Here is a 114,073-nt window from a genome sequence, read left to right on the forward strand (position 1 = left end):
GAACTCAGAAGTGAAACGCGGTAGCGCCGATGGTAGTGTGGCATTCGCCATGCGAGAGTAGGACACTGCCAGGCACCTAATTAAACAGCGATGTGAAGAATCACGACGCTGGCTGCGAGGATGACACCTCATAGAAGCGGCACATGATTTAGCGAAAGCTAACCGAATGCGGAGCGGTAGTTCAGTCGGTTAGAATACCGGCCTGTCACGCCGGGGGTCGCGGGTTCGAGTCCCGTCCGCTCCGCCACTAATTTGAAGGCCTTCCCGATTGGGAAGGCCTTTTTGCTATGGGCGGTTTGCTCATAAGAGCCACAGATTTGCACACCAGAGCCAACACAAGCCCAGTCTGACGACAGGGCTTTGGTGTTTTTAGCCTGCTGGTGAGCTGCCGACATCCCACTGCGATGACACTACCTTCCCCTGTTGACGTTCTTGTTACTGTTTCCACTTCTTTATCGCGGCACATCCATCTTGGCCATAGAGCTTGATGATTAAATCAGGCCATCTTGCAACGGTACGTCATCGCTTCCACTTGTTTGTCTAATCCCTTTGTTTGTTTATGGATTTACTCCATTAAAACAGTTTCTTATCAAGAGTGAGCTGTTCTGCGGCAGGAATATTACATGAATCAAATGATAATGATTATTGTTTGAATGATCGTGGCAGGGTCGTTACAATGCGGGCTGATTAATAAAGTGCTTTTCAAATGAGCCTTTTCTAATGCTGCGCCTGGCCGGATGCCGAGCGTTGTAATGCGTGAAGTAAGGGAATACGTCACCTTCCTACAAAAAATGTTCAGGCTAAAACATGATAACAGTGAAACCAAACAAGCTTGCCTTGCTGATCTGCTCCCTTCTTGCGACTCAAGCCTATGCTGCCGAGCAGGAGGTGATGGTCGTCACCGCCTCTGGCTTTCAGCAGAAGATCGAAGATTCTGCAGCCTCCATCTCTGTGATTACCCGCGAGCAGCTGGAGAAGCGGGCATATCGGGATGTAACCGATGCCTTGAAGGATGTGCCAGGTGTGGTAGTGACTGGCGGTGGCAGCAGCAGCGATATCAGTATTCGCGGTATGGGCTCGAAATACACCCTTATGCTGGTTGATGGTAAAAAGGTGGATAGCCGTGGTACCCGGCCCAATAGCGATGGACCCGGTATCGAGCAAGGCTGGTTGCCACCGCTACAGGCGATCGAGCGGATTGAGGTCGTCCGTGGGCCCATGTCATCCCGTTATGGCTCAGATGCCATGGGTGGGGTGATCAACGTGATTACCCGCAAGACCACCGGTCTGGCCTGGCAGGGCTCGGTTCATGCTGATTCGACCTTCCAGGAAAACAAGGATGCCGGCAACAGCTTCCAGACTGATGCCTATACCGCAGGCTCACTGATCGATGGTGTGTTGGGGCTGCGCTTCAATGGACAGCTCGCTCATCGTGGTGAAGACAAATTTACCCAGGGCTTTGCCGAGCAGGAGACTCGCAGTGGCACGGCCGTGCTCAGTTTCAAGCCTGATGACCATAACCGCTTCGATCTGGAAGTCAGTCGCAGCCTGCAGGATCGGGATCGTACTGCCGGCAATTCGCTGGATGCCAAGGCGAAAGATAGCCTCAACCGCTACGAGCGCACCAACTACGCGCTAACCCATGACGGTCAATATGAGTTCGGCTCTTCCAGCAGCTATCTGCAGCAGGAGACCAACACCAACCCAGGCCGCAGGATGGAGCTCACCAACACCATCGCCGATACTCACACCCAGTTCATATTGGGGGATCACTACCTGAGTGTCGGTGGTCAGTATCGCTATGAGGATCTACACGATCAGGGCAATACCCTGAAAGTGGCCAATCCTGCCGAGCAGCTGACCCGCTGGAGCTGGGCGATGTTTGTCGAGGATGAGTGGTCACTTACTGACAGCTTTGCCCTGACCGGTGGCGCCCGCATGGATCGGGATCAGAACTACGGCACTCACTGGAGCCCGCGCCTCTATGGCGTCTGGCATCTGGATCAGAGCTGGACCCTGAAAGGGGGCGTCTCGACCGGTTATCGCTCCCCTGACTTGCGGATGTCAGCGGCCAACTGGGGTCAGGTCACCGGTGGTGGCAGCCTGGATGGCATGCTGGTTGGCAACCCGGATCTCAAACCCGAGACCAGCGTGAGTGAAGAGATCGGTCTGCTGTGGAACGGTCATCAGGGCTTCAATGCCGGGATTACCCTGTTCAACACCGACTTCAAGAACAAGATCTCAGAAGTGCGCCGCTGTACTGACAAGAAGCAGCCTGCCTGTACGCTCAATGGTCACAGCTATGATTTCATCAGCGATCGGGTCAACGTCGACAAGGCGAACATGCGTGGGGTCGAGGGGATGATGGATTGGGCCATCAATGAGGATTGGTCGGTCAGCTCTAGCTACACATTCACTCAATCCGAGCAGAAGAGCGGCCCGCTGGCAGGCCATGCCCTCAACCAGATGCCCCGCCATATGTTCAACGGCAGTGTCGATTGGCAGACCACCGAGGATCTCAACCTCTGGTCACGGGTCAACTTCCGTGGCGAGACCTCCGAATACCTGAGCCGTGTGAAGATGGCGGATGGGACTCCTTCCTACACCTTCTTTGACATGGGGCTGGTCTACAAGGCCAACAAGCATCTGGATCTGACCGCCGGGGTCTATAACCTGTTCGACAAGACGGTGGATTACAGCAGTTATGGCACAGTGCTGGATGGTCGCCGCTACAACCTGGGTGTGACCTACAACTTCTGATAGGCATAACATTACACGGCCGCCATCATCCGATGGCGGCCGTTTTTATTGCGCTTCCGTCAGGGGGCTATGCCTGATAGGGGGCTGCTTGCCAGGTATTGCGCCCCAGTCCCTTGGCCTGATACATGAGGGCGTCAGCCTGCCGTAGTAGCTGCTCGGCATCGACCTCTCTCTTTGCCGCAACCCAGACTGCCCCGGTGCTGATGGAGAGGGTCACCTCGCCGCTGCTGGTGTGCAGGGTTTGCCGGTTGCTCTCCAGGCAAATGCGCTCGGCCCACTCTTCTGTCTCTGCCAATGTGGCCAGCGGCAGCAGCAGGCAAAACTCCTCGCCCCCGATGCGGGCCAGCAGAGCCTCTTCGGGCAACAGATTCGTCACAGTAGTGGCCAGCTTTTCCAGCAACAGATCTCCGATGCCATGACCAAAGCGGTCATTGGTCTCCTTGAAGTGATCCACATCGAATAGCAGCAGGGCACTGGCCATGCCGCTTGCCAGCCGTTGCTCCATGGCGGGCATGAATACCCGTCGATTAAGTAGCCCAGTCAGAGGATCGGTACTGGCCAGTTTCTCCAGTCTTGCGTTTGCACGGCTCAGCTCGGCGGTACGGCTCGCGACTGCGCGCCTCAGCTGTATTATGTAAGCTGCCAGAATCCCCCCTCCTGCCAGCAACAGCCAGGGACCAAGGTGGATGGGGTAGACGGTCTCGACATGCATCCATTTGCGGATGATCCGCTCCCGATCGCTCTCTTTGATCTTGGCGAATCCCTCTTCCAGCCGGTTTAACAGGGCAAGGTCGCCCTTTTTCACCGCAAAGCGGATCTGGTCGGTATAGAGGTGGCGAACCGGAATAAAGCGGGTGGGATCGTCGGAGGTATAGATGTAGAAGTTGGCGACCTGCAGATCGGCGATAAAGGCCTTTATGTCGCCCCGAAAGGCCGCCGCCAGCAGGGTATCATTGTCATCAAAGGTCTGCAGTCTGGTTCCGGGAAAGTAGCGTCTGGCGTAATACTCTTCGTAGCCACCGGCTACCACACCGACTGTTTCATGGAGCAGGTAGTAATGGACATCGGTGCCGCGCAGTTCGCTCGAGAAGAAGAGCTGTGAGTCGAGCTGGGCGAGAGGCAGGCCATAGTCGAACTGCTTGTCCCGCTCCGGTGACCAGAGCAGCCCGGCGTGAACGTCGGTTTTCCCCTTCTGGAGCAAGTCGAGAGAACCCTGCCAGTCGACCAGCCGGAACTCGATCTTCTGGCCGGTGACCCTGGCATATTCACGCCACAAATCGATCAGCAAACCATCCGGCTGACCCGACTCATTGATATAGGAGAAGGGCTGCCAGGCTTTGGAGTTGGTAATGATGATCGGCTCTTCCTGTGCGTTGGCACAGGCTTGAGGGGCAAGTGCGAGCAGCAGGAGCCCCCATCCGATACTGATCAAGACTCCTGTCCTGGAATAAGCCATCCTTGCTCCACTCCGTTGCCAAATACCGTGCGTGGTCATCAATTATCTCCGCCTTCATCATAGAAGAACAGGGGTCAGGATGATGAAGTTTGCACACAGAGAGGCCAGGCGCAGCAGGGCAAACAAATAGAGTAATGACTTACAAAGGCAGGCTTATTCGTGCCTCCAGCCCACCTTGTGGCCGATTGAGCAGGGTCAGTTCGCCGCCGTGCTGATGGACCAGGGTACGGGCAATGGAGAGCCCGAGCCCCACGCTGCCGGACTCGGTGTTGCGGGCTTCGTCTAGCCGTACGAAGGGTTTGAACACATCTTCCAGCCGCGCAGGATCGATTCCCGGCCCGTTGTCACAGACCCGGATCAACAGCTCTTCCTTGCAGCGCTCCAGCGACACTTCGGCGCTGCCGGCATATTTGATGGCGTTGCCGATCAGGTTCTGCAATACCCGGCGCAAGGTGTTGGCTCTGCATGCGTAAACCTCTTTGCCCTCCGCCAGACAGGTGACCGGCTGACCCGTGTCGGCATAGTCATCGCAGAGGCTGACCAGCAGACTGACCAGATCAAGTTCGCGGGTGGCCTCCTGCAGCCCCTCCTCGCGGGCAAAGCTGAGGGTTGCCGCCAGCATTTGTTCCATCTGTTGCAGGGTCTGCTGGATGCGGAGCTTGTCCTCGCCATCGGCCAGAAATTCGGTACGCAGCCGCAGGCTGGTGATGGGGGTGCGCAGGTCGTGTGAGATAGCCGCCAGCATCCGGGTTCTGTCCTGCACGAAGCGGTCGAGCCGGGTGTGCATCCGGTTGAAGGCCTGGATCGACTCGCGTATCTCAATCGGCCCCACCTCCTGAAGTGGCTCTATATCCTCGCCCCGGCCCAGTCGCTCGGCATTGCCTGCCAACTGTTTGAGCGGTCGGGTGGCGCGGCGGAACAGCAACACCATCAGCCCGATAACCAGACTGGCAACCAGCATCAGGTTGAGGGTGGTTTGCCACGACCAGCTGCCCACCTCCTTGTCGACCAGTGAGCTGAACTGTAGCCAGCCACCCTGCGGTAGTTCGATGGAACCATAGAGTCGCATGTCGCGTGAAGGTGGTGGTGGCCCCTTGCGATCCCGCATCATTCTTGCGTGATGTTCCCACGCCTTGCTGCGTTGGGCATCTTCTTTCAGCTCGGCGCTGATCTCGATGGTAAGGCCTTGCGGGTAGCCGAGCCGTGAGCGTACCAGCTGTTCGAAACGGGGGCTGCGGTTGTCCGGTTGCAACGGTTCGTCGGAGAGGCGCAGTAGCAGGGTTTCGCTGCGGCTCGCCTTGAGGATCTCGTCATAGAGGGAGGGAGGGGAGAGGGAGAGCAGCCTGACCACCGAGATGATCCGCTGCATGGCGTTGCGGCTGTTGACGAAACCGAGCGCCTCCTCCCGATCAGAACGGTAGATCTGGATGCTGAGCAGCTGGATCAGGATCAGCCCCGCCAGCGCCACCAGAATGATCTGGCCTGTCAGCCCTTTGGGCCACATTTGTGCCCACAGTCGTTTCAAAAAGGCCACCGCTTATGCCTGCGTCACGTCGGCGGAGAACATATAGCCGCCGCCCCAGATGGTCTTGATCAGCTCCGGATTCTTGGGATCTCGTTCCAGCTTGCGGCGCAGGCGGCTCACCAGGGTATCGATGGCGCGATCGAAGGCCACCGCCTCGCGGCCACGGGCCAGGTCCAGCAGTTGATCCCGGCTCAATACCCGCTGCGGGCGTTCGAGAAACACCTTGAGCAGATCAAACTCGGCGGTGGAGAGGCTGAGTCCCACCCCATCCTCATCCACCAGCTCCCGGCGATTGACGTCGAGTAGCCAGCGATCGAAGCGCAGATCCCGGGTCAGGGTTTCGGCGGCAGGCTGGGTTTCGGCCTGGGTGCGGCGCATCACCGCCTTGATCCGCGCCAGTAACTCGCGCGGATTGAAAGGCTTGGCCAGATAGTCGTCGGCTCCCATCTCCAGTCCTATGATGCGATCGGTCTCTTCCCCCATGGCGGTGAGCATGATGATGGGCAGGTTCGATTTGACTCTCAGCTCGCGGCAGAGAGTCAGGCCATCTTCACCCGGCATCATCAGATCCAGCACCAGCAGGTCGAACTCCCGCTCCTCCAGCAGTCGCTTCATCTCCTTGCCATCCCGGGCGCAGCTGACCCGCAGGCCGTGCTGTTCCAGAAAGCGCTTCAAGAGATCGCGGATCTCGCTGTGGTCGTCGACCACCAGAATGTGGGTGTTGCCCTGGTTCATGGATACCTCCCCTGCTTGGCGTTGGCCCGAGTATACGAAAATCCGGCCGATGGTTTGTGTCAAAGTGTGCCAGATCCGCACGATGCCACACTCTGCTACAAAAAAGGGCGATGCTGGCAAAGTTCAGACACCGATAGGGTGTTTACTTGAGGGCAAGGCAAGAGCGCCGAACCAGAATCATCCCTACAGGAGATAGACCATGAAAAAGCTGACCAAAACCCTGCTGACTGCCACCCTGATCCTTGGCCTGCCGCTGGGCGCCTATGCAGCCAGTGAAGCTGCCCCCACCGGCCAGCCCGGAGCCATGGTGGACTGCCCGATGGACGGTAGTGGTATGATGGGTGGCAAGCACCATGGTGGTCGCCATGACAAGATGGCCCGCATGCAGAACATGACCCCGGAACAGATCCAGGCCAACCTGCAGCAACGTTATGATCGCATGGAGGATCCTGCCAAGAAGGCGGAGTTCATCAAGAACCTCAACGAGCGTGCCGCCGGCATGACCAAGCACGCCGAAGCGATGAAGCAGTTCGCCGAAGCGAACCAGTAACGCTGCTGCAGTAGCAGACCACATGACAAACCCAAAGGGTGGCCAGGGCCACCCTTTTTGCTCTTGTTGTGTTGAGCGACAGAGCTTGTCTGAATGCAGACAATTGCCAATAAAAGAGGGGGAGCCTGATGCTCCCCCTCTTGCCATCTGTACCGGTGCGGGGTGTCGCCCTACCCACCGGACGAGTGAACTTAGCCCTGAGCCTTGTCGGTCAGGTCTACTTTCTTGACGGTTTCCCCTTCGAACTTGATGACCACGTTTTTCTTGGCGGCGTCGGTATCTTTCAGCAGGGTCTTGGTGGTCTCGGCCAGCATGGGAGACGCCTTGTTCAGGGCATCCAGGTCATAGGTCCACACTTCCAGACCGGCTTCGGTCTTGGTAGAGGCCGGCGCACCCAGCTTATCCTTGACCGCCTGCTTGTTGGAACCACCTTCCTTGATATCCAGTGCCTTCTTGATGGCTTCGTTGGATGCGCTATCCATGGCTCCGGATACGGCGGTGCTGGCCGCATCCTTGACGCTGCTGGTGACGCTGTCGGTCAGCGAGTCCATCAGGCCGGCATTGGCAAACAGGGGCAGGGTGGTGAGGGCAACCAGCAAACTCTTTTTCATTTTCTACAGCTTCCATGGGTTCAATGAGGCGGCTATGAAATCAGCAAAGATATTGGGCGTCAAGTGAGGCATGCAATTAACATTTCTGTTAACTGTCTCTCATTTTTCGCCAGCCATAAACAGTTTTGGTATCTCCCGCACCAACCAGCTTTTGGCCTTACCCATGGTGTCTCGCCGCCAGGCCAGCACTACTTGCAACTGATGGCGATATTCGGGGCTGATCACCTTGAGCCGCCCGGCCCTGATATCTTCGTCAATCCAGCTCTTCGGCATGGTGCCGACCCCGATCCCCGCCAGCAGGGCATCCCGTTTCTCTGCCATGGAACTGACGGTGAGGCGTGGTTGTTTGTCCAGCAGGCGATAGGTGAGCACCGGTTTGCGCAGGGCGGTATCAGCGACCGCAATGGCGCGGTAGCGACGCAGGGTCTCATCTGCCAGCGGTTCCGGCTCCTGGTGGAGGGGATGATCAGGGTGGGCGACATAGAGCATCACCTCCTCTTTCAGCACCTGATGCTTGATGCCGGTCATCATGATGTCCGGGTTGATGGTGGAGATCAGCAGATCGGCACGGCCATCTTCCAGACACTCCCAGCTCCCTGCCAGCACCTCGGCCCGTAGCCGCAGGCGGGTATCGGTCTGTTCGGCCAGTCGCTCAACCAGAGGGAAAAGTGTTTGCAACGGAGTCAGTGCATCAACGGCGACAGTGATGTCGGTCTCCCAGCCACGGGCCAGCGCCCGGGTTTCGCCCACCAGATGTTCGGCTGCTTCCAGCAGCACCCTGCCTCGCTCCAGCAGCATGCGTCCGGCCGGGGTGAACTTGGTGCGGTGCCCGCTGCGGTCAAACAGCATGGCATCCAGTTCGTCCTCCAACTTCTGCACTGTATAGCTGAGCGCTGATGGCACCTTGCCCAGCTCGTCGGCGGCCGCCGCGAAGCTGCCGCGGCGGTCGATGGCGTCCAGTACCCGGATGGCTTCCAGGGTCAGCGCCCGCTCCTTGTTCGATTCCTTGGCCATTATCACCTTCAATTTTTTTGAATATGTTTGCCAGATTATCTCGCTAACAAGTTAGGTCAAGCACGTTTAATATTCAATTATCGCTTGGGCAGGAACGCCGAGCGGCCAAATATGCGGGAAGTTCCGCACTGTGACACACCAATTCGGTCTGTCTGATGTCGGTGAAAGAACAACACACTATTTGAATAACCTCTTGCATGGATGCATTGATTCTGGCCGAAACGGCCTTGGCAATGACATAAAACCAAGAGAGTGAATGAACATGAAAAACGTAATCAAGATGTTGGCCGCTGCAGGCCTGATGACCGCTGGTTTCGCGCAGGCTGCCGTACCGGCAGACTTCAACGCCACTCCGGGCGTGCTGTTTGTGAAGTGGAACGCCACTGCTGCGATGTATGGCAAAAGCAATCCGATGCTGGAAGTGCGTGACGAGTCTGGCGATCTGCTGGCATCAGTCCACGCCAACCTGACCGGTACCCAGCAGGTGCATATCCCGAGCCGTACCCAGGGCAACCTGACTGTCAGCCTGGCTGACCAGAGCAGCGAATACCGTATTCCGTTCGGTATCGGTAGCGGCAAACAGCGTTAATCAACCGTCCCGGTAGATGAGGAGCAGACCATGATGCAATTGAGAGCCGCAGAAGCGCGGGGCAAGGCCAACTTTGGCTGGCTGGACGCGCGCCACAGTTTCTCCTTCGGTCACTACTATGACCCGGAGTGGATGGGGCACTCGGTACTGCGGGTGATCAATCAGGATCTGGTTGCGCCGGGTGGCGGATTTGCCACCCACCCTCACGCCAATATGGAGATCCTCACCTGCGTGCTGCAAGGCACCATAGAGCACAAGGACAGCCTCGGCCATGCCGAGCAGATCCCGGCAGGGGATTTCCAGCTGATGAGCGCAGGCAGCGGGATCCGCCACAGCGAGTACAACCCCTCGCAGACGGATCCTCTCTCCCTGTTGCAGATCTGGATCGAGCCGAACGAGTTTGGCACGCCACCCGGATATCAGCAGAAGAAGATAGAGTCCAGACCGGGCATGACGCTGGTGGCGTCACCGGATGGCGAGGATGGATCGCTGCGGATCCGCCAACAGGCCCGCGTATGGCGGCTGGAACTGGCCCCGGGCGAGACGCTCGAATGGGCTCTGGCTGGCCGACACGGTTACCTGCAGATGATTTCAGGGGAGCTGACCGCCAACGGTCTGGCTGCCCGACCCGGCGACGGGGTGCTCAGTCGTGATGAATACCGGTGGGAGCTGGTTGCGACCAGTGCCACCCAAGCCCTGTTATTTGACCTACCCTGAAGCAGTCAGCGGTGATGTGACACAAACGAGGAAGATGAAATGGACAAGATGAAAGATGTAGCGCTGCTGGCGGGTCGTGTACTGCTGGCGCTGATGTTCGTAATGGCGGGCTGGAGCAAGATCGGCGGCTACGCCGGTACTCAGGGCTATATGGAAGCGATGGGCGTACCGGGCTTTATGTTGCCGCTGGTGATCCTGCTTGAGCTGGGTGGTGGCCTTGCCGTCGTGCTGGGTCTCTTTACCCGCAGCCTCTCCGTGCTGCTGGCCGGTTTCACCCTGATGGCTGCCTTTATTTTCCACTATCAGCCTGCCGAACAGATGCAGATGCTGATGTTTATGAAGAACGTCTCAGTGGCCGGAGGTTTCCTGGCGCTGGCGGCGGCCGGAGCAGGGGCTTTCAGTCTGGATGCCCGTCTCGGCAAAAACTGGTAACAGCCACTCAGTTTGAGTTTTCCAAGCCTTTTGGCCGGTGCAACTGCACCGGCTTTTTTCTGTCTGCGAGATAGTACTGCACAAATCTGCGGCGTCCCTCATGGTTCAGCGGTTTACCCGCCTGCTGGCCACAAGTGCCTTTTGCATCTTATCCCCCGATCCCCGACAATTCTCTCTCTTGTGAAGTGACGGAAATGGCTCGCCTTTTCCCTCGCCCCCTCTCATCCACAGGCGGGAATTGCTCATGTTTACCCTCTACCACTCCAATCAGCTGGATCTGCTCAAGGAGCTGCTGGTGAGCCGCATCCGGCAGGCCCCTCTCTCTAACCCCTTCGATCGGGAGCAGATCCTGGTACAGAGTCCGGGCATGGCCCAGTGGCTCAAGCTGGAGCTGGCCAAAGCCTTCGGCATCGCCGCCAATATCGACTTTCCGTTGCCCGCCAGCTTTATCTGGGAGATGTTCACCCGGGTGCTGGCGGATGTACCGCGCCAGAGTCCCTACAACAAGGGATCCATGAGCTGGCAGCTGATGACCATTCTGCCTGCCTTGCTGGACAGGCCCGCCTTTGCCCCGCTCGCCGCCTATCTGGGCGGTGGAGAGAACGAAGATCCCGTCAAGGATCCCGAGCAAGTGCGGTTGTGGCAGCTCTGCCAGAAGGTGGCGGATCTCTTTGACCAGTATCTGGTCTACCGGCCGGACTGGATCGCCCGTTGGGAAGAGGGGGAAGGATTGAGTCAGGAGCTGGCCGGAGTGAGCGGTCAGGACTGGCAGCCGGAGCTGTGGCGTGAGCTGGTGGCCCGCACGTTGGCGCTCTCTCCGAGTGGCTACCACCGCGCCAACCTCTACGAGGAGTTTATCCACGAGCTGGAGCGTACTGCCGATCTGCCGGGCAAGCTGCCGCAGCGGGTGTTCGTATTCGGCATCTCGGCGCTGCCGCCGCGCTATGTGGAGGCGCTGCTGGCCCTCGGCAGCCGGCCGGAGGTGGAGGTGCACCTGTTCGTCACCAACCCCTGCCGCTACTACTGGGGGGATCTGCTGGATCGCAAGACCCTGGCGCGCCTCGAAAACAAGCTCAAACCCGGCACCGATATCGAGACATTGCAGGGCCCCGCCAACCCGCTGCTCGCCTCCATGGGCAAGCTGGGGCGCGACTACCTGCATCAGCTGATGGAGCTGGAGGTGCCGCAAATCGAGGCTTTCGTCGATATCGACGAAGTTGATGGCAAAGGCAATGTCAGCCTGCTGCGCGCCATCCAGAAGGATGTGCTGGAGCTGGCCGAGCGAGGCGCCGGTCAGTTCGATCTCGACAGCAGCCACCACAAGAGCCCGATCGATCCGGCGGATGGATCCTTGCAGATCCACGCCTGCCACGGCCCGATGCGCGAACTCGAGGTGCTGCACGACCGGCTGCTGGCGCTGTTCGAGCAGGACCCGACCCTCACCCCGAAAGATGTGGTGGTGATGATGCCGGATGTGAACAGCTACGGCCCCTACATTCAGGCGGTGTTTGGCGCGCGGGGTCAGATCCCGTTTGCGGTCTCGGATCGGGCGGCGAGTCAGGAGAGCCCGCTGCTGCAAAGCTTCCTCGCCCTGCTCAGGCTGCCCAATGCCCGCTTCGGGGCAGGGGAGCTGCTCGCCATTCTCGAGGTGCCCGCCGTGCTGCGCCGTTTCGAGCTGGATGACGACGAGTTCAACCAGCTGCGGGTCTGGGTGCAGGAGACCGGCATCCGCTGGGGGCTGGACGACGGCTACCCCGTCCGTTTCGATCTGCCGCCCATGTCCGGCAACAGCTGGCTGTTCGGCCTGCGCCGCATGCTGCTCGGCTTTGCCATGGGGGATGGCGAGCCGGTGGCGGGCATTCTTCCTTACGCCGATATCGAGGGGCAGCAGGGGTTGGCGCTCGGCAAGCTCGCCTGGTTCGTCGACTCGCTGGCCGAATTCCTGCCCCGGCTGCAACAGGCGCAGCCGCTGGCGGAGTGGAACGCCTGCCTGCTGGCGCTGCTGGAGCGCTTCTATCTGGCCGACGAAGATGAAGAGCGTCAGCTCCAGCTGATTCGCAGCCAACTGGCCGAGTGGCAGACCCGGCTTGGTGAAGCCCGTTTCGAGCAGCCCATTACCGCTGACCTGTTGCAGGATTACCTCGGCAGCGTGCTGGGGGAGTCCCGCTCCAGCCAGCGCTTCCTCGCCGGTCAGGTCAACTTCTGTACCCTGATGCCGATGCGCTCCATCCCCTTCAAGCAGGTCTGCCTGCTCGGCATGAACGACGGTGTCTACCCGCGCACCCTGGCTCCCATGGGGTTCGATCTGATGGCGGTGGCGTCGCGGCGCGGGGATCGCTCCCGTCGTGATGATGACCGCTACCTCTTCCTCGAGGCACTGTTGAGCGCCCAGCAGGGGCTCTATATCAGCTATCAGGGCTTCAGCGCGCAGGACAACAGCGACAAGGTGCCATCCGTGCTGCTGGCCGAACTCATCGACTATGTGCGGCAGGGCTTTGTGCTGGCGGGGGATGAGGAGCTGGACGACGAAACCTCCGGCAAGCGGCTGCTCAACCACCTGATGGTGGCGCACCCGCTCACCCCCTACAGCCGCAACTACTTCTACCCGGAGGCGGGTTCACGCCTCTTTACCTATGCCGCCGACTGGTTGCCCGCCCTCAATCCGGTGCGCGGCGCGGCCAACTTCCAGAGCGGCGAGCTGCCTTTGCCCCCCGAATGGGGCAAGGAGCAGGGGCTGGAGCTGGCGGAGCTGCTGCGCTTCTATCGCCAGCCCACCAAATATTTCCTCAACCGTCGCCTCAAGGTGTGGTTTGAGCTGAACGAAGCCAACATCGAGGACAGCGAGCCGTTCGAGCTGGATGGCCTGCAACATTATCAGCTGAAAGATCTGCTGCTCGATGCCCATCTGGCGGAAGGTGAAAGTACCGAGCGTCGCGAGCGGTTGCAGCTCACCGGCCTGCTGCCGCAAGGGTGGTTCGGCAGCCTGCTGCTGGACGATCTGGATGCCGAGATGGGCAAGCTGGCGGATCGGCTGCGGCCATGGGTTGCGGCCAATGAGTCAGAAAAACAGGCGGTGGAGATCGATATCTCCCTCACTCAGGGCCAGCTGCAAGGGTGGATCGACACCCAGAAGGGGCGCTTGCTGGTGGTCAAACCCGGCAGCTTCAACGGCAAGGATCTGCTGCTGGGCTGGATCCAGCACCTCTGCCTCTCATTGAGTGGCGCCCCCGGCGACACCCTGCTGTTCGATGCCAAACAGAGTCTGCGACTGCCCAAGCTCTCTGCCGACGAGGCGCGGCCCAAGCTGGCGGCGCTGGTGGCGTGCTGGGCGCAGGGGATGAAGCGGCCGCTGCCCTTCTTCCCCAACACTGCCTGGGATTGGCTCAAGGCGATCGAGAAGGATCCGGACAAACCGGAGGCGGCCGACAAGGCGGCTCTCACCCGTTTCAACGGCGGCTGGATGATCAATGGGGAGGGGCAAGACGTTTACGTCGCCCGCTGCTTCCCCGAACTCGATGACGAGGTGCTGGGGCAGTTGCAGGCGCTGGCCCGCGAACACCTGACCCCGCTGCTCAAGACCCTGGAGGAGCTGAAATAATGGCTAACCCGCTCAATACCCTGCGTTTTCCCCTCCATGGTGAACGACTGATCGAAGCCTCCGCCGGTACCGGCAAGACATACACCATCGCCGGCCTCTACCTGCGCCTGCTGCTGGGCCACGGCCCGCTCATTGAAGAGGGGGCTGATGCCGGTCAGCCGAGCGCCCACGAGCGGCCGCTCTCGGTGACCGAAATTCTGGTGGTGACCTTTACCGAAGCGGCCACTGCCGAGCTGCGCGGGCGGATCCGCGGCCGCATTCACGAGGCGCGGCTCGCCTTTATGCGCGGCCATAGCAATGATGCCTTGCTGGCCCAACTGCTGGACGAGTTGGAGGATCACGAACTGGCGGCCCGCCGCCTGCTGGCTGCCGAGCGGCAGATGGACGAGGCGGCGGTCTTTACCATCCACGGCTTCTGCCAGCGGATGCTGAAACAGAACGCTTTCGAGTCGGGCGCCCTCTTTGAAACCGAATTTCTTACCGACGACAGCCAGCTCAGGCTGCAGGCGGTGAGCGACTACTGGCGCGCCGAGTTCTATCCGGTGGATAAAACCCTCGCCAGCGCGGTGCGTGCGCTCTGGCCGAGCCCCGCCGCCCTGCTGCGGGAGATGGGCAGCTGGCTCGACAACAGCGAGCTGGAGATCCACCCCGCACTGGGGGACGAGACCCTCGCCGCCCGCCATCAGGCGGCCATGAGTCGCATTGCGGCGGTGAAGAGCGAGTGGCTGGCGCAGACGGACGAGATCCGCCGCCAGACCGACGGCCAGATCAGTCGCTACACCGGCAAGAACTACGAAGGGTGGCTTGCCAAGATAGCCGACTGGGCACAGGACGAGAGCAGTGGCTACGCCATCCCGAAGGAGCTGGAGCGCTTTGGCCAGACGGTGCTGGAGGAGAACCTCAAGAAGGGGGGCGCTGTGCCGACCCTGCCGCTGTTCAGCCAAATCGATGAACTGCTGGCGAGCCGCCCCGGTATTCGGGATCTCATCCTGCAACGGGCGGCCAAAGTAGTGCGCAGCCGGATGCAGGCGAGCAAGCGCCAAGCCCATCAGCTCTCGTTCGATGACCTGCTCAAAGATCTCGACGGGGCGCTCGGCTCAAGTCTTGGCGAGCGGCTCTGCGAGCGCATTCGCGCCACCTACCGGGTGGCGATGATCGATGAATTTCAGGATACCGATCCCCAGCAGTACCGCATCTTCCATCGGCTTTACGGTGGCCACACCGACACGGCGCTGCTGATGATCGGTGACCCCAAGCAGGCCATCTACGGCTTTCGCGGCGCCGACATCTTTACCTACATTCAGGCGCGGCGAAATGTGAGCGCCCACTACACCCTCGGGCGCAACTGGCGCTCCAGCAGTGCGCTGGTGGGGGCGGTCAACGGCTTGTTCGAGCGAGCCAAGGATCCCTTTATCTACGAAGCGGATATCCCCTTCCTGCCGGTGGAGGCGCAGGGCAAGAGCAAGGCGCTGCTGCTCGATGGTGCCACCGCCCCCGTGCTCCACTGCTGGCAGTTGACCGGCCAGCCCACCTTCAATCGGGGGGATTACCAGAGCAAGATGGCCCGCGCCACCGCCGCCGAGATCCACCGGTTGCTTAGCTTGTCCCAAGAGGGCAAAGCCCGGTTTTTCGGAGAGAAAAAGAAAGAAAATGGCGAAATAGAGATTATCGACGAACCGGTGAAGGCCGGAGATATCGCCGTGCTGGTGCGCACTGGCGCCGAGGGCAAGCTGGTGCAGCAGGAGCTGGCGCGCCTCGCCATCGCCTCCGTCTATCTGTCGAACCGCGAGAGCGTGCTGGAGCAGGTGGAGGCGCGGGAGATCCTGCTAATCCTGCACGCCTGCCAGAACCCGAGCGAAGAGCGCAGCCTGCGGGCGGCGCTCGCCACCGGGTTGTTTGATCTCGACGCCAAGGCGCTCGATGGTCTGGCCAGCGACGAGCGAGCGTGGGAGAGCGCGGTGCAGGAGTTTATGGAGTACCGCAAGATCTGGCACCGCCGCGGCGTGCTGGCGATGCTGCGGGCCCTGCTGCACCGGCGCAATCTCGCCTCTTCGCTTTTGGCGAGCCCCTACGGCGAGCGGCGGCTGACCAACTTCCTCCATCTCGGCGAGTTGCTGCAACAGGTGAGCAGCGAGCTGGACGGGGAGTACGCCCTGCTGCGCTGGTTGGGGGAGGCGGTGAGCCGCCCCAACGGCCAGGATGCGGAGCAGGTACTGCGCCTCGAATCCGAGCGCAAGCTGGTGCAGATCGTCACCATCCATAAATCCAAGGGGCTGGAGTACCCGCTGGTGTTCCTGCCCTTTATCTGTAGCCACAGAACCGCCGAGACCCCGCTCTATCACGAGGCGGACGAGGCGGGCAATCGCACCATTCTCGATCTGACCGGCGCCGACTCGTCGCTCGCCGAAGCGGACAGGGAGCGCCTTGCCGAAGACCTGCGGCTGCTCTATGTGGCGCTGACCCGGGGCGTCTACGCCACCTGGCTGGGGCTGGCGCCGGTGCGGGCGGGAGCGGGCAAGTCGGAGAAGACCGACCTGCACCACACCGCCATCGGCTACCTGCTGCAAAAGGGCGAGGAGGGGGATGCCGAAACCCTGGCGACCGCGCTGACCGAGCTGGCACAGGCGCTGCCCGGGGTGGCTGTCGGTGAGCCCTCGCTCACCCGTCCGGCCCCGCTGCCGCCAGAGGAGGAGCAGTTGGGCGAGCCGCAGGTGCGCCACTTTACAGGTTCCCTTGAGCGGGACTGGTGGATCAGCTCCTACTCCGGGCTGGCGGCGCAGGGCCACGGTCACAGCAAGGGCGTACTCGCCAATCCCGGTTTCGATGACGAGGTAGTGACCGAGGCGGCTGCGCTGGCGTCCGAGCAACCGGACGAGGCGCCCCAGCCCTCCATCTTCACCTTCCCGAAAGGGGCGCGCCCCGGCACCTTGCTGCACAGCCTGTTCGAGACCATCGACTTTCAGAGCGCCGCTGGCGAGCCGTTGGCAGAGCATATCGCTACCTTGCTGGCGCAGGATGGCTTCGACGAGAGCTGGGCCCCGGTGTTGCAACAGCAGGTGGAGGCGGTGCTGGATACTCCGCTCGATACCGGCTTTGGCGAGCCGGTACGGCTGCGGGATCTGGCGCCCGAGCGCAAACAGGTGGAGCTGGAGTTCTTCCTGCCCATGGGACGGGTGACGGCACCGGCGCTGACTGCGCTCTGCCAGCAGCACGACCCGCTGTCGCGGGGCAACAAGCCGCTGAGCTTTGCCACCGTGCAGGGGATGCTCAAGGGCTTTATCGACTTGGTGTTCGAGTGGCAGGGGCGCTGGTATCTGCTCGACTACAAATCGAACCACCTCGGCATGAGCCCCGCCGATTACAGCCGTCCGGCGCTGGAGCGGGCGATGGCCGAGCACCGCTACGACCTGCAATACCAGCTCTACTCGCTGGCGCTGCACCGGCTGCTCACCCTGCGCCTGCCGGGCTACGACTTCGAGCAGCATTTTGGCGGGGTCTTCTATCTGTTCCTGCGCGGCATGCCGCAGGGGGGCATTTTCCATATCCGCCCGAGCCGTGAACTGGTGCTGGGGCTGGATGAGTTGTTTAGAAACGGTGATCGCTCAGGCGGTGTTTCATCAACAGAATTAAACGAGGTAGAGGCATGAGCGGCACCATGATCAGCACCGCAGCCAGCGCAATGATGGTTGAACGGTTGAAAACACTGGCGCTGGCTGGCCGCATCCGCCAGCTGGATCTGCAATTTGCCAGGCTGGTGGCCGACCTTGGCGGCAGCCCCGAGCTGGTGCTGGGGGCGGCGCTCACCTGTTTCGAGCTGGGGCGCGGCCATGTCTGTCTGCCCCTTGAGATGTTGGCGAGTGGAGCTTTACGGCCGTTCGGGCTGGATCCCCAGCAGAGCCGGGATCTGTTGCTGGATCTGGCGGATCCTGCCCGCTGGCCCGCTCTGTTTGCGGCTAGTCCCTTGGTTGGAACCGAGCAGGATGAGGGGCTTGCCCCGCGCTGGCCGCTGCGGCTGTGGCACGGTCGGCTCTACCTCACCCGCTACCACGATCATGAGCAGGGGGTGGCCCGCCATCTGCGCGCGTTGAGCGAGCGCGCCGAATGGCCGGAGATAGCCCCCGCCCTGTCGCGGCTGTTTGCCCGCGACTATGGGCTGGTGTTCGCGGCGCTGCTGAAAGCCCGCCTCGCCCCTGACTTCTCCGCCCGCCACTTTACCGAAAAGTATCTGGATCTGGTGTTCCCCAATGAAGTGGATTGGCCCGCCATCGAGGCACTGCTGGCCAGCGCCCAGGCGGCGAGTGACCTGAGCAAACTGGATACGCTGGTGCCCGAGGCGCTCTGCTGCAACGGCCAGAAGCTGGCGGCGGCCACCGCGGCGGCGCGCCCCTTTGCGGTGATCTCCGGCGGCCCCGGCACCGGCAAGACCACCACGGTTGCCAAACTGCTCGCCATTCTGGTGGAGACTGGCCTGCAGGCTGGCAAGGCCCCGGCGATCCGGCTGGTGGCCCCCACCGGCAAGGCGGCGGCGCGTCTCACCGAGAGTATCGGCTCTGCCTTGCAGGCCCTCGATCTGCCCCCTGAGTGGGTCGAGGCGATCCCCACCGAAGCGGGCACCTTGCACCGGCTGCTCGGGGTTATTCCGGGGCGCAGCCAGTTCCGCCACCACGCGGGCAACCCACTGCACCTCGACTTGCTGGTGGTAGATGAGGCCTCCATGGTCGATCTGCCGATGATGGCGCGCCTGCTCGATGCGTTGCCGAGCCACGCCCGCCTGATCCTGCTCGGCGACAAGGATCAGCTCGCCTCGGTGGAGGCTGGGGCCGTGCTCGGCGATATCTGCAGCTTTATCGAACAGGGCATCAGCCCGGCGCAGGCGGATTGGCTCTCCCGCCAGACCGGCTACCGCTTGCAGGGCACGCCCGCAGGGGCTCCGGTGCGCGACAGCCTCTGTTTGCTGGCCAAGAGCTGGCGTTTTGATCAGCATTCGGGCATCGGCCAGCTGGCGCGCGCCTGCAACAGCGGCGATGCCACGGCGGTGGAGGCGGTCTGGGGCATGGGCTTTGCCGATATCAGCCTGCACCCCTGGGCGGGGGAGGCCTACGATGCCCTGATTGCCCAAGGGGTGGCCGGTTACGGCAGCTATCTGAAGGCGGCCCGCGCGGGGGAAGCGCCCGCCGCCGTGTTCAAGGCATTCAACAGCTTCCAGATCCTCTGCGCCCTGCGAGACGGCCCGTTCGGGGTGCTGGGGCTAAACGAGCGGCTTGAACTGGCCCTGTCACGGGCCGGCCTGATTGCCCGCGATGGCGACTGGTATGCTGGTCGCCCTGTGATGGTAGTGCGCAACGACCACGGGGTCGGCCTCTACAACGGCGATATGGGGCTCTGCCTGCCCGATGAAAGTGGGCGGCTCAAGGTATGGTTTGAGCAGCCGGATGGCACTCTGCGCGCCCTGTTGCCCAGCCGCTTGCCGCCCCACGAGACGGTCTACGCCATGACCATTCACAAATCCCAGGGCTCGGAATTTGCCCATACCGTGCTGGTGCTGCCCGACAGCCCCAGCCCGCTGCTGACCCGCGAGCTGGTCTATACCGGCATCACCCGCGCCAAGGCCCGCCTCGCTCTCTACGGCGATCGCGCCCTGCTGGCCCAAGCTGTGCGGAAAAAGACCGAGCGTTATTCCGGATTGGCGGAGAGGTTGGGGTACTCCATAGAGCAGTAATTTGAGCCTAGTGACCGTGGATATATTTTTAGCCTTCGAAAAGTGGCTCAACTTCAAGGCCCCGCAGATGTTGGGGGTTTAAACAATCTCAGGTGATATTTGACGAGTTACTCAAGGCCGCCTGATTTTTAAGCGGGCGTTGCACTACAGAGGTGAATCCGCCAATTCTGAGTATCTTTGGAGCCTTTTGATGGGAATATTATTCGAGCCGTACCAAGTAGAAAGTTGTTGCCTGTGCGGGTCTGGTGAATCGCTCACCGGAGAACACAAAATAAAAGCTTCTGCTTTGCGAAAAATTTTCGGGAAGGATGCCATGTTCATCGGCAATTTCGATGGCGAAAGCATACCTCGTTTGGCACAAGGCCCGAAATCCCGAGCCTTCCACTTCTCAGCTCGGATGTGTTCCTTGTGTAATGGAACTCGTACACAGGCTGCTGACCATGAATTCGACCGGTTTCATGCGTTGGTCTTTTCGTTTTTGTCAGAGGGTCGAGATCCTTCGTTAGCATTCAGCTTGCCACAATATACCTCTGGCTCAGAGGATTACCTCAATGTATTTAGATACTTTGCCAAACTATTATGTTGCCATGTGGCTGAATCATGCTGCCCCCGTCCATTAGAAGCTTGCGAGTTTGCTATAGGACAGACGAAGCGAAACATTATCTTTCTACACATTGATGTAGATCCGACCTATGAAGCTTATCGCCATAAGCTCGGAGAACATAGATTCGCAGCGCATGGAGGACTTATTGTTCCCTTCGACTCAAAAACACAAAACCCCACAAGCTTTCGAAGTTCAATAAGCCTTGGTCCGGTACGATATATATTTTGGGTTCGCTTTGAAGCAATTGCCGGAATTGAGCTACGTGCATGTCATTATGAGTTCTGGCGAAAATGCGAGGCGGCATACCAAGAAGCCTTAAAAAATCCACTATCGGATGAGCAGCGACATCGCCTGGGTATTTAACTGTTGAACATCTCGTAGGTTGGTGCTGAGCGTAGTGAAGCCCAACGTTTACCGCGAAATCTCTTTTTCCTTCCCCTTATCCCCGGCCCTTCTCCTCCTTTTTAAATAAACGGGAGAAGGGAGCAATGCTGTTACCGCTGTCCGATTACGCTTCTCTAATCGAACCTGTGTGGCTGGCGATCATATTTCCGGTGCCGCTTTATCCCCTCTCCCTCTGGGAGAGGGTAGGGTGAAGGTGGGTAGGGTGCAAAGAACGAAGTGAATTGCACCGCTGCTATTTATCTGCCAAAAGGTGTAATGCGCTGCGCTTATTACACCCTGCATCCAACCAACACACGACAGGATGTCATTGCTTGAGACTTGAATTTAACACCATCGATCTGGATCGGGATTACGAGTTCTGTGTGCAGGCGCGCAGGGATGCCTATTTTTGCAGCTTTCATACCCATGATGGTTTTGCCGACTTTATCGACGGCTATCGGGAGCGGATCCGCGAAAGGCTGGGGCAAGCTCAATGGCACTACCTTCATGTCTGGGCGGGTGAACAACGGGTGGGCCAGCTGGAGTTTCGCAGCTTTTCCGATGAGCCCGAGACTGGCTATGTGCAGCTGATTTATCTGTTCCCCGAATATCGTGGCACCGGTTTGGCTGCCGTGTTGCAGGCCTATATCCGCCAGCAGTTGCTGGGGGCTGGCTGCAAATGGGCGATCCTCTCCGTGAGCCGTACCAATGTGCGGGCCTTGAATCATTACCGGCGCTTTGGCTGGGTATTTCTGCGCCCCAATCCGAAACATCAGGAGACGGATTTTTATCGACTGACTCTGGCCGAGTGACCTCTGTGGTTGCTCCGGCATACCCCTCATTTTTCCCATCCCCCAAATGACTGAATCGCGAGTTAAATCCGGTAAACAGGGCGCACTTGAGCCACACTTACTGACACCCTGATTTAGCCCATGTCGTTAGCGATCGATAACCGGTAAAGCAGTGGTAGAGTAGGGATCTGGCTGACATCGTTGTTGCAGTATGCCAAGTTGGTGTTTGAGACTGGAATTAGCACGGCCCCGAACTGGCGCGGGGCAGAATAGAAGAAGGATGGCCGCAATGCAGCAGGAGAGTGAGACGATCAGGATCTCGGATGTCAGCGAAGCCGTGGTGCATGGCATTCTTGAGGTGATCAGCGATGGCATCTGGGACTGGCACGCCAATACCGGTTTAGTCTATCGCAACCCCGGTTGGTACCGGATGCTGGGCTACGAGCCCCATAGCCTCGGCAATACTGTCTTCACCTGGGAGGGGGTGATCCACCCCGATGATCTGGCCGGTGTGATGGAGAAGTTCGATGCCTGCCTGGGTGGCAAGGCGTCTGAATATTGTGCCGAGTATCGTTGCCGCTGCCGGGATGGCAGTTACCTCTGGATTGAGGATTGTGGTCGCATCATAGAGCGCAACGCTGATGGTTCTGTGGCGCGGATGATCGGTGCTCATCGCAATATCCACGCCAGCAAATTGCTGCTGGAGCAGCTGGAGCTGCGCAATCAGTCGCTGGAGCAGTTGGTGGCGGAGCGCACCGCCGAGTTGGTACGACTCAACGAGGCGCTGCAACAGAGAGTCGAGGAGAATCGCCAGCTGGCGGAGACAGATGCCCTGACCGGTGCTGCCAGTCGCTACCGGCTGGAGCGGGCGTTACAGCTGGAGTGCGAGCGTGCTCGCCGCTTCCACTTGCCTTTTACAGTGATTGCCATGGATGTAGACAACTTCAAGCAGATCAATGACAGCTATGGTCACAATATCGGGGATCAGACCCTGATTAACATAGTGTCGCTGGTGCGCGACCATATCCGCGAGATCGATCTGCTGGCTCGTTGGGGCGGTGACGAGTTTATGGTGTTGTTGCCCAATACCGGCCGTGACGATGCGCTGGTGGTGGCGAACAAGTTTCAGGCATTGATGGTGACGCACCCCATCTGTCCCCGCGGTGTCACCACCATGAGCTTCGGAGTGGCGGAGTATCATCAGGGCGAGCAGAAGGAGAGTCTGATGGTACGCGCCGATCGGGCGCTCTATCAGGCAAAGCAGCAGGGCAAGAACCAGATCTGCTGACGACACATCAGCCAATAGAAGGGCCGCAGGCGTGAAACCTGCGGCCCTTTTGCATTCAGGCACAACAGCATGGTTGGGGGAGGTGCGACTTAGAAGTGGTAGCGCACACCCAGCTTGAAGGTATCCAGTGAGTAGTGCTCGTCACCCAGGCTCAGGGCGTTGAACTGGCGCTCGTAACCGATACCGGCAGAGAAGTGATCGTTGAAGGCGTAGTCCAGACCCACTTCCAGATTGGGGTGTACCTTGCTCTTGGTTGCGCTCTCGCTTACCTGACCGCTGAGACCCAGGATGGTGGCGTTGCCGACAACGTCCACTTCGGTGCGGGTGTAGGCAATGCCCGGCTTGGCATAGGCGCTGAAGCCCCAGGCCAGCGGCTGGCTCAGCTTGGCGGCCAGGCTGATGCTGCGGGTTTCGATAGTGGTGTCGGCAAAGCCGGTCGCAATCTGGGAGGTCACCCAGGTCAGCTGATCCATCTGTTGGGCGTGCAGGCCACCTTCAACGGCCAGCCAGGGGTTGAAGCTGTAACCCACGATCAGGCTGCCGCCGTCGAGCTGGTCGTCGATCACTTTGGCGTCATACACGCGCTGGAGGTCACCGTCGAGATCCATCTTGGAGGTGGTCAGATCCAGACCTGCATACCAGCCTTCGGCATGAGCGCTGCCATTCATGGCCAGAGCAATCAGGGAGAAAGCGGCAATTTTATTAAACTTGTTCATGGATAAATAAACCTTATGTTGCGTGAACTGCGTGTGATTTATATCGCTCAATCCATGAAGCTTTTTATATTTCCGTCATCGCTCTGCTTTCACAGAGGGGCCGCAGTATAGTCAGCGTATTTATGAATAACAAGGGTGCGTTCTATCCATTAATCTAAATTATACGGGCCGCCAGCAGGACTCTCTTGTTTAATAAATGGTGTTATTAGAGTTTTAGCTTTATTGAGATTTAAATAATTAATTGGTGAGTCAATTGACTGTCTTTACTTTTACGTTTTCTTTTATGTTATTGATTTAAATGGAAATGTTGTTTTATCCCGTCACGGGTTATGTTTAAGGAGTGCAAAATTACCATTTCAGATGCCATTTATCTCGAGCTGAGCCTTGTTGTTTGTTTTTCGAACAGTAGACAAGGTGAAACTATGAGAAAAAAATCTATCTTTTTGCCTGTTTTTTGCTCTTCTTAAGGATTGGGATTGTTCCCATTGTGATTTTTGGTGGTCTTATGAGGCTTATCTGATGAGTGGTGATGACGAGTGCATGCTATCGAAAGGGGGTCTTTTGAGACGTTTATCTCTTTATTGCGGTGTGCTGACTGGATGAGTAGAGGGAGTACCAGGTTGATATTGATAGCAAAGGGTGATTAATTTTGTTCCATTATTTTCACAAAGGCAGTTTAAACATCTATTTTGGTATTTAAAGCGACGAGGTTGATATTCACTTTATATTAATTAAAAACTTTTCATGTACGCTGTAAAATATATTGGATGACAATAAATAAGCATTGATAGTTGTTCAGGATATCTTGTCAGAAAGGACTTCACAGTCGGCTCATCAGTGGGTTGCATGTGGCCGCTGGCACTGCTCCGTGCCGGGGCCCTTGACCTGACCGGCGAATTCAGGGAAAAGAAAAGGGCGGTGCTATCTGCGCCGCCCAATGCCAGGAAAGAGAAAAAACCTTACGGTTTAAAAGATAAAAATTTGGAAGCAAACAATCGATTTCTCAACCAGGAAGGGTCTTGAATTCGATACGTTTCGATTATGCGCGATGTTCTATGCAGCACTAGCAAAATGTTTGCGGGTTGAAAGATATGCACTGTCTGGTGTCACATTCTGCGACCCCACCGTTCAACTGGTCGGTCCTCACTGGGATATCGGGTGGTTTTTTCTCTAGACTGTTTTTTCGGTGTCAATATCTGAGCCTTTCAGGTAAGAACAGGTCAGAAGCTGAATTGGCATAACCATGCAATGAAAGTGCGATAACAAGGAAGAGTGGCATGACCTACAGCCAGACCCTGGCCAACAATATCCTCGATACCCTGAAGAAGACCCTGACCGACAAGGGGATCCGCTATCAGACGCTGGCGGAGGCAATGGGGGTCTCCATCGCGACCGTGAAGCGGATGATGAACAAACCATCCCTGCCGTTCGATACCTTGCTGGAGATCTGCCATCTGGTGGGGCTCTCGTTCGAGGAGCTGCTGGATCGCACTCAGGATGCCCAGAGCCGGCGCGCCGTCTTCACCCAGGAGCAGGACGAGGCGTTTCACAACGAGCCCGGTCTCTACGCCTTTCTCGCCAATATCTTCTGGCGTGACAAGACGCTGATCGATCTCAAGCGGGAGTACGGCCTGACCGATGCCTCCTGCTACCTCTATCTGCGCAAGTTGGAGAAGCTCGGTATTTTGCAACTCGGTATCGACAACAGTTACCACTTCCTGATCAGCGAGCGCATCAGCTTCGAGCAGCACAGCCGTTTCGCCCGCCAGCAGGCACGGCAGGCAATGTCAGTGCTGGGGGAGTATCTGGTGGAGAACATGCACAAGTCGAACAACTACATGGCGCTCTGTCAGCTGCACCTCAACGAGGGGGAGGCGATGGCGCTGATCGAACGTATGAAGGAGTACTGGCATCAGGAGATCAAGCTCAACCGCCCCGCCATTGGCCAGCAGGAGCACGCCAAGACCTACACCATGTCGCTGCAACTGGCCGATTGCGGCTATCAGAGCTTCGACGACATGATCCCCAATATCGACAACTGATCCCGGCGGATCCAGAGGATCCGCCTCCCCCTTCCAGGCTGGCGTTGCGTGCCGACTCACCCCTGCTCCGCGAGCCGGGTTTGCTGCGGCTTGCCTGCGAGCGGCTGCAACGCTCGCGTATCGAGGCAGATTCGGATCGCATCCGGCCGCCAGTGCTCGATATCGCAATCCACCAGAGCGCCTCGCTCGTCGTAGTTGACCCGCACCAGCCGTAGCACGGCGCTCCCCTCCGCCAGATTGAGGGCGCGGGCGATGGCGCCCCGTGCTGCCGAGGGAGTGATCTCGAGACTCGCCCCGCCCTGGCCTATGCCATAGCGCTGCTGATAGAGCTCGGTGAGGGAGCTCGCCAGCGGTGCGCTGGCAATATCGGGAAAGCGACTCGCCAGCAGGTGATGGCTGACGTGTAGCACAGGGCGGCCATCGATAAGACGCAGACGGCGGATCTCGTAGAGCGGCGTAAAAGGATCCAGCCCCATCCAGCGGCAGAGCTCGCTGCTGGCCAGCTCGCTACCGTGGGCCAGCACTCGGGTTTCGGCGGTGCGCTGCTGCTCGCCGATCCACTGGTGAAAGTGAGTGTGGATGGCTGGATCGTAGGTGAGGCGAGGCGGGGCCACGAACCAGCCGCGCCGCTCGGCCCGGTAGATAAGGCCATCCGCTTCGAGGCTGGAGAGCGCCTCCTTGATGGTGATGCGGGTGGTGGCGAAACGCTCGCTCAGGGCCCGTTCGGCGGGTAGCTGCTGCCCGGCCCCCAATTGGCCGCTGCCGATATAGCGGCGCAGGGTCTGGCAAATCTGTTCACACTTGGAGGAGGAGCGGCCATCGGCCATGCTCTGTTCGTTCACTCTCTGCTCGCTCAATCTCGGTTCAATCACGCTCATATCCCTGTCGCTAATCTTGGCTGTGCGGGCTGGCTTAGCCCTTGTTGGTTCAGCCCTTACTGGAGTAGTCCAGCCTCACTCGGGTTCAGAGTTGTAACTGCTGTGGATGACAGCGCCATGACAGGGTGATTGTCATCAAACTGCCATCAAAACGCCCCGCGACCGTCACAATTCCCCTCTAGCATCCCTCTCGAACCTTAACTGACCTAGTCCAGAGGGATGGAATGATGAAAAGCGTGATCGCAAGTGCACTGGCCCTGGTGGCCGTCAGCCAACCACTTTTTGCAGCCGAGAATATCGCGGATCTCGAAAAGGCCGCCCGCGGCGAAGGCCAGCTCCACAGCATCGGTATGCCCGACAGCTGGGCCAACTGGAAGGATACCTGGCAGCAGCTGGGCAGCATCTACGGCATCAAGCATCAGGATACCGACATGAGCTCGGCGCAGGAGATCGCCAAGTTCGCCGCCGAGAAGGCCAATGCCACCGCCGATATCGGCGATGTGGGCGGCGCCTTCGGTCCGGTTGCGGTCAAGCAGGGTGTTACCCAGCCCTACAAACCCTCCACCTGGGCCGATATTCCCAACTGGGCCAAGGATGCGGACGGTCACTGGATGCTGGCCTATACCGGCACCATCGCCTTCCTGATCAACAAGGATCTGGTCAAGGCCGCCCCCACCAGCTGGCAATCCCTGCTGGGTGGCGACTACAAGGTAACGCTGGGTGATGTGGGTGTTGCCTCGCAGGCCAACAACGGCGTGCTGGCCGCGGCCTATGCCACCGGCGGCAGCGAGAAGAATCTCAAGCCTGCGCTGGAGCTGTTCGGCAAGCTGGCCCAGCAGGGCCGTCTGTCGCTGAACGACCCCACCATAGCCAATATCGAGAAGGGCGAGGTGGAAGTGGGGGTGCTGTGGGACTTCAACGCCCTCAACTACCGCGACCAGATCGACCCCAAGAAGTTTGAGGTGGTGATCCCGAGCGACGGCTCCGTCATCGCCGGTTACACCACCATCATCAACAAGTGGGCCAAGAACCCCAACGCCGCCAAGCTGGCGCGGGAATACATCCTCTCCGATGCCGGTCAGATCAACCTGGCCCGTGGCTATGCCCGCCCGATCCGCAGCAACGTTGCGCTGCCGGATGACGTGAAGGCCAAGCTGCTGCCGGCCGAGCAGTATGCCAAGGCCAAGCCGGTGCAGGATCACGCCGCCTGGGAGCAGAGCTCCAAGGCCCTGCCGCGTCAGTGGCAAGAGAACGTCATGATCTACATGCAGTAAGGAGCGGCCAGTGCAACACAAGGTGATAGTGGTACTTGTGGATGGCCTCTCTGCCGGGGTAGCCCATGGGATGGGCTACCTCGCAGGCATGGTGGAGGCGGAGCGCGGTCTCTATACGACCTTCAGCTGTGCCCTGCCATCCCTCTCCCGGCCTCTCTACGAGTGCATCCTGACCGGTGTACCGCCGGTGGCGAGCGGCATCACCCACAACGGGGTGAGTCGCCTCAGTCTGCATGACTCCATCTTCCATCTGGCCCGCGCCGCGGGTAAACGCACCGCAGCGGCGGCCTACTACTGGGTGAGCGAGCTTTACAACAAGAGCCCCTGGCTGTCGGCCCGCGATCGCTTTACCCACGACGAGCAGCTGCCGATCCAGCACGGTTGCTTCTACTGGGATGACAACTACCCCGACAGCCATCTGCTGATGGATGGCGAGTGGCTGCGCAGCCATTACGATCCCGATTTTCTGCTGATCCACCCGATGGGGGTGGACGATGCGGGCCACAAGTTTGGCTTCGACTCCCGCCAGTACCGCAATCAGGCGCGCCGGATGGACAGCCTGCTGGCCGATCTGCTGCCCCAGTGGCTGGCGGAGGGGTATCAGGTGGTAGTCACCTCGGATCACGGCATGAACAACGACCTGAGCCACGGCGGCACCCTGCCTGAAGAGCGCACCGTGCCGCTCTGGCTGTTTGGCGATGCCTTCGTCGAACGCTGGCCGGATGGGGTGGCGATTGCCCAGACCCAGCTCTGCGCCCTGATGGCGGATCTGCTGGGTATTTCCCACGACAAGCCGGCAGCGCCACCGCTGCTCAAGGCTGCCTTTATGCGCGAGGTGCACTGATGATGCCTGCAACCACCGAGATCCTGGTGGATCAACCCGTGGCAACCAAGCAGAAGGTGCGCCGCCACTGGCTGCCCGCGCTGGTGCTGCTGCCCTTTATCCTCTTGATGATCCTGTTCCAGCTCGCCCCCATGGTGTGGGTGCTGGTGGGCAGTTTCCAGACCCCGGATGGCTGGGGCATCGACTACTACCGGGAGATTTTGAGCTCCCCCTTTTACCTGCAATCGTTCGGCAACTCACTGCGCATCGCCGGTCTCGCCAGTCTGGCGGGACTTGCCATCGGCACCCTCGGGGCGGCCGCGCTGCGCCACAGCGGCGAGCGAGTCAAGCGGGTGCTGCTGGCCTTTGTCACCATGACCGGCAACTTCAGCGGGGTGCCGCTGGCGTTCGCCTTTATCATCATTCTCGGGATCAATGGTGCGGTGACCCTGCTGCTGAAATCCTGGGGCCTCATCGACGGCTTCAACCTCTACTCGGGCAGCGGCCTCATCCTCATCTACACCTACTTCCAGATCCCGCTCGCCCTGCTGCTGCTCTACCCGGCCTTCGATGCGCTGCAGGATGAGTGGCCGCAGGCCGCCGCACTGCTCGGCGCAAGCAAGGGGCAGTATGTGTGGCACGTGGCGCTGCCGGTGCTGACGCCGGCGCTGCTCGGCACCCTGATCATCCTGTTTGCCAACGCAGTGGGAGCCTATGCCTCCGCCTACGCCCTCACCACCGGCAACTTCAATCTGGTGACCATCCGGGTGGCCAGTCTGGTCTCTGGCGACATCTTCCTCGAGCCCAACATGGCGGCGGCGCTGGCGGTGATCCTGATGGTGCTGCTGGGGGTGGTGACGGCCGCCAACCAGTGGCTGTTGAAAAAGAGCTATGTGAACAAGGGGCAATCCCATGCGTGATTTGCAACCGAGCTGGCCGCGCTGGGTGCTGGGGGGGCTGGTCGCCACCCTGCTGCTGCCGCTGCTGGCTACCTTTCTCTACTCCATCTCCACCCGCTGGGGGGCGACCCTGCTGCCGGATGGCTTCACTCTCGACTGGTATCTCAAACTGTGGGGCGACCCGCGCTTTCTGGCTGCGTTTGGCCGCAGCCTCCTGGTCTGTTTCGCCACCCTGCTGCTGGGGACGCTGGTGCTGGTGCCGACCGTGCTGGTGGTGGCCTACTACTTCCCCAAGCTGGATCCCTGGATGAACCTGTTGATCCTGCTTCCCTTTGCGGTGCCGCCGGTGGTCTCCTCAGTCGGGCTGCTGCAGATCTACGCCGACGGCATTCTGCCCATCATCGGCACGCCGTGGATCCTGATCGGCACCTGGTTCACCGTGGTGCTCCCCTTTATGTACCGGGCGCTGGCCAACAGCCTGCAAGGGGTGCCGCTGAAAGATCTGATGGATGCCGCCCACCTGCTGGGGGCGAGCAGCGCCCGCGCCTTCCTGCTGGTGGTGATCCCCTGTCTGCGCAAGGGGCTGCTGGCGGCGCTGTTTCTCTCGCTCTCCTTCCTGCTCGGCGAGTTCGTGTTTGCCAACATGCTGGTGGGCACTCGTTACGAGACCCTGCAGGTCTATCTCTACAACATGCGTTCAACCTCGGGCCACTTCACCAGCGCGCTGGTGATGAGCTACTTCCTGCTGACCCTGCTGCTCACCTGGGCGGCGAACAGATTTCATCGGTGAATCAACATGTTCCATCTAGAAGTGAATCAACTGCACAAATCCTACGGCGACACCAAGGTATTCGAGGGGATTGAATTCGGCATCCGCAAGGGGGAGCTGGTGACCCTGCTCGGCCCCTCCGGCTGCGGCAAGTCCACCCTGCTGCGGGCGCTGGCCGGGCTCACCCCGGTGGATGGCGGTCAGGTGCGGGTGGCCGGTGAAGATATCACCTGGCAGGAGCCCCAGAAGCGGGGCATCGGCATGGTATTCCAGAGCTATGCGCTGTTCCCCAACATGACGGTGCGGGACAACGTCGCTTTCGGCCTCAAAATGAAGCCCCAGCCGGGACGGGATCTGGCCGCCAGCGTGCAGGAGGCGTTGGAATTGGTGGAGCTGACCGGCTTCGAGCGCCGCTATCCGGCCGAGCTCTCCGGCGGCCAGCGCCAGCGAGTGGCGCTGGCCCGGGCTCTGGTGGTGCAGCCGCGGATCCTTCTGCTGGACGAGCCGCTCTCGGCGCTGGATGCCCGAATCCGCCGCAGCCTGCGCCAGCAGATCCGCGAGATCCAGCAGCGCCTTGAGCTCACCACCATCTTCGTGACTCACGATCAGGAGGAGGCGCTTACCATGTCGGATCGGATCTTCCTGATGAACAAGGGATCCATCGTCCAGAGCGGCACGCCGGAGCAGATCTACACCCGCCCCGCCAGCGAGTTTGTGGCAAGCTTTATCGGCAACTACAACCTGCTTGGCGCAGAGCAGGGCAAGTCGCTGTTTGGCCCCCGTTTTCAGGGCAAGCTGGCGCTGCGGCCGGAGTCCATCACCCTGCTGCCCGCAGGGGCGACCAGCAGCGAACCCAGCCTGCCCGGCATCATTCGCCAGCAACAGCTGCTCGGCAACGTGATCCGCTATCAGGTGGAGTGCGAGGCGGGGCTGTTAACGGTGGATTGCCTCAACCGCTCGGCTGGCGATTTGCTGGCCACCGGCAGTGCCGTGACCCTGGTAGTGGCCCGGGATCAACTCTGTGAGGTAGCATGACGCCTCGTTTCATTTTCGTTGTTACCGCAAGGAGCCCTCATGGCACTGGCACTGTTTGATCTGGACGAGACCCTGATTGCCGGGGATTCCGCCAGCCTCTGGCTGGAGTACATGGTGGCCGAGGAGCTGGCCCCCGCCAGCATGATCGCCGAAGAGCAGGCGATGATGTCCCTCTACCATCAGGGCAAGATGGATATGCACCAGTACATGGCCTTCACCCTGCAACCGCTGGCGGGCAAGACGCGCCAGTGGCTCGACTCGCTCTGCACCCGCTTTGCCGAGCAGGTACTGCGCGATCGTATCTATCCGGAGGGGTTGGCACGTATCGAATGGCACCGCCAGCGCGGTGACGAGCTGGTGCTGATCTCCGCCTCCGGCGAGCATCTGGTGGCCCCCATGGCGAAGATGCTGGGGATGGATCACTGTGTCGCCATTTTGCTCGATGAGGAGGAGGGGATGCTGACCGGCCAGACCCGCGGCACCCTCAGCTTTCGTGAAGGCAAGGTGGCCCGCATCAACCAGCTCTTTGCCGGCAGGGACCATCTCTGGCAGGGGAGCTTTGGTTATAGCGACTCTCACAACGATCTGCCCATGCTGCGGGCGGTGAGCCATCCCCATGCGGTCAATCCGGCCCCCGCGCTGCGTCAGCAGGCCGAGGAGCTGGGCTGGCCGGTGTGGGTGTGGCAGCGCTGAGTTGTGCGCTCAAACAGGCTCAATACACGGCAAAAATAGCGATATAAACAACAGAGAGAGGCCGTTGCCTCTCTCCTGTCTTCCTTTCCTGGTTGCGTTCATTCTGTCTCCCGCCACGATGACCGCCGAGTTGGCTCAAGGTGAGGAGGCCTCTTCCATCTGACCGTTGCCACGACGCTGGGGGAAGCAGATACGATTTTTCCCCTCCCGCTTGGCCTGATAAACCCCGCTGTCGGCCAGCTCTATCAGCTCCTTGGCCGAGAGTCCGGAGTGACTCAAGGCCACCCCACCGCTGAGGGTAATGGTCAGTTCCGGCTCTCGCCACTCCAGTTGAGTGACTGCGAGTCTGAAGCTCTCCAGCAGTGAGGCAACCTCATTCATTTGCATCTCCAACCGCAAGATCAGCACCAGCTCCTCGCCACCGTAGCGGCAGAACCAACCCCACTGGTCAAACATTTTCATGCCCAGCTTGCTTACTCGCCTGAGGACTATATCCCCTGTCTGGTGGCCAAAGGTATCGTTGACTTGTTTGAAGTTATCGAGATCGAACATCACCACGAGGAAGGGGGGGCCACTGCCGAGCTGTCTTTGCAGGCACTCGTCGAAGAAACGGCGGTTGTAAAGACCGGTAAGCTTGTCCTGATTGGCTTGCTGGCGGATCTGGGCAAAATCCTGGCTGGCGGCATCCATCTCTTCATAGACCTTGGCCAGCTCCAGCATGCGGCTACCATGATAGGCTTTACCGCCAGAACGACTGGTGCGGATCAGCAGGGTAATCTCTCCCAGCATGCGACGGAAATAGCGGGACCAGAGCAGTGCCAGCAGCAGATAGAGAATGCAGGCGAGTGCAATCATCAGCTGCACGTTGATGGAGACGCTGTCGATCACCTGCTGCATGCTGGCAGTCGGCTCGACGCTGAGCAGGATCCAGCGCTGCTCGGGGATGCGGTAGTAGGAGACCATCAGGCCGCTGGCATCATCGAGGAAGAAACCCTGCGGCTGTTGCATTTGTGCCAGCCATTCAAGATGGGTGAGCGGCTTGAATACCCGTTCGCGATCCGGATGGGCCAGCACCAGCCCGTCATGGTTGAGCAGGAGCTGATAGCCATTACCCAGATGGTGACTCTGCTCATGCCGACTGTTGAGCCAGCTGGCGAGGGGGGTGAGCTGGGTATCCAGCGAGAGTACGCCAACCCGCTTGCCGTCAGGATCTTCAATCACCCTGGCCAGCGCCATGGTGAGAGTGCCCAAGGTGTAGTCGTAATAAGGATCAGTCCAGACAATCTGTCCGGGATGGCTGGCGGCCAGCAGATACCAGGGGCGGGTTCTGGGATCGAACTTCTCGTCGGCCTGCCAGGAAGGGTGGATCAGCATCTTGCGATGCTCGGTGCCCACGTAGACGTAATCGAGCTCCATCACCTTGTGATAGGCCTGCCACTGTTGCAGGTAGCGCTCGCCGTTAAGGATCTCCGAGCCGCTGAAATCCTGATAATTTACCTGCTGATAAATGAGCGTAAACTGGCGTTTGAGGGTCGCCAGATAGGGTTCGATCAGGGTATGGAAATACTGGGTGTTGCGAGCAATCAGGTTCTGTTGCTGCTCGTGGCGCAGGGTGCGCTCCATATGCAGGTAGTAGATACTGCCGAGCAGCAACACTGGGATAAAGAGCAAGAGGAGGCCCAGCCGCATGCGGGTGATCAAAGACCAAGTATTCTTGGGCTTGGCGGGGGACATGAACAGATCCTTTTCGTCTCGGGTGACACCAGCATATATGATGCTGTGCGGCTCGTCTAAAGGCAGAAAATGAGATGTTTCCGATGTTGAACCACACTCTGCTCTCAATGATTCATTATGGCAGCATAGCGGTGCTAATCCTTGCCCTCTGTGTCGAGTATCTGATCTTTCGGCGCGGCCTGAACATGCTGCGAGTGCGCCGCTTGCTGCTGGCAGATGGGGTGGCGGCGCTGGCGCTCTTCTCCATCTTTGCCACCGGGAGTCTGCTGGCCCTCGAGCATGCCAGCTCGGTGGCAGAGATCTTTGCCCATCCTGCCCACGGTCTCAAGATGGGGCTGTTTCTGCTGATTGTCGGCTCCCTCGTTTATCCCAGCCGCCTCTTCTATCGCTGGCGTCGCGCCCTGCGTCTGGGCAAGGCGCCGATGATCTCCATTCAGCAGCACTTCCGGGTGGTGTGGATCCTGCGGGGCAATCTGCTACTGATTGCCCTGTTGGCCGTGTTCACCAAGCCCTCGCTGCTGTAACACTCGCGGTGCTCAAAAGCAGTGCGATGCAGAGCGTTGAGAGCGAAGACAAAGAGTGGAGACAAGAGGATAGGGAGGCGGGTATCTTGGATCGGATAACCCGTCACGCGCCGATTTAAGGAAGAATCGCCATGCGCTCCAATCTGATGTTGCTGATGGCTGCCACCATCTGGGGTATGGGCTTTGTCGCCCAGCGCCTCGGGATGGATCACATGGGGCCCTATACTTTCAATGGCCTGCGCTTTCTGCTCGGCGCCCTCTCCCTGCTGCCGCTGCTCTGGTGGCTCAAATCCCGACAACCTGTTGCCGTCGCGGGCGACCATCGCCAACTGCTGATCGGTGGTGTGCTGGCCGGGCTGGTGCTGTTCTGTGCCGCCTCCCTGCAGCAGGTGGGGCTGCTTTATACCACTGCCGCCAAGGCCGGTTTCATCACCGGGCTCTACATCATTCTGGTGCCGGTACTGGGGCTACTGCTGCGCCACAAGAGTGGCCTCAATACCTGGATCGGCGCCATCATCGCGCTGGCCGGTCTCTATGTGTTGAGCGTCACCGACGAGTTCACCATCGGCTTTGGCGATCTGCTGCAGGTGGTCGGCGCCCTGTTCTGGGCCGTGCACCTGCTGCTGGTGGATCACTACTCCAACCGGGTTGCCCCCATCAAGCTCGCCGGGGTGCAGTTCGTGGTCTGCGGCCTGCTCAGCCTCGCCACCGCCGTTGTTATCGAAACCCCGACGTTAAGCGGCGCAGTGGCCGGTTGGCAGGCGCTGCTCTATGCCGGGCTGGTGTCGGTCGGGGTGGGTTATACCCTGCAGGTGGTAGGGCAGCGGGGTGCTCATCCGGCCCACGCCGCCATCATCCTCAGTCTGGAGACCGTCTTTGCCGCCGTGGGTGGCGTATTGTTGCTGGATGAAACGCTGGACGAGCGCGCCATTGCCGGTTGTGCCCTGATGCTGGCGGGGATGCTCATCTCCCAGATCCGGCTGCGCTGGTGGTGGAAGTCGCGCCGGGACAAAGTGCCAGCGACCAAGTAAACCGCAGCCCGCAGCATAACAAAAACGCCCCGACAGTCGGGGCGTTTTGCATGATGGCGACTCGGGTCAGGGGCGCTGATCCAGCTCGCGCTCCAGCTCCATGGCCTTCTGACGGGCCGGATGGGTATTGAGGCGCTGCCAGTAGGCTTGCAGGTGCGGGAAGTGGGCCAGCTGACCGCTTTGCGCCAGCAGATCCACCAGGAAGGAGTTCATGATGTCGGCGCCGGAGAGGCGATCCCCCACCAGATAGTGGCGACTCGCCAGTACCTCATTGAGGTAGCCCAGCACCTTGGCACACTCTGCTTTGGCGTAGTCCGGCAGGAAGCGCATCGGGCTGCCATCCTTGCGCACAAACATATCCAGCAGCAGCGGCAGGATGCCCGAGCTCTCGGCAAAGTGAAGCCACTGCAGGTATTCGGGATAGTCGGGGCTATCTGATGCCGGTGCCAGCCGATCTGGGGCGTAGCGGGCAATCAGGTACTCGGTGATGGCGCCCGATTCTGCCAGCACCCGGCCGTCGAACTCGATGACCGGCGACTTGCCGAGTGGATGGATGGCTTTTAGCTCGGGCGGTGCCAGAAAGGTGGTGGCATCGCGCTGATACGCCTTGATTTCATAGGGCTGGCCCAGCTCTTCGAGCAGCCAGATGATGCGTTGGGAGCGGGATTTGTTCAGGTGGTGCAGGACTATCATAACGACCTCGATTCGGTGGCAGGGTGGGGTATACGAGCGGGCGAGGGGTGTGGTTCACCGGCAGTAAAAAAAGAGCGGGCTTATGCCCGCGCTCTCTCATTGACTGACTTATGCCTCCAGCGCCTGATCCAGATCCGCCAGAATGTCCTCGATCGCCTCGATCCCGACCGACAGACGGATCATCTCGGGTTTGACTCCAGCCTTGGCCTGCTCCTCCTCGCTCAACTGGCGATGGGTGGTGGAGGCGGGGTGGCAGGCCAGCGACTTGGCATCGCCGATGTTGACCAGCCGCTTGAAGATCTTCAACGCATCGTAGAAACGCACGCCCGCCTCGTAGCCATCTTTCAGCCCGAACGAGAGAATCGCCGAGGGGCGACCGGCCATGTACTTCTCTGCCAGCAGATAGTGCGGGTGACCCGGCAGACCGGCGTAGCTGACCCATGCCACCTTGGGGTGATGCTTGAGGTGGTTGGCGACCCGCAGGGCGTTGTCGACGTGGCGCTCCATGCGCAGGCTCAGGGTCTCCAGCCCCTGCAGCAGCAGGAAGGCGTTCATCGGCGCCAGCGCTGCGCCGGTATTGCGCAGCGGCACGGTACGCACCCGCCCGATAAAGGCGGCCGGGCCAAAGGCCTCGGTATAGACCACCCCGTGATATGAAGGTTCCGGTTTGGTCAGCTGGGGGAAGCGCTCGGCGTGATCCGCCCAGGGGAACTTGCCCGAGTCGACGATGACGCCACCCAGCGAGTTGCCGTGGCCGCCGACATATTTGGTCAGGCTGTGGACGACGATGTCAGCGCCATGTTCGATGGGTTTGCACAAGACCGGCGTGGCGACCGTGTTGTCGACGATAAGCGGCACGCCACGGGCATGAGCTGCCTTGGCCAGTGCGGCCAGATCGACGATGTTGCCCGCCGGGTTGCCGATGCTCTCGCAGTAGACCGCCTTGGTCTTGCCGTCGATGAGGGCGGCGATGGCCTCGGCACTGTCATCCTTGGCGAAGCGCACTTCAACGCCGAAGCTCGGCAGCATGTGGGCGAACAAGGTGTAGGTGCCGCCATAGAGCTGGGGTGTGGAGACGATGTTGTCACCGGCTGCGGTCAGCGCCTGAATGGCATAGGTGATGGCGGCAGAACCTGCCGAGACCACCAGTGCGGCGATCCCCCCTTCCAGCGCGGCCATCCGCTGCTCCAGCACATCATTGGTGGGGTTCATGATGCGGGTGTAGATATTGCCCGGCACCGCCAGATTGAACAGATCCGCCCCGTGCTGGGCGCTCTCGAACTCGTAGGCCACCGTCTGGTAGATGGGTACGGCAACGGCTTTGGTGGTGGGGTCGTTGGTAAAGCCGTGGTGCAGGGCTAGGGTCGCATCTTTCATCACACACTCCTTGTTGGATGTTGCTTATGGCAGTTATAGATGGATAGACGTCCAATCTATCAGGCCCGTGGCCGTTGTAAACAGCAAGATCCGGCAAAGCAATTGCTCCCGCAGGGGATGCGCATCCCGCGTGGCTGGCACGGCTCGCACTCAGAGACGGCGGCGATACTCCTTGTCGTCGATCTGGTTCATATCCCACTGCATCAGGCGGTTGAGCTGCTGCATGGGATCCTCGATGAGTGGCAGCGGGCGTGGCAGGATCCGCTTGAAGTAACGGCGCAAGGTCTGCTGGATCCGGTTCGGTTTGAGGGGGTTGGCGTGGCTCATGATGGTGCTCCTGTGCGGTGGTTCTCACGTTCATCAGCAGTATTGAGCTAAAATGCGGAAGTAAAAACTGATGACTTATAGCAACAGGATTTCCTCTTTTATGCCGACCGGTCGCCTCTACCAGCAATTTCAACGACTCGCCCAGCTGCTTGGCAGCGACGAACGGGAGATCAGCCTCGCCGAGGTGGCGGATCTGCTCTGCTGCACCCCGCGCAACGCCCGCCTGCTGCTGCGGCGGATGCAGGATCAGGGCTGGCTCAGCTGGTCGGCGGAAGCGGGGCGGGGGCGGCGCTCCCGACTCACCCTGCTCGATAGTCAGGAGAGCCTGACCCGGCGCCGCTTGCGGGATCTGCTCAGTCAGGGCCAGCTGGCGCAGGCGGTACGACTGGCCGAGGATCGCCTCGATCTGCTCACTCCGCTGCTGATCGAACAGCTCGGTCAGGCCACCCGCGAGGGGCGCCAGATCCTGCGGGTGCCCTACTACCGGCCGCTGCCGCAGTTGCTGCCCACCGGTCCGATGCGCCGCTCCGAAATCCACCTGAGCCGCCAGATCTTCAACGGCCTCACCCGGCGAAATGAGGAAAATGGGGAAATCGAAGGGGATCTCGCCCACCACTGGGAGTGTCTGGGCCCCTGCCACTGGCGCTTCTACCTGCGCCCGGCGGTGCGTTTTCACCATGGTCGCGAGCTGGTGGTGGAAGATGTGATGGAGAGCCTGCTGGACCTGCGGGCTCGCCCGCTGTTCGCCCATCTGGATCGGCTGGAGAGCCCCTGGCCGCGCACGCTGGATCTCTATCTCGACAGCCCGGATCCCTGGCTGCCCCACCTGCTGGCCGAGCCGGTGGCGACCATTTTGCCGCGGGAGCTCAAGGGGGAGGCAGGCTTTGCCCTGCAACCGGTGGGCACCGGCCCCTACCGGGTGGCCGCCAACGATCCCTTGCATCTTTGCCTTGCGGCGTTTGACGACTACTTCGGCCTGCGCGCCCTGCTCGACGAGATCGACATCTGGATGTTGCCGGAGCTGGCGGAGCGACTGGAGACCCACCTGCAGCTGGGACGCGACAGCCCTGAGCTCGGCACCATGCGCGGCGAATCAGAGCTGGAATCGGGCTGCTACTTCCTGCTGCAGGACGATCGCTCCGGATCCTTGCGGGATCCCGCCCTGCGCCAGTGGCTCGGCCAGCTGCTCAATCCGGTTGCCCTGATGGGGCGAGTCGCCCCCGAGTTGCAACGGGGCTGGACCAGCGCCCTCGGCCTGCTGCCCCACTGGCGCGAAGCGCTGTCTGCGCCCTTGCCCACACCGGCGCAGTTGCCGGGAAGACTGGTGCTTGCCTGCTTCAACCAGCATCTGGAGTTCAACGAGTGCGCCAACGCCATGAGCAGCCTGCTGGCCGAACAGGGGATCCGGCTCGAGGTGCGCACCCTAGATTACAGTCGTTGGGTGAGTGGCGAGGATGAAGATGTGGATCTCTGGCTTGGCACCCTTAACCTCGAACATGCCGGCCCATTTGCCCCCTACGTCTGGTTGCAGGGCACACCGCTGCTGCGCAAGGTATGGGGCAGCCAGTACACCTTGTGGCAGGGATTGACGCAGTGGCGCGCCAGCGGTGAGGAGCCTGGGCCGCGAACCCTGCTGGCAACAGTGCAGCAGCAGGGCTGGTTTGTGCCGCTGTTTCACCACTGGCTGGAGCTGGAGAGCCGGGTCGGTGTGCACGGGGTTCGCATGACGGCGCTCGGCTGGTTCGATTTTCGCAGCGCCTGGTTGCGGCCGGAACTGGCTGTCAGCACTCGGGATAAGACGGGGGAGCTTGAGTCCTGATGCGGGGCGCGCTAGCCTGAGCGCGGTCCCATGACAAGGAGTCACCCGCCATGCTGGAAATGCAGATCCAACCCCGCTTTCAGGAGACAGATGCACTCGGCCATATCAATAATACGGTGCCGGCAGTCTGGTTCGAGTCGGCGCGGGATCCCCTGTTCCGGATCTTCTCGCCCGATCTGGATGTGCACAACTGGCATCTGATCATTGCGGGCTATACGGTGCAGTTCAAACGGGAGCTGTTCTACGGCCAGTCGGTCACCATCAAGACCGGTGTACGCCGCATTGGCAGCAGTTCCTTCACCATCTGGCAGGAAGCCTGGCAGCAGGGGGAGCTGGCCGTCACTGGCGAGACGACCCTGATCCATTTTGACTATCGGGCACGGCAATCCATCCCTCTGAGCGAGACTCACCGGGAGGGGCTGCGGGCCTGGTTGATAGAGAGTTAACCCGGGCCTTTCGGCCAACACACAGGACATATATGCGCAATACCGTGATCGCTCTGAGCCTCGGCTTGGGGCTGGGGCTCTGCTCCCTGCCGTCTCTGGCGGCAACGCTCGCCGAACAGTTCTCCCTGATGGAAAAGGGGGCCGCGAGTGCCCTCGATACCCGTCTCTTCAGCCACGACGGCGTCGACATCAAGGCCTGGGTTGATGGTGCCCCCGTCATCATCGCAGTGCCCATCATGAACGAGTTGGGCAAGCTGGAGGGGGAGAGCCGCTATTACTTCAAGGGGGGCAAGCTGTTCGGAGTCAAAGAGCCTGCCGCCCAGTTCGCCTTTGACGACAGCGGCAAGCTGACCCAATGGCTGGACGAAAAGGGTCAGCCCGCCGAGTTCGTCAGCAAGATGAGCATGCAGCAACGTCAGGAGTGGCTCACCAAGCGGGCCGCCGAGCTGAGCAAGCTCTTTGCTCCCGGCGCTGCCGAACAGAAGGCGGCCAAGGGCAGCGTCAAGCTCAAGGGGGGTGAGCTCGCCCACTGGCTCTGCAACGGCAAGCTGATGGAGCTGGCTGGTGGTGACAAGGTGATCTTCGAGCAGGAGAAGCTGAAGATTGGCGAGCAGGGGATCGAAGGGGAGGTCTCCCTGCGTCAGGATAAGGGGTGGCAGGAGCTGAGCCTCAAGTGCGAGGTGCAGGGCAATCAGGTGACTCGCCTCACCTGGCAGCCGCTGCCGGCGACTAACAAGCCGCAATAAGCGCACCACAACAAGGGGCCCATCGCGGGCCCCTTATCATTGGCTCATTGTTCCCCCTGCTTCATCCGGGCGAGCGCCTCGACCCGGCGCCACTGTCCGGGTTCGAACCAGCGAGCCAGCAGCTCCTGCTGCTGTTCGGTTCTGGCGGTGGCAGGCAACTGCTCCAGCTCGGCCAGATAGCCATTGAGCTGCTCCTTGAATCCCTGCCGGCTCTGCTCAAGCTGATGCATCCGATCCACCGCTTCCGGCCCTGCCTTCTCCAGCAGCTCGGCATCCCGTCTGGCTGGCTCCATCTTTTCCAGCGCCTGCAGTTCGCCCAGCAGGCGGCTGTTGGCTTCGGCCTCCTGAAACCACCGGGGCTGCGCCGCCAGCCAGAGCTCCAGTTCGCTGGCCAGCTCCTTCTTGTCAGCATCGCTTGCTTCGGCCAGTGCCTTGCGGCGCAGGGTCAACTGCTCCATCAGACGATCTTCGGCGAACAATTGTTCCTGCTCGGCCGGTGTGAAGCTCTGTTGGCGCAGTAGCTCCCGTTCGTCGAAGAGGATCTGCAGGCTGGCGAGGGTGATATCGGTGGGCACCGTCAGGCTGCTCTGGGCGGAGACAAAGGTGCGATAGCGCGCCTGCAGGGCATCGGCGGCCTCCTGCTCGGGATCGTGCGGGTGGCTCTGTGCATGCTGGCTGGCTTGAGCGGTTGATGAGTCTGCCGTCGGTGCCGTGGGCAAGAGCAACACCCCGCCAAGCAGCAGGGTGATGGCGCAGGGCACGACGAGCAGGGTGGCAATCTTCATAGTCCCAGCTCCTTAAGACGGTTGGCATGCTGGCGATAGAGGGTGACCGGATCAGTCTCGAACAGATGGTGGATGCCGAAGGACTGGTTCACTTCGTCCAGATGGTTCATCCGGTAGCTGGTGCCGATCACCTTGCCGAGGTGGCTGCTGCAGACCCCGACCAGCCCGTCATTGGGCTCCTTGAAGAAGGCGCCGGTCAGAGCCAGCGCAGGATCCACCGGATCCAGCAGATTGGTCAGGTTGCCGCGCCCACTCCAGGAGAAGTAGTAGACGCCGTTGTTGGCCTGCATCGGCCCCTCGCCGCAATACTGGCTGGGCAGTCCCTCCGGGTAGCGCTGGTTGAATTGGCTGGCCCCCTTGCTGGTGAGGGCATCGAGCGCGGCGACCGGATCTTGCGGTAGCTGGCTCCCGCCGGAGAGCAGTGAAATCATGCCGGAGAGAGCGTGGGCCGCGGCGGCAGCCAGCTTCTCGGCGGCGCTGCCTGGGGTGGCGTTGGCCCGTACCAGATCGGCAATCTCGGAGCCATAGTTGACTCCGCCGACGCTGGTGGCGGAGGCGACCAGTTCGGGGGCGACCGAGGCAACATAGCGGATGGTGGGGCCGCCGTGGGAGTGGCCGATCAGGTTGACCTTCTCGGCACCGGTGGCAGCCAGCAGCAGCTCAACCTGGGCGAGCAGTTGCTCCCCCCGTTGCTCCGAACTGGCGGTGGCCGATACCTGGGCCACGTAGACTTTGGCTCCATCCCGGCTCAGGGCCTGGGGAATGCCGTAGAAGTAATCGACCCCGAGCAGCTTGTCGAAGCCGAACAGGCCATGCACCAGCACTATGGGGTAGCGGGTCTGGGTGTATCCGCTGGCGTGTGCCAGCATGGGCAGGGTACAGAGCAGCACCAGAAGCCATCTCTTCATCATCAGCATCCTTGTTGATTCGTGAGGAACAGATTGTGTGGCGTACTCCATGTTCGCCGGTGCCAGTATGGTGGCTGCTGACGGGAGAGGCTGTGAGGGGGATCGCAACTCGGGATTCAAAAGGGATTCAGGGTGCGGGCGGGGAGGCTGTGCTCCCCGCCCCGCGGCTTATTGCCACTCCACCAGGTAGTACTGCTTCTTGCCCCGGCGCAGCAACAGGTAGCGACCAAACAGCCGATCCGCAGTACTCAGCAGCTCATCCTGCTTGAGCACCCCGTTGAGGCTGATGGCGCCCGCCGCCAGCAGTTCACGGGCGATGCGCCTGGAGTTAGCCAGACCGCAGCTGACCAGCAGACTGACCAGATCGGTCTCGCCGCTGATGATGCTGCTCGGCATGCCATCCTGCGCCAGCTGGGCCAGATCGCTCTCGCCGAGGCGGGTCACGTCGCCGCTAAACAGCAGTTCGCTGATGCGCTGCACCGCCGCCAGCGCCGCTTTGCCGTGCACCAGCTCGGTCAGTTCGTTCGCCAACACCTGCTGGGCCAGCTTGCGCCCTTGCCGCGTGGCATCCTCTGCCTCCAGCGCCTCAATCTCGGTCAGCGGCATAAAGCTGTAGTAGCGCAGGAAGCGGTAAACATCCTCGTCCGCCGTGCCGAGCCAGAACTGGTAGAAGGCGTAGGGGGAGGTGAGGGCCGGATCGAGCCAGACCGCACCACCCTCGGTCTTGCCGAACTTGGTGCCGTCTGCCTTGGTGATAAGTGGCAGGGTCATGCCGTGGACCTGCGCCTGATGGAGGCGACGGGTGAGATCCATGCCGCTGGTGATATTGCCCCACTGGTCGTTGCCGCCAATCTGCAGGGTGCAACTGAGCCGCTGGTACAACACCGCAAAGTCGTAGGATTGCAGCAGGGCGTAGGAGAACTCGGTGAACGAGATGCCCTGGTCCGGGCGAGCCAGTCGCTGGCGCACAGACTCCCGCGCCAGCATGGCGTTGACCGAGAAATGCTTGCCGATATCCCGCAGAAAATCGAGGGCGGACATCTGTCCCATCCAGTCGACATTGTTGACCAGTTGCGGGGCCGCCAGGCCTTCATCGGCGGGCAGCAGCGCCCTGATTTGGGCCGACAGACTGGCGACCCAACCCTGCACGGTATCGGCACTGTTGAGGCTGCGCTCGGTCGCCTTGAAGCTGGGATCACCGATAAGGCCGGTTGCCCCGCCCACCAGCGCCACCGGCGTGTGTCCCGCCAGCTGGAAGCGGCGCAGCATCAAGAGCGGAACCAGATGACCGATATGCAGGCTGCCAGCGGTGGGATCAAACCCGCAGTAGACGGTGCGCGGGGTAGCAAGATGATCGGCCAGGGCCGCTGGGTCGGAATTCTGGGCCACCAGGCCGCGTCGGGTCAGCTCATCAAGCAGGTGGGGGGTGATCATGGGTTCTCCAACAGCAAGGGGAAAAAACCACATCCTCGCCCCTCTGGCTCGCGCCGAATATGTCCCCCAGGGGACAGTTTTGTCACTCTCGTGCTAGCATCCGGCCATCGTCTGATCATCACACGACCATCGCGGGGAGCTAACCCGCCATCCGGAACTTATCGCCATGAACCAGCGCCCATGATCCAGCCTCTCGCCACAGATGCCATGACCCGCAGTATGACCGAGGTGGTCGATGCCCTGCACAGCAGCGCTTTTCCGGCGGCGCTGGTGCGGCTGATCCAGCAGCAGGTGGCGTTTGATTGCGCCCTGTTGCTCGGGGTTGGGCAGCGGCCCGTCTATCTCTACGACAACCTCAATCATCAGCGGGCCCTGCTGTTTGATCGCTACCTCACCAGCCACTTCAGTCAGGATCCCTTTATGCAGGCGCTGGAGCAGGGCTTGCCTGCCGGCGTCTGGACCCTGGCGCAGGTCTCCCAGGGGCGGCTCGATCCCGAATATCGCCACCACTTCTATCAGGCCACCGGCTGGCAGGAGGAGGTGGGGATGATCCTGCCGGTGCGGGACGGACTGACGCTGATGCTGTTTCTTGGACGACTCGACAAGCGCAGTACTCTCAGCCGTGACGAGCTGGCACGGTTGGAGCAGCTGTTCCCGCTGGTACATTCGCTCTGTCGTCAGCAGTGGCGGCAGAGCCAGCCGCTGCTGGCCCTGAGCCCGGTACAGCCAGATGGCACTGATCTCAAGGGGGCTGTGGAGCAGGCTATCGCCAGTGTGGGGGGAGATCGGCTAACCCGGCGTGAGCGCCAGGTGGCGGGATTGCTGTTACAGGGGCTGGATACAGAGGGTATTGCCGCAACTCTGGGCATTGGCTGCGGCACGGTGAAGAACCATCGCAAGCACCTCTATAGCAAGCTGCACTTGCGTTCACGGGCCGAGCTGTTTCATTTCTTCCTCAACCACCTGATCACCACAGAGGGAGGAAGATGAACCGGGGTTATTCGATCCGCGGTAACGGCTTATCGCTTTGGGGCAGGTTACTGAGTCGCTGGTAGCGCTCCATCAACTGTCGGTATTGGTTGCCGAGACGTACTTGGTCGAGGGCTTGCTGCAACCGGGCGATCTGCTGCCGATCCGCCCGCGGGTTGAAGGCAAAGCAGTTATCCTGCTCTTCCAGCACAGCGACAGAGGTGAAATCTTCCGGCGCGAATCCCAGCGCTTTCAGTTGATGGAATAACATCACTTCGTTGCCTGCCACCAGATCGGTGCGTGCCATGATGAGCTGGCGTACCACCTGATCCATGCGCTCCACTGCCATCATGTTGCCCGGGCTGATGCCGCGGTTGAGCAGTAGCTGCTCCCCCACGTCAGCCTGCATTACCCCGACCTGCAGTTTAGCCAGATCTGCCTTGTCGGTGACTCTGGGAGCATCCTGCTTGCGTCCGACCAGCGTCACTCGCGAGTGGCTGATGGGGCAAACCCAGAGGAAGTGGGGATCACGCTCTTTGGTGCGGGCGGTGGTAAAGAGAACTGCTTCCGGTTGCTGGGTCAGCAGATACCAACCGCGGGCCCATGGCATAAATTGGATAGGTTGCTCCGGCTCCCCCAGCTCACGCCAGATCAGCCGCAGTAACTCTACTGCCAGCCCGATGGGCTTGCCCTCCTTGTCGAGCCCGTTGAGGGGCATGTTCTGCTCCGAGTAATAGATAAAGGCGGCCCGTGCGGGGAAGCTGGTCAGCAGAATCAGGGCGATAAGGACCACGAGCAGGGATCGCATGGCGCACTCCTTGTGCAGTGAATTACCTATCAGTCTATGTGTCCTTGGCCAGAAGTTCATAGTCGGGTCGCGGATAACGCAACAGGCCACCTCGCGGTGACCTGCCGAATTATTTCAGCAGGGCTTCCATCTCCGCCTCAGCCTTGGCACGCGCTTCGGCTTCTGCCGCTCTGGCGGTATCGGCGATGCTCTCTCCGGCCGTATGGGGGGCGGCACTGACAGCCTGTTTGGCAGGGGCGGCAATGGCCTTGGCCGCTTCTTGCGTTGCAGTCGCAGCGGCACTGCTGACAGCCTGTTTGGCTGGCGCAGCAACGGCCTTGGTTGCTTCTTGTGTCACGGTCTCGGCGGCACTGCTGACAGCCTGTTTGGCAGGTGCGGCAATGGCCTTGGTCGCATCTTGCGTCACGGTCGTGGCGGCACTGCTGACGGCCTGTTTGGCAGGCGTGGCAACGGCCTTGGTGGCTTCTTGCGTTACGGTCGTGGCGGCACTGCTGACCGCCTGTTTGGCAGGCGTGGCAACGGCCTTGGTGGCTTCTTGCGTCACGGTCGCTGTAGCGCTGCTGACAGCCTGTTTGGCTGGAGTGGCAACGGCTTTGGTCGCTTCTTGCGTCACGGCGGCAGCGGTGCTGCTGAATGCCTGCTTGGCCGGTGCGGTGGTTGCACTGCGGGTCAGGTCGGTCGCGCCTTGGCTCACCGCTTGCGTGACCTGGCCGGTGGCGTTGGCGGCTGCGCCGCTGATGGCCTGGCTAGCGCTGTTGGTCAACGAGCCGGTGACACCGCGGGTCACGGTGCCAAGTGCGCTACCAAGGGAGAAGGGGGAGGCGTCGCTCTGACTGGTCGCCGCGCCACTCAGGGTGTTGGCCGCCGGATTGAGCTGGCTGGTTGGGTTCTGCCAGCCCTGCATGGCGGTTGGCCAGGTCGGAGCCGTGCCCGCCAGATTTTCGCCAAAGGTCTGGGTGGTGCCATCCCCTTTTTGCAGCAATACCGACATCTGGTTGGTTTGCGAGTTCCACACCATCCCCGCCTGTCTGGCGATATCCGGCACGGGGGCATACTCGGAGACCACATAGAAAAGCGGCCCCTCTTGTTGCAGCTTGTCGGCCGTCTTGAGCAACTGCATGGTGCTGTCGTAGTGGGGACCAAGGATGGCGGTCATCCGATCCTTGATCAGGGGTTGTTCGAACAGATTGACCTCGTTCGGGTCAAAGCCGACCAGCGGCTTGAGCAGAGCCCACATCAGCTGGCTGGTGGGGCTCATCATCAGCAATGGGGCAACGCAGGCGGACAACATCAGGCTCAGGCAGGCCGCCTTGAGCAACGGCATGATACGCATTGGGATAAGATCCAAATAACGATTTGATAAATAAGGTTATATTTTGTCAGGAAGCGACAAATTCACCGGGAGTTTGCGCGTGGCAGCGAGAGACTGCCCGCAGGCGCTGGCAGGCTACCATATTGGCTCCACAATACCAGCAGGCTGTATGATTATCCGTCAAGTAAACTCGGGCCGGGTTGCTGGTCTGAGTGAGCCCGCTGGCCTGGTGTGCTCAGGGATGGTGTTGCCAGTAGCCAGATGGTCGCAGGATACGAAGATGATTTGAGGGGATCAGCGAGGCTTTTCTTGATCCAGCTAAAGACATAGGCGTGATCCCTGTCGCATAATGCAGCTCCTTTCTACTCTTGGCTGGAACCTAAGAAATGGCTCGTCGCTCTTCCAATGCACAACGTCGTCGCAGTAGCTGGTGGTACAAACGCCTGTTGGCAAGGGAGCGGCAAGAGCGCGAAGCGCGTTCTGTCCGGGATTGATAACGCATTGAAAAACGGAGCCTCGGGCTCCGTTTTTGTTGCTGGTCATTTGTCGTGTAGCTGGCCGTCTGGTTATCTTGTCCAGCCATCGCATACCCTGTTGCCCGATGCCATCGGCAATTATCCAGAGAGCTAAAATCGTGAGAGTCGACGTCGTATCCTACAACCCTCAATGGCCAGTCCACTTTGTGGCGGAAGAGACCCAACTGCGCAGTGTGCTGGATCATTGCCTGCTGGCTGTCCACCACATTGGCAGTACCTCGGTCCCTGGTCTGGCGGCCAAGCCCATCATTGACATCATGCTGGAGGTGTCATCACTGGATCGGCTTGATGAGCAGAACGGGCAAATGGAGGTGCTGGGTTATGAGGCGATGGGGGAGTGCGGGATTGCGCGTCGCCGCTATTTCCGCAAGGGGGGTGATGAGAGAACTCACCAGATCCACGCCTTCTTGCAAGGGGATGACCATGTGCGCCGCCATCTGGCCTTTCGTGACTATCTAAGAGCCCACTCGGCTGCATGCAGGGAATACGCCGAGTTGAAGCAGGCGTTAGCTGCGAGCTGTCAGCATGATATCGAGCGTTACTGTGCGGGCAAGAATGCCTTTGTGAAAGAGCATGAGACGCGCGCGCTGCGGTGGTTGGCTGGGCTGGGGCCTGCTCTCTGAGCGAGCGTGTATGCAACGGAAAACGGGGCCTGATGGCCCCGTTTTGTTGCTGATGGTTTTTGCCAGCTAGTGAGTCGGCGCAGCAAGGTGACCAGTGCCAGCTCGACCCGCTTGGCGTAATCAATGTCGGCCTGCTAGAGGAGATCGAGCTGGGCCGCATCGATGGCGTTATTCTCCACATTGATGAGGGCACGCATCAGGAGCGTAGCAAGGCTGTTGTTGTCGACCACGGGGCATCACTGTCGCTGTGCAGTGTTCTTGCTGTTATGGTTTTTCTCCTCGCAGACACAGAACCGGTCCAGAGCGTTGCCCAGCGATGGGTCAATCGCTTTTTCATCGCCCCTTGATAGGCAAGACAAATAGGTGCAGGTGGGGGATGTGTAACCACGTCGGATATTGCATGATGAAGGCTTCGAGAAGGAGCCTCATATGCGTATTTCTATTCGTCATGCCGAACCCGCAGATGCCCCCGCCTTGCGGGATCTCTACGCCATGCCCAATGCCCAGGCGGGCACCTTGCAGCTGCCTTTTCCGACCCTGGGGGTATGGCAACAGCGGCTGGAACAGAGTGGAGTGGTGTCACTGGTCGCTGAGGTGGAGGGGCAGTTGGTGGGCCAGATCTCCTTGCACGTAGAGCCCAATCCCAGACGCAAGCATGTGGCCAGTATCGGCATGGGAGTGCGGGATGACTGGGCGGGCAAGGGGGTTGGTTCGGCCTTGTTGGAGTCCGTGCTGGAGATGGCCGATAACTGGCTCAACCTGCACCGGATTGAGCTGACCGTCTATACCGACAATGAGGCCGCACAGGCGCTTTATCGCAAGTTCGGTTTTACCGAGGAGGGGCGAGCCCGTGACTATGCCTTCCGCCAGGGGCGTTATGTGGATGCGCTCTATATGGCCAGAGTGGCGGGGAGCGTCAGTCGCTAACGGCATGGTCGATTATCAGGCCAGATTGCGCCCGGTGATCCGGGCGCTGGAGCAGAATCCCGAGCTCTGCCTCAGTGAGGCGGCCAGTCTTGCGGCGCTCTCCAGCTATCACTTTCATCGGGTCTTTACCGCCGTCACCGGTGAAACCCCGGCCGAGATGCAGCGCCGCCTGCGGTTGGAGCGGGCTGCTCGCTCTCTCTGCTACAGTCGCGACCCGATCACCGAGATTGCCTTCTCGGCCGGTTTTGCCAGCTCACAGGCCTTTGCCAAGGCGTTTCGCAAGCAGTTTGCCATGGCACCGGGGATGTTGCGCCGCCAGCCGTCACTCTTGCAACTGAGCAAGAATGGACACGCGGCTGCCCGGGTCTCTGATTATGCTGAAGGCCGTTCCAGTGAAAGGAGGCTACAGATGAAAACCGAACAGATGGCTGCGCGCACTCTGGCCTATATCCGGGTCACCGGCCCTTACGGCATAGGCTATGAGCCGGTGTGTGACCAGCTCTATCAATGGGCTGTCGGGTTGGGCTTGGCCGAAGGGGAGTGGATCTTCATCTACCACGACAACCCCGAAGTGACGGCTCCCCAGCAGTGCCGCACCGATATTTGCGTCACCGTGCCGGCGGGGACCAAAGGCCGCGGCAATGTGGAGATCCAGCTGCTGGCGGGCGGCCGCTATGGCCAGTCACGTTTTACCGTGACCGACCCGGCCCAGTACCCCGCACTCTGGCAGCAACATATCGGTGAGGTGGTAGCGGCCGGTTTCGAATTTGATGATCGACCCTGTTTCGAGCTCTATCACAGCTTCGATCCGCTGACCAAGGTTGCGGATGTGAGCTTTTGCTCCAGCCTAAAGGGTTAGGGCACAACAAGACGTAAGGGATGGTACAGAGCATCGCGCAGAAATTAGAGAGCCGGACAGTGTCCGGCTCTTTTGCATCTGGCGGTTGGGTGGCGTTTAGCGCTGGAACCCCTTCTGGGCGAACTTGGGACGTGCGTTCATGATCTGCTCCACCTGTTCGTCGCTCATCTTGCCACGCGACAGCCCCAGCACCTTGTAGGTGAGCAGCGGTCGGGCGGGCAGGGCGATCATCAGGGCGCGGATCTGGTTCTCGTCATCCTTATCCCGGGTCGGCTTGCCGTAGGCATAGGTGAGGACGCCGGCATCCATCAGGTTTTTGACGGCGGGCTCGGTGATCGGCAAGTTTATGACGCTTTTACGCTGTAGCACGAACTCGCGCAGCACCGCCTTTTCGTTGAAGTCGAGGAAGCCGATCATCTGGGCCAGCTGGTCCTGCTGACGGCGCGCCTGCCACTCTTCGCAAGCCCACTCCCAGGCGATCAGGAAGCCCTGACTGCAGAAGTAGGAGATGGCGATCAGCATGCCGACCCCCAGCCAGGCCGCATGATCCGCAGCCCACTGGCTGACGGCCCCTTTCATCAGCCCGGCCGGAAACAGCAGAATGATGCTGCAGCAGAGCAACAACCAGACCATCAGCCAATTGAGGCGGTTCAGTTGATAGAAATGTTGGATCCACCGTTTCATTGTTCATCCTTCCCAAACTGTTGTGGATAGTGAACTACCTACAGCAATCGGTGTGCCAACAGCGTAATGGCGCCTGGGAGGGGAGGCTGGCGATACATTTCCTTACAACTTATTGAATGAGTTATCAGTAATTTGCCTTGTGAGGTGACGGTCGAGTTGGTAAAACGTCCCCTCAGTCATTGGGGAGTAGCAACCCGCCCGTATTCCGGGCCGGGCCCATGTCAACACTCTTGGATCCTCGCATCCATGGCATGGGCGGCGATAGGCACTATCGCTCTGCAAGACCTTTGGCCTCGATATGCACGCCAGCCGGGCGAGCCATGTCGGGTCCATCGGTTATTCTGCTCGCCTGGCGGTATCTATTATGTTGATTACCCTGCTGTTATTTCTCGTCTCTGCGGTCACCATCTACCTTGCCTGCGAATACTTCGTCAACGGCATCGAATGGACCGGACACCACTTCAAACTCTCGCAAAGTGCCACTGGTTCGCTGCTGGCTGCACTGGGTACGGCCCTGCCCGAATGCATCGTCACCCTGACCGCCCTGCTGATGGGCAACACGACCGTCCAGCAGGAGATCGGCATCGGCGCCGCCCTCGGCGGGCCGCTGGTGCTGGCCACCATCGGCTATGGTGCAGTCGGTCTCACTCTGCTGCTTTGCATGGGGCGTACCGAGCGCGCCATCAATGGGGAGGTACAGCGCGAGATTGGCCGGGATCAGCGCTGGTTTATGGGGATCTTTTTGGTGGCGACCATGCTGGGTCTGGTCGCCTTCACCGGCAAGAGCTGGTTGGCGCCTCTGTTCGTGCTGGTCTACCTCGTTTATGTGAGGCGCGAGCTGAAACAAAGCGACAGCCATGAGGTCGAGCTGCCGGAGCCCCTCAAGCTGGCTCCAAATGCCGGGATCCCGCCCCTTGGCAAGGTGCTGCTGCAGACGCTGGCGGCGCTGGTAGTGGTGGCGCTGGCGGCGCAGCTGTTTGTTCATCAGCTGGAGAGCATGGGCGAGCTGTTTGGCCTCTCGCCGGTGCTGGCGGCCCTGCTGCTGAGCCCGGTGGCGACCGAGATGCCGGAGTTGATGAACGTGCTGATCTGGGTGCGACAGGGTAAGAACCGGCTGGCACTGGCCAATATCTCCGGGGCCATGATGATCCAGGGCACTATCCCCAAGGCGTTCTGTCTGCTCTTTACCCCCTGGCTGCTGGATGGCGCCATGATGGCCTCCTCGTTGGTCACGCTGCTGGCGGTAGGGTTGCTCTGGTGGGGCTTCAGAAAGGGAGTGATGACTGCAGAGCGGTTGGTACTGGCCGCGCTGCTCTATTTCGGCTTCTGCGGCTGGCTGCTGGTGAGCTGAAACGAGAAACGCGGATATGAAAAAGCCCCCTTGGCAGGGGGCTTTGTTGTATCGGTTGGGGCGGTGATTACAGCGCGGCGATCTCGGCCTGCTGAGCTTCCAGCTTGGTCAGCTGGAGACGGTAATCTTCCAGCTTCTCGCGCTCTTTGGCGATGACCGCTTCCGGCGCCTTGGCAACGAAGGCTTCGTTGCCAAGCTTGCCTTCGATACGGCCGCACTCGCCGACCAGACGGGCAACCTCTTTGGCCAGACGGGCCAGTTCGGCATCCTTGTCGATGAGACCGGCCATCGGGATCATCAGCTCGGTCGCACCGATCAGCTTCTTCACCGACAGCGGGGCGGTTTCACCGTCCGCCAGAACGCGGATGGACTCCAGGCGGGCCAGCGACTTGAGGAAGGCCTCGTTGTCAGCGGCGCGCTGGGCATCCTTGGCATCGCACTGGAGCAGCACGTTGAGGGGCACGCTCGGTGCCACGTTCATCTCGGCGCGGATGTTGCGGATGCTGACGATGAACTCCTTCACCCACTCCTGATCCGCCATCGCGGCTTCGTCCACCTTGGCGGCGTCGAATTCCGGGAAAGCCTGAATCATGATGGTGTCGGCGTGTACGCCAGCCAGCGGAGCGACCGATTTCCAGATGGTCTCGGTGATGAACGGGATGATCGGGTGTGCCAGACGCAGCAGGGTCTCGAGGACGCTGACGAGGGTGTGGCGGGCAGCGCGCTGCTCGGCCTCGGAACCCTTGGTCAGCACCGGCTTGGTCAGTTCCAGATACCAGTCACAGAACTGGTTCCAGATAAATTCGTACAGCACGCCTGCCGCGATATCGAAGCGGTAAGTATCGAGGGCGGTACGGAAGTCACGGATGGCCACTTGCAGCTGGGACTGGATCCAGCGATCAGCCAGACTGAACTGCATCTCGCCGCCGTTGAAGCCACAATCCTGATCTTCGGTGTTCATCAGCACATAGCGGGAGGCGTTCCACAACTTGTTGCAGAAGTTGTTGTAGCCGTCCAGGCGCTTCATGTCCCAGTTGATGTCACGACCGGTAGAGGCCAGTGCTGCCAGCGTGAAGCGCAGGGCGTCGGTACCGTGGGCATCGATCCCTTCCGGGAATTGCTTGGCGGTACGCTTGGCGATCTTCTCGGCCATCTGCGGCTGCATCATGTTGCCGGTGCGCTTCTCCAGCAGATCTTCCAGCGAGATGCCGTCGATCATGTCGAGGGGGTCCAGCACGTTGCCCTTGGACTTGGACATCTTCTGGCCTTCTTCGTCACGGATAAGACCGGTGATGTAGACGGTCTTGAACGGGACTTGCGGCTGGCCGTTTTCGTCCTTGATGAAGTGCATGGTCATCATGATCATCCGGGCAATCCAGAAGAAGATGATGTCGAAGCCGCTCATCAGCACGTCGGTCGGGTGGAAGGTCTTGAGTGCCTCGGTGTTGTTCGGCCAGCCCAGAGTGGAGAAGGTCCACAGAGCAGAGCTGAACCAGGTGTCGAGCACGTCTTCGTCCTGACGCAGTACGGTTACGGCCGGGATGCTGTGCTTGGCGCGCACTTCATCTTCGCTGCGGCCCACGTAGACATTGCCGGCGTCGTCATACCATGCCGGGATGCGGTGACCCCACCACAGCTGACGGGAAACGCACCAGTCCTGAATGTCGCGCATCCAGGAGAAGTACATGTTTTCGTACTGTTTCGGCACGAACTGGATGCGGCCATCTTCCACCGCTTCGATGGCAGTCTTGGCCATCGGTGCCACGCGCACGTACCACTGGTCGGTCAGCATCGGCTCGATGGGCACGCCACCGCGATCGCCGTAAGGCTGTTGCAGCACGTGATCCTTGATCTCGTCCAGCAGACCCAGCTCTTCCAGCTTGGCCAGAATCGCTTTACGGGCGGCGAAGCGCTCCAGACCGGCGAATTCGCTCGGCAGGGCGGCATCGTAGGCGGTGCTCGGGTTGCCGTTGGTGTCGACCACTTCGGCCTCGGCACGCACGTGAGCGTCCAGGGTGAAGATGTTGATCATCGGCAGGCTGTGGCGCTTGCCCACTTCGTTATCGTTGAAGTCGTGGGCCGGGGTGATCTTCACGCAACCGGTGCCTTTCTCCATGTCGGCGTGTTCGTCGGCAACGATGGGGATCAGACGGTTCACCAGCGGCAGCAGGATGTGCTGGCCGATCAGCGCCTTGTAGCGCGGGTCTTCCGGGTTCACGGCCACAGCGGTATCGCCCAGCATGGTCTCCGGACGAGTGGTGGCGACGATCAGGTAATCCTTGCCTTCAGCGGTCTTGGCGCCGTTGGCCAGCGGATAGCGCAGGTGCCACATGTGGCCCTTGATCTCGCGGTTCTCCACTTCCAGATCGGAGATGGCGGTGTTGAGTTTCGGGTCCCAGTTCACCAGACGCTTGCCGCGGTACATCAGGCCATCTTCGTAAAGACGGACGAACACTTCCTGCACGGCGGCAGAGAGACCCTCATCCATGGTGAAGCGCTCGCGCTCCCAATCCACGGAGTCGCCCAGACGGCGCATCTGGCGGGTGATGGTGCCACCGGACTCTTCTTTCCACTGCCAAATCTTGTCGATGAAGGCATCACGGCCGTAATCGTGGCGAGTCTTGCCCTCTTCTGCGGCGATCTTGCGCTCAACCACCATCTGGGTGGCGATACCGGCATGGTCGGTACCTGCCTGCCACAGGGTGTTTTTGCCCTGCATGCGGTTGTAGCGGATCAGGGTATCCATCAGGGTTTGCTGGAAGGCGTGACCCATGTGCAGGCTGCCGGTGACGTTCGGCGGCGGGATCATGATGCAGAAGGAGTCTTTGCTGGTGTCGCCGTGGGGCTTGAAGTAACCCTGTGCTTCCCAGTGCTGATAGAGCGCCTGTTCGATGGCGTTGTGATTAAAAGTCTTTTCCATGGTCTCGCCGTAATCTGGATGGATGGAGTCTGGTGTTGATTCTTTATGGATCAATTGGTTGCAGTCAGGGCTGCGCCGGATCCGGTGCGGCAAGGACGGGCTGCTCCCTCATTTCGAGGGCATGGCCTGCCTGGCGATAGTGCTTGTAGCGCTCGCGAGCTTGCTGCTTTTGTGTTTCGTCAGTGGGGACAAAATCTACCACTTGAGCGAAGTGTCCTGCAAACAAAGGTGTCGCAGTGGCCAGATTGATGAGGCGGGCGTAGCGCCGTTTCGGTGGCTGATAGCCGATCTCCACCGGGGCCATACCGCTTTCGCCTTGCAGCTGGTGCGGCACGAAGCGCTCCGGTGGCAGTTGCCACAACAGCTCGTCCAGACGCAGGGCCTGGGCCTCATCGTTGCAGAACAGGTAGATATGGCCCACGCCCCACGACTCGGCCGCAAGAGTACAGGCCAGTCGCTCGACCGCAGAGGCCTGCGTGTCATCCTGTTCGCTCATCAGGTAAAAGGTCACTTGGCTCATCAGGTTGATCCCGTTTTGCGGTGACGGACTGTTGACCGCCTCATGAGGCTGACGGGGCATTTCCCGCCCGCAACTCACTGATTCAAGAATGAAACAAGGAAGAGGCGGGCCTCTTCCTTGTGGTTCAGGGTAACGCCAACCCTTCCGATGCAGCCATCGGCAGGGACCGGAGAGTTACTCTTTCTCTTCGATATCCACGCCAGCCCGGTTCAGCAGGAACTGGGTCAGCAGGGGCACCGGACGCCCGGTGGAGCCTTTATCCTTGCCACTCTTCCAGGCGGTCCCGGCGATATCCAGGTGGGCCCAGTTGTACTTCTTGGTAAAGCGTGACAGGAAGGCGGCCGCGGTGATGGTACCGGCCGGACGACCGCCGATGTTGGCCATGTCGGCGAACGGGCTGTCAATCTGCTCCTGATACTCGTCAAACAGCGGCAGACGCCAGGCGCGATCACCCGCCTGCTCGGAGGCGTTGAGCAGCTCGTGGGCCAGCGGGTTGTGGTTGGCCAGCAGACCCGAGGTGTGGTGGCCCAGCGCGATGACGCAGGCACCGGTCAGGGTCGCCACGTCGATCACGGTTTCCGGATCGAAGCGGTCCACATAGGTCAGCGCATCACACAGCACCAGACGACCTTCCGCATCGGTGTTGAGCACTTCGATGGTCTGGCCGGACATGGAGGTGAGGATGTCACCCGGGCGATAGGCGTTGCCACCCGGCATGTTCTCGCAGCCTGCCAGCACGCCGATGACGTTGATCGGCAGTTGCAGCTGGGCCAGCGCATGCATGGTACCGAGCACGGAGGCGGCGCCACCCATGTCGTACTTCATCTCGTCCATGCCGTCGGCCGGTTTGATGGAGATGCCGCCGGAGTCAAAGGTCAGACCCTTGCCGACCAGCACGATGGGCTTGGCATCCGGATGACCCTTGTATTCGATGATGGCCATCATGGCTTCGTTGTCGGAGCCGCGGGCCACCGCCAGATAGGAGTTCATGCCGAGTTCGGCCATCTCCTGCTCGCCCACCACCTTGGTGGTGATGTTGTCGTAGGCATCGGCCAGACGACGGGCCTGGGAGGCCAGATAGGCCGGGTTGCAGACGTTGGGCGGCATGTTCGCCACGTCGCGACAGACCCGCACACCCTTGGCCACGGCCAGACCGTGAGCGATGGCTTTTTCACCAATGGTCAGTTCCCGACGCGTCGGCACGTTGAACACCAGCTTGCGCAGCGGGCGACGTGGTTCGGCTTTGTTGGTCTTGAACTGATCAAAGCTGTAGAGGCCCGCCTTGGTGGTTTCTACCGCCTGGCGCACCTTCCAATAGGTATCCCGACCCTTGACGTGCAGCTCGGTCAGGAAGCAGACCGCTTCCATGGAGCCGGTTTCGTTCAGGGTGGTGATGGTCTTGTTGATGATCTGCTTGTACTGGCGTTCGTCGAGTTCCCGCTCCTTGCCGCATCCGACCAGCAGTACGCGCTCGCTGAGCACGCCCGGTACTTGATGCAGCAGCAGCATCTGGCCTGGTTTCCCTTCCAGGTCGCCACGGCGCAGCAGCGAACTGATATAGCCATCGCTGATCTTGTCCAGTTGTTCGGCAACCGGAGAGAGGCGACGCGGCTCAAATACGCCGACTACGACGCAGGCGCTACGTTGCTTCTCTGGACTGCCACTCTTTACACTGAACTCCATGGAATCTCCTACATCCTAAAGACAAAAGGCACCTTTTATTGAATAATGCGGTGCTTGTTGGGGTATCAGAGGCGGAGCGAACAGCCACAGGCTCCGCAGTTCAAACTGGTAAAAATCCAATATACGGCCCTATTTTTCAGGCATTCGACTAAAAACACAAGTTTACTTGGGAATGACTGTGATCGTTTTCCGATATTTGTTCAGGGAAACCCTGAAAACCCAGCTGGCAGTGTTATTCGTATTGCTGCTTATCTTTGTCAGCCAACAATTTATCAAAATCATCGGTGATGCTGCCGATGGCGAGGTGCCGACACGTCTGGTCTCCACCCTGCTGCTGCTCAACTTGCCCAATATGGCGCTGTTGATGCTGCCTATCAGTCTCTTTTTAGCCATTTTGTTTGCCCATGGTCGCCTCTACGCCGAAAGCGAGATGACGGTGATGCATGCGGTCGGTTTCAGTCACCGTTTCGTGATGCGCAGCGCCATGTTGCTAGCCTTGCTGACCGCCGCAGTCGCAGCGTTCAACACCGGCTGGATCGCCCCGCAAGCCAAGGAGCGAGAGTATCAGGTGATCGACGAGTTCAAGTCGGATCCGGGGATCTCTTTCCTGCAGGCTGGCCGCTTTATGGAGCTCGACAAGGGGCGCCTGGTTGCCTACATCCAGGATTTGAACGACAACGGCTCGAAGCTGCAGAAGATCTTCATCTTGCAGCGGGCTGAAGGCAGCAACCCCCCTTCGGTGGTGGTGGCCAGCGAAGGGGTGGTGACGATCGATGAGAATGGTCTGCAGTGGCTGACTCTGAAGGATGGTTCCCGCTATGAAGGCAACTTCTCCGGCAAGCAGTTCCAGATCTCCGATTTTCGCGAGTATGGTCTGGTGATCCGTCAGCAGGAGATGGAGCGTTCCAACCGCAAGGCGGCGGCCAAACCCACTATGGAGCTGCTGGGTACCCAGGAAAACGACATGATGGGTGAACTGCAATGGCGTATCTCCTTGCCCCTCTCCATTCCGGTGCTCACCCTGCTGGTAGTTCCGCTGGCTCGGGTTAACCCCCGTCAGGGGCGTTATGCCAAGCTGTTGCCGGCCATCATGCTCTATCTCTCTTACTTCCTGCTGCTCAGTGCCGCCCGCTCGGCTATCGACAGTGGCCGGTTGCCCTACTGGCCGGGGATGTTCCTGGTTCCGCTCGGTTATTTGCTGTTTATTGGCCTGCCCCTCAATTTGCAGGGCACCAGCTGGTGGAACGGGGTAAAGAGCAAATATTTCATAAACAAATCAAAATGATGAAGCCACATAGGAACTACCGCTGATGTTTGGCATTCTCGATAGATATATCGGCAGGGTTATCTTTATGTCGATCCTGCTGTGTGAGCTCACGCTGGTTGGTCTTGCGGCGCTCATCAAGTATGTGGAACAGCTCAAGTCTGTCGGAGAGGGCAACTACGACATGATCAATGCTCTCTACTATGTGTTGCTCTCCATGCCCAAGGAGGCGGTGCTCTTCTTCCCGCTGGCGGCGCTGCTGGGCGGTCTGATCGGTCTGGGCCAGCTGGCGACCAGCTCCGAACTGGTGGTGATGCAGGCGGCGGGTCGCTCCAAGATCAGTATTGTGATGGCGGCGCTCAAGACAGCAATCCCGCTGATGATCCTGGTAGGACTGATGGGGGAGTATGTGGCCCCTGTCGCCAAACGGATGGCGGATGATATCCGTGCCGGTGCCATGTCGGAAGGACGGCTTACCGTCTCGGCCTACGGGGTGTGGGCACGGGATGGCAACAACTTCGTTAATATCAACGGGGTGCGCAACGATGGCGCCCTGACCGGCATTACCCTCTATCGTTTCACCCCCGAGCGCAAGCTGATCGACGTGGTGCAGGCTCGGGAGGGGGTATTTGAACGGCATCACTGGCTGCTCAAGCAGACCCAGGTTACCCGCTTCGACGATCCGGCGCAGATCCGCAGTGAACAGCACGCCACGATGGAGTGGAGCTCGGAGCTGACGCCCAAGCAGCTGGGGGTGGTGAGTATCGACCCCGAGAATCTCTCGGTCTCCGGTCTGCTCGACTACATCGGTTACCTGGATGCCAACAAGCAGGATGCCGGTCGCTACAAGCTGGAGATGTGGCGCAAACTGCTGTCACCGCTCTCGGTGGTGGCGATGATCCTGCTGGCCTCTTCTTTCATCTTCGGCCCGTTGCGTTCGGTGAGCATGGGTGCGCGGATGCTGATGGGGATCATGACCGGTTTCGCCGTCTATGTGAGTGATCGGGTGTTTGGCCCCATCAGTCTGGTCTATGCGGTACCGCCCATTCTGGCGGCTGTTGCGCCCAGCCTGCTGTTTGGCGGTATCTCCTTCTACATCCTCAGCCGCAAGCAGTAATTCACACGTGGTAATGCAAAGAGGGCACCTGTTGGTGCCCTCTTTCGTTGTTGCATTGAGCCGGTATTACTTTTTCAACAATTCCAGATTGGCCTCTTTGCTCAGCACGATCACTTCGCACTCGGCCCAGATATCCTGGAACGCCCGTGGGCGCTTGCGGTTGAACAGGCACATCAGGTTGCCCAGACCAAAGGCTGCGGTAGCGAGACGGATCAACGCCTGGGTGATGCGGATATGGCTGCCATCCTCGTTCTGAATGCGCAGCCGCCAGGCGCGCATGCCGACGGTCTGGCCAGCGCGGGTCCAGAACCAGGTGTAGAAACCGCAGATGACGAAGGCGAGCCAGAGGGTGTAGATCAGGCTCAGGGGGTGGCGAGTCAGCAACCAGACGGTATCTTCACCCGCCGGTACGCTGGCCATGCCGGTGACCAGCAGCAGCTTGGCGACACCCATGCCGATAAAGCCGGCGATGATCAGCAGTGAGGTCACCACCAGCGCATCATAGATCAGGGCGCCGAGGCGACGCAGCAGACCCGCTGACGGGTATGGCTGAGTGGCAGGAGAGGGGGATTTTTGTTGGACTTTTTTAGGCTTGGCCATCGTTTTTATTCCATTAAGATGATGGCGGCATTCTATGTAACTGGCCCCGCATCGGCAAGGCGTTGAATAAATGAACAAACGGGTGTGTTCAATCGAAAAACACCTTGCATGGCATCGCGCCATTCGTATAATCCCTCGCAGTTGCCCGGGTGGCGAAATCGGTAGACGCAGCGGATTCAAAATCCGCCGGTGAATAACCGTGTCGGTTCGAGTCCGACCCCGGGCACCATCAAATTCATGACAAAAGGCCATCAGCAATGATGGCCTTTTGTTTTTTGGCGTTCCTGCGCATTGGAGCGTTACTGTTGAGCTGGCAATACTTCCCGTTACCTCTTGGTATCCCTTCTCTTTTGCCGCTCTCCGTTATTTCCTTTCCTTGATATAGCCGCTGACGGCATCACCGCCAGCGGTCTGTTTCTATTGCGGTTTTCTTTCATTTCCTTGCTACGCAGTAGCATGGTCGCGCGCTATCCCAGCAGGGCAAACAGCAGGGTACCGAGGGTACCTGCGAGCGTCAGCGCTATGATGGCTCTGGGGGTACCGTGCAGCTTGGTCCACATAAACAGGCTGGTGAGGGCGAGCAGCAGCAGAGCCAGGGCGGCGAGGTCGCCAAACAGCTGCCAGCCGAGGCCGGTGCCCATGCCGCGGTGCAGCCGGTTGAGGCTGGCGGCAAAGTTGGCCAGTTGCAGGTCGGTACGTACCAGCAGGGTACCCTCAACATAGCTGGCTGCCACGCTCTGGCTGAGGGTGACGCCGCGCATTTCCCACTTGGCGGGCAGGATGAGCAGGCCGTTCGGGGTGGGCAGAGTCTGGGCCGGGGTGATCATGGTTCGCCCGTCGGCAAAGGTATCGGGATAGCGCTGTTGCAGCAGGCTTTTCAGCTGCTCTGGGCTGGCGAGCGGCGCCTCGAGCACTATCTCTTCACTCGATTTGTCGGTGTGGGGGCCGGGGATGGGCAACACTGCACGGTGTTGCAGCCAGAGACCGGTGATGCCGTACATCAGCATCAGGGCTAGGGTAAAAAAACCGGCCCAGGCATGGAGGCGGCGTACCCATTTGTTGTTGTGAAGGGGAACTCTTCTGTGTTTCATCGTGGTTGCTTCATAAAAAACTGGCCAGCAGGGGCTGGCCAGTCGGGGTGGTTGTCACAGAGATCAGAAGCGGTAGGTACCGGTCAGACTCAGCTGACGGGGCGTACCCGGCATGATCTGGGTGGCACTGGTGGCGCTGACAAAGTACTCGTGATCGGTCAGGTTTTCGGCGCTCAGCTCGGCTTCCCACTGCTGCCAGCGATAACCGGCGCGCGCATCGAAGCGAGCGTAACCGGGCAGTGTGGTGGTGTTGGCGTTGTCGGCGAAGCGATCGCCCACCGCCGTTACGCCGGTTTCGCCGAACCAGCCCTGCTCGCCACTCTTGTAGCCGAGATAGAACTGGCCATTCTGGCGGGAGACGTTCATCGGGCGCTTGCCCTGCAGATCCGCATCCGCCTTGACCTGCTCCGCATCCTGAATGGCGAAGCCGCCACGCAGGTAGATCTCTTCGGTCAGCTCGGCGCGCGCGCTCAGCTCGACACCCTCGGTGCGCTGCAGGCCGGTGAGGATCACCTTGGTGGGATCCAGCGGATCCTTGGTGCGCTTGTTGTACATCTCCAGTCGATAGAGGGAGAGGGTGGTCGCCAGCTTGCCGTTCAGCCAGTCACTCTTCACGCCACCTTCGTAGAGGCGGGTGTGCTGGGGTTCCAGCCCGTTGTTCTTGTCGCCCGGGGTGATGCCGATCAGCTCGCCGCCCACCGGGGTGAAGGTCTTGCTGTAGGAGGTATAGAAGGCGTGATCCTCGAGGGGATTCCACACCAGACCGAGGCGCGGGCTCAGGCTGTTGACCGAGACGCTCTCCTCCTTGTTGAGGTCGTAGCGGCGACTGGTGACGGTGAAGTCGTCACGGCGCAGCCCGCCAACCAGATGCCAGTCACCCAGGCTGAGCTGATCCTGCAGATAGAGGCCATTGCCGCGCACCTTGTGTTTGGCGTCGCTGGAGAGCTTCATGGCGCCATTGTAGGTAGGCAGTGAGCCCGGGTCGTAGAGGTTGCCGGACGGGATGGCGGTGGCGTTCTGGTAGAGCTTGGGTGTGCGCTCCTGCCAGTTCTGCTCGAAGCCGACCAGCAGGCGATGTTCCACCGGGCCGGTCTGGAACAGACCTTCGGCCTCGGTATTGCTGATCAGGTTCTTTGCTTTCAGATCCTGCTGCCAGCGGGAGCGGGTCACCTGATCCCCCTTGACGCTGGTGACATAGGTGTTGTCGAACTGGCTGTCGAGGGTGGAGTAACCGAGCTGCTGGCGCAGTTGCCACTGATCGTTGATATCCCAGGAGAGGCGTGAGCGAGTCGATTGTGCCACGTCATCGATGAAGTCGAGGCTGGTATCGCTGTAAACATACTCTCGCGGCACATCGGCCGGACGGCCATTGACCCCGGGAATGCCGCGATCCGGGGTGCGGTCATGTTCGTTGCGCTCGTACTGCACCAGCCAGTTGAGGTTGTCGCTGATCTCCCAGTTGGCAGAGGGGGCTAGCAGGGTGCGCTTGCTCTTTACGCCGTTGCGGAAGCTATCTTTGTCCTCTTGCGCCATGTTGAGGCGCAGTTGCACCTGCTCGCTCGCCTCGCCATTGAGGTCGGCGGCCAGCCGCTGGCTGTCAAAGCTGCCGACCCGGGCGGTGACGCTGGACTCCTGCCCTTTCTGCGGCTTCTTGCTGACCCGGTTGACGATGCCCCCCGTGCTGCCGCGGCCGTAGAGCACGGCGGCCGGGCCCTTGAGCACTTCCACCCGCTCGATGTTGCCGAGATCCCGGGTGTACTGCATGTCGTCGCGGAATCCGTCGAGATAGAAGTCGTTGCTGGCGCTGAAGCCGCGGATATTGACCCCGTCGAAGCGGGTATCACCGCTGGCGTTGACCCCGGGAATGCCGCTCAGGGCTTCACTCAGCGTCGGTTGGCCGAAGGCGGTCAGCTCGCTGACCTTGACGCTGTCGATGGTCTGGGGAACCAGCTTGGCTGGCGTATTGGTACGGGTTGCGGTGGCAACTTCCTGATGCTGGGAACGTTTACCAACCACAGTCATGGTTTCATCGGTGGCCTGGGCAGTGAAGCCGGTGCCCAGCAGTGCCAGCGAGACCAGCGTTCTGCGAAAGTGAGGGTGCTGCATATTCAATATTGACTCTTTGGATGTCGACCTGACGGCTCGAACATATTGATTTAATTATAATTAGCCTGACCCGCTTAAGCGGGATGCCAATGATATTGATTTTCATTTGTCTGGCAAGGTGAAAATAGAGGGGGGCTGTGGGGGCAGGTTTTACGGTTGGGGAAGCGCGGCTGAAAAGTAGAACCATTGCAGCAAACTGCGGTAATGAAGCGAGAGCAAAAAGGGCGTAGCGGAAGAGAAAGGGGCTAAACGTGAAGAGGTATCCGGCCCGATAGGACGGGCTGGATACCGGACTCAGCGAGTACGCAGCAGTAGGCGGGTGAGGGGCTGGGCCGCCAGCAGGCGATAGGCCAGCAGAGACGCTCCCAGCAGCAGCGGCACCTTGGCGATCTCCCACAGGATGGATGCGCCCTGCGGGCCAAACACGAAGAGCCAGACTACCAGCATCATGTGCAGGCAGTAGATCCCGAGCACTTTGGGGGCCTGGCGCTCAAGCCAGCTGCCCTTGCCCCACTCGGGGTTGGCCAGCAGCAGGCCAAACAGGCCGATAGCCCAGGGAAGGGAGCCGAGCAGGAAGTCGTGGCGGGTGAGCGGCACTGCGGCAAAGTGCTGCAGCGCCCAGGCTTCACAGCCATAGAGCGTCACCCCAGCCAGCAGCAGTTGCCAGCCGGTGCGGGCATCCGGTTGCCACTGACGCTGGCGCAGCAGGGCACCAAGCGCCACAAACAGCAGGGAGAAGAAGGGGCCGTTACGGGTGAGCAGTGGCCACTCGGCGCCCAGCAGCGGCTTGGCATAGGAGCCCCCCAGCAGCGCCAGCAGGTAAAGGCCAAGACCCAGCCAGAGAGCGAGCGCTGGTCTGCCAAGCCGGTAGCAGAGTGCCAGCAGGGTCACCGCCATGATCAGTGCTGGCAGGAACCAGAGGTGGATCATGCCGCCCACCAGCCAGCCATTGAGGGGGTCGCCGAGCTGGAATTGCCACTGCCCGCGCAGGGAGGCCAGATAGCCTTGCTGCACGGCATCCAGCGGATTGAACGGCACCAGCAGGTAGACCAGACTCCATACCAGCCAGAGCAGCAGCAAGGGGTGGCAGTAGCGCCAGGCAACGGTCAGCGGCGCTTCGCGGCTCAGTCTCGGCTGCAGAAAGTAACCGGCACAGAGGAAAAACAGCGGCACGGCAAAGCGGCATAACTGGTTGATGGTGCCGCTCAGCCAGAGCCAGGATCCACTTCCCCACAGGGCGGGATTAAACGGATTGGCGAAGGGGGAGACGTGAATGGTCATCACGGCCAGAATGGCCAGTACCCGCCCGCACTCGATACTGGAAATACGCATGGTGGCTCGTCGTTACAGGGGTTGTGATGGCACGCTAAAATTCTTACTGCTAGGTTACAACCAATTGATTCTATTAGTGTGAATCACACTGTTGAGTAGTTACGTTTTGTAACGGGATGGCGGAAGGTGTTACCTGTAACGGGAGCAAGCTCCCGTTTTTTGGGCGCACTCATGCAGATAAAAAAAGCGAGGCTGGCACCTCGCTTGGTTGGGGATCTCGAGCTTACTGGTGAGTCAGCATGCTGCTCTGGTTGGCGGCAAGGGTGGTTCTGCCCGAGCTCTCCAGCCAGGTTTTGATCCGTTTGGCATCGGCGACCCGATCGTTGGTGGTCTCGGCATTGAGCAGCACCATGATCACCGGTTCGTGATTGACCTTGGTGCCCAGCACCAGACAGCGGCCCGCTTCGCGGATATAGCCGGTCTTGGAGAGGGTGAACTCCCACTGCCCCTCGCGGATCAGCCGGTTGGAGTTGAGGTAGTGCAGCTGGCGCTTGTTGGTACGCACATAGCTCTGCTCGTCGGTGGAGTACTGGCGGATCAGCGGATAGGAGGCTGCTGCTGCGGCGAGCTTGGCCAGATCCTGCGCGGTGGAGACATTGCGCGGGTTGAGCCCGGTGCTGTCGGCGTAGTGGGTATTCCACATCCCCAGCATGCGGGCTTTGGCGTTCATCGCCTCGACAAAGGCACGCTGGCCGCCGGGATAGTGGCGGGCCAGCGCCGAGGCTGCGCGGTTTTCAGAGGACATCAGGGCGATATGGAGCATTTCGGCGCGGCTGAGCTTCGAGCCAATGGCTAGGCGCGATCCGGTTCCCTTGATGCGGTCGATGTCGGCATTGGTCACGGTGAGCATTTCATTGAGGCGCAGGTTGGCATCCAGCACTACCAGCGCCGTCATCAGCTTGGTGAGGGAGGCGATGGGCATTACCCGGTTGCCGTTGCGCTCGGAGATCACCTCGCCGGTTCTGTGGTTGGCCACCACGAAAGCGGCCGAGCTGAGGTTGGGCACATCCCGTCGCTCGAGAAAGCCGCTGCCGCTCTTGCTGCTGGCGGAAAAGGGATTGGCATGGGCACTGTCCATAGTGGCCGGCAACATTACTGCGCCAAGCAACAGAGGAAGGAGGGAACGCATCATCATGATCAGCTCTACCGGACGAAATACAGGGACATCTCGCTAAGTTATATGTCGTGAACTGGCGCTTCACAATCATTCTCACCTTGATATTGATAATTTACGGCGTTGAGCGCGCTCTGACGACGAGGAGAGCGTAAAAATGGTCTCCATGGAGTCTTCTTTTGCATTGAAACTATGGGCTGGTTGTGATGGCGAGCGGAAGCAGGCGCTAAAAAAATCGGGACCAGAACAGTCCCGATTGGCATGGAGCATTGCTACCGTTTAGTGGGCATCTTCCTGCTTGATCTTGAAGCGCATGGCGATCACCACGAACAGCAGCGGGCCAATGATGGTCCAGACGCCGGTGGAGATATCGCCGGAGATAAAGGGGGCGACCACGGTAAAGACGTTGCCGAAGGCGACCAGGATCAGGCTGATTATGGTGGCAAGCAGTACCGAGCCCGCGCTCTTGAAGAAGATCAGGTCCTTGCCCAGCGCCGGGTTGTTGCGATAGCGATACCAGGCGTAGATGAGGAACATGTAGGGCAGGGTCATGCCGACGTTGGTCATGGTGATGATCAGCTCATAGAGGGCGGCGGCCCCTTCCGGGTTGATCAGGGTAAAAATGGACTTGGCGGCAATGAACAGACAGACCACCCAGGCTTGCACCTTGAGGGCTTCAATCCGCACGCCATTCTCGTTCTCGCGTTGTAAACGCTCCGGCCAGAAGTAGCTCGGGGTGCCGGTGATGAACTGGCGCAGTGGCGCGTAGGAGAGGGCGATAAAGGCACCCAGATAGCTCAGGAACATGCCCAATCCGGCAAAGCGCATGAATACCTGTCCCAGCCACTCGCCACCGAGATGGCGCCCCAGCTCCAGCATGATGATGAAGAGGGCGGAGAGTGAGGTGATCCCCTCGGCCGGGAAGTCGCTCCATCGCATGATGGAGCCGACCGCCAGAAAGCCGATGATGTAGCAGAGCACGATGAAGGCGCCGGAGAGGAAGATGCCGCGCTTGAGGTCGCGCTCCGGATCTTCCAGCTCGTCAGCCACCCCGGCCATCGCCTCGACCCCGCCGTAGGCGAAGATGGCGAACACCATAAAGCCGAGGAAGGGGATGATGTCGTTGAAAGCGGCATTGGGAGAAGCCGTCAGCGATGCCTGGGTGAAGGGCTCCTGCAGGGTCATGCCGCTCACCGCGAAGGTGAAGACGCCACCGACCAGCAGCAACACGTTGAGTGCCACCACGGAGAGACCGCCGATGGCCGCCACCTTGGCGAAGCGGGCGCTACCCAGAGTGATGAGCTTGGTGACGGTGGCAACCAATGCGATGGCAACGACCCCCAGAATAAAGGGGCCGAAGTCGATCTCAGTGCCCAGGGTGACCGGGATGACGGTGATGTCGCGGCCAAACAGCATGAAGGAGAGGGGCACCCACATGGAGAGCGCTTTGCCAAACATCCAGATGACGTAGGAGGCGAACCACATAGTCAGGCCGATAAAGGCGAATCGGGTCGAGACCGAGTGGCGCATCCAGGTAAAGATACCGCCCGCCTCTTTGCGAAAGCCGGTACCAAACTCAATCATCATCAAAATGAACGGGATGAAGAAAAACAGACCGCCAATGACGAACATCGGAATGGCGGCATATCCCATTCGGTAAAAACCGATCCCGATATTAGTGACGCCAAATACCGATGTTAATATCATCAATATAAAAGCGCCCAACTTCAGCTTTTTTGCCGACATATTAAAAACTCCCTGATGGTGCTGGATTTAAAATAATCAAAAATTAAACAGACGAAACCGGACCCATTAATAACGCGGTAGCGCCATGCCATCCTGCTGTGGCGGGCGCGATCGGGTCATCTCTGACCGGGCTGGCTTACCCGTCAGGCGGTCAATGAATGTATGGGTGGAGCGGCATGGTCTGTGCCATGCGCGGTATTGGTCAGCGTTGCCGAAAATTAACTGTGAACGATTTTATCATTAATGCTGCTGGGCAGGTAAGTTTCCCGAATGAAGCTGTGGTTGAAATAAACAGGCCTGCCAGTTAATTGATACGTTGCGGATGTAAACATTTACGCCAGGTTCGAGACTTATTTCCATTATTCGTATTCGGCATATTTGGCGGAGTGAATTACGCCATCCTGCCTGATAAATTCGCACCAATGGCGACAGCGCTTATCCTCCCAGCCGGGTCAGCAGCACGCCGCCAGTGATAATGGCCGCCGCCGTCAGCCGCATGCGCCCGGGCGGCTCTTTCAGCAGCCAGACCGAGAGCAGCATGGCAAACAGCACACTGCTTTCGCGCAGAGCCGCGACTACGCCAATGGGAGCTTGGGTCATGGCCCAGATAACAATCCCGTAGGCGAGCAGTGACATGGCTCCTCCTGCAATTCCCGCCATCGCATGGCGACGGATCTGGCGCCATGCGTTGCGCCTCTGGTGGACGATCAGCACCAACAGCATCGCCAGCCCAGTACAGGCAAAGAGCCAGAGTGTGTAGCGTACCGGCTCACCCCCTGCGCGGGCGCCGGCCCCATCCGAGAGGGTATAGATCGCCGTGAACATGGCTGTGATCAGTGCCGCCCGAACCGCTTTGCTGTCAAGGCGTTGCTGCCCACCTCGCCAGGCCATCAGCAAGACTCCCATGATCAGCACGCAGGCGCCGATGATGCCGCCGTAACCGGGGTAGTCCCCCAGCAACATGGCACTTAACACCATGGCGAGCAGCGGAGCACTGCCACGGGCCAGCGGATAGATCTGGCCAAAATCGCCCTGATTGTAGGCATGGCTGAGAAACAGGCAGTAACCGGTATGGAGCAGGACTGAGAGGCCGAGCCAGGGCAGCTCGGCAGCAGAGGGAAGCCCCATGGGCAGCAGTGCGACGGCGGCGATAAGCCCTGAGAAGATCGCCACCAGTGACACGCCCACCAGCCGCTCTTCGCCAATTTTGACCAGCGCATTCCAGCTGGCGTGAAGCAGGGCTGCCAGCAGAACGGCAAAAAAGACGGTGGTGCTCATGGGAAAGGGCTCTCGGGCGATGGGGGTCAACAGCATACCCGCCCGGAGCCTGATGGGCCAAGATCTTTATCAAGGCTTCGGCTTTTCGGGGCTCGCCTCCTGCGTGGTGGCGTTACCCAGTTGCCCCAACACCAGTTTGGGATGGGGGTCGGTCTGCAGCGGAATATCCTGCAACTCTGTTCCCTGCTGATGGCGATGGATGATCCCGGCGGCCATCTTGCCCAGCGCCTCGTAGCTGCTGATAGTGCCAACGCTACAGCCGTGCTCTACGAACAGCTCGGCACTACAGATGGTAGGAATGGCAGCTTCGTTGAGTACATTCAGCAGGCGGGGGGCGATGGAGAGCAGATAGCTGTCTGCGGCCAGAAAGACGATGTCGTTTTTGGCATCCTGTTGCAGTCGCTTCAACTCGGTCTCCAGTCGCTTTGGATCTGGTGCAATGCGCCAGGTTGCGACTTGCCACTGGTAACCTTTGGCCGCGTTGATCAGCATGTCGGCCACCAGCAGGGTGTTCTGCTCCCGCGGATTGAATGGGAGCAACAGCCGTTTATTCGATGGAAGGTACTTGCTGGCATTGGCCAGTTGCAGCGCCATGGGTACCATGTTGCTTACTCCGGCGACCATGCTGTTCTGAGTTTTGTCCTCAGAGAGAAAGCCTGCCCCTACAGGATCTGAAACCACGTTGAAGATCATGGGTTTTCGATTGGCTATCAGACTCTTTGCCATGGTGGTGGCCGTGGTACCGAAGGTGTAGATGTAGTCGTACTCCGCCAGTTTCGGCAGCATCTGCTGACGCAGCATGGTCGCCAGCGCAGTGCGATCCTGATCGGCATTGTAGATGGTGATGGTGGTCTGGTAGCCAAGTCGGGTCAGCTCGGCCCGAAAGCCCGCCTCGGCGGCGGTTTCGCCACGCCACAGCACCATGGCGATATTGAGGGCGTGAGCGGGAAGAGCCAGCAGCAACAGCAGGACGAGAAGCAGCCTGACCATGATCATCTCTCCAGCGATACATTTACTGTTGAGCCTAGGTCAGTTTGTGGTTTCTGAGTAACGGCGACGCAAAAGCGCGATGGCAAGCCATCGCGCTTTTGGTATCCGCGACACCTCGATTAGAAGTCGTAACGGGCAGCCAGCTGGAAGTCATCCTGGTTGGCAGTCGCCTTGCCTGCAACGCTGTCCAGATTGTTGATGCGGTATTCGCCAATCACCCGCAGGTTCTTGTTGAATTTGTACTGGGCGCCCAGGGTGTAGTAGTCCACGTTGTCCTTCTTGACGCCAGCCTTGTCCTGCTCCTGCTTGTTCCACAGAGCCATCAGGCCGAAGCCGTTCTCGAAGTTGTAGCCCAGCGCGGCTTCCCAACCGGTGTGATCGGTACCGGTCGCCAGGAAGTCGCTGCCATCGGCATAGCTCAGGGCGGCGTAGGCGGCCTTATTGTCGAACTTGGCAGAGATCAGCCACAGCTTGGCATCTTCTTCACCGCTCTTGTCGCGGATACCCACGTTGTAGGCGGTACCCAGCGACAGGTTGAACGGGAAGGTGTAGGCCACGGCGGCGCCGTAGGCCGCGTCGCTATCCTTGCTGGTAGTCTCTTCGGTGTCACCACCGTCGAACTTGTAGCTGGTGTCGAGCTGGAAGCCATTGAACAGGCCGGAGTATTTCAGTACGGAACCGGCACGGTTAGTGGCGAAGGTGTCGGTCTTGGCTCCCAGCGCTTCGTTGCCGTAGCCGTCGGAGAGGGAGACATCAGTCCAGTCCGCCAGGAAACCCGGGGCACCTTTCTGACGGCCGAAGGTGACGCTACCCCAGTCTGCGCCCACACCGGCAAAGGCCAGGCGGGTGCGCAGGTTGTCGGAGTTCTCGCTGATGGTCTTCTCGCTGTCGTTGATATACATCTGCACTTCATACTGGGCCAGCGCTTTCAAACCGCTCTGGATCTGGGTTTCGGCTTTGGCGCCGAAGCGGACAAACTGGTTGGCACCCTGCTTGGAACTGTAATCCTTGGTGCCATTCGGATTGGTAGTACTGACGTTTTCTTTCTTGTCACCGAAGAATTGACCTGCATAGATGCGGCCATAGAGATCCAGCAAAGAGGTGTCGTTTTTATACACTTCAACGGCTTGAGCCTGGAAGGCGGCAGTCAGCGCCAGTGCCACTACAGTCAGCTTTTTCATCTTAATCCCTTGTGTTGCAAGCTTTTGTTTTGAAGACGGGGCCATCCTAGGGAGGAGGCATGACAGCGGGGTGACAGTTGGATGAAGAGTCGATGGCAGTTGGATTGCAATTGGATGAATTGGCTACATTTATGTGCCTGTCAGCTACTTTTGTGCGCAAAGGTTTGCCCTTGTGGTAGAATGCCGCCCGTTTTCGAGCTCCATAGGTTGGATATGCGATGAGACGTGAACTGGCAATCGAGTTTTCCCGAGTGACGGAAGCGGCTGCACTGGCTGGCTACAAGTGGCTCGGACGTGGTGACAAGAATATCGCCGATGGGGCGGCCGTTGCGGCCATGCGCCACATTCTCAACCAGATCGAGATCGATGGTGAGATTGTGATCGGCGAAGGTGAAATTGATGAAGCGCCGATGCTCTATATCGGCGAGAAGGTTGGTACCGGACACGGCGACGCGGTGGATATCGCGGTCGATCCCATCGAGGGTACTCGCATGACCGCCATGGGTCAGGCCAATGCGCTGGCCGTGCTGGCGGTGGGCGACAAGGGTTCCTTCCTGAAAGCGCCTGACATGTACATGGAAAAGCTGATCGTCGGGCCCAGGGCCAAAGGCGCCATCGACCTGAATCAGGCTCTCGAGCTGAACCTCAAGGCCGTGGCCAAGGCGCTGGGCAAGCCGCTCTCCCGTCTGACCGTCATTACCCTGGCCAAGCCGCGTCATGACAAGGCGATCAAGGAGATGCAGGGTCTGGGCGTGCGGGTGTTCGCCATTCCTGATGGTGACGTTGCCGCCTCCATCCTCACCTGTCTACCGGACAGCGAAGTCGACATGCTGTATGGCATCGGCGGCGCACCGGAAGGGGTGATCTCCGCGGCGGTGATCCGCGCGCTGGATGGCGACATGCAGGCCCGTCTGGTGCCGCGTCACCGGGTCAAGGGCGACAGCCCGGAAGTGCGTGCGCTGGGCGAGCAGGAAATTGCCCGCTGCGAAGCGCTGGGCATCGACGTCAACAAGGTGCTCAAGCTGGAAGATATGGCGAAGAATGACAACGTCATCTTCTCCGCCACCGGCATCACCAAGGGTGATTTGCTGGATGGCATCACCAGCGATGGCGTGATGGCGACCACCGAGACTCTGTTGATCCGTGGTAAATCCCGTACCATTCGTCGTATCAAGTCGATCCATTACCTGGAGCGCAAAGACAGCGTGGTACGTGACATCATCCTGTGATGATGGCTCGCTGAACCGGCTGTGTTGTTTGAAGCCCGATCGCCCGTGCGGTCGGGCTTTTTGTTGTGCGCCAGCTACGTTTGTGCCGCCGCTTCGGCTATGGTGGCTCAGACCATCCCAAAGGAGTGGAGTCTATGGAGTGTCGTAGCGGCTGCGCTGCCTGTTGCATCGCCCCCAGTATCAGCAGTGCCATTCCCGGTATGCCAGATGGCAAACCGGCTGGCGTCCCCTGTATCCAGCTCGATAGCGCCCTTGGCTGCAAGATTTTCGGTCAACCGGAGCGGCCGGCGGTGTGTGGCGGTTTTCGCCCCATGATGGATGTGTGCGGCAGCCATCGCGCCGAGGCCATCTGGCTGATCGGCGAGCTGGAGCGGCTCACCACCTGACGAGAGCAGGGCGAAGATATAAAAAAAGAGGCCGCATCATGCGGCCTCTCACGTTTCTGTTCGCCGGGGATCAGATCCCCGCCAGCTCCAGTGCCTGACGATAGTACTCGTTGGCCTTGTTGGTAAGGCGGCGCTTGTCCATCACCTGACCGAGAGCATGGTAGGCGGCGGCGCTCGGCGCCCGCTCCACCTCCTGCTCCAGCAGCTTCTGGGCATCGTCCAGCTGACCGGCCAGTAGATAGAGCTGGGCCAGTGCGGTGTCCACCTCCGGCTGCCCCTGCTGTTTTTGCAGCAGTGCCAACAGCGGCTGGTAGCTGTCGAGTTTCAGCTTGGGCAGGCGAGCCAGCAGCTGCGGCATCGGCTGTTTGCGCAGCGCCTCCTGCCACAGGGTGGCGGCCTCGCCATCGGCGCCCAGCTGGCGCAGCAGATCGCCGTAGCAGGCCAGCAGTTCTGGCTCGAGGCGCAGTTTGCGCGGCAGATCCTGCCACACCGCCTTGAGGGTCTCGAGGCTGCCGGCAGCCTGTTGCAGGCGACCACACCAGGCTTGTTGCAGCAGATCTTCTTCCTGTTTCGGGGTCAGCTTGCCCACCTTGTGCAGCGCCGGGATCAGGTCGCACAGGGCGCTCCAGTCCTGACGGGCCAGATGCACCTGACGCAGCTGATCCAGCACCATGGGGTGGCGCGGGTTGAGGGCGTAGACCGACTCCAGCATCGCCAGCGCCGTGTCGTACTGGCCCTGCTCGATCTGCAGCTGGGTTTGGGTCAGGGTGAGCGCCAGCTCGGCTTTGGGATTCTCTTCCTGCGCTTTTTGCAGGTATTGATCCCGGCGGGCGTCGTCACCACGGGCCTGTGCCGCCTTGGCGGCGCTCAGGTAGTTGAGCAGCGGGGTATCGCTGTTGCTGGCCCCCTTGATCATCAGTTTTTCAGCCTGACTGTAGTGCCCTTCGGCCATCGCCAGGGTGGCGGCGACGGTCTGTTGATTGGCCTTGCGGCGGCGGCGCGAGCCGTACCAGCCGAGGGTCTTGCGGCGCAGGCCGAATACCCGACCCAGCAGCCATTCGACGATCAGCAGGGCTCCGTAGAACAGCACGGCCAGGATCACCGCGCTGGTGACGGAGGATTCGATGGTGTAATTGCCAAGGGCAATCAGCACATAGCCCTTGTTACCGGAGGCTTGCGGGCCAAAGATCAGCCCTGCGACCATCACGGCAACCAGAATGATTATACGGATCATGGTGCCCTCCTCAGCTGCTGGCCAGAATGCGTTGCAGGCGTTCGGTCAGCACCTGCTCCAGCATCGCCTGGGTCTTGAACTGGGCCGGATAGTCGATCTGGATCTGCTCACCCTTGAGCTTGTCGATCTCGCCCTGCATGTAGCGGGTGGCGCTGTTGTCGGTGTCGAAATACTGGGTCAGCCAGCGCTGGGCCTTGTCCAGGCTGTCTTCGTAGAGCGCCTGCTGCTCGCGATAGACGGAGAGCTGGGCCTGCAACAGCTTGGTTTTGAGGTTTTCACGCAGGAAGATCTCCTGCTGCGGCGAGAGCAGCGCCTCGACCGCGCCATCGCGGCGACGGATGGTGACGAAGTTCTCGGTGAACTTGACCCAGTTCTTCTTCAGGTTGCTCTCCCACTCGTCGGGATTGGCGCTGACCGCCTGATCCGGCTCGGCCTTGGCTTCCGGCATGCTGACGGTGGAGAGGGGCAGCAGCTCGATCTGATCTGAGAGCGCGGCCAGCTTGAGGGTCAGCCCCTCGCGGTCGATGCGCGGCATCCCCTTGAGCTTGGCGATATCCTCGGCCAGCGCCTTGCGGATCGGCATCAGGCTGGGGTCGTTGAGGGCGGCGATCCGCTCGTCGGCATTGCCGAGCAATGTGATGGCGGAGACGAGGTCATGCTCCAGCCACAGTTTGCGACCCGCCATCCGAACCAGATACTCGGATTCGGCCAGCATCCAGTCGTTGGGGCGTTTATCGTTGAGATCCAGTACCCGGTTCTGCAGACCCTGCATCTCCCCTTGCAGCCGCTGCTGGGTTTGATCCAGCGCGGCCAGCTGCTCGGCATCCTTGCTGCTGGTCTGGTCGATCTTGCTCAGGGCGCTCGCCAGCTGCTGCTTGAGCTGGGCCAGTTCGGCTTGCTGGGCCACAGCATTCTTGTGACCGTGCAGATAGAGACCGCCGGTCAGGCCAAGGGCCAGCAGGATGGCGACCCCTCCCAGTACGGCACCGGAGCGGCTCTTGCTGCAATTGACCGCAGCGGTCGGCTGGGGTTTTACCTGGGATTCTTGTTGTTCTGTCATTCCATCTTCCTCAGTTCCAGTGCGGCCGTCAGGGCCTGGTTGGATGCACCTTGGGCAATCGTGATATGGATAAAGCCCGCGGAGTGGGCCATCTCGGCCACTCGCGGGCTGGGGACCACCAGCAGGCGGTCAAAAAGCCAGGGCCGCTGGTGGTCGGGAACCAGCTCCAGCAGCCGTTGCAGCAGTTCACCACTGGTAATGAGCAGGCTGTCCAGCCCCGCTGCCTGCCAGTGGCGGGTCAATGTCTCCCCGTCTAGCTCGGGGTAGTGGCGTTCATAGGCCGCACAATAGTGCACCAGAGCACCGCGTGAGGCCAGCGTGCTGGCGATGAGATCCCGCCCGCCATTACCGCGCAGGATCAGTACCCGTTTGCCTGCTACCTGCTGCAGGGCGGGCAGGGCCAGCAGCCCTTCGCTGCGCGGGTCATCCGGGCAGCTTGCTGTGATGCCGATAGCGGCAAACGCATCTGCGCTGGCCTGACCCACCGCAAAGTACTCAATATGTGGCCAGGTCTGACCAGTTTGCAACAGAAAATCGTGTGCAAAATGAACGGCATGGATGCTGACCGCGATAACGATATCGGCGCTGTGCAACAGGTTGGGCAAGCGGGGGAGTTCACTGCCCGCCACGGTTTCCAGCAGCGGGCAGCAGAGTGGTGCATGACCGTGCTGGCGCAGCAACTGCACCAGCTCGGCGGCTTGGGCGGCCGGACGCACCACCAGCGGTGTCATGCGCGGTAGACCTCGGCCAGGATCTCGTCGGCACCGGCGGCCAGCAGACGCTGGGCCAGTTGCTCGCCGAGCGCCTCACCATCGGCCAGCGGGCCGCGGATCTCGTCACGGATAACCTGACTGCCATCCGGGCTACCCACCAGACCGCGCAGCCAGATCTGCTCGCCGTCGACCAGTGCGTAGGCACCGATGGGGACCTGACATCCCCCTTGCAGGGCGCGGTTCATGGCGCGCTCGGTCAGCACCCGGGCGCGGGTCTCGGCGTGCTCCAACGGCGCCAGCAGAGCGTGCAGCTCAACGTCGTCGAGGCGGCATTCGATGCCGACAGCCCCCTGACCGTTGGCGGGCAGACTCTGCTCCGGCTCGATAAAGGCGGTGATGCGGTGCGCCATCTCCAGTCGTTTCAGACCGGCGGCGGCGAGGATGATGGCGTCGTACTCACCGGCATCCAGCTTGGCGAGGCGGGTGTTGACGTTGCCACGCAGGTCGCGGATCACCAGATCCGGGCGCGCAGCGCGCAGCTGGCACTGGCGGCGCAGGCTGGAGGTGCCGACCACGGCCCCTTGCGGCAGTTCGGCAATGGCCTTGAAACGATTGGAGACGAAGGCATCGCGGGGATCTTCCCGCTCGCAGATGGTGTGCAGGCCGAGCCCCTCGGGGAACTCCACCGGCACATCTTTCATGGAGTGAACGGCGATATCGGCCCGCCCTTCCAGCATGGCGGTCTCCAGCTCCTTGACGAACAATCCCTTGCCGCCCACTTTGGCCAGCGGGGTATCGAGGATCTTGTCACCCTGAGTGCTCATGGGCACCAGTTCGACCTGCAACTGCGGGTGCAGGGCTTCGAGCCGGTCTTTGACAAAGTTGGCCTGCCACAGGGCCAGCGGGCTCTTGCGAGTGGCAATTTTCAGGGTTCGGGCTGCCATATCAATCAGTTGTTTCATTTTTAGAAGGAAATCGATATTACCACCCTTTGCCCGGGCTTTCATGGCGGAGCCGGCAAAAGCGGGGCCAAGCTCAAAAATGCATGCTGAAAATGATTTTCATTAAGCAAGGGGTGTTGATTAATTCATTGAATTTATTGTGATTTAATGATTTCCCCTGATACTTGATGTGGTCATACCAGAAATAATCTGACGTTTAGCTGAAGGCTTGTTTACCACCGCTGTTTGCATTGTTAACATGATCACACTTTTTTGACGTATCCCCCTTTTGGTGCGTCATTTTCACTTAGGTGATAGGCAGGGCATTGCAGGAACACATCGATACGCTGGTTGCGCGTTATGACGACATTACCCGTCTCAAGACGCAACGGGCGTTAGGCCTCATGAGTCGCTATGGGCAGCAGGTATTCCAACTGCTGCCTGTCATGCTGCACTTCAATCATCCCCTGCTGCCCGGTTATGTCTCCGGTGATGTCCCTCATGGTATCTGGAGCTTCAGCGCCACCGCCGAGCAGCAAGCCTTTATCGATGACCTCTGCCGCAACGCCAACTGTCAGAGCGGCCTTGCCACCCATGATCGGGCCATTCAGGGGCTCTACTCCATGGGCAGCACCTCCTCCATCGGCCAGTGCTGTCACTCCGATCTCGATATCTGGGTTTGCCACGTGGCTGGCTTGTCGCAGGAGCGGCTCGCCCTGCTGGAGCAGAAGTGCCGGTTGCTCTCCAAGTGGGCGGAGCAGCGCGGGGTCGACCTCAACTTCTTCCTGATCCCCGAAGACAAGTTCCGCCAGACCAACGATGCCGAGATGCAGGGAGAGAGCTGTGGCAGCGCCCAGCACCTGCTGCTGCTTGACGAGTTCTACCGCAGCGCCATGCGCATCGCCGGTAAGCGACTCATCTGGTATCTGGTTCCTGTCGAGTGTGATGATCACTACGACGACTATGTGAACGGGTTGTTCGAGAGTGGCAAGCTCAGGCAGGATGACTGGCTCGATCTCGGCAGTTTTGACCGGATTCCGGCGGAGGAGTATTTCGGCTCTGCCCTGTGGCAGCTCTACAAGGGGATCGATTCCCCCTATAAGGCGGTGCTCAAGTCGGTGCTGATGGAGGCTTATTCCCACGAGTACCCCAACACCCGGTTGCTATCGATGATCAGCCGCGACTGGTTTCAGCACAACGAGGGGATGCACTACCGGCTCGACAACTATTGTCTGATGCTGGACAAGGTGACCAATTACCTCAAGTCCATCGGCGACATGGCGCGACTCGATCTGGTGCGCCGCTGCTTCTACCTCAAGGTGTGCGATGGCCTCAGTCATCCCAAGGATGATCACTCTCCCGAGTGGCGCCGCGAGCAGATGAGCCAGCTGGTCTCCTACTGGGGTTGGAGCCAGGATAAACTGTACCACCTCGATCACCGCCACGAGTGGAAGGTCGAGGAGGTGAAGATCGCCCATGCCGAGTTGCTGGAGGCTCTGATGCAGAGCTACCGCAATCTGATCCAGTTCGCCCGTCGCAACAACATCAGCGAGTCGATCAACCCGGAAGATATCGGCATCCTGTCGCGCAAACTCTATGCCGCATTCGAGAGCCTGCCAGGCAAGGTGCAGAGGGTGAACCTCAAGATCGCACCGGATCTGAGCGAGCCTGATCTCAGCTTCGTGCAGGTGCCGCACGGTCGCCTCAACCGTGCCGGCTGGTATCTCTACAAACATTCGCTGGAGCCGGTGGACATCATTGGCCGGGCGCCGCTCGAGTTCAACGGTTACATCAGCAAGCTGGTCTCCTGGGCCTACTTCAACGATCTGCTGACCCCCCAGTCGCGGGTGCACCTGTTCAATCAGGGCTCGGATCTGCACATCGACAATCTGCACCAGTTCTGTCGCGATCTCTCCGGCTGCTTCCCCGAGAAGTACCCGCTTGCCACCAACCTGGCCCTCAGCCGCCCGTGCGAGATCCGCCAGCTCTCCATCTTCCTCAATCTGGAGATGGACCCGACCAGCCATTGGGTCGGTCAGGTGATCGAGTTCGACGCCAACACCGTGGATGTTTTCTCGTTCGGTCGCAATCAGGAGTGTCTGGTTGGCTCGGTGGATCTGGTCTACCGCAACTCCTGGAGCGAGATCCGCACCCTGCACTTCCAGGGGGATGAAGCTGTGGTCGATGCCCTCACCACCATCCTAGGCAAGATGCATCAGGATGCCGCCGCCCCCGAGATGATCGAGGTGTTCTGCTATAGCCAGCACTTCCGTTCTCTGGTGCGCTCCCGCTTCCAGACCCTGGTGGCGGAGTGTATCGATCTGCGCCTGGCCCGCGACAAGCAGCAGCTGGTCAAGACCATGGCGCTCGGCCGTGAAAAGTACGGCATCTTCTTCGAGCGGCGCGGGGTGTCGGTGAAGAAGCTGGAAAACGCCATCGATTTTTACCGCCACATCTCCCACAACAAGCTGGATCATCTGCCGCTGCGGCTCGACAAGACCCACAGCCAGCATCTGCCGAGCATCGTCGATGCCTACGCCAGCGAAGGGCTGGTGCAGTTCTTCTTCGATACCCGTGATGCGGGCACCAACATCTATATCCTCGATGAGGCGAACCGAGTGGAGATCTACCAGCACTTTGCCGGCAACAAGGATGAGCTGGTGGCGGGGGTCAACCGCTTCTATACCTCCAATCACGAGCGGTTCAGCGATGATGGGCAGTTCATCAACTTCAACCTGCCCCAGTACTACGAGATAGTACAGGTGAATGGCGAGCTGGATGTGATCCCCTATCGCAGTCAGGGCTCCCTGCGCGAACAGGTGCCGCCCGCTCGAGAAGTGGGCTGACCCGTCAGTTGGAATCGCTATAAAAAACGGCCTGCAGATGCAGGCCGTTTGCTTTACCGGAAGGGCTCACGCGCCGAGGCGGGCCAGCAGCCAGCTGCGAATGTCGCCGAGCTGCGGACGGCAGATCTCGTGGCGCATCGGGTACTCGTGCCACTCGGGGGCGAGCCCGGCAGCTTCAAGCCGGTTCTTGGCATCCCAACCGAGCGACAGGCTCACCACATCGTCGTAGATGCCGTGCATGTAGCAGATGGGCAGGGTGCGAGCAGCCTCGCTCATCTCGCCGAGCAGCTTGTCGGGGGCAGCCAGATAGGTGGACATGCAGAGCAGGCCCGCCAGCGTTGCCTGATAGCGCAGCGCGGTGAAGGAGGCAATCACTCCGCCCTGAGAGAAACCTGCCAGCACGATGCGCTCGGGGGCAAACCCGTCGGCCACCAGCTGATCGAGCAATGTGGCAATTTGGTCGGCTGATTCCCGCACATGGGATTCCACGGCTCGCTCGTCGGGATCCTCGAAGCTCCTGATGTCGTACCAGCCCCGCATCTTGTAGCCCATATTGATGGTGATGGGGCGCTCCGGCGCATCCGGCAGCAGGTGACGCACCGGTAGCTCGGCGGGCAGGTCCAGCGCGTCCACCAGCGGGGCGAGACCGGCACCGGAATCACCCAGCCCGTGCAGCCAGATCACCGCGTGGCGGGCGCCCTGCGGGTGCAGGTCGATCATGGGAACACCACCTCTTCGCCAGCCTGGGCGGTGCAGGATTTACTCAGCAGCGCCTTGAGCTCGTGGCCGAAACGGTTGTCGATCCAGGTGTCACCCTGCAGTTCGAAGTGGAAGCCGTTCTCGCGGGTGGCGACCCAAATCTGGTGCAGTGGTTCCTGCTTGTTGATGATGACCTTGGTCTTGTTCTCGAAAGAGAGGGTCAATACGCCGCCGTTGCGTTCGCAGTCGATATCCGGATACCCCTCGTCGAGGGTGTCTTCCACATATTGGAAAAAGGCGTCGGTCAGGGCGTGATACTCGTGATCCTTCATCGGTTTATCCTGTTGCTTTTAACAATGTGAGTGCGATTATAGAGGGCCAAAAATTTTTTCGCAGCGAACCATTATGATCACCCAGTTCACCAAGTGTCTGCTTGCCACTCTTCTGTCCCTCGGGTTGGCCGCGTGCGGTCTGAAGGGGCCGCTCTATATGCCGCCCCCCGAGCCGCCACAGAGCCAGAGTACACCGCAAGCAGCACCGCCTGCGACCTCCGAGGCTGCCACCGAGGCCACGCCGCACTAATGCCGCACCCATTCTAGGAAGGAACCGCCCCCTTGGATCACTTTAACTACGACGCCGACGGCCAGCTTCAGGCCGAGCAAACCTCGCTGCAACAGCTCGCCGAGCAGTACGGTACCCCGCTTTACGTCTACTCCCGGGCGACTCTCGAGCGCCACTGGCACGCCTTCGACAAGGCCGCTGGCGACATTCCCCATCTGATCTGCTATGCAGTGAAGGCCAACTCTAACCTGGCGCTGCTCAACCTGCTGGCCCGTCTGGGCTCGGGGTTTGACATCGTCTCCGGTGGCGAGCTGTCGCGGGTGTTGGCAGCGGGTGGCGATCCGGCCAAGGTGGTCTTCTCCGGGGTGGCCAAGAGTGAAGCGGAGATGCGCCTTGCGCTGGATAAAGAGATCCTCTGCTTCAATCTGGAGTCGGAAGCCGAGCTGGAGCGCCTCAATCGGGTGGCGGGCAGCATGGGCAAGAAAGCTCGCGTCTCGGTGCGGGTCAATCCGGATATCGATGCCGGTACCCACCCCTATATCTCCACCGGCCTCAAGCAGAACAAGTTCGGCATTCCCATCGAGCTGGCACCTGCCATCTATCGCAAGGCGGCCGCGATGGCGAACATCGAGATCGTCGGGGTGGATTGCCATATCGGCTCGCAACTCACTGAATTGAATCCCTTTATGGAAGCAGCTGACAAGTTGCTGCGGCTGATCGACGGTCTGGCTGCAGAAGGCATTCATATCCATCATCTGGACGTGGGGGGCGGCCTTGGGGTCAACTACGGTTCCGAGCAGCCACCCCATCCGACCGAGTATGCCGAAGCGCTGAAGCAGAAGCTGGCGGGCCGGGATCTGACCCTGCTGTTCGAGCCGGGCCGCGCCATCGTCGCCAATGCCGGCGTGCTGCTGACTCGGGTCGAGTACCTGAAGCCGGGCGAAACCCGCAACTTCGCGCTGATCGATGCCGGCATGAACGACATGCTGCGCCCCTCGCTCTACGGCGCCTGGATGAACATCATCGAGGTGGATAGCCGCGCCGGTCATGCTCCCGCGATCTATGACGTGGTGGGCCCGGTGTGCGAGACCGGCGACTTCCTTGGCAAGGAGCGCACCCTGGCCATTGCCGAGGGTTCCCTGCTGGCAGTGCGTTCGGCCGGTGCCTACGGCTTTACCATGTCATCCAACTACAACACCCGTCCGCGGGCAGCCGAAGTGCTGGTGGATGGTGCCGAAGCACACCTGATCCGCGAGCGTGAGCAGTTGGCCGATCTCTGGCGCGGTGAGCACCTGCTGCCCTGATGGCGCAGGCTGGGACAATGATTTCATAACGGTTGACGGTGAGTTTTTACAGCCCTAACAGCACAGGAGTGCGCGATGTGTACAGATTGTTCCATGATGCATGGGGCTTTGGACAACGACTTCATGGCGCTTGACGACTCTTGGTTCGGTGAATTTTTACAGCCCTAACAGCACAGGAATGCACGATGTTGATAGATTTTTCCAAGATGCATGGCTTGGGCAACGACTTCATGGTGGTGGATGGCGTCACCCAGAAGGTATTTTTCAGCAATGACGTCATCAAGAAGCTGGCAGATCGCCACTTCGGGATCGGCTTTGACCAGCTGCTGCTGGTGGAGCCGCCCTATGACCCTGAACTCGACTTTCACTATCGCATTTTCAATGCCGATGGCAGCGAAGTGGAGCAGTGTGGCAACGGCGCCCGCTGTTTTGCCCGTTTCGTGCGTCTCAAGGGGCTGATCAACCGGGATCGCATCGCGGTCAGCACCGCCCGGGGTCGCATCGTGTTGCAGCTGGAGGGGGAGAACCAGGTCACGGTCAACATGGGTGTTCCCCAGTTTGAGCCGGGCAAGATCCCGTTCCGGGCCCAGAAGGCAGAGAAAACCTATCTGTTGCGGGCGCAGGAGCATACCGTGATGTGTGGCGTGGTCTCCATGGGCAATCCCCACTGCGTCATCGAAGTGCCTTCGGTCGCCGATGCGCCGGTCGAAACGCTGGGTGCCATCATGGAGCGCCACGAGCGTTTTCCCGAGCGGGTCAACGTCGGCTTCATGGAGATGGTCAACGCCACCGAGATCAAACTGCGTGTATTCGAGCGGGGCTGTGGCGAGACCCTGGCCTGCGGCACCGGTGCCTGTGCGGCGGCGGTGATTGGCATCAGTCAGGGCAAGCTCAAGGAGCGGGTCACCGTCAGTCTGCCGGGCGGCAAGCTGACCATCGCCTGGAAGGGGCCGGGCCAGCCGGTCTACATGACAGGCCCCGCCGAGCATGTGTTTGACGGCCAGATAGAGGTTTAGCCGATAAAGGTTCAGGTACGGGGGGCGCTGGCCCCCTTTGCCCATGATGTCGGGGCAGCGAACCCCATTTCTCTGATGGATCAACCAATTTATGAGCGAACTCAAACGGCAGGAGCAATCGGTGGATGAAGCCACTGTGCTGGAGTACCTGGCCCGTTATCCCGAGTTTTTCCAACGCCATGCCGCCGTGCTGGACCGGATCCGCATTCCCCATGAACGCAAAGGGTCGGTCTCGCTGGTCGAGCGCCAGCTGGAGCGTCAGCGCGAGCGGATCGAACAGCTGGAGCAGGAGATCACCGAATTGATGGGGATCGCCAGCGAAAACGAGCGGATCTTCCGGGTCTATGCCGATCTCTACGGCGAGCTGTACGGCTGCCAGACCCTGTTCGAGGTAAGTGCCGTGATGGGCAAGGCCTTTGTCCAGCGGCTGCGCCTGACCGGGCTGCGGCTCTGGCTCAATCCCAAGAAGTTTGCCCTGAGCGGGCCCGAGCAGCGCTTTCTGGCGCAGGGCAAGCAGCTCGAATCCCTGCTGGGTCAGCGTCTGCCGGGGCAGGATTACTACTTTGGCCGCCTGAGCCAGAGCGAGAAGCAGGCGCTGTTTGGCCATGATGTGCTGGTCAACTCGGTGGCCCTGATGCGGCTCGGCGATCTCGGTGTGCTGGCCTTCGCCAGCTCGGATCCAGGCCACTTTACTCCCCACAACGACACCCTGCTGCTGGGCCAACTGGGGCGCCTGCTGCAACTGCGTCTGCCCGAGTTGACTCATGGCTAGAACACCGGCCAAGGCGCCTGCCAAAGCACCCGTCATCGCACCGCCACTGCCTGCGGCACTGGCGGACGAGCTGGCGGCCTTTATCGAATACCTGAGGGTCGAGCGTCAGCTCAGCCCTCATACCCGCAATAACTATCAAGCCCATCTGGAGGCGATGACCGCCGAGCTGGTGGCCCTCGGGCTCACTGATTGGGGTCGGCTCGAGGCGAGTCAGGTGCGCACTCTGGTGACCCGGATGCACAAGGGGGGCCTTGCTCCTCGTTCCCTTTCCACCAAGGTCTCGGCCCTGCGCAGCTTTTGCGACTGGCAGGTGCGGCAGGGGCGGCTCACCGCCAATCCGGCTCGCGGTATCGTCACCCCCAAACAGGGGCGGCCGCTGCCGAAAAACCTCGATGTGGACGAGATGCACCAGCTGCTCAACATTACCGACGAGCAGGATCCGCTGGCGGTGCGGGATCGCGCCATCATGGAGCTGATGTACTCCTCAGGGCTGCGTCTGGCCGAGCTGGTGGGGATCAATCTGGTGGATCTGAAGCTCGACGACCGCCAGCTCAAGGTGACCGGCAAGGGCTCGCGGGAGCGGGTGCTGCCCATCGGCCGGATGGCGGTCGAGTGGCTGCAGAAGTGGCTCAAGGTGCGCCCGCTGCTGGCCGGGGATGAGAGCGAGGCGCTGTTTGTCTCCAACCGCAAGCAGCGGCTGTCGGCGCGCTCGGTGCAGGCCCGCCTCGATGGCTGGGGCAACAAGCAGGCGCTTAACGCCCACGTCCATCCCCACAAGCTGCGCCACAGCTTCGCCACCCATATGCTGGAGTCTTCCGGCGATCTCCGGGCGGTTCAGGAGCTGCTGGGACATGCCGACCTCTCCACCACCCAGATCTATACCCACCTCGACTTCCAGCATCTGGCCAAGGTTTACGACAGCGCCCACCCCAGGGCCAAGCGTGACCCGGATGCGCAGGACGATGAATAACGGGCCCTGAGCCCCGTTGCAGAGGATAGTCCATGCACTTCTATCGCCGCTGGCAGCCGGTTGCTGCCATCTCGTTTGACCTCGATGACACCCTCTATGACAACGGCCCCGCCATCGTGCGGGCCGAGCAGTGGATGTTGAGCCATCTGCGCAGCGAATATCTGGCGACAGCCATGCTCGACAAGCCACGCTGGCTGGAGCTAAAACGCGCTGTGTTGCTGGCCAACCCCGGGCTGCGCCACGATGTCAGCCTGGCGCGCCAGCAGACCATCCGCGCCGCCATGGTCGAGGGGGGGATGGTCGACCAGCAGGCCAGTCGCGAGGCGGAGCAGGTCTTTGCTGCGTTTCTGGCAGAGCGCTCGAAGATCGAGGTGAGCGAGTCCACTCATCAGCTGCTGGCCAGATTGGCTGAACGCTACCCGCTGGTGGTCATCACCAACGGCAATCTGGATCTGCTTCAGGCCGGGCTGGATCGCTACTTCACGCTGGTCTGCAAGGCGGGGGCGGGCGCCAGGATGAAACCGGCGCCGGATATGTTTGAGCAGACCCGCAGTGCCCTCAAGCTGCCTGCGCAGCGGATCCTCCATGTGGGGGATCATCCCGAGACCGATGTACTGGGTGCCCGATTGCATGGCTTTCGCGCCGCCTGGCTCAACGAACGGCAGCAACCGTGGCAACAGCTGCAACTGTTGCCGGACGTGGAGCTGACGGCACTGGAGGAGCTGGCCGAGCTGCTGCTCTGATGGCGCTGGCGGGTGGTCACGCTCAGGCGGTAATGGCTGTCAGCGAATAGCGATATATGGCAAGGGGTTACGCCCGCTATTTGCGACAAATCAACCCGAGCAGGGTGTTGCGATCGCGCTGGTTGACGCGGCAGTAGCTGATGCCGACGGGCAGCGCCTGCTGCAGGGTGATGGCGCTGTTCTGATAGCGGCAGACCAGATAGAGCGGGCGCAGGCTGCTATCGAGCTGGCTCCAGTAGTGGAGCTCGTCGCTGTCGCCATTATCCGGTTTGAGTTGGGCCAGTTCGGCAGGATCTCCATCGAACAGGGCCAGATTATCGAGCCGGTGACTGAGGGTTTCGTCCGGTTTGCCATCGTCATTGCGGGTGAACGCCTGCCAGCCCTGCTGCGGGGTCAGCAGCTGCTGGCGAGCCTCGATGGTGGCAGGACAATCAAATTGCAGGCTGGCGGCAAGGGCCAGGGTTGTCAGTAACATGGCTGCTGTTCTCTCTTCACGTCCTCAACAAGATGCCATGCTACGTCATCTGCCCCCGAACAGCTTCATCAGTTTATCAAGCAGATCAAGCTGTTGTGGTGGCCGTTTCATTGACTCTGCCTCTCGTTCCAGTAGTGCCTGTTGCTCCTGCTGACGGTCACTCAGCACCCGGTAGAGGGGCTCGACCAGTGACTCGCGCTGGGCGACCAGCTCCTGGAACATGCTCTGATTGATGCGATAGGTTTCGACGGTGGCCACCGCCCGCACGGTGAAGGTACTGGGTTCGCCGGTGAGCAGGCTCAGTTCCCCGAAGAAGTCACCTGCGCCGAGAGTGCCCAGTTTCAACTCTTTCCCTTCCAGATTAATCAGCATCTCGGCTTCACCTTTGACCAGTACGAACAGCCAGCTGGAGACCTCACCCTGCTCCAGCATGATGTCACCGCTGACAAAGGGGGCAAACTTCACCTGGTCCGCCAGTCTGATCAGCTCATCCTCCTGCAACATGGCAAACAGCGGCAGCTTGCGCAGGGTATCGGTTCGTTCGGCGGTGTGGCGCTTGTGGCGGGCATCCAGGTGCTGCTTCTCCTTGGCCATAAAGACATTGAAGATCGGTGGGGTAAGACGGCGATCGTTGCGACGCAGGGCGGCATCGATCAGGCTGCGTACCATGGAGTCGGTCGGATCGTCGCGAGCCAGATCGGTCAGCCAGTAGCGCACCGCATAACGGGCAATCCCCCCCTCGACATTCATCAGCAGGCAATCCGGTTGCGGATGCTTGGCGACGCAGGGGAGCTTGGTCTCTCGCAGGGATTTCTCGATCAGGGCGATGATCTGGGTCGGCAGGGTATCCAGGGTCAGATCGAACCAGACCCAGCGTCGCCACTGCAGCGGCTCGCCACGGCGACGCCCGAGCACGGTGAAGCGCTGTTTGAGCAGGTGGCTGTTGGGGATGACGACTGTCTCCCAGTTGCGGGTCTCGATGGTGGTGGCACGCCAGTTGATCTCCACCACCCGGCCCTGGGTGGTGTCGACTTGCAGCCAGTCACCGATGGCGATGGAGTTGTCGAGCTGAATGGAGACCCCGGCCAGCAGGTTGCCCAGGGTGTCCTGCATGGCGAAGGCGATGACCGCAGTGATCACCGCCGAGGTGGTGACTATCTCTCCGAGCGCCATGCCGGAGGCGTAGAGGCGAAACAGACCCCAGCCGATATAGCCGATGGTGATGACGATATCGGCGATGATCCGCGGGATCCGCACATGGCAGAGGGGGAGCAGAAACTCGAACAGCAGGATCCCCCATATCTTGACCAGTATCAGGCCGGCCAGCAGGGTGGAGATCTCGATCAGCAATTGATGGGGCAGAGGTAGTTTGAACCAGCCCCCTTCCAACTGGATCAGCAGGATCACGACAGTGCTTATCATCACGAAGCTGAGCTCGGAGAGCAGCTCTCGTCGTTGCCCGGGGCGGCGCCAGAAGTGAAGCAGCATCAGAGAGAGGGTGAGCAGGGTCCAGAACGGGTGTTCGCGGATCCATATCAGTGTGGGTAGCGCAGTGAGGTTGTCGCTGAACATGGCGGCCCCTTGTGATGGTTTTATTTCCAGCATAGCCGTTCCGGCACGGGGAAATGGTGCGTTGGGGCTGCAATTTATTTATCCTGTGCAGAACCGGGCAAAGGAGTGCGATTAAGTGAAATTTTCAAAGAAAATCATCTGTTTGATGGTTATGTTGCCATTGGCGGGCTGCGATCTGCTGGTCGACAAGTACCGGGTCGAATTCCGGGATGGGTCCTGGCGCGAGATCGTCATCACCCCCTTCTCCAGTGAGGCGCACTGGCGCGAGGGGTGTGCCACCGGTGAGGTGCTGAGCGATATGAAGGTACCCATCAAACGGGGTGACAAGATCAATGGCCGGGAGCAGTTGCTGATCGGAGGCGAGAAGTTCGAACTGGATGACAACAACCTCTACCGCAGCAACGGCATGGTGTTTGGTCACTCGCCTGACCATATCCAGCGTGGACTGAAGGGGATGGATATCTGCCGAACCCTGCGCCCCGAGCGGGGCGGATTACCCAAGCTCAAGGCGCGAGGATTTGGTGAATAAGCGTTAATGGCTATCTCTCTGACGGCGTCGGCAGGCGTCACCAAAGGCCTGGAAGATCTTGATGGAGTGAGGATTTTCGCTGGCTTTCCACTCCGGGTGCCACTGTACTGCCAGCAGGAAAGGGGAGAGGGTCGGGGCATGGATGGCCTCGACCAGCCCATCTTCGGCATGTGCCAGCGGCTCCAGGCCAGCACCAAGACGGTTTAGCCCCTGTCCATGCAGGGAGTTGACCGGTATCTGTTCAGCCCCCATCAGTTCGGCAAACCAGCTGCCTGGCAGCAGCTCAATCTGATGGCTTGGCCCATACTGTTCGTCGACCGGGTCGTCGGCATCTTCCCGATGATCGTCATAACCCGGTTCGGTGTAGACCTTCTGGTGGATATCGCCGCCCAGTGCCACGTTGATCTCCTGCATGCCGCGACAGATCCCGAGGATCGGCAAGCCACGGGCGAGCGCTCCCTTGATGAGGGGCAGATCGAACAGGTCGCGATCCCTGTCCTGCTGTTTCTCCGGGGTGAGGTTCTCCTGCCCGTAAAGCGCCGGATCGATGTTGGAGCCGGCGCCGCTCAGATAGATGCCGTCAGCCAGATCCAGATATTGCTCCAGATCGGCGGTGCCGCAGCAGGTGGGTACCAGCAGCGGGACGCAGCCGCTGATCTCTACCAGCGGCATGATGTATTTGTGGGTCATTACCTGATAGGCGTGGCCGTTACGGGGCTGGGCCCCCATGGTCATCAGCACGACGGGTTTACGGCTGGTGGCGAGTACGGAATTTGGCATAGGACACCCTGATTATCCCTGGCGTTAAAGTCTCATCCTGCACCTTGGGCAGACCCTTGCACATCGGCTGGGCAAGGGCATGCCTCAAGGCATGGTCATGGGATCCCGCGTCGTACCGGGTGGCAGAATCGTCAGTCATCTTGGGCAGCGACAGCCTGGATCCTCTCCCCAGTCTGCCAAGGCCGTTCAATATGTCAAACAAAATGATGCTGAATTGTTAACGATTTTGTTTGTGATGATTCTTGAGTGGCGATTTTACTGGAGAAACTGGATAGAGATGTACAGCAGGAGCACCATGGTGGTGGATATATTAAACGCGCAGGGTGGTGGAGGTGGGAAGGCGTAAATGCATCAAGATAAACACGCCTCCGCGAGGGGAGGCGTGCTTCGGGGATCACAACAGGTCTTCGATCTCGCCGCGCAGATACTGGTACATCTCGCGATAGGCAACCGGCGGCTTGTTTAGCTCCCGCTCCTTGTTGGCGTTGCGGATCAGCTGGCGCAGCTTCTGGCGATCCAGTTCGTGGAACTGGGACATCAGCTCGTTGAGGGCGCTGTCACCTTCGGTGATCAGGCGTTCGCGCCACTGCTCCAGGCGGTGCAGACGGGCATTCACGGTGGAGTGACGGTTCTTGATGATGGAGAGCGCTTCGGCAATCGGCTCGATATCGCGGCTGCGCATCAGGCGGCCGATGAACTGCAGATGGCGACGGAAGGACTCATCCTTCTTCGGCTTGAGCTTGCGACCCAGCTCGACAGCTTCTGCAAGCTCTTCATCCAACGGGATTTTTTCCAGCTCGCTGTGGCTGAGGGAGACGATCTCTTCCCCCATTTTCTGCAATGCTTCGGCATCGCGCTTGAGCTGGCTCTTACTGGGGCCCCAGTCTTCGAACTCGTTGTCGTCTTGATATTGACTCATCGGTCTCTTGATTCCTGTCATTCACGTTTGGTGGATATGTTACCAGCTTCTCCCGCTGGGCGCAGGGGTCTGATATGCTTACCCCCCTTTCCTTCTTTCATACAGATGTGAGTTATGGATCAGCAAGACCAAATCCGCCAGGATCAAGCCCATCTCGAGGCCGTGGTTGCCGAAGCCCTGGAGATAGCCAAAGGACTGGGCGCCTCGCTGGCCGAAGTCTCCATCAGCAAGCAGACCGGGTTGTCGGTGAACACCCGGGGTTGTGAACTGGAAAGCATTGAATTCAATAAGGATGGCGCCCTCGGCATCGCTGTCTATCGCGATGGTTGCAAGGGCTCTTCTTCGACCACCGATCTGAGCAAACCCGCCATTCGTGCCGCAGTTGAAGCGGCCATCGAGATTGCCCGCCACACCTCGGCCGATGATTGCGCCGGTCTGGCGGACGCCGAGCTGCTGGCCTGGGATGCCCCCGATCTGCAACTGTGTCACCAAATCGAGCTGGATCCCCGGCGCGGCATCGAGCTGGCCATCGAGTGCGAGCGGCTGGCGCTTGGTCGCGATGCCCGCATCAAGCACTCCGACGGTGCCGGTTTCTCCAGCCATCTCGGCATCAAGGTCTATGGCAACAGCCACGGCTTCGTCAAAGGCTACGCGGCGTCGCGCAACTCCCTGAGCTGTGTGCTGATCGGCGAGCAGGATGGCGACATGCAGCGTGATTACGGCTACTCCTCCAGCCGTACTCTCGACGGGCTCTGGAGCCCGCAGCGCATTGCCGACGAAGCCGTTGAGCGTACCGTCTCCCGCCTCGGCGCCCGCAAGATCTCCACCCGCCATGCGCCTGTGCTGTTCCACCCGGACACTGCCTCCGGCCTGTGGGGCCATTTGGTGATGGCCATCAGCGGGGGCAACCTCTATCGCAAGTCGAGCTTCCTGCTCGACAAATTGGGCAAGCAGATCCTGCCCGAGTGGCTCACCATTCAGGAGTTCCCCCACCTGCTTGGCGGGCTCGCCAGTACCCCGTTTGATGGGGAAGGGGTGCGTACCCGCGATATGGATATCATCCGTAACGGCGAGCTGATGAGCTGGCTGCTTACCTCCTACTCTGCCCGCAAGCTGGGGTTGACCACCACGGGGCATGCTGGAGGTATCCACAACTGGCAGGTTTCCAATACCGGCCAGGATTTTCAAGGCATGCTCAAAGAGATGGGCACCGGCCTGCTGGTGACCGAGCTGATGGGACAGGGGGTCAATATCGTCAATGGCGACTACTCCCGCGGCGCCGCCGGTTTCTGGGTCGAGAATGGCGAGATAGCCTATCCGGTCGAGGAGATCACCATCGCCGGCAATCTGGCCGAGATGTTCAGCCACATCGTGGCGGTGGGCCGTGACGAGGATGAGCGCTCCAGTCTCAAGACCGGCTCGGTGCTGGTAGAGAATATGAAGCTGGCGGGTCACTGATCGCCGCTGCAGCGAGATCGATATCCATAAAAAGAGGGCCGCAATCGTGGCCCTCTGTCTTATTTGCCTGGCGGATTAACCGGTCTTGACGCTGCGGCGACGCTGCAGCCAGACGATCACCCCGAACAGCAGGAAGCCCGGGATCCACATCCACTCCTTGGTCCAGCGCTCGGTCGGCGCCTTGACGGTGAGGATCTCCTGATCGAACTCCAGCCCCATGGTGGCGGCCGGGCTGCCAAAGGCGACGTTGTCGATCAGCGTCTTGCCATCCTGCTCATAGAGGCTCAGCCCCAGATTGGCCAGCCGCTCCTCGCCATTTGCCCCATCCGGTACGGCGACCAGCAGGGTGAACTTGCGTGGCTTGCCCACGGCATCTTCACCGAGGATCCGCAGCCGCAGGGTGCTCTCCGCCTCCACTTCACCCATGGTTTGGGCCAGCTGGGCAGGCGGGGTCTCACGATAGGGGTCGTGCACCATGTCCATCCAGAAACCCGGGCGGAACAGGGTAAAGGCGACCAGCAGCAGCAGCACGCTCTCGTACCAGCGGCTCTTCACCAGGAACCAGCCCTGAGTGGCGGCGGCGAAGATCAGCATGGCGATGGTCGCCACGATGAAGATCAGCACCCCGTGGGCGAAGTCCACGTCGATCAGCAGCAGGTCGGTGTTGAAGATAAACAGGAATGGCAGCGCCGCGGTACGCAGGCTGTAGTAAAACGCCGTGATCCCGGTCTTGATGGGATCGCCCTTGGAGACAGCCGCAGCCGCGAAGGAGGCCAGCCCCACCGGCGGGGTCACATCCGCCATGATGCCGAAGTAGAAGACGAACAGGTGCACCGCGATAAGCGGCACGATCAGCCCGTTTTGCTGCCCCAGCGTCACTACCACCGGTGCCAGCAGGCTGGAGACGACGATGTAGTTGGCAGTGGTCGGCAGCCCCATGCCGAGGATCAGGCTCAGCAGTGCGGTGAGCAGCAGCATCAGCAGCAGGTTACCCATGGAGAGGAACTCCACCAGATCCGCCAGCACCAGACCAACCCCGGTCTGGGATACCGCACCCACGATAATCCCCGCGGTGGCGGTGGCAATGCCGATACCGATCATGTTGCGGGCACCGGCAACCAGCCCTTCCCGCAGATCCACCACGCCGTCAGCGACGGTACCGTAGTCGTGCTTGCCGTCCTTGCGCAGCCAGTTGAGCAGCGGGCGCTGGGTCAGCAGGATGATCACCAGCATCACGGTACCCCAGAAGGCCGACAGCCCCGGCGAGAGGCGTTCCACCATCAGGCACCATACCAGTACCACCACCGGCAGCAGGAAGTGCAGGCCGGAGAGCAGCACGGCGCGGGTGTTGGGCAGCTCGGTGAGCGGCTTGTCGGGATCTTCGGCAGGCAGCGGTTCATTGCTGGCGGCGATCTTCAACAGGGCCACATAGGTGGCAGCCAGCAGTACCGAGATCCCCGGCAGGGCGTAGTCACCCAGTGCAGGTTTGAGCCAGCCGAGGCCATAGTAGACCGCCAGCGACAGGCCGCTGATGAGGGCCGCGCCAAAGGCAAAACCGGTCAGGCGACGCAGCCAGGGTTTGGGTTGATGGTTGCCGATGGGCTGCATGCCCAGTTTCAGCGCCTCCAGATGGACGATGTAGAGCAGCGCTATGTAGGAGATGGCGGCAGGCAGGAAGGCGTGCTTGATGATCTCCACATAGGGGATACCCACGTATTCGACCATCAGGAAAGCCGCAGCCCCCATCACAGGTGGCATGATCTGGCCGTTGACCGAAGAGGCCACTTCCACCGCCCCCGCTTTCTCTGAACTGAAGCCCACCTTCTTCATCATCGGGATGGTGAAGGTGCCGGTGGTCACCACGTTGGCAATTGACGAGCCGGAAATCAGACCGGTCAGGCCGGAGGCGACCACTGCCGCCTTGGCCGGGCCGCCACGCAGGTGACCGAGCAGGCTGAAGGCGAGCTGGATAAAGTAGTGACCTGCGCCGGCCCGCTCCAGCAGGGCGCCAAACAGCACGAACAGGAATACGAAGCTGGTGGAGACGCCAAGGGCAATGCCGAACACCCCTTCGGTAGTGATCCACTGGTGGTTGGCCAGCGCGGTAAAGCCTACCCCGCGGTGTGCCAGCAGTCCCGGCATCCAGGGGCCCGCCAGACTGTAGATCAGAAAGACGATGGCGATGACTGCAAGTGCCGGCCCCAAGGCGCGGCGCGCCGCTTCCAGCAGCAGCGGAATGCCGATGCAGGCGGTCACCAGATCGGCGGTGGTGAGGGTGCCGGGACGCAGCGCCAGTGCTTCATACATCACAAACAGGTAAGAGGCGGCGCCAGCAGCGATCAGACCGAGGGCGATATCGCCGAGGGGAACCCGATCCCGCGGCGAGGAGCGAAATGCCGGGAACACCAGAAAAGCGAGCAACAGGGCAAAGGTGAGGTGAATGGAGCGGGTTTCGGTGTCATTGAGTACGCCAAACCCCACCATGAAGGGGAGTGGCGAGGCGATCCAGAGCTGGAACAGGGACCAGGCCAGCGCCAGAGCTGTGATGAGCCAGCCCATGATGCCCAGCGGCAGGCGAGCGCCCACATCCTGGGCGATCAGTTCCTCGGTAGAGAGTTGTTTATCTTGCATAGGGTTAACTTGTGCCAACGAGTACAACAAGAGCGACACCCGCCCCCGCAATCAGGCGGCAGACGGGTGTCGAAGAGAGTGACAAAGGCCCCGGGGCCTTTAATCAGAGCCAGCCGCGCTCTTTGTAGTAGCGGGCAGCCCCTTCATGCAGCGGTGCAGAGAGACCCACCTTGATCATGTCGGCCTCTTTCAGGTCGGCAAAGGCAGGGTGCAGGCGCTTGAAGCGATCCAGATTGTCGAACACCGACTTCACCAGCTGATAGACCACTTCCGGATCGGTTTTGGCGCTGGTGGAGAGCACCGCTTTGCCACCGATGGAGGGGGTCGGCTTGTCGCTGCCCTTGTAGATGCCACCCGGGATCTCAGCCTTGCTGTAGTAGCTCTTCTCGGCCAGCAGCTTGTCGATGTCGGCGCCGGTCACAGGTACCAGAACTGCATCTGTGGTGGTGGAGGCTTCCTGAATGGCGCCGTTCGGGTGACCGACGAAGTAGCTCATGGCGTCGATGTTGTTGTCACCGAGGGCGGAGGCCTGTTCGGCCGGCTTCAGCTCGGAAACCAGACCGAAGTCACCCTTCTTCCAGCCTTTGACCGCCATGATCTCTTCCATGGTGTCACGCTGGCCGGAGCCCGGGTTGCCGATGTTGACGCGCTTGCCTTTCAGGTCGTCGAAGCTGGCGATCTTGGCATCGCGGCGAGCCAGGATGGTGAACACCTCGCTCTGCAGGGAGAAGACGGCGCGCATGTCGTCCATGGCCCCTTCGGCCTGGAACGGTGGCAGCCCTTTCATCGCCTTGAACTGGTGGTCGGATTGCATGATGCCGAAGTTGAATTCACCGCTGCGGATGCCGTTGACGTTGGCAACACCACCGCCACTGGCCGGGGCGTTGCACTTGATCTGGTGATCGGCGGCGCCGCGATTGAGGAAGCGGCAGATGGACTGGCCAGCGACATAGTAGACGCCGGTCTGACCGCCGGTGCCTATGGTCACGAAGCGCTCCTGCGCTTGTACCGGACCACCGAATGAAACACCGACCAGAGCCGCCGACAGGGCGCATGCCAAAGTTAATCCTTTCATTTTTTCTCCCTTTTCTTTGATTTTGTTTATCCGATCCCCGGATAAATTGATGGCAATCCCGTTCTGCGCCGGGCTTGCCCGCTCTTCTCGTTGCGCGAAAGCGGGGGAGTTGATCATCCCCCTTTCCGGCAGTCACCCTCATCCTGTGGTGAGGCTACCGACCTCCTGTCGGTCGAAGATAAATTGGCCCCTGAGGGGCCAAATAAAAAGTTGCAAGCACTCCGATTAAGCACATTCACCCAACATAAATCAAACGAAATGGCAAAATGGCGGAGTTAAATCTTGAGAAACATGACCTCGATCATTCATTTTCTTGCCGAAGATTAATTTGATATGGAGGGAAATGGAAGAGGGAAAAACTACGAGAGGATTCTTATGCGGCCCTTGAATGACAAGGGCCGGAGTCATGAGAGATCAGTTGGCCGGGGTGGCCAGATCCAGGATAAAGGCGTATTCCAGCGCGATATCCTCGTAGGCTTTGAAGCGGCCCGACTTGCCGCCGTGGCCGGCGTCCATGTCGGTGTTCAGTAACAACTTGTTATCATCCGTCTTCAGTTCGCGCAGCTTGGCGACCCACTTGGCGGGCTCCCAATACTGCACTTGCGAGTCGTGCAGTCCGGTGGTGACCAGCAGGTTGGGGTAGGCTTGCGCCTTCACCTGATCGTAGGGGCTGTAGCTCTTCATGTAGTCGTAGTAGCGCTTCTGGTTCGGGTTGCCCCACTCGTCATACTCCCCGGTGGTGAGGGGAATGGACTCGTCCAGCATGGTGGTGACCACATCGACGAACGGCACCTGTGCCACCACGCCGCGGTAGAGTTCGGGCGCCTGATTGATGACCGCCCCCATCAGCAGGCCGCCGGCGCTGCCGCCCATGGCGTAGACCTGATCTTTGGCACCGTAGCCTTGCTCAACCAGCGCCTTGGTGACATCGATAAAGTCATTGAAGGTGTTCTGCTTTTTCAGCAACTTGCCATCTTCGTACCAGTGACGGCCCAGCTCTTCACCACCCCGGATATGGGCGATGGCGTAGACGAAGCCGCGATCGAGCAGGCTCAGGCGCGAGCTGCTGAAGTCGGGATCCATGCTGGCGCCGTAGGAGCCGTAGCCATAGACCAGCAGCGGATTCTTGGGCGCATCGGCCTGCTCTTTCTTGAACTTGTCCTTGCGATAGACCAGCGACACCGGCACCGATACGCCGTCGCGGGCGGTCACCCAGAGCCGCTCGCTGGCGTACTGGTCGGCCTTGAAGCCGGCTACCGGCTGCTGCTTGAGCAGGGTGCGTTTGCCGCTCGCCATATCCAGCTCATAGGTGGAGGCGGGGGTGGTCATGGAGGAGTAGCCATAGCGCAGGGCGCTGGTATCCGGCTCCGGGTTGTAGGCGAGCCAGGTGACATAGGCGGGATCGTCGAAGGCGATCTCCTTCTCGTCACCGCTCTGCCAGTTGATCTGGCGCAGTCGGGTCAGCCCCTTGTTGCGCTCTTCCAGTACCAGCCAATCCTTGAACAGGGCGTAGCTCTCCAGCAGAACGTCCGGATTGGGGGCGATCACCGCCTTCCAGCGATCGACCGGGCTCTCTTTGGTCTCGTAGAGGCCGAAGTTCTTGCCGTCCTTGTTGGAGCGCACATAGAAGCGGCCGCGGTAGTGATCCAGGCTGTATTCGTGATCCACCTGACGGGGCAGGAACAGGCGGGGGGCGTGCTCCGGCTGGTTGGCATCGATCAGCCGTGCTTCGCCGGTGGTGGTGCTGGAGAGGGCGATGACGATGAAATCTTCCGAGGTGGTGGCGTAGAGGCTGATGTAGAAGGAGTCATCCTTCTCTTCATAGACCAGCTTGTCCGTGGCCGGATCCGTCCCGAGCGTGTGGCGATAGACCTGATACGGAAGCAGGGTCTGCGGGTGCTTGCGCACATAGAAGACGGTCTTGTTGTCGTTGGCCCACACCAGATTGCCGGAGGTATTTTCCAGTTTGTCGGTGGCCCACTGGCCGCTCTCCAGATCGAGGAACTGGATCTGGTACTGACGGCGGGAGAGGAAATCTTCCGCCACCGCCAGCCAGCGGTTGTTGTGGCTCACCTCAAGGGCGCCGAGGGCATAGAACTCGTGCCCTTCAGCCCGCTGGTTGCTGTCGAGCAGCAGACTCGCCTGCTCTTCACCGAGCTTGGTGCGCGAGTAGATCCCGTACTCCTTGCCCGGCTCATAGCGGGTCTGGTAGCGGTAGCCATTCTTCACATAGGGTACCGACTCATCCTGCTGGGGGATGCGGGCGACCATCTCTTTGTAAAGCTGTTCGCGCAGGGGTTGGGTCGGCTTGAGCATGGCATCGGTATAGGCGTTCTCGGCCTCGAGGTATTGCAATACTTCCGGCGCTTGACGCTGGTCATCGCGCAGCCAGTAGTAGTTGTCGATGCGGGTATCCCCGTGTTTTTTCAGGGTGCGGGGATGTTTGGCGGCCACGGGCGGCTGGATTGGATGTTCGCTTGTCAGCATGGCGGGCTCTTCATTGGCATAAGTGGGGGGGAGAACTGTCAGAAAGGCTAGCAGCAGAACTCCTCGGGAAAAGGTAAACATGTCGCATCCTTGGCGCTGGAAAGGGTTGGTAGACCTGAGCATCGGCTCCATGAATTGGCGTTAAATCTGCCCCTTGTTGCCGGTGGTTGCAAGCAATCCCTTGTTATTGCAGGAAATGTAATCAAAAAAAGCCGCTATCTCGCGATAGCGGCCCTCTTTCTGGCCATGAGCGGCAAGAGTCCGCTCAGGTGTGCCTCACATGATATGGGAGTGCCCTCTCATGACCAGTTTTCGTCAGCCGGGGTAGCTCGACCAGCGGTTGGTCGCGCCCTCGTTGCTGATACTCAGTACCTCATAGGGATGGCCCGGAATATCCATGCCCGGCGCACTCTGGGGCATGCCCGGAATGGTCAGGCCACGGATCGCCGGTTTTTCCCTGAGCAGCTTCTGCACATCGGCGGCCGGTACATGCCCCTCGATCACATAGCCATTTACGATACCGGTATGGCAAGAAGCCAGTTCCGGCGCGATACCGTATTGCTGCTTCACTGCGCCGAGCTGCTCGGTTTCGATGACCTCCAGTTCGAAGCCATTCTGCTCCATGTGCTCGTTCCAGCTTTGGCAGCAGCCACAATATTTGGATTTGTAGACGGTCATCTTCTCGGCTGCGAGAGCCGAAAAGCTGACGGTACCGGCCAGCATGGCCAGTAACAGGGGTTTGTACATCACTCACCTCAGATTGAAAGAAAAGATGCCCGATACGGGATGCGTTTCAGATCTGGATGCGTGGGGGACGTTCGAGCCGCTCGCGCGGAGCGTCCGGCATAAAGAGAGAGGGGGAGACGAAGTCGGGGGTATCCGGTTCCAGCACAGCGACCGTCAGGCTGTCGCTGCCTACCAGCGTCATCGAGAGGGCGGTGGTAAAGCTGCCGCAGGGCATCGCTTTTTCCAGGGTACGCTCGCTCTGGCTGCAGTGGGTGGTCAGGGTACAGAGGTCGGTTGCGGCCCGGCTGCCAAACGACATCAACACCAGCACCAGACTCCACAAGGGGAGCCAGCGACGGGCGTGAGCGAGTTGGCGACGGGTGAGAACCATGGAATGACTCGGAAAAAACAAGGGGCACATGGTAACCCTGTGCCCCGGGGGAGGGTCAAGCCCTCCCCATGGTGTCAGTCAGCCAGGATTAAGGTTGCTGACGGGTCGCCGCCAGCACGATCTCGCGCACGCAGACGTTGGCAGGCTGGTTCCAGGCGTAGAGCACGGCATCGGCGATCACTTCCGGCGCAATGACGCCACCCATCTGATCTTTCCAGTCGTGGTAACCGGCCTTGATGCTCTCGTCAGTGGTGTGGCTGAGCAGCTCGGTCTCGACCGCACCCGGGGCAATGGTCACCATCCGCACGCCGACATCGGCCACCTCTTCCCGGATGTTCTCGGTCAGGGCGTGCACGGCGAACTTGGTGGCGCAGTAGGCAGCATGGTTCGGGAAGGTCTTGCGACCGGCGATGGAGCTGATGTTGATGATGGTACCGCTGCGGCGCTCCTTCATGCCTGCCAGCACTGCGTGGACGCCGTTTAGCACCCCCATCACGTTGATGTTGAGCATCTGCTGCCATTCGGCGGGATTCTGCACATCGGCCTGACCCAGCAGCATGACGCCGGCGTTGTTGACCATGCAGCCGACCGGGCCAAATTTGGCTTCTGCCTGCTGGACGGCGGCTTTCATGGCGGCGGTGTCGGTCACATCGACCCCGATGCAGAGGGTATCGGGCAGGTTCAGTGCCTGCATCGGCTCGACCCGGCGGGCCAGCAGCAGCAGCGGATGACCGGCAGCAGAGAAGGCACGGGCGATGGCGGCACCGATCCCGGCGGAGGCACCGGTGATCACGATGAGAGATTTGGACATGGGTCTTTCCTTCTGATTCAAGAGTCGGTTTGAGCAAACAGGTGGCTGGCCAGCACGGAACCCAATCACTATAGTCACTGCATCTATAAGTGATAAATATTGTTTTCCGCTGGTTATCATCTGAAAAAACTATGGTTGGTTTATGCTGGACTTGAGATTGCTGCGTTTCTTCATCGCCATCTATGAAGAGAAGAACATCACGGCGGCGGCCGAGCGCTGCCACGTCAGCCAGCCCTCCCTCTCGGCGGGGCTGCGCCAGCTGGAAGAGACGCTCGGTGACAGCCTGTTTGTCCGGGGCAAGAAGGGGGTGGTGGCGAAAGATCCGGCCCACTATCTCTATCCTCACGCGGTCAAGCTGGTGGAGGAGGCGCGCCGTCTGCCGGAGCTGTTTCGCCAGAAAGCGACGCGTGCGAGGCTCAATATCGCCATCATGCCGGACTTGAGTCGCCGCCGGGTGGCCGGGCTGTTGCAGCAAGTGCAGGGCGTGTTGCCGCAGCTGGATCTCACCCTCTCCGACTACACCACGCCCGCCGACTGCCGCTTGACGCTGGATGCTTTGCGCCGGGAGGACGAGATCTTCCTGCCGCTGTGGGAGGAGGATTACGTGCTCTGCGTGCCGGTCGATCACCCCTTGGCAAGTCGCGAAAGGATCGAGCTCGCCGAGCTGCAACATTATGATTTTATTGAGTGCCCGCCCTGCGAAGCCCATCAGCAGACTATCGGCCTGCTAGCCTGTGACCGCCTTACCCTCAATCTGGTGGCCAAGGCCGAGAGCAAGGGGCTGGTGATGGCGCTGGTGCTGGCGGGGGTCGGCATCAGTTTTCTGCCGGACGGGCTGGTCGAGGATGAGGCGGGGCTCTGTACCCTGCCGGTGAGCGGGCCGCGGATGTTTCGCCGAATTGGGCTCTGCTATCCCGCCCACCAGACCCTCAATCCGGCGCTGCGGGAGCTGATCCCCGAGTTGGCAGGCTATGGCGCTTCCTGATAAGGTCGCTCTCCTGTGCACCTTTACGATGCAGCTCCCCAGACTCCCCTTTTCTGTTTACCTCGCCTTGCACCGCAAGGCTTTGTTCGGGTGATGTGGTCATGAAACGCATTCTGGTTATTTTTTCCCATCCCGCGCTGCAGAGCTCGCGGGCCAACAAGCAGCTGTTGCAGGCGATTGAGGGGCTGGAGGGGGTCACGGTTCACGACCTCTATCAGCACTATCCCGACATGTTTATCGATGTGAAGCGGGAGCAGGCGCTGCTCTGTGAGCACGACATCATCGTCTTTCAGCACCCGTTTTACTGGTACTCCTGCCCGGCCATCATGAAAGAGTGGATGGATCTGGTGCTGGAGTATGGCTATGCCTACGGCCCCGAAGCCCACGCCCTCAAGGGCAAGCAGTGGCTGAGCGCCATCACCACCGGCGGGGCGCCGGAGTCCTACTGCAGCGAGGGTTACAACCGCCGACCGTTGCTCGATTTTCTGCTGCCATTTCAGCAGGCTGCCACCTTGTGCGGCATGAACTGGCTGCCGCCTTTTGTGCTGCACTCCTTTCACAAGATCAAGGATCCCGCCGCCCTGCGCCGCTGTGGTCAGGACTATCGCCAGCTGCTTTGCGCCCTGCGTGACGATCAGCTGACCCCGGAGCAACTGGCCGGGCGCCCTTATCTGCGCGACTTGCTGGAGGTGCTCTGATGAAACACGGGCAGCTTGTTGGCCGAGCTTATGAGCCGGATCAGACGTTCATGTGGAGGGCTGACTGATGGGCCACGGGATCCTGTTTGATGCCTTTATCTATCTCTCCGCCGCCGTTATCGCGGTGCCGCTGGCCAAACGCTGGGGGCTGGGCTCGGTGCTCGGCTACCTGCTGGCGGGGATCATCATAGGCCCCTTTCTGCTGGGGCTGGTGGGGGAGCAGAAGGATGTGATGCACTTCGCCGAGTTTGGCGTGGTGCTGATGCTGTTTCTGGTCGGTCTTGAATTGCGTCCGGCCCTCTTGTGGCAGCTGAAGGGGCCGATCCTCGGCACCGGCGGCCTGCAGGTGCTGCTTACCACGGCGGCACTGACCGGCGTGGCGCACCTGATCGGTCTGCCGCTGCAACAGGGGCTGGCCATCGGCCTCATTCTGGCGCTCTCTTCCACCGCCATCGTGTTGCAGAGCCTGCAGGAGCGCAAGCTGATGCAGAGCGAGAGCGGTCGCTCCGCCTTTGCGGTGCTGCTGTTTCAGGATATTGCGGTCATTCCGATCCTGGCGCTGCTGCCGCTGCTGGCCATGGCGCCGGTCGCCAGCAATGGTGGCTCCGAGCTGGCGGGTTGGCAGCATGGTCTGCTGGTGGTCGCGGCCATCTCCGGCATAGTGCTGGGTGGCCACTACCTGATGCGGCCGGTGTTTCGTGCCATCGCCCAGTCCTATATGCGGGAGATCTTCGTCGCCGCCGCTCTGCTGCTGGTGATCGCTATCGCTGTGTTGATGGAGTCGGTGGGGCTTTCGCCTGCACTTGGCTCCTTCCTCGCCGGGGTGGTGCTGGCCGACAGCGAATATCGCCATGAGCTGGAGGCCGACATAGAGCCGTTCAAGGGCTTGCTGCTCGGCCTGTTCTTTATGTCGGTGGGGGCGGGGATCGACTTCGGACTGTTTGCCGAGCACCCCTTCCTGATACCCACTATGGTGGTTGGCCTGATGGTGCTCAAATGGCTGGTGTTGATGGCGCTCGGCTTCATCATCCGCATCTCGCCGAGTCAACGCTGGACCTTCGCGCTGGCGCTCGCGCAGGGGGGCGAGTTTGCCTTCGTGCTCTTCTCGTTTGCCGCCCAGAACCGGGTGCTGCCCGGCGAGACCATCTCGCTGCTGACGCTGGTGGTGGCGCTCTCGATGGCGCTCACCCCGCTGCTGCTGATCCTCAACGATCGGGTGATCCAGCCCTGGTTCGATTACCGTAACCAGAGCGACGCACCGCAGCATGAGCAACCTGAGCTGGTGGAGCATCCGGTGATCATCGCGGGCTTCGGCCGCTTCGGTCAGATCGTGGGGCGTCTGCTGCACGGTCACGGCATCGGTACCACCATCCTCGAGCAGGATGCTAGCCAGATAGAGACCCTGCGCAAGTATGGCTATCAGGTCTTCTATGGCGATGCCAGCCGGATCGATCTGCTCCATGCCGCAGGGGCGCACAAGGCGAAGCTGCTGGTGCTCTCCATCAACGATCCAGCTACCTCGCTGGCGGTGATCGAGATGGTGCAGAAGCACTTCCCGCACCTGAAGATCCTGGCGCGAGCGCTGGATCGACCCCATGCCCACGAGATCCTGCGCCACGGGGTCGAGAGCGTGCACCGGGAAACCCTGGGCTCGGCGGTCGATCTGGGGGTGGAAGCCCTGACCCAGCTCGGTTTTCGGGCCAACCAGGCCTGGCGGGCGGGGCAGACCTTCAAGCAGCACGATAACTGGCTGTTGCGTGAGCAGGTCAACTATCTGGACGACGAACACACTTATATCAACAAGAGCCTGCAATACCGGGAGATCCTCTCCGATCTGTTGCAAGACGACGAGGAGGGGCAGGAGCGTATCCATGCCCACAACTGGAACAGCGGGCTACCCGACGACGACAAGGAAGCAAAATGATTGCCTATTATCCCATGTTCAAACACCTGCATATGACGCTGGCGCTGGTCAGTCTGCTGCTCTTTATCTATCGCTGGAGTCTGGCGCTGGCCGGCAGCGATCGGTTGCAGCAGAAGTGGCTGAAGATCCTGCCCCATATCAACGACACCTTCCTGCTGCTGTTTGGCGTGCTGCTGGCGGTGACCTTGCAGCTGAGCCCCGGCCAGCAGCCCTGGCTGATGGCCAAGCTGATTGCACTGGTGCTCTATATCGGTCTGGGTGTCATGGCACTCAAGCGCCCGGCCCGCGGTCAGAAGCTGGTGGCCGGTGTGGCGGCGCTGGCGGTGTTTGGCTACATGGTCGGTGCGGCCATCACCAAGTCAGCCTGGTCGTGGCTGATGTGATTGAGCTTGGAGGGAGGATTGCCTCCCTCCGGCTATTTCAAAAGAACAGATTCAGAAAAATCCTATTCCCCTTGATGTTAGCCTGCCTCTCCACTTAGTTTTCTTCGTGATGGTTAGCTTGTCTTAAAGTGTTAAGTTTGCCGTGCTAAGTGATTTTTATATTATAAATCATGTACATGAGTTGCTTTGTATGAAAATGGCGACAGTTGTCGCCGCAAAACTTGCGACATAGACTGTCGCAAGTTGCGACTAGGATACGATCAACGCTAAACCAGTGAAGGCATGCACCATGAGTAAGAAGCTGTTACGACAACTGACCTTGGCGCGTTGCATCCCGCACCGCCCTTACAAGCTGACCGCCAGCCAACTTCAGGTAAAACTGGAAGAGGAAGGCATCCACGTCAGTCTGCGTACCGTGCAACGGGACCTGGAGGAGATGTCCGGCATGGGACTGTTCGACCTCACCTCGGACGAGCGCAGTAAACCCCATGGCTGGTGCTTCGAGCGCCACGGCCTCAATGACTTTGCCAATATCATGCCCCTCTCGCTGGCAGTGGCCCTGAAAACCTGGAGTGATCAGGCGAGCCAACTGTTACCGGCGAGTGTATTGACCGAATTGAACCCGCTGGTCGACAAAGCGAGTCAGGTGATCCGCGACAGCCAGAGCGAACTGGCCGAACGCTGGCTGGAGAGTGTCCACCAGTCACCGCGTCCGTTTGCCGGCAACCCGGAGATCCGCCGCAGCACCTTGATCCGCGATGCGCTCTGGCGTGGTCGCAAGTTCAGTGCCGAGATCCAGCGCGTGATCAAAGAGCGCACCGTGTGGCTCTGCTACGACCGTATCAACCCGCTCGGCATTCTCAATCAGCCGGACGGTCCGATCCTGCTCTGCACTCTCTCAGAGCTGGATCCCAAGGTCTACGGCATCCCGTTTGACCATATCAAGAATGTGGAGCTGACCAACTTCAGCGCCACCCAGCCGAAGGATTTCAATATTCAGAAGCTGATCCGAGATCAGGGTTATCAGGATGTGAGCGGCCCGATCCGTTTCGTCGGCCGGATCGATGCTAACAGCCAGTCGCTGCTGGATAACCAGATCCCCGGCAACAATCCGCGCATGACCCGCTATGACAAGCGCAGCGTGGTGGTGGAGACCGAAGTGCAGGACACCCCGGAGTTTCGCAGCTGGTTGAACAATATCAGCGGTGAACTGGAGGTGCTGGCGCCGGAATCGCTGCGCAAGGCCTATCTCAATCCGGCCAACCGCTTGAGCTGATTAAGAAATTGCATGTGAAGAGTCGAGCCTGGTCTCGGCTCTTTTTTTGCTGTTTTTTTAAGCATATTTATTCAACTAATTTTTAAGTCTTAACGACAGGATTGAACCGTTTTCCTGCCCCGTTTTTGGGGGCGAATCCCGTGTAAGAGATCTGCCATAGCCACTGTAAGAGGCTGGCGCTTTGAACCGTACGCGAAGCCATGCCAGAATGATCGAGCTTTCCTGTGAAACTAATTAACTTGCTGATATTGAAGGGTTAGTTTTTAAGTTTGTTTTTTGAAATGGGAGCGGCATCAGATCTTTATCATCGGATGGCCCTTGTTCGGGGTGCGCATTTCCTTACTATGGGTCTCACAAGGACGGAGCTGGTCCGGCAGGATGCAGGGCAGCGCATAAAGATGGAATAGTCCGCAGGATGTGGACAAGGGACACCTCAGGATGAGCTCGATAATCAGGATGATTATCGTCACGGATGAATAAGGAACACCGCAGGACGCGGCAGGACACTCTCGGGATGAGAGCAGAACGAACGGAACCTCGTTCTTCAGGATGAACAGGACCTCGCCGGATGCGAGAGGAATACTTCAGGATGAAGTGAGATAACCCGGATGGTTATCTGTCAGGAAGACGCAAGGACCCCCACAGGACGTGGTAATGGACACCTCCAGGATGGAGACAGTGAAGCAGTTCAGGATGAATTGCCAGGCCAGGAACGCCGCAGGACATGCCAACGGATTGGAAAGGGGATATTCCAAAGGATTAGGATAAAGTCAGGGATTGCAGGGAGCATTGCAGTTCTAAGGACAGGACGACACGACTCTAGGGGACGGCTACCGCCGTCCCCTTTTCTTTTATGGTTTGCCCGAGAGATTGCCGCGCTGGGCGGCGTTGACGATCTCTTGCAGGCGCTGACGAATGTCGACCATGCCAAACACGCCAAATATCAGCACAGTGACAAACTCGGTCTTGGTGACCTCGAAGTAGCGTTTGCAAGCTGCCTTGATCATGCTGGCCTGCAGCCAGTGCAGCAGGGCGACAATCACGCCACAGACCGGCAGAAAGCCGTTGAGTTTGCCGGGTAGCGGGGCAATCAGGCTCACCAGTACGCCAAACCAGAAGAACAGTATCAGCCCCATCGCCAACAGATTAAAGACTCGCTTCATTGTTTACCTCCCGTAGATAGAGTTGGTAGCAGACTTGACCTGCCTGTTTGTCCTTGAGTAGTTGCCAGCTGGCGGGCAGCGTCAGATCGGCCATCTCTTTTTCCCGCTCCAGATAGATCAGGGCGTCCGGTGCCAGCCAGCCGCGCTGCTCCAGCAGTTCGCACACTTGCGGCAGCAGCTCGCGGCGAAACGGCGGATCGAGGAACACCAGATCAAACGGCGTGGCTGGGCCTTGCAGCCAGCTCACTGCATCTGACTGGATCACCTGACCCTGATTACTACCGAGGGCGGTCAGATTCTTCTTGATCTGATCAGCGGCCCCTTTGTCCATCTCGACCAGGGTCACCTGCTCGGCATAGCGCGACAGCGCCTCCAGTCCCAACCCGCCACTACCGGCAAACAGGTCGAGGCAGCGGGTGCCGCGTATATGGGGAGCCAGCCAGTTGAAGATGGTCTCCTTGACGCGATCCGTGGTGGGTCTGAGCCCTTCCACATCCTTGACCGGCAATTTGCGGCCTCGCCACTGGCCGCTGATGATTCTTACAAAGCCCGATTTTCCTTGCGGGGCGGGACTCTTGCTCGGGTTGCTACGGCTGGATTTCACTCTGGGCATCGCGTTTCATCGTCAGAAAATAAAGTGGTAGTATAAGGCGGTTCATTTTTATGCCGACCCGCCAAGGGACGGCTATCTTAGCAGTCAGCCTTTGATGTGAGTATTTTTAGATGGCAAAAGGTTTGTTTTCCTGGCTGGGTTTCGGCCGCAAGAAAGAAGAGGCTGAGGCTGTCCAACCACAGACACCCCAAGCCACCCCGATTACCGCTGGGCCTGAGGTCACTGCTACCCCCGCTCCTGTTTCCGATAGTACGCCGGCTGTTGCCCCCGAAGTGCCTGCCAGCGCACAGAATCCCGTTTTGCAAGATGATTGCTGCCTGCCGACCGAGCTGGACGACCACGGCCCGCTGGTGGTGGAGGAGTGCGCCTCCGATCTGGAGCCGGTGATCGTCAACGAATCCCTGATGGCTGAGGAGGAGCGTGCCGCCGCAGAGGCGCAAGCCGCTGAAGCAGTTCGTGTCACCGCAGAGGTCAAGGCAGCCGAAGAGGCTCGCATTGCTGCCGAAGCTCGTGCTGCGCAAGAGGCTCGCATGGCTGCCGAAGCTCGCGCTGCGGAAGAGGCTCGCATGGCTGCCGAAGCTCGCGCCGCGGAAGAGGCTCGCATTGCCGCTGAAGCTCGTGCTGCGGAAGGGGCTCGTATTGCTGCCGAAGCTCGCGCTGCGGAAGAGGCTCGTATTGCTGCCGAAGCTCGCGCTGCGGAAGAGGCTCGTATTGCCGCTGAAGCTCGCGCTGCGGAAGAGGCTCGCATTGCCGCTGAAGCTCGCGCTGCGCAAGAGGTTCGTATTGCCGCTGAAGCTCGTGCTACGGAAGAGGCTCGTGTTGCTGCCGAAGCTCGCGCTGCGGAGGAGGCTCGCATCGTTGCCGAAGCTCAGGCTGCGGAAGAAGCCCGTATCGCCAAAGAGGCCCAGCGAGCGGAAGATATGCGCCTGGTCGCCGCGATGGAGGCTGAGGCTGCTGCCTTGGCCGCTCTGCCGCTGGCCGCCAAGGTGGACGATGACACCCAGGACAAGCCGCAGCGGGAGGGCTTCTTTGCTCGCCTCAAGCGCAGTCTGGTGCGCACCAAGGAGAATATCGGATCCGGTTTCTTCGGCCTGTTCCGTGGCAAGAAGATCGATGATGAGCTGTTTGAAGAGCTGGAGACCCAGCTGTTGACCGCCGATCTCGGCGTCGACACCACCACCCGCATCATCGAGGGGCTGGTGCAGCACGCGGATCGCAAGCAGTTGAAGGATGCCGAGGTGCTCTACGGTTTGCTCAAGCAGGACATGGGCGAGATGCTGGCCAAAGTCGAGCAGCCGCTGGTGATCGACACCAGCAAGAAGCCTTACGTGATCCTGATGGTCGGCGTTAATGGCGTCGGCAAGACCACCACCATCGGCAAGCTGGCCAAGCAGTTCCAGGCTGAAGGCAAGAGTGTGATGCTGGCAGCTGGCGATACCTTCCGCGCCGCTGCGGTCGAGCAGCTGCAGGTGTGGGGTCAGCGCAATAACATTCCGGTGATTGCCCAGCATACCGGTGCCGACTCCGCTTCCGTCATTTATGACGCCATCGAGGCTGCCCGTTCCCGCGGGGCTGATGTGCTGATCGCCGATACTGCCGGTCGCCTGCAGAACAAGAGCAACCTGATGGAGGAGCTCAAGAAGGTAGTGCGGGTGATGAAGAAGCTGGATGAAGAGGCACCCCACGAGATCATGTTGACTCTGGATGCTGGCACCGGCCAGAACGCCCTGAGCCAGGCCAAGCTGTTCAGCGAGGCGGTAGGCCTGACCGGCATCACCCTGACCAAGCTGGATGGCACGGCCAAAGGCGGTGTCATCTTCGCGGTGGCCGACAAGTTCCAGATCCCGATCCGCTATATCGGGGTGGGCGAGGGGATCGATGATTTGCGTCCCTTTGTCGCCAATGACTTTATCGAGGCCCTGTTTAGTCGCGATGAGTAAACACCCCATGCCCCGACTTCGGTCGGGGTTTGTCAATGTCAGGGAACCGTTATGATTCGTTTTGACAAGGTCAGCAAGGTATACAGCGGCGGCCATCAGGCGCTGCAGAAGGTCAGCTTTCACCTGCGCAAGGGAGAGATGGCCTTTCTGACCGGACACTCGGGAGCGGGCAAGAGTACCCTCCTCAAACTGATCAGCGTGATGGAGCGACCGACCGATGGTCGCGTCTTCTTTCATGGCGACGATGTCAGCCATATCCAGCGTAGCCAGATCCCCTATGTGCGCCGCCAGATCGGGATGATCTTCCAGGATCACCGGCTGTTGATGGATCGCACTGTGTTTGACAACGTGGCGCTGCCGCTGGTGATCGATGGCTACTGCCACGCCGATATCAACAAGCGCGTGGCGGCGGCGCTGGACAAGGTGGGGCTGCTAGGCAAGGAGCGTTACCAGCCGCGGATGCTCTCCGGTGGTGAACAGCAGCGGGTAGGCATCGCCCGTGCCATCGTCAACAAGCCGCCGCTGCTGCTGGCGGATGAACCGACCGGCAACCTGGACCCCCAGCTCTCCATGGATATCATGCGGCTATTTCAGGAGTTCAACAATTTTGGGGTCTCTGTACTGATTGCTACCCACGATCTGGGGCTGATCGCCCGCATGCGCTATCGCACTCTAACCCTCAAGGCGGGTCGCATGTATTCGGCCGGGGAGGAGCTCTGATGGCTATTGTTCGTCATAAACAACCACCGCTGCGTCGTCTGATGATGTACGGGGTTGACCACGTGCGGCAGGCGTTTGCCAGTCTCGGGGAGCTGTGGCGAAATCCGCTCGCCTCCCTGATGACGCTGGCGGTGCTCGGTGTCAGTCTGGCGTTGCCCTCCTGCTTCCACGTATTGTTGAAAAACGCCGAGGTGGTGGAGGGGAGCTGGCAGAACAGCTCCCAGATCTCCCTTTACCTACGCAAGGATCTGCCGGAGCAGAGCATTCTCGATCTGCAGCACAGGATCCTGCTTTATCCCGAGGTGGATTCGGTCACCTACCTGAGCCGTGACGATGCGTTGCGGGAGTTTCGCGAGATCTCCGGCTTCGGCGATGCTCTCGACTACCTCGACAGCAACCCGCTGCCGCCAGTGTTGAGCGTCATTCCGGATCCGCGCTGGCAGAATCCGGAAGGGGCCGCCGAGTTGCTCGGCAAGCTAAACAATGAGGATGGGGTCGAGCAGGGCAAGCTGGATCTGCAGTGGCTGACTCGCCTGCAGGGGATCATGAACCTGCTGCGCCACACCATTACCGGCATCGCGGTGCTGCTGCTCTCCGCCGTGCTGCTGATCGTCGGCAATACCCTGCGTCTCAACATCCTCAACCAGCGCTCAGAGATTGAGGTGCTCAAGCTGGTGGGGGCAACTGATGCCTTCATCCATCGCCCTTTCCTCTATACCGGCATCTGGTTCGGGGTGATTGGTGGCATGTTGGCCTGGTGGTTGACCGAGGTGATGGTAATCTGGAGCGAAGGGGTAGTTAAGGAGCTTGCGGGCTTGTATAACAGTAACTTCCGGTTGGTTGGCATGGGTCTGGTGGACGGGGTGAACCTGATCCTGCTGGGGGCTCTGCTGGGGCTGATCGCATCATGGTTTTCAGTTCATCGTCACATTCGCGATATAGAGCCATCCTGATTAATTTATTATCAAAGTAAATCGCTGGATTTTGAGAGGTGGATCAAGTAAAAGAAGGTCCGTTTCTGGCTTGACCCCCTTAGTCAGAGTATTCTGAATTAAATAAGATCTCTCGGATCTTTTGTGGATCCACGGAACCTTCTGATTTATAAGCAGTCTATTAGGCTGAAGCATTTATACGAGTGTGGCCCCTCTGCCTTGCTCGTCAGACTTGGCAAGCATGTGAAGGTTGCGAGCTCCGCAACAATGGACTTAGCATGCTACTTTTCGGGGGTCCTTCATTGTGACCCCTTTTTTTTGACTGTTCATTCATGATTCATCCTGCAGGCATAAGATAAGCCGGTCTAAAGCTGGACATGTTCTTTGATAGACGCCGCAGAATGACATCAGGTCAGTAGACAGACCCAATCTGGGTGTTAGACTGATTCGATTGAAAAGTAAGAGGTAACAGATGGGAACTTCATTGCAGCGCACTATGGCTTTGATTCCGCAAGGTAGTTTGGAAGGCTATATCCAGGCAGTCAACTCGATTCCGGTGCTGAGCGCAGAGGAAGAGCGTGAGCTGGCTGAGCGTTTGCAGCAGGATGGCGACCTTGAGGCTGCTCGTCAGCTGGTCATGTCGCACCTGCGCTTTGTCGTTCATGTCGCCAAAAGTTATGCCGGTTACGGTCTGCCCCAGGCCGACCTGGTGCAGGAAGGCAACATCGGCCTGATGAAGGCGGTCAAGCGCTTCGACCCGAGTGTCGGCGTGCGCCTGGTCTCCTTTGCCGTGCACTGGATCAAGGCCGAAATCCACGAATATGTTCTGCGCAACTGGCGCATGGTCAAGGTGGCGACCACCAAGGCCCAGCGCAAGCTCTTCTTCAACCTGCGCAAATCCAAAAAACGTCTGGGCTGGCTGAACCACGAAGAGGTTCAGGCAGTGGCGGCCGATCTAGGCGTTTCTGCCGCTGACGTGACCGAGATGGAAGCGCGCATGAGCAACTATGATCAAGCCTTCGACCTGGTCGGTGATGATGACGAAGAGGGTGGTTTCGCACCGGTCCACTATCTGGAGGACAAATCCTCCGATCTGGCTGCGACCATCGAGAACGACAACTGGGACGACCATGCGACCCGTCGCCTGAGCTCGGCTCTGGCTACTTTGGACGAGCGCAGCCAGCACATCATCCGAGCCCGCTGGCTCGACGATGAGAGCAAGACCACTCTGCAGGAGCTGGCCGATACCTACGGCGTTTCTGCCGAGCGAGTGCGCCAGCTTGAGAAGAATGCGCTCAAGAAGCTGAAAGATGCCATGGAAGCCTGATGCTTCCTCTCATAAAAACAGGGCCTAATGGCCCTGTTTTTGTTTTGCAGGGGGCTGGTCGGCCTTGCCTTGGTTACCCTTGTGTATGGTATGTTGCCGCCACTGCCACTGTAGGGAGAGCAGATAGTGAAACTGTTGAACGACCTGTTTACCAACAACCGCGAGTGGGCGGAGCAGATCAAGGCCGAGGATCCCGAATTCTTTGCTACCCTCTCTGCCCAGCAGGCCCCCGAATACCTCTGGATTGGCTGCTCCGACAGCCGGGTCCCTGCCAACCAGCTGATGGGGTTACTGCCGGGGGATGTGTTTGTCCACCGCAACGTCGCCAACCTGGTGGTACACACCGACTTCAACTGCCTCTCGGTGCTGCAATATGCGGTCGAGGTGCTCAAGGTGAAGCACATCATCGTCTGCGGCCACTACGGCTGCGGCGGCGTCAAGGCGGCGATGCAGAACCAAGAGCTGGGGCTCATCGACAACTGGCTGCGCAACATCAAGGATGTCTACTTCAAGTATCGCGAGCAGCTGGATGCCATCGAGGATGAGCACGAGCGCTTCGACTACCTGTGCGAGCTGAACGTGGCCGAGCAGGTCGCCAACGTCTGCCACACCACCATCATCCAGAATGCCTGGCGCAAGGGGCAGGAGCTGGCGGTACACGGCTGGATCTACGGCATCAAGGACGGTCTGCTGCATGACCTTGATCTTTGTATCAGCGGGCCGGATCAGATCCCCGACGTCTACCGCGCCTGGCCGGATATGCGTCCGCCCCACCGCCGTCGCTGAGGAGCATCCCGTTGGCACCGGCCCTCTATATGCAAATCAAGCAGCACATCCTGGACGGGATCCGCGAACGCCACTATCAGGCGGGCGACCGGATCCCGACCGAGGCCGCCCTGTGCGAGCAGTTCGCCGTGAGCCGGATGACGGTCAACAAGGCGCTGCGCGAACTGGTGGCCGAGGGGTGGCTGGTGCGCACCGCCGGTTCCGGCAGCTTCGTGGCGGACAGGCGCACCGAGTCGCCGCTGCTGGCCATTCGCAACATCGCCGACGAGATCGCCGAACGGGGCAGCGAGTACAGCGGCCGGGTGATCCGGCTGCAACGCCAGGCTGCCGACGAGAAGGTGGCGGTGCAGCTGGGCTTGCGGGTCGGCGCTCCCATCTTCCACAGTCTCATCGTCCATCAGGCCGATGGCGAGCCGCTGCAGCTGGAAGAGCGCTTCGTCGATGCCGAGCGGTTGCCACAGTACGGTGAGCAGGACTTTGCCAGCCAGACCCCCAACCGCTATCTGATGGAGGTCTGCCCCCTCTCCGAGATGGAGCACGTGGTAGAGGCGGTGCTGCCGAGCGCCGGCGAGGCCGGCTTGTTGCAGGTGCGGGTCGACACCCCCTGCCTGCTGTTGCATCGGCGTACCTGGTCCGACGGTTATCTGGTCTCCTATGCCCGTTTGCTGTCGCCTGGCTCCCGTTACAAGTTGAGCTCCAAGACCAGTCTTAGTTAATTGTATATACATATCATTTTTGAAAAAACCCGCCTCTGGCGGGCTTTTTTGTGTTTAAGCTCTAATGAACACGATGTTATCAAGATGTGAACTTGATCCTTTCTTTCCCGTCAGAGATCGGATATAAGTTAATGTATATACATTTAGAGGTCGGTATGAACAAGGAACTGTTGAACTGCGAGAGGGTCTGGCTCAACGTGACACCCGCCACCCTGCGCTCCGATCTGGTCGACTACGGTCTGCTGGAGCCCCATGCCCTCGGCGTTCACGAGGGGCGGATCCACGCCCTGGTGCCGATGCAGGATCTCAAGGGCCCCTATCCCGCCCATTGGCAGGATATGAAGGGCAAGCTGGTCACTCCCGGCCTCATCGATTGCCACACCCACCTCATCTTCGCCGGCAGCCGCGCCGAAGAGTTCGAACTGCGCCAGAAGGGGGTGCCCTATGCGGAGATCGCCCGCAAGGGCGGCGGCATCATCAGCACGGTACGCGCCACCCGTGCCGCCAGCGAGGATCAGCTGTTCGATCTGGCGCTGCCGAGGGTGAAATCCCTGATCCGGGAAGGGGTCACCACGGTGGAGATCAAGTCCGGTTACGGCCTCACCCTGGAAGACGAGCTCAAGATGCTGCGGGTCGCCCGCCGACTGGGGGAGGTGCTGCCGATCCGGGTCAAGACCACCCTGCTGGCAGCTCATGCGGTGCCGCCGGAGTATCGCGACGATCCCGACTCCTGGGTCGAGACCATCTGTCAGGAGATCATCCCGGCCGCCGCCGATGCGGGCCTGGCCGATGCGGTGGACGTTTTCTGTGAACACATCGGTTTTTCGTTGGCCCAGACCGAGCAGGTCTATCTGGCGGCGGATCAATACGGTCTGGCGGTGAAAGGGCACATGGATCAGCTCTCCAACCTGGGCGGCAGCACGCTGGCCGCCAACTTCGGCGCCCTCTCGGTGGATCACCTGGAGTACCTGGATCCGGAGGGGATCCAGGCGCTGGCCCACCGCGGCGTGGTGGCCACCCTGCTGCCTACCGCCTTCTACTTCCTCAAGGAGACCAAGCTGCCGCCGGTCGCCGCGCTGCGCAAGGCGGGGGTGCCGATGGCGGTCTCCTCCGACATCAACCCCGGCACGGCCCCCATCGTTTCCCTGCGCATGGCCATGAACATGGCTTGCACCCTGTTCGGCCTGACCCCGGTGGAGGCCATGGCAGGGGTGACCCGCCACGCCGCCCGCGCCCTCGGCGAGCAGGAGCAGCTGGGACAGCTCAGGGTCGGCATGCTGGCGGACTTTCTGGTCTGGAACTGCGGCCATCCGGCCGAGCTCAGCTACCTCATCGGCGTCGATCAGCTGGTGAGCCGGGTGGTCAACGGCGAGGAGACGCTCCATGGATAAGTTCAACCCGGTCGACATGTCGGTCTGGCAGGGGCGCCAGGATCCGGAAGATGGCGAGCTGGCCCTGCGCTGGCACGACAAGGTACAACCCTGGTCACAAGCCGGCAGCGCCGCCCCGGGCGTAGCCCTGGTGGGCTTTGCCTGTGACGAGGGG

Annotated in this window: 103 protein-coding genes, 2 tRNA genes, 1 pseudogene and 1 riboswitch (1 of these 107 cut by a window edge); of the genes and pseudogenes, 59 read left to right on the plus strand and 47 right to left on the minus strand. The window is 60.2% G+C overall.

The window, feature by feature from the left end; all coding sequences use genetic code 11:
* The first annotated feature begins 170 nt into the window (after positions 1-170).
* Both G5149_RS07640 and G5149_RS07645 read left to right on the plus strand, forming a co-directional pair.
* Positions 171-247, plus strand: a tRNA-Asp gene (locus G5149_RS07640).
* A gap of 560 nt (positions 248-807) precedes the next feature.
* On the plus strand, positions 808-2,760 hold the full coding sequence (locus tag G5149_RS07645; RefSeq protein WP_216979697.1) for a ligand-gated channel protein: 1,953 nt from the start codon (positions 808-810) through the stop codon (positions 2,758-2,760).
* Positions 2,761-2,827: 67 nt separating this feature from the next.
* On the opposite strand, the gene G5149_RS07650 is transcribed toward G5149_RS07645, so the two are convergent.
* The 3 genes from G5149_RS07650 to G5149_RS07660 all read right to left on the minus strand — a co-directional run bounded on the left by G5149_RS07650 (position 2,828) and on the right by G5149_RS07660 (position 6,476).
* The gene (locus tag G5149_RS07650) at positions 2,828-4,216 is read right to left on the minus strand and encodes a diguanylate cyclase domain-containing protein (protein WP_421212188.1); all 1,389 of its coding nucleotides are present in this window, start codon (positions 4,214-4,216) and stop codon (positions 2,828-2,830) included.
* A gap of 139 nt (positions 4,217-4,355) precedes the next feature.
* Positions 4,356-5,720 carry an ATP-binding protein gene (locus G5149_RS07655; protein ID WP_005342707.1) on the minus strand — a complete coding sequence of 455 codons (1,365 nt, stop codon included), beginning with the start codon at positions 5,718-5,720 and terminating at the stop codon, positions 4,356-4,358.
* Between the two features lie 33 nt (positions 5,721-5,753).
* Positions 5,754-6,476 carry a response regulator gene (locus tag G5149_RS07660; protein ID WP_005342708.1) on the minus strand — a complete coding sequence of 241 codons (723 nt, stop codon included), beginning with the start codon at positions 6,474-6,476 and terminating at the stop codon, positions 5,754-5,756.
* 199 nt (positions 6,477-6,675) lie between these two features.
* Between G5149_RS07660 and G5149_RS07665 the strand changes: the two genes are divergently transcribed.
* A complete protein-coding gene (locus G5149_RS07665) occupies positions 6,676-7,026 on the plus strand; it encodes a hypothetical protein (protein WP_421212189.1) in 351 nt (116 codons plus the stop codon).
* Between the two features lie 191 nt (positions 7,027-7,217).
* On the opposite strand, the gene G5149_RS07670 is transcribed toward G5149_RS07665, so the two are convergent.
* Positions 7,218-7,637, minus strand: coding sequence for a hypothetical protein (locus G5149_RS07670; RefSeq protein WP_216979692.1), 420 nt, complete (start codon positions 7,635-7,637; stop codon positions 7,218-7,220).
* A gap of 99 nt (positions 7,638-7,736) precedes the next feature.
* Positions 7,737-8,651, minus strand: a complete 915-nt coding sequence (locus tag G5149_RS07675; protein WP_005342714.1) for a LysR family transcriptional regulator — start codon at positions 8,649-8,651, stop codon at positions 7,737-7,739.
* A 256-nt stretch (positions 8,652-8,907) separates the two neighbouring features.
* Here G5149_RS07675 and G5149_RS07680 point away from each other — a divergent pair, with 256 nt between their 5' ends.
* From G5149_RS07680 to G5149_RS07725, 10 genes and pseudogenes are all read left to right on the plus strand, one after another.
* Complete coding sequence (locus G5149_RS07680) at positions 8,908-9,240, plus strand: hypothetical protein (RefSeq protein WP_216979691.1); 333 nt, start codon at positions 8,908-8,910, stop codon at positions 9,238-9,240.
* A 30-nt stretch (positions 9,241-9,270) separates the two neighbouring features.
* Entirely contained in the window at positions 9,271-9,957 is a 687-nt protein-coding gene (locus G5149_RS07685; RefSeq protein WP_058053590.1) for a pirin family protein, read from the plus strand.
* Positions 9,958-9,996: 39 nt separating this feature from the next.
* Entirely contained in the window at positions 9,997-10,389 is a 393-nt protein-coding gene (locus tag G5149_RS07690) for a DoxX family protein (protein ID WP_005342720.1), read from the plus strand.
* A gap of 244 nt (positions 10,390-10,633) precedes the next feature.
* Complete coding sequence (recC, locus tag G5149_RS07695; protein ID WP_421212190.1) at positions 10,634-13,987, plus strand: exodeoxyribonuclease V subunit gamma; 3,354 nt, start codon at positions 10,634-10,636, stop codon at positions 13,985-13,987.
* Complete coding sequence (recB, locus tag G5149_RS07700; RefSeq protein WP_421212191.1) at positions 13,987-17,634, plus strand: exodeoxyribonuclease V subunit beta; 3,648 nt, start codon at positions 13,987-13,989, stop codon at positions 17,632-17,634. Before recC ends, recB begins: the two co-directional genes overlap by 1 nt.
* The gene (gene recD / locus G5149_RS07705; protein WP_421212192.1) at positions 17,631-19,706 is read left to right on the plus strand and encodes an exodeoxyribonuclease V subunit alpha; all 2,076 of its coding nucleotides are present in this window, start codon (positions 17,631-17,633) and stop codon (positions 19,704-19,706) included. Before recB ends, recD begins: the two co-directional genes overlap by 4 nt.
* Positions 19,702-19,831 (plus strand): annotated as a pseudogene (locus G5149_RS07710) (IS30 family transposase); the annotation flags it as partial. The gene recD and the pseudogene G5149_RS07710, both read left to right, overlap by 5 nt.
* A gap of 65 nt (positions 19,832-19,896) precedes the next feature.
* Positions 19,897-20,673, plus strand: a complete 777-nt coding sequence (locus G5149_RS07715) for a hypothetical protein (protein ID WP_421212193.1) — start codon at positions 19,897-19,899, stop codon at positions 20,671-20,673.
* Between the two features lie 353 nt (positions 20,674-21,026).
* Complete coding sequence (locus G5149_RS07720) at positions 21,027-21,506, plus strand: GNAT family N-acetyltransferase (RefSeq protein WP_421212194.1); 480 nt, start codon at positions 21,027-21,029, stop codon at positions 21,504-21,506.
* A 268-nt stretch (positions 21,507-21,774) separates the two neighbouring features.
* Positions 21,775-22,773, plus strand: coding sequence for a sensor domain-containing diguanylate cyclase (locus tag G5149_RS07725; protein WP_236346151.1), 999 nt, complete (start codon positions 21,775-21,777; stop codon positions 22,771-22,773).
* Between the two features lie 89 nt (positions 22,774-22,862).
* Here the strand turns inward: G5149_RS07725 and G5149_RS07730 are convergent, their stop codons facing one another.
* Complete coding sequence (locus G5149_RS07730) at positions 22,863-23,489, minus strand: porin family protein (protein ID WP_005342742.1); 627 nt, start codon at positions 23,487-23,489, stop codon at positions 22,863-22,865.
* Positions 23,490-24,335: 846 nt separating this feature from the next.
* Here G5149_RS07730 and G5149_RS07735 point away from each other — a divergent pair.
* Positions 24,336-24,512, plus strand: a complete 177-nt coding sequence (locus G5149_RS07735; protein ID WP_421212195.1) for a hypothetical protein — start codon at positions 24,336-24,338, stop codon at positions 24,510-24,512.
* A 254-nt stretch (positions 24,513-24,766) separates the two neighbouring features.
* Positions 24,767-25,531, plus strand: a complete 765-nt coding sequence (locus G5149_RS07740; protein ID WP_236346154.1) for a helix-turn-helix domain-containing protein — start codon at positions 24,767-24,769, stop codon at positions 25,529-25,531.
* Positions 25,532-25,587: 56 nt separating this feature from the next.
* Here G5149_RS07740 and G5149_RS07745 read toward each other — a convergent pair whose 3' ends face one another.
* Positions 25,588-26,409 (minus strand): UTRA domain-containing protein, encoded by an 822-nt coding sequence (locus G5149_RS07745; RefSeq protein ID WP_201990674.1) that lies wholly within the window; start codon positions 26,407-26,409, stop codon positions 25,588-25,590.
* Between the two features lie 227 nt (positions 26,410-26,636).
* Between G5149_RS07745 and G5149_RS07750 the strand changes: the two genes are divergently transcribed.
* Genes G5149_RS07750 through G5149_RS07775 form a run of 6 tightly spaced genes read left to right on the plus strand, consistent with a single transcriptional unit; the run spans position 26,637 to position 31,902 of the window.
* Positions 26,637-27,683 carry an ABC transporter substrate-binding protein gene (locus G5149_RS07750; RefSeq protein WP_216980244.1) on the plus strand — a complete coding sequence of 349 codons (1,047 nt, stop codon included), beginning with the start codon at positions 26,637-26,639 and terminating at the stop codon, positions 27,681-27,683.
* A 10-nt stretch (positions 27,684-27,693) separates the two neighbouring features.
* The gene (locus G5149_RS07755; protein ID WP_421212196.1) at positions 27,694-28,527 is read left to right on the plus strand and encodes an alkaline phosphatase family protein; all 834 of its coding nucleotides are present in this window, start codon (positions 27,694-27,696) and stop codon (positions 28,525-28,527) included.
* A complete protein-coding gene (locus tag G5149_RS07760; RefSeq protein WP_337073071.1) occupies positions 28,527-29,426 on the plus strand; it encodes an ABC transporter permease in 900 nt (299 codons plus the stop codon). Before G5149_RS07755 ends, G5149_RS07760 begins: the two co-directional genes overlap by 1 nt.
* Entirely contained in the window at positions 29,419-30,195 is a 777-nt protein-coding gene (locus G5149_RS07765; RefSeq protein WP_337073072.1) for an ABC transporter permease, read from the plus strand. Before G5149_RS07760 ends, G5149_RS07765 begins: the two co-directional genes overlap by 8 nt.
* Before the next feature lie 6 nt (positions 30,196-30,201).
* The gene (locus tag G5149_RS07770) at positions 30,202-31,209 is read left to right on the plus strand and encodes an ABC transporter ATP-binding protein (protein WP_337073073.1); all 1,008 of its coding nucleotides are present in this window, start codon (positions 30,202-30,204) and stop codon (positions 31,207-31,209) included.
* A gap of 39 nt (positions 31,210-31,248) precedes the next feature.
* On the plus strand, positions 31,249-31,902 hold the full coding sequence (locus tag G5149_RS07775) for an HAD family hydrolase (protein WP_216979678.1): 654 nt from the start codon (positions 31,249-31,251) through the stop codon (positions 31,900-31,902).
* Positions 31,903-32,037: 135 nt separating this feature from the next.
* Here the strand turns inward: G5149_RS07775 and G5149_RS07780 are convergent, their stop codons facing one another.
* Positions 32,038-33,636 carry a diguanylate cyclase gene (locus G5149_RS07780; RefSeq protein ID WP_337073074.1) on the minus strand — a complete coding sequence of 533 codons (1,599 nt, stop codon included), beginning with the start codon at positions 33,634-33,636 and terminating at the stop codon, positions 32,038-32,040.
* Between the two features lie 83 nt (positions 33,637-33,719).
* Here G5149_RS07780 and G5149_RS07785 point away from each other — a divergent pair, with 83 nt between their 5' ends.
* Both G5149_RS07785 and G5149_RS07790 read left to right on the plus strand, forming a co-directional pair.
* Positions 33,720-34,160: a DUF2214 family protein gene (locus tag G5149_RS07785; protein ID WP_019445450.1), complete on the plus strand. Its 441-nt coding sequence runs from the start codon at positions 33,720-33,722 to the stop codon at positions 34,158-34,160.
* 131 nt (positions 34,161-34,291) lie between these two features.
* Entirely contained in the window at positions 34,292-35,191 is a 900-nt protein-coding gene (locus G5149_RS07790) for a DMT family transporter (protein ID WP_216979676.1), read from the plus strand.
* Positions 35,192-35,257: 66 nt separating this feature from the next.
* Here G5149_RS07790 and G5149_RS07795 read toward each other — a convergent pair whose 3' ends face one another.
* The 3 genes from G5149_RS07795 to G5149_RS07805 form a co-directional block, all read right to left on the minus strand.
* Positions 35,258-35,884 (minus strand): glutathione S-transferase family protein, encoded by a 627-nt coding sequence (locus G5149_RS07795; protein WP_337073075.1) that lies wholly within the window; start codon positions 35,882-35,884, stop codon positions 35,258-35,260.
* Positions 35,885-35,992: 108 nt separating this feature from the next.
* Positions 35,993-37,261: an O-acetylhomoserine aminocarboxypropyltransferase/cysteine synthase family protein gene (locus G5149_RS07800; RefSeq protein ID WP_337073076.1), complete on the minus strand. Its 1,269-nt coding sequence runs from the start codon at positions 37,259-37,261 to the stop codon at positions 35,993-35,995.
* Between the two features lie 150 nt (positions 37,262-37,411).
* The gene (locus G5149_RS07805) at positions 37,412-37,588 is read right to left on the minus strand and encodes a hypothetical protein (RefSeq protein ID WP_005336463.1); all 177 of its coding nucleotides are present in this window, start codon (positions 37,586-37,588) and stop codon (positions 37,412-37,414) included.
* Positions 37,589-37,688: 100 nt separating this feature from the next.
* On the opposite strand from G5149_RS07805, the gene sgrR reads away from it, so the two are divergent.
* Genes sgrR through G5149_RS07820 form a run of 3 tightly spaced genes read left to right on the plus strand, consistent with a single transcriptional unit; the run spans position 37,689 to position 40,599 of the window.
* The gene (gene sgrR / locus G5149_RS07810) at positions 37,689-39,407 is read left to right on the plus strand and encodes an HTH-type transcriptional regulator SgrR (protein WP_421212197.1); all 1,719 of its coding nucleotides are present in this window, start codon (positions 37,689-37,691) and stop codon (positions 39,405-39,407) included.
* 50 nt (positions 39,408-39,457) lie between these two features.
* On the plus strand, positions 39,458-39,853 hold the full coding sequence (locus G5149_RS07815; protein WP_005342765.1) for an acyl-CoA thioesterase: 396 nt from the start codon (positions 39,458-39,460) through the stop codon (positions 39,851-39,853).
* A gap of 32 nt (positions 39,854-39,885) precedes the next feature.
* Positions 39,886-40,599: a hypothetical protein gene (locus G5149_RS07820; RefSeq protein ID WP_421212198.1), complete on the plus strand. Its 714-nt coding sequence runs from the start codon at positions 39,886-39,888 to the stop codon at positions 40,597-40,599.
* A gap of 44 nt (positions 40,600-40,643) precedes the next feature.
* Here G5149_RS07820 and G5149_RS07825 read toward each other — a convergent pair whose 3' ends face one another.
* The 3 genes from G5149_RS07825 to tyrS form a co-directional block, all read right to left on the minus strand.
* A complete protein-coding gene (locus G5149_RS07825; protein ID WP_337073079.1) occupies positions 40,644-41,384 on the minus strand; it encodes a lipase secretion chaperone in 741 nt (246 codons plus the stop codon).
* Positions 41,381-42,292, minus strand: a complete 912-nt coding sequence (locus G5149_RS07830; protein ID WP_421212199.1) for a lipase family alpha/beta hydrolase — start codon at positions 42,290-42,292, stop codon at positions 41,381-41,383. Before G5149_RS07830 ends, G5149_RS07825 begins: the two co-directional genes overlap by 4 nt.
* Positions 42,293-42,460: 168 nt before the next feature.
* Positions 42,461-43,726 carry a tyrosine--tRNA ligase gene (tyrS, locus tag G5149_RS07835; protein WP_337073081.1) on the minus strand — a complete coding sequence of 422 codons (1,266 nt, stop codon included), beginning with the start codon at positions 43,724-43,726 and terminating at the stop codon, positions 42,461-42,463.
* A gap of 180 nt (positions 43,727-43,906) precedes the next feature.
* On the opposite strand from tyrS, the gene G5149_RS07840 reads away from it, so the two are divergent.
* Complete coding sequence (locus tag G5149_RS07840; protein ID WP_337073082.1) at positions 43,907-44,716, plus strand: helix-turn-helix transcriptional regulator; 810 nt, start codon at positions 43,907-43,909, stop codon at positions 44,714-44,716.
* A gap of 7 nt (positions 44,717-44,723) precedes the next feature.
* Here the strand turns inward: G5149_RS07840 and G5149_RS07845 are convergent, their stop codons facing one another.
* Both G5149_RS07845 and G5149_RS07850 read right to left on the minus strand, forming a co-directional pair.
* On the minus strand, positions 44,724-45,503 hold the full coding sequence (locus G5149_RS07845; protein WP_005342772.1) for a substrate-binding periplasmic protein: 780 nt from the start codon (positions 45,501-45,503) through the stop codon (positions 44,724-44,726).
* 109 nt (positions 45,504-45,612) lie between these two features.
* Positions 45,613-46,836 carry a hypothetical protein gene (locus G5149_RS07850; RefSeq protein WP_421212200.1) on the minus strand — a complete coding sequence of 408 codons (1,224 nt, stop codon included), beginning with the start codon at positions 46,834-46,836 and terminating at the stop codon, positions 45,613-45,615.
* 613 nt (positions 46,837-47,449) lie between these two features.
* Between G5149_RS07850 and G5149_RS07855 the strand changes: the two genes are divergently transcribed.
* From G5149_RS07855 to G5149_RS07870, 4 genes are all read left to right on the plus strand, one after another.
* Complete coding sequence (locus G5149_RS07855; protein WP_216979669.1) at positions 47,450-47,974, plus strand: GrpB family protein; 525 nt, start codon at positions 47,450-47,452, stop codon at positions 47,972-47,974.
* Between the two features lie 59 nt (positions 47,975-48,033).
* Entirely contained in the window at positions 48,034-48,321 is a 288-nt protein-coding gene (locus tag G5149_RS07860) for a hypothetical protein (RefSeq protein ID WP_421212201.1), read from the plus strand.
* A gap of 82 nt (positions 48,322-48,403) precedes the next feature.
* Positions 48,404-48,901, plus strand: coding sequence for a GNAT family N-acetyltransferase (locus G5149_RS07865; protein WP_005342775.1), 498 nt, complete (start codon positions 48,404-48,406; stop codon positions 48,899-48,901).
* Positions 48,902-48,905: 4 nt separating this feature from the next.
* Entirely contained in the window at positions 48,906-49,760 is an 855-nt protein-coding gene (locus tag G5149_RS07870) for an AraC family transcriptional regulator (protein WP_337073165.1), read from the plus strand.
* Between the two features lie 96 nt (positions 49,761-49,856).
* On the opposite strand, the gene G5149_RS07875 is transcribed toward G5149_RS07870, so the two are convergent.
* Positions 49,857-50,444, minus strand: coding sequence for a superinfection exclusion B family protein (locus G5149_RS07875; RefSeq protein WP_064335210.1), 588 nt, complete (start codon positions 50,442-50,444; stop codon positions 49,857-49,859).
* A 169-nt stretch (positions 50,445-50,613) separates the two neighbouring features.
* Positions 50,614-50,720, plus strand: a riboswitch (yybP-ykoY riboswitch).
* 88 nt (positions 50,721-50,808) lie between these two features.
* On the opposite strand from G5149_RS07875, the gene G5149_RS07880 reads away from it, so the two are divergent.
* Positions 50,809-51,795 (plus strand): sodium:calcium antiporter, encoded by a 987-nt coding sequence (locus G5149_RS07880; RefSeq protein ID WP_421205710.1) that lies wholly within the window; start codon positions 50,809-50,811, stop codon positions 51,793-51,795.
* Between the two features lie 67 nt (positions 51,796-51,862).
* Here the strand turns inward: G5149_RS07880 and G5149_RS07885 are convergent, their stop codons facing one another.
* The 3 genes from G5149_RS07885 to pepA form a co-directional block, all read right to left on the minus strand.
* Positions 51,863-54,715 carry a valine--tRNA ligase gene (locus G5149_RS07885; protein ID WP_421205708.1) on the minus strand — a complete coding sequence of 951 codons (2,853 nt, stop codon included), beginning with the start codon at positions 54,713-54,715 and terminating at the stop codon, positions 51,863-51,865.
* Between the two features lie 64 nt (positions 54,716-54,779).
* Positions 54,780-55,235, minus strand: coding sequence for a DNA polymerase III subunit chi (locus tag G5149_RS07890; protein WP_164535866.1), 456 nt, complete (start codon positions 55,233-55,235; stop codon positions 54,780-54,782).
* A gap of 174 nt (positions 55,236-55,409) precedes the next feature.
* Positions 55,410-56,918, minus strand: a complete 1,509-nt coding sequence (pepA, locus tag G5149_RS07895; RefSeq protein WP_005336423.1) for a leucyl aminopeptidase — start codon at positions 56,916-56,918, stop codon at positions 55,410-55,412.
* Positions 56,919-57,090: 172 nt separating this feature from the next.
* On the opposite strand from pepA, the gene lptF reads away from it, so the two are divergent.
* Together lptF and lptG are read left to right on the plus strand one after the other, a co-directional pair.
* Positions 57,091-58,203, plus strand: coding sequence for an LPS export ABC transporter permease LptF (lptF, locus tag G5149_RS07900; protein ID WP_005342794.1), 1,113 nt, complete (start codon positions 57,091-57,093; stop codon positions 58,201-58,203).
* Positions 58,204-58,228: 25 nt separating this feature from the next.
* A complete protein-coding gene (gene lptG, locus G5149_RS07905) occupies positions 58,229-59,299 on the plus strand; it encodes an LPS export ABC transporter permease LptG (protein WP_005342795.1) in 1,071 nt (356 codons plus the stop codon).
* A 66-nt stretch (positions 59,300-59,365) separates the two neighbouring features.
* On the opposite strand, the gene G5149_RS07910 is transcribed toward lptG, so the two are convergent.
* Positions 59,366-59,899, minus strand: a complete 534-nt coding sequence (locus tag G5149_RS07910; protein ID WP_337073086.1) for an RDD family protein — start codon at positions 59,897-59,899, stop codon at positions 59,366-59,368.
* A gap of 143 nt (positions 59,900-60,042) precedes the next feature.
* Between G5149_RS07910 and G5149_RS07915 the strand changes: the two genes are divergently transcribed.
* Positions 60,043-60,128 (plus strand) — tRNA-Leu (locus G5149_RS07915).
* A 238-nt stretch (positions 60,129-60,366) separates the two neighbouring features.
* Here the strand turns inward: G5149_RS07915 and G5149_RS07920 are convergent.
* The 8 genes from G5149_RS07920 to G5149_RS07955 all read right to left on the minus strand — a co-directional run bounded on the left by G5149_RS07920 (position 60,367) and on the right by G5149_RS07955 (position 70,737).
* Positions 60,367-60,990 carry a PepSY-associated TM helix domain-containing protein gene (locus G5149_RS07920; protein ID WP_216950021.1) on the minus strand — a complete coding sequence of 208 codons (624 nt, stop codon included), beginning with the start codon at positions 60,988-60,990 and terminating at the stop codon, positions 60,367-60,369.
* A 63-nt stretch (positions 60,991-61,053) separates the two neighbouring features.
* Positions 61,054-63,096 carry a TonB-dependent receptor gene (locus G5149_RS07925; RefSeq protein ID WP_421212202.1) on the minus strand — a complete coding sequence of 681 codons (2,043 nt, stop codon included), beginning with the start codon at positions 63,094-63,096 and terminating at the stop codon, positions 61,054-61,056.
* Between the two features lie 294 nt (positions 63,097-63,390).
* Positions 63,391-64,428, minus strand: a complete 1,038-nt coding sequence (locus G5149_RS07930) for an acyltransferase (protein ID WP_421212203.1) — start codon at positions 64,426-64,428, stop codon at positions 63,391-63,393.
* 223 nt (positions 64,429-64,651) lie between these two features.
* A complete protein-coding gene (pbpG, locus tag G5149_RS07935; RefSeq protein WP_421212204.1) occupies positions 64,652-65,563 on the minus strand; it encodes a D-alanyl-D-alanine endopeptidase in 912 nt (303 codons plus the stop codon).
* Positions 65,564-65,821: 258 nt separating this feature from the next.
* Complete coding sequence (gene yjeM, locus G5149_RS07940; protein WP_421212205.1) at positions 65,822-67,288, minus strand: glutamate/gamma-aminobutyrate family transporter YjeM; 1,467 nt, start codon at positions 67,286-67,288, stop codon at positions 65,822-65,824.
* Between the two features lie 435 nt (positions 67,289-67,723).
* On the minus strand, positions 67,724-68,602 hold the full coding sequence (locus G5149_RS07945) for a DMT family transporter (RefSeq protein WP_421212206.1): 879 nt from the start codon (positions 68,600-68,602) through the stop codon (positions 67,724-67,726).
* Positions 68,603-68,635: 33 nt separating this feature from the next.
* On the minus strand, positions 68,636-69,556 hold the full coding sequence (locus G5149_RS07950) for an ABC transporter substrate-binding protein (protein ID WP_421212207.1): 921 nt from the start codon (positions 69,554-69,556) through the stop codon (positions 68,636-68,638).
* Positions 69,557-69,675: 119 nt separating this feature from the next.
* Positions 69,676-70,737: a porin gene (locus tag G5149_RS07955; protein WP_421212208.1), complete on the minus strand. Its 1,062-nt coding sequence runs from the start codon at positions 70,735-70,737 to the stop codon at positions 69,676-69,678.
* Between the two features lie 218 nt (positions 70,738-70,955).
* Here G5149_RS07955 and glpX point away from each other — a divergent pair, with 218 nt between their 5' ends.
* Together glpX and G5149_RS07965 are read left to right on the plus strand one after the other, a co-directional pair.
* The gene (gene glpX, locus G5149_RS07960) at positions 70,956-71,966 is read left to right on the plus strand and encodes a class II fructose-bisphosphatase (RefSeq protein WP_124241483.1); all 1,011 of its coding nucleotides are present in this window, start codon (positions 70,956-70,958) and stop codon (positions 71,964-71,966) included.
* A 134-nt stretch (positions 71,967-72,100) separates the two neighbouring features.
* Positions 72,101-72,352 (plus strand): YkgJ family cysteine cluster protein, encoded by a 252-nt coding sequence (locus tag G5149_RS07965; RefSeq protein ID WP_005336384.1) that lies wholly within the window; start codon positions 72,101-72,103, stop codon positions 72,350-72,352.
* A gap of 70 nt (positions 72,353-72,422) precedes the next feature.
* On the opposite strand, the gene G5149_RS07970 is transcribed toward G5149_RS07965, so the two are convergent.
* Genes G5149_RS07970 through hemC form a run of 4 tightly spaced genes read right to left on the minus strand, consistent with a single transcriptional unit; the run spans position 72,423 to position 76,303 of the window.
* The gene (locus G5149_RS07970; protein ID WP_005342817.1) at positions 72,423-73,586 is read right to left on the minus strand and encodes a heme biosynthesis HemY N-terminal domain-containing protein; all 1,164 of its coding nucleotides are present in this window, start codon (positions 73,584-73,586) and stop codon (positions 72,423-72,425) included.
* A 10-nt stretch (positions 73,587-73,596) separates the two neighbouring features.
* Positions 73,597-74,646: a uroporphyrinogen-III C-methyltransferase gene (locus G5149_RS07975; RefSeq protein WP_421212209.1), complete on the minus strand. Its 1,050-nt coding sequence runs from the start codon at positions 74,644-74,646 to the stop codon at positions 73,597-73,599.
* On the minus strand, positions 74,643-75,377 hold the full coding sequence (locus G5149_RS07980; protein WP_421212210.1) for a uroporphyrinogen-III synthase: 735 nt from the start codon (positions 75,375-75,377) through the stop codon (positions 74,643-74,645). Before G5149_RS07980 ends, G5149_RS07975 begins: the two co-directional genes overlap by 4 nt.
* Positions 75,374-76,303, minus strand: coding sequence for a hydroxymethylbilane synthase (gene hemC, locus G5149_RS07985; protein WP_139495464.1), 930 nt, complete (start codon positions 76,301-76,303; stop codon positions 75,374-75,376). The genes G5149_RS07980 and hemC overlap by 4 nt, the downstream gene beginning before the upstream one ends.
* Positions 76,304-76,626: 323 nt before the next feature.
* Between hemC and G5149_RS07990 the strand changes: the two genes are divergently transcribed.
* Positions 76,627-79,146 carry a class I adenylate cyclase gene (locus G5149_RS07990; RefSeq protein WP_421212211.1) on the plus strand — a complete coding sequence of 840 codons (2,520 nt, stop codon included), beginning with the start codon at positions 76,627-76,629 and terminating at the stop codon, positions 79,144-79,146.
* A 66-nt stretch (positions 79,147-79,212) separates the two neighbouring features.
* Here the strand turns inward: G5149_RS07990 and G5149_RS07995 are convergent, their stop codons facing one another.
* Together G5149_RS07995 and cyaY are read right to left on the minus strand one after the other, a co-directional pair.
* Entirely contained in the window at positions 79,213-79,866 is a 654-nt protein-coding gene (locus G5149_RS07995) for an alpha/beta hydrolase (protein ID WP_216979651.1), read from the minus strand.
* Positions 79,863-80,177: an iron donor protein CyaY gene (cyaY, locus tag G5149_RS08000; RefSeq protein ID WP_216979650.1), complete on the minus strand. Its 315-nt coding sequence runs from the start codon at positions 80,175-80,177 to the stop codon at positions 79,863-79,865. Before cyaY ends, G5149_RS07995 begins: the two co-directional genes overlap by 4 nt.
* Positions 80,178-80,250: 73 nt before the next feature.
* On the opposite strand from cyaY, the gene lptM reads away from it, so the two are divergent.
* From lptM to G5149_RS08030, 6 genes are all read left to right on the plus strand, one after another.
* A complete protein-coding gene (gene lptM / locus G5149_RS08005; RefSeq protein ID WP_337073094.1) occupies positions 80,251-80,427 on the plus strand; it encodes an LPS translocon maturation chaperone LptM in 177 nt (58 codons plus the stop codon).
* Positions 80,428-80,459: 32 nt separating this feature from the next.
* Entirely contained in the window at positions 80,460-81,710 is a 1,251-nt protein-coding gene (gene lysA / locus G5149_RS08010; RefSeq protein WP_088868282.1) for a diaminopimelate decarboxylase, read from the plus strand.
* A 185-nt stretch (positions 81,711-81,895) separates the two neighbouring features.
* A complete protein-coding gene (gene dapF / locus G5149_RS08015) occupies positions 81,896-82,726 on the plus strand; it encodes a diaminopimelate epimerase (RefSeq protein WP_005336371.1) in 831 nt (276 codons plus the stop codon).
* A gap of 91 nt (positions 82,727-82,817) precedes the next feature.
* Complete coding sequence (locus G5149_RS08020; RefSeq protein ID WP_005336370.1) at positions 82,818-83,498, plus strand: DUF484 family protein; 681 nt, start codon at positions 82,818-82,820, stop codon at positions 83,496-83,498.
* Positions 83,491-84,468: a tyrosine recombinase XerC gene (gene xerC, locus G5149_RS08025; RefSeq protein WP_337073095.1), complete on the plus strand. Its 978-nt coding sequence runs from the start codon at positions 83,491-83,493 to the stop codon at positions 84,466-84,468. Before G5149_RS08020 ends, xerC begins: the two co-directional genes overlap by 8 nt.
* 32 nt (positions 84,469-84,500) lie before the next feature.
* Complete coding sequence (locus tag G5149_RS08030) at positions 84,501-85,211, plus strand: HAD-IA family hydrolase (RefSeq protein ID WP_421212212.1); 711 nt, start codon at positions 84,501-84,503, stop codon at positions 85,209-85,211.
* A 76-nt stretch (positions 85,212-85,287) separates the two neighbouring features.
* On the opposite strand, the gene G5149_RS08035 is transcribed toward G5149_RS08030, so the two are convergent.
* The gene (locus G5149_RS08035; protein WP_337073097.1) at positions 85,288-85,686 is read right to left on the minus strand and encodes an STY0301 family protein; all 399 of its coding nucleotides are present in this window, start codon (positions 85,684-85,686) and stop codon (positions 85,288-85,290) included.
* Positions 85,687-85,731: 45 nt separating this feature from the next.
* Positions 85,732-87,258 (minus strand): mechanosensitive ion channel family protein, encoded by a 1,527-nt coding sequence (locus G5149_RS08040; RefSeq protein ID WP_337073166.1) that lies wholly within the window; start codon positions 87,256-87,258, stop codon positions 85,732-85,734.
* A 145-nt stretch (positions 87,259-87,403) separates the two neighbouring features.
* Between G5149_RS08040 and G5149_RS08045 the strand changes: the two genes are divergently transcribed.
* Positions 87,404-87,787: a hypothetical protein gene (locus G5149_RS08045; protein ID WP_041234382.1), complete on the plus strand. Its 384-nt coding sequence runs from the start codon at positions 87,404-87,406 to the stop codon at positions 87,785-87,787.
* Positions 87,788-87,790: 3 nt separating this feature from the next.
* On the opposite strand, the gene G5149_RS08050 is transcribed toward G5149_RS08045, so the two are convergent.
* Both G5149_RS08050 and yjgA read right to left on the minus strand, forming a co-directional pair.
* Positions 87,791-88,567, minus strand: a complete 777-nt coding sequence (locus G5149_RS08050) for a gamma-glutamyl-gamma-aminobutyrate hydrolase family protein (RefSeq protein WP_005342837.1) — start codon at positions 88,565-88,567, stop codon at positions 87,791-87,793.
* A 394-nt stretch (positions 88,568-88,961) separates the two neighbouring features.
* Positions 88,962-89,486, minus strand: a complete 525-nt coding sequence (yjgA, locus tag G5149_RS08055; protein WP_019444852.1) for a ribosome biogenesis factor YjgA — start codon at positions 89,484-89,486, stop codon at positions 88,962-88,964.
* A 114-nt stretch (positions 89,487-89,600) separates the two neighbouring features.
* On the opposite strand from yjgA, the gene pmbA reads away from it, so the two are divergent.
* Positions 89,601-90,944 carry a metalloprotease PmbA gene (gene pmbA / locus G5149_RS08060; protein WP_337073099.1) on the plus strand — a complete coding sequence of 448 codons (1,344 nt, stop codon included), beginning with the start codon at positions 89,601-89,603 and terminating at the stop codon, positions 90,942-90,944.
* Between the two features lie 75 nt (positions 90,945-91,019).
* On the opposite strand, the gene G5149_RS08065 is transcribed toward pmbA, so the two are convergent.
* From G5149_RS08065 to G5149_RS08090, 6 genes are all read right to left on the minus strand, one after another.
* A complete protein-coding gene (locus G5149_RS08065) occupies positions 91,020-93,575 on the minus strand; it encodes a TRAP transporter permease (RefSeq protein WP_337073100.1) in 2,556 nt (851 codons plus the stop codon).
* Between the two features lie 103 nt (positions 93,576-93,678).
* The gene (locus tag G5149_RS08070; protein ID WP_005339950.1) at positions 93,679-94,650 is read right to left on the minus strand and encodes a TAXI family TRAP transporter solute-binding subunit; all 972 of its coding nucleotides are present in this window, start codon (positions 94,648-94,650) and stop codon (positions 93,679-93,681) included.
* 414 nt (positions 94,651-95,064) lie between these two features.
* The gene (locus tag G5149_RS08075) at positions 95,065-97,218 is read right to left on the minus strand and encodes a S9 family peptidase (protein ID WP_337073101.1); all 2,154 of its coding nucleotides are present in this window, start codon (positions 97,216-97,218) and stop codon (positions 95,065-95,067) included.
* Between the two features lie 234 nt (positions 97,219-97,452).
* A complete protein-coding gene (locus G5149_RS08080) occupies positions 97,453-97,884 on the minus strand; it encodes a DUF411 domain-containing protein (RefSeq protein ID WP_005339953.1) in 432 nt (143 codons plus the stop codon).
* Positions 97,885-97,930: 46 nt separating this feature from the next.
* Entirely contained in the window at positions 97,931-98,254 is a 324-nt protein-coding gene (locus tag G5149_RS08085; protein ID WP_421212213.1) for a hypothetical protein, read from the minus strand.
* Positions 98,255-98,342: 88 nt separating this feature from the next.
* Entirely contained in the window at positions 98,343-99,065 is a 723-nt protein-coding gene (locus G5149_RS08090) for an SDR family oxidoreductase (RefSeq protein WP_421212214.1), read from the minus strand.
* Between the two features lie 142 nt (positions 99,066-99,207).
* Here G5149_RS08090 and G5149_RS08095 point away from each other — a divergent pair, with 142 nt between their 5' ends.
* The 5 genes from G5149_RS08095 (at position 99,208) to G5149_RS08115 (ending at position 104,331) form a co-directional block, all read left to right on the plus strand.
* Entirely contained in the window at positions 99,208-100,050 is an 843-nt protein-coding gene (locus G5149_RS08095) for a LysR family transcriptional regulator (RefSeq protein WP_421212215.1), read from the plus strand.
* A 101-nt stretch (positions 100,051-100,151) separates the two neighbouring features.
* Positions 100,152-100,748: an NAD(P)H-dependent oxidoreductase gene (locus G5149_RS08100; protein ID WP_421212216.1), complete on the plus strand. Its 597-nt coding sequence runs from the start codon at positions 100,152-100,154 to the stop codon at positions 100,746-100,748.
* 67 nt (positions 100,749-100,815) lie between these two features.
* Positions 100,816-102,672 carry a monovalent cation:proton antiporter-2 (CPA2) family protein gene (locus G5149_RS08105; RefSeq protein WP_421212217.1) on the plus strand — a complete coding sequence of 619 codons (1,857 nt, stop codon included), beginning with the start codon at positions 100,816-100,818 and terminating at the stop codon, positions 102,670-102,672.
* Positions 102,669-103,055, plus strand: coding sequence for a SirB2 family protein (locus G5149_RS08110; RefSeq protein WP_005342850.1), 387 nt, complete (start codon positions 102,669-102,671; stop codon positions 103,053-103,055). Before G5149_RS08105 ends, G5149_RS08110 begins: the two co-directional genes overlap by 4 nt.
* A 289-nt stretch (positions 103,056-103,344) precedes the next feature.
* Positions 103,345-104,331, plus strand: a complete 987-nt coding sequence (locus tag G5149_RS08115; RefSeq protein WP_005342851.1) for a helix-turn-helix transcriptional regulator — start codon at positions 103,345-103,347, stop codon at positions 104,329-104,331.
* Between the two features lie 851 nt (positions 104,332-105,182).
* On the opposite strand, the gene G5149_RS08120 is transcribed toward G5149_RS08115, so the two are convergent.
* On the minus strand, positions 105,183-105,494 hold the full coding sequence (locus G5149_RS08120; protein ID WP_127007419.1) for a DUF1145 domain-containing protein: 312 nt from the start codon (positions 105,492-105,494) through the stop codon (positions 105,183-105,185).
* Positions 105,478-106,107, minus strand: coding sequence for a 16S rRNA (guanine(966)-N(2))-methyltransferase RsmD (rsmD, locus tag G5149_RS08125; protein ID WP_421212218.1), 630 nt, complete (start codon positions 106,105-106,107; stop codon positions 105,478-105,480). The genes G5149_RS08120 and rsmD overlap by 17 nt, the downstream gene beginning before the upstream one ends.
* A gap of 110 nt (positions 106,108-106,217) precedes the next feature.
* On the opposite strand from rsmD, the gene ftsY reads away from it, so the two are divergent.
* The 8 genes from ftsY to hutG form a co-directional block, all read left to right on the plus strand.
* Positions 106,218-108,047 carry a signal recognition particle-docking protein FtsY gene (ftsY, locus tag G5149_RS08130; protein ID WP_421212219.1) on the plus strand — a complete coding sequence of 610 codons (1,830 nt, stop codon included), beginning with the start codon at positions 106,218-106,220 and terminating at the stop codon, positions 108,045-108,047.
* A 51-nt stretch (positions 108,048-108,098) separates the two neighbouring features.
* A complete protein-coding gene (ftsE, locus tag G5149_RS08135; protein WP_216979637.1) occupies positions 108,099-108,767 on the plus strand; it encodes a cell division ATP-binding protein FtsE in 669 nt (222 codons plus the stop codon).
* Positions 108,767-109,720, plus strand: coding sequence for a permease-like cell division protein FtsX (gene ftsX, locus G5149_RS08140; protein WP_005342860.1), 954 nt, complete (start codon positions 108,767-108,769; stop codon positions 109,718-109,720). Before ftsE ends, ftsX begins: the two co-directional genes overlap by 1 nt.
* Positions 109,721-110,171: 451 nt before the next feature.
* A complete protein-coding gene (gene rpoH / locus G5149_RS08145; protein WP_005342862.1) occupies positions 110,172-111,026 on the plus strand; it encodes an RNA polymerase sigma factor RpoH in 855 nt (284 codons plus the stop codon).
* 126 nt (positions 111,027-111,152) lie between these two features.
* Positions 111,153-111,812, plus strand: coding sequence for a carbonate dehydratase (can, locus tag G5149_RS08150; protein ID WP_005342864.1), 660 nt, complete (start codon positions 111,153-111,155; stop codon positions 111,810-111,812).
* 11 nt (positions 111,813-111,823) lie between these two features.
* On the plus strand, positions 111,824-112,528 hold the full coding sequence (hutC, locus tag G5149_RS08155; RefSeq protein WP_216979636.1) for a histidine utilization repressor: 705 nt from the start codon (positions 111,824-111,826) through the stop codon (positions 112,526-112,528).
* 155 nt (positions 112,529-112,683) lie between these two features.
* Entirely contained in the window at positions 112,684-113,919 is a 1,236-nt protein-coding gene (gene hutI, locus G5149_RS08160; protein ID WP_337073108.1) for an imidazolonepropionase, read from the plus strand.
* On the plus strand, positions 113,912-114,073 hold the beginning of the coding sequence (gene hutG / locus G5149_RS08165) for a formimidoylglutamase (protein WP_421212220.1). The gene runs 783 nt beyond the window's last position; the window shows 162 of its 945 coding nt (coding positions 1-162); the start codon lies at positions 113,912-113,914; the stop codon falls past the right edge of the window. Before hutI ends, hutG begins: the two co-directional genes overlap by 8 nt.

The organism is Aeromonas sp. 600479, assembly GCF_049175515.1.
GTDB classification, from domain to species: domain Bacteria; phylum Pseudomonadota; class Gammaproteobacteria; order Enterobacterales; family Aeromonadaceae; genus Aeromonas; species Aeromonas veronii_A.

Bases quoted from the DNA above. Each gene is read 5' to 3' on its own strand.
- G5149_RS07880 (WP_421205710.1), top strand. From the start codon at position 50,809: ATGTTGATTACCCTGCTGTTATTTCTCGTCTCTGCGGTCACCATCTAC.
- G5149_RS07945 (WP_421212206.1), bottom strand. From the start codon at position 68,602: ATGCTGTTGACCCCCATCGCCCGAGAGCCCTTTCCCATGAGCACCACC.
- G5149_RS08065 (WP_337073100.1), bottom strand. From the start codon at position 93,575: ATGCAAGATAAACAACTCTCTACCGAGGAACTGATCGCCCAGGATGTG.
- G5149_RS07775 (WP_216979678.1), top strand. From the start codon at position 31,249: ATGGCACTGGCACTGTTTGATCTGGACGAGACCCTGATTGCCGGGGAT.
- G5149_RS07765 (WP_337073072.1), top strand. From the start codon at position 29,419: ATGCGTGATTTGCAACCGAGCTGGCCGCGCTGGGTGCTGGGGGGGCTG.
- G5149_RS08085 (WP_421212213.1), bottom strand. From the start codon at position 98,254: ATGGTTCTCACCCGTCGCCAACTCGCTCACGCCCGTCGCTGGCTCCCC.
- G5149_RS07890 (WP_164535866.1), bottom strand. From the start codon at position 55,235: ATGAGCCAAGTGACCTTTTACCTGATGAGCGAACAGGATGACACGCAG.
- G5149_RS07730 (WP_005342742.1), bottom strand. From the start codon at position 23,489: ATGAACAAGTTTAATAAAATTGCCGCTTTCTCCCTGATTGCTCTGGCC.
- recB (WP_421212191.1), top strand. From the start codon at position 13,987: ATGGCTAACCCGCTCAATACCCTGCGTTTTCCCCTCCATGGTGAACGA.
- pepA (WP_005336423.1), bottom strand. From the start codon at position 56,918: ATGGAGTTCAGTGTAAAGAGTGGCAGTCCAGAGAAGCAACGTAGCGCC.
- G5149_RS08045 (WP_041234382.1), top strand. From the start codon at position 87,404: ATGGTTATGTTGCCATTGGCGGGCTGCGATCTGCTGGTCGACAAGTAC.
- G5149_RS08100 (WP_421212216.1), top strand. From the start codon at position 100,152: ATGAAACGCATTCTGGTTATTTTTTCCCATCCCGCGCTGCAGAGCTCG.
- G5149_RS07815 (WP_005342765.1), top strand. From the start codon at position 39,458: ATGCTGGAAATGCAGATCCAACCCCGCTTTCAGGAGACAGATGCACTC.
- G5149_RS08080 (WP_005339953.1), bottom strand. From the start codon at position 97,884: ATGTACAAACCCCTGTTACTGGCCATGCTGGCCGGTACCGTCAGCTTT.
- G5149_RS07930 (WP_421212203.1), bottom strand. From the start codon at position 64,428: ATGCGTATTTCCAGTATCGAGTGCGGGCGGGTACTGGCCATTCTGGCC.
- G5149_RS07825 (WP_337073079.1), bottom strand. From the start codon at position 41,384: ATGAAGATTGCCACCCTGCTCGTCGTGCCCTGCGCCATCACCCTGCTG.
- G5149_RS08070 (WP_005339950.1), bottom strand. From the start codon at position 94,650: ATGAAAGGATTAACTTTGGCATGCGCCCTGTCGGCGGCTCTGGTCGGT.
- G5149_RS07870 (WP_337073165.1), top strand. From the start codon at position 48,906: ATGGTCGATTATCAGGCCAGATTGCGCCCGGTGATCCGGGCGCTGGAG.
- rsmD (WP_421212218.1), bottom strand. From the start codon at position 106,107: ATGCCCAGAGTGAAATCCAGCCGTAGCAACCCGAGCAAGAGTCCCGCC.
- recD (WP_421212192.1), top strand. From the start codon at position 17,631: ATGAGCGGCACCATGATCAGCACCGCAGCCAGCGCAATGATGGTTGAA.
- G5149_RS08115 (WP_005342851.1), top strand. From the start codon at position 103,345: ATGAGTAAGAAGCTGTTACGACAACTGACCTTGGCGCGTTGCATCCCG.
- G5149_RS07970 (WP_005342817.1), bottom strand. From the start codon at position 73,586: ATGATCCGTATAATCATTCTGGTTGCCGTGATGGTCGCAGGGCTGATC.
- G5149_RS07690 (WP_005342720.1), top strand. From the start codon at position 9,997: ATGGACAAGATGAAAGATGTAGCGCTGCTGGCGGGTCGTGTACTGCTG.
- G5149_RS07865 (WP_005342775.1), top strand. From the start codon at position 48,404: ATGCGTATTTCTATTCGTCATGCCGAACCCGCAGATGCCCCCGCCTTG.
- G5149_RS08075 (WP_337073101.1), bottom strand. From the start codon at position 97,218: ATGTTTACCTTTTCCCGAGGAGTTCTGCTGCTAGCCTTTCTGACAGTT.
- G5149_RS08030 (WP_421212212.1), top strand. From the start codon at position 84,501: ATGCACTTCTATCGCCGCTGGCAGCCGGTTGCTGCCATCTCGTTTGAC.
- G5149_RS07980 (WP_421212210.1), bottom strand. From the start codon at position 75,377: ATGACACCGCTGGTGGTGCGTCCGGCCGCCCAAGCCGCCGAGCTGGTG.
- G5149_RS08110 (WP_005342850.1), top strand. From the start codon at position 102,669: ATGATTGCCTATTATCCCATGTTCAAACACCTGCATATGACGCTGGCG.
- hutI (WP_337073108.1), top strand. From the start codon at position 112,684: ATGAACAAGGAACTGTTGAACTGCGAGAGGGTCTGGCTCAACGTGACA.
- ftsE (WP_216979637.1), top strand. From the start codon at position 108,099: ATGATTCGTTTTGACAAGGTCAGCAAGGTATACAGCGGCGGCCATCAG.
- G5149_RS08105 (WP_421212217.1), top strand. From the start codon at position 100,816: ATGGGCCACGGGATCCTGTTTGATGCCTTTATCTATCTCTCCGCCGCC.
- G5149_RS07800 (WP_337073076.1), bottom strand. From the start codon at position 37,261: ATGAAAGATGCGACCCTAGCCCTGCACCACGGCTTTACCAACGACCCC.
- G5149_RS08040 (WP_337073166.1), bottom strand. From the start codon at position 87,258: ATGTTCAGCGACAACCTCACTGCGCTACCCACACTGATATGGATCCGC.
- G5149_RS07685 (WP_058053590.1), top strand. From the start codon at position 9,271: ATGATGCAATTGAGAGCCGCAGAAGCGCGGGGCAAGGCCAACTTTGGC.
- G5149_RS07950 (WP_421212207.1), bottom strand. From the start codon at position 69,556: ATGGTCAGGCTGCTTCTCGTCCTGCTGTTGCTGCTGGCTCTTCCCGCT.
- G5149_RS07725 (WP_236346151.1), top strand. From the start codon at position 21,775: ATGCAGCAGGAGAGTGAGACGATCAGGATCTCGGATGTCAGCGAAGCC.
- G5149_RS07975 (WP_421212209.1), bottom strand. From the start codon at position 74,646: ATGACAGAACAACAAGAATCCCAGGTAAAACCCCAGCCGACCGCTGCG.
- G5149_RS07795 (WP_337073075.1), bottom strand. From the start codon at position 35,884: ATGATAGTCCTGCACCACCTGAACAAATCCCGCTCCCAACGCATCATC.
- yjeM (WP_421212205.1), bottom strand. From the start codon at position 67,288: ATGTCGGCAAAAAAGCTGAAGTTGGGCGCTTTTATATTGATGATATTA.
- G5149_RS07660 (WP_005342708.1), bottom strand. From the start codon at position 6,476: ATGAACCAGGGCAACACCCACATTCTGGTGGTCGACGACCACAGCGAG.
- dapF (WP_005336371.1), top strand. From the start codon at position 81,896: ATGTTGATAGATTTTTCCAAGATGCATGGCTTGGGCAACGACTTCATG.
- glpX (WP_124241483.1), top strand. From the start codon at position 70,956: ATGAGACGTGAACTGGCAATCGAGTTTTCCCGAGTGACGGAAGCGGCT.
- G5149_RS07845 (WP_005342772.1), bottom strand. From the start codon at position 45,503: ATGCGATCCCTGCTCGTGGTCCTTATCGCCCTGATTCTGCTGACCAGC.
- G5149_RS07790 (WP_216979676.1), top strand. From the start codon at position 34,292: ATGCGCTCCAATCTGATGTTGCTGATGGCTGCCACCATCTGGGGTATG.
- G5149_RS07820 (WP_421212198.1), top strand. From the start codon at position 39,886: ATGCGCAATACCGTGATCGCTCTGAGCCTCGGCTTGGGGCTGGGGCTC.
- G5149_RS07955 (WP_421212208.1), bottom strand. From the start codon at position 70,737: ATGAAAAAGCTGACTGTAGTGGCACTGGCGCTGACTGCCGCCTTCCAG.
- hemC (WP_139495464.1), bottom strand. From the start codon at position 76,303: ATGGCAGCCCGAACCCTGAAAATTGCCACTCGCAAGAGCCCGCTGGCC.
- G5149_RS07920 (WP_216950021.1), bottom strand. From the start codon at position 60,990: ATGAAACACAGAAGAGTTCCCCTTCACAACAACAAATGGGTACGCCGC.
- G5149_RS07715 (WP_421212193.1), top strand. From the start codon at position 19,897: ATGGGAATATTATTCGAGCCGTACCAAGTAGAAAGTTGTTGCCTGTGC.
- G5149_RS07965 (WP_005336384.1), top strand. From the start codon at position 72,101: ATGGAGTGTCGTAGCGGCTGCGCTGCCTGTTGCATCGCCCCCAGTATC.
- tyrS (WP_337073081.1), bottom strand. From the start codon at position 43,726: ATGATCACCCCCCACCTGCTTGATGAGCTGACCCGACGCGGCCTGGTG.
- ftsX (WP_005342860.1), top strand. From the start codon at position 108,767: ATGGCTATTGTTCGTCATAAACAACCACCGCTGCGTCGTCTGATGATG.
- pmbA (WP_337073099.1), top strand. From the start codon at position 89,601: ATGGATCAGCAAGACCAAATCCGCCAGGATCAAGCCCATCTCGAGGCC.
- G5149_RS07780 (WP_337073074.1), bottom strand. From the start codon at position 33,636: ATGTCCCCCGCCAAGCCCAAGAATACTTGGTCTTTGATCACCCGCATG.
- G5149_RS07745 (WP_201990674.1), bottom strand. From the start codon at position 26,409: ATGAGCGTGATTGAACCGAGATTGAGCGAGCAGAGAGTGAACGAACAG.
- G5149_RS07760 (WP_337073071.1), top strand. From the start codon at position 28,527: ATGATGCCTGCAACCACCGAGATCCTGGTGGATCAACCCGTGGCAACC.
- G5149_RS07885 (WP_421205708.1), bottom strand. From the start codon at position 54,715: ATGGAAAAGACTTTTAATCACAACGCCATCGAACAGGCGCTCTATCAG.
- G5149_RS07735 (WP_421212195.1), top strand. From the start codon at position 24,336: ATGTGGCCGCTGGCACTGCTCCGTGCCGGGGCCCTTGACCTGACCGGC.
- G5149_RS07670 (WP_216979692.1), bottom strand. From the start codon at position 7,637: ATGAAAAAGAGTTTGCTGGTTGCCCTCACCACCCTGCCCCTGTTTGCC.
- G5149_RS07655 (WP_005342707.1), bottom strand. From the start codon at position 5,720: ATGTGGCCCAAAGGGCTGACAGGCCAGATCATTCTGGTGGCGCTGGCG.
- G5149_RS07995 (WP_216979651.1), bottom strand. From the start codon at position 79,866: ATGATCGACCTGCACCCGCAGGGCGCCCGCCACGCGGTGATCTGGCTG.
- sgrR (WP_421212197.1), top strand. From the start codon at position 37,689: ATGCCGACCGGTCGCCTCTACCAGCAATTTCAACGACTCGCCCAGCTG.
- G5149_RS07785 (WP_019445450.1), top strand. From the start codon at position 33,720: ATGTTGAACCACACTCTGCTCTCAATGATTCATTATGGCAGCATAGCG.
- yjgA (WP_019444852.1), bottom strand. From the start codon at position 89,486: ATGAGTCAATATCAAGACGACAACGAGTTCGAAGACTGGGGCCCCAGT.
- rpoH (WP_005342862.1), top strand. From the start codon at position 110,172: ATGGGAACTTCATTGCAGCGCACTATGGCTTTGATTCCGCAAGGTAGT.
- G5149_RS07910 (WP_337073086.1), bottom strand. From the start codon at position 59,899: ATGGCCAAGCCTAAAAAAGTCCAACAAAAATCCCCCTCTCCTGCCACT.
- G5149_RS07665 (WP_421212189.1), top strand. From the start codon at position 6,676: ATGAAAAAGCTGACCAAAACCCTGCTGACTGCCACCCTGATCCTTGGC.
- G5149_RS07805 (WP_005336463.1), bottom strand. From the start codon at position 37,588: ATGAGCCACGCCAACCCCCTCAAACCGAACCGGATCCAGCAGACCTTG.
- lptM (WP_337073094.1), top strand. From the start codon at position 80,251: ATGATCACCCAGTTCACCAAGTGTCTGCTTGCCACTCTTCTGTCCCTC.
- G5149_RS07840 (WP_337073082.1), top strand. From the start codon at position 43,907: ATGATCCAGCCTCTCGCCACAGATGCCATGACCCGCAGTATGACCGAG.
- G5149_RS07875 (WP_064335210.1), bottom strand. From the start codon at position 50,444: ATGAAACGGTGGATCCAACATTTCTATCAACTGAACCGCCTCAATTGG.
- xerC (WP_337073095.1), top strand. From the start codon at position 83,491: ATGGCTAGAACACCGGCCAAGGCGCCTGCCAAAGCACCCGTCATCGCA.
- G5149_RS08035 (WP_337073097.1), bottom strand. From the start codon at position 85,686: ATGTTACTGACAACCCTGGCCCTTGCCGCCAGCCTGCAATTTGATTGT.
- G5149_RS07770 (WP_337073073.1), top strand. From the start codon at position 30,202: ATGTTCCATCTAGAAGTGAATCAACTGCACAAATCCTACGGCGACACC.
- G5149_RS08020 (WP_005336370.1), top strand. From the start codon at position 82,818: ATGAGCGAACTCAAACGGCAGGAGCAATCGGTGGATGAAGCCACTGTG.
- G5149_RS08120 (WP_127007419.1), bottom strand. From the start codon at position 105,494: ATGAAGCGAGTCTTTAATCTGTTGGCGATGGGGCTGATACTGTTCTTC.
- cyaY (WP_216979650.1), bottom strand. From the start codon at position 80,177: ATGAAGGATCACGAGTATCACGCCCTGACCGACGCCTTTTTCCAATAT.
- G5149_RS07645 (WP_216979697.1), top strand. From the start codon at position 808: ATGATAACAGTGAAACCAAACAAGCTTGCCTTGCTGATCTGCTCCCTT.
- G5149_RS07925 (WP_421212202.1), bottom strand. From the start codon at position 63,096: ATGCAGCACCCTCACTTTCGCAGAACGCTGGTCTCGCTGGCACTGCTG.
- G5149_RS07675 (WP_005342714.1), bottom strand. From the start codon at position 8,651: ATGGCCAAGGAATCGAACAAGGAGCGGGCGCTGACCCTGGAAGCCATC.
- G5149_RS08095 (WP_421212215.1), top strand. From the start codon at position 99,208: ATGCTGGACTTGAGATTGCTGCGTTTCTTCATCGCCATCTATGAAGAG.
- G5149_RS08090 (WP_421212214.1), bottom strand. From the start codon at position 99,065: ATGTCCAAATCTCTCATCGTGATCACCGGTGCCTCCGCCGGGATCGGT.
- pbpG (WP_421212204.1), bottom strand. From the start codon at position 65,563: ATGATGATGCGTTCCCTCCTTCCTCTGTTGCTTGGCGCAGTAATGTTG.
- G5149_RS07750 (WP_216980244.1), top strand. From the start codon at position 26,637: ATGAAAAGCGTGATCGCAAGTGCACTGGCCCTGGTGGCCGTCAGCCAA.
- G5149_RS08050 (WP_005342837.1), bottom strand. From the start codon at position 88,567: ATGCCAAATTCCGTACTCGCCACCAGCCGTAAACCCGTCGTGCTGATG.
- lptF (WP_005342794.1), top strand. From the start codon at position 57,091: ATGACTGTGATCGTTTTCCGATATTTGTTCAGGGAAACCCTGAAAACC.
- recC (WP_421212190.1), top strand. From the start codon at position 10,634: ATGTTTACCCTCTACCACTCCAATCAGCTGGATCTGCTCAAGGAGCTG.
- G5149_RS07650 (WP_421212188.1), bottom strand. From the start codon at position 4,216: ATGGCTTATTCCAGGACAGGAGTCTTGATCAGTATCGGATGGGGGCTC.
- lptG (WP_005342795.1), top strand. From the start codon at position 58,229: ATGTTTGGCATTCTCGATAGATATATCGGCAGGGTTATCTTTATGTCG.
- ftsY (WP_421212219.1), top strand. From the start codon at position 106,218: ATGGCAAAAGGTTTGTTTTCCTGGCTGGGTTTCGGCCGCAAGAAAGAA.
- G5149_RS07680 (WP_216979691.1), top strand. From the start codon at position 8,908: ATGAACATGAAAAACGTAATCAAGATGTTGGCCGCTGCAGGCCTGATG.
- G5149_RS07830 (WP_421212199.1), bottom strand. From the start codon at position 42,292: ATGAAGAGATGGCTTCTGGTGCTGCTCTGTACCCTGCCCATGCTGGCA.
- G5149_RS07850 (WP_421212200.1), bottom strand. From the start codon at position 46,836: ATGCGTATCATGCCGTTGCTCAAGGCGGCCTGCCTGAGCCTGATGTTG.
- G5149_RS07740 (WP_236346154.1), top strand. From the start codon at position 24,767: ATGACCTACAGCCAGACCCTGGCCAACAATATCCTCGATACCCTGAAG.